The 110,739-nt window shown below is 49.1% G+C and carries 111 protein-coding genes and 2 tRNA genes; 48 read left to right on the top strand and 65 right to left on the bottom strand.

All coding sequences use genetic code 11. The features are described from left to right. Positions 1–217: 217 nt before the first annotated feature. The 8 genes from RIG61_11980 to RIG61_11945 form a co-directional block, all read right to left on the bottom strand. The gene (locus RIG61_11980) at positions 218–901 is read right to left on the bottom strand and encodes a hypothetical protein (GenBank protein ID MEQ9619875.1); all 684 of its coding nucleotides are present in this window, start codon (positions 899–901) and stop codon (positions 218–220) included. 384 nt (positions 902–1,285) lie between these two features. Beyond that, the gene (locus tag RIG61_11975) at positions 1,286–1,570 is read right to left on the bottom strand and encodes a hypothetical protein (GenBank protein ID MEQ9619874.1); all 285 of its coding nucleotides are present in this window, start codon (positions 1,568–1,570) and stop codon (positions 1,286–1,288) included. A 311-nt stretch (positions 1,571–1,881) separates the two neighbouring features. Further along, positions 1,882–2,130, bottom strand: coding sequence for a hypothetical protein (locus tag RIG61_11970; protein ID MEQ9619873.1), 249 nt, complete (start codon positions 2,128–2,130; stop codon positions 1,882–1,884). A gap of 47 nt (positions 2,131–2,177) precedes the next feature. Beyond that, positions 2,178–2,942, bottom strand: a complete 765-nt coding sequence (locus RIG61_11965; GenBank protein ID MEQ9619872.1) for a hypothetical protein — start codon at positions 2,940–2,942, stop codon at positions 2,178–2,180. Further along, complete coding sequence (locus RIG61_11960) at positions 2,857–3,960, bottom strand: hypothetical protein (GenBank protein MEQ9619871.1); 1,104 nt, start codon at positions 3,958–3,960, stop codon at positions 2,857–2,859. Before RIG61_11960 ends, RIG61_11965 begins: the two co-directional genes overlap by 86 nt. Before the next feature lie 362 nt (positions 3,961–4,322). Beyond that, complete coding sequence (locus RIG61_11955; protein ID MEQ9619870.1) at positions 4,323–4,760, bottom strand: hypothetical protein; 438 nt, start codon at positions 4,758–4,760, stop codon at positions 4,323–4,325. 578 nt (positions 4,761–5,338) lie between these two features. Then, positions 5,339–5,614 (bottom strand): hypothetical protein, encoded by a 276-nt coding sequence (locus RIG61_11950; GenBank protein ID MEQ9619869.1) that lies wholly within the window; start codon positions 5,612–5,614, stop codon positions 5,339–5,341. 135 nt (positions 5,615–5,749) lie between these two features. Then, entirely contained in the window at positions 5,750–6,157 is a 408-nt protein-coding gene (locus RIG61_11945) for a hypothetical protein (GenBank protein MEQ9619868.1), read from the bottom strand. Positions 6,158–6,651: 494 nt separating this feature from the next. Here RIG61_11945 and RIG61_11940 point away from each other — a divergent pair, with 494 nt between their 5' ends. The 6 genes from RIG61_11940 to RIG61_11915 all read left to right on the top strand — a co-directional run bounded on the left by RIG61_11940 (position 6,652) and on the right by RIG61_11915 (position 10,368). After that, on the top strand, positions 6,652–7,299 hold the full coding sequence (locus tag RIG61_11940) for a S24 family peptidase (protein ID MEQ9619867.1): 648 nt from the start codon (positions 6,652–6,654) through the stop codon (positions 7,297–7,299). A gap of 37 nt (positions 7,300–7,336) precedes the next feature. Continuing rightward, positions 7,337–7,957, top strand: a complete 621-nt coding sequence (locus RIG61_11935; GenBank protein ID MEQ9619866.1) for a hypothetical protein — start codon at positions 7,337–7,339, stop codon at positions 7,955–7,957. Positions 7,958–8,317: 360 nt separating this feature from the next. After that, entirely contained in the window at positions 8,318–8,752 is a 435-nt protein-coding gene (locus RIG61_11930; protein ID MEQ9619865.1) for a GFA family protein, read from the top strand. Positions 8,753–8,765: 13 nt separating this feature from the next. Then, on the top strand, positions 8,766–9,200 hold the full coding sequence (locus RIG61_11925; protein MEQ9619864.1) for a GFA family protein: 435 nt from the start codon (positions 8,766–8,768) through the stop codon (positions 9,198–9,200). A gap of 121 nt (positions 9,201–9,321) precedes the next feature. Then, positions 9,322–9,495, top strand: a complete 174-nt coding sequence (locus tag RIG61_11920; protein MEQ9619863.1) for a hypothetical protein — start codon at positions 9,322–9,324, stop codon at positions 9,493–9,495. A 267-nt stretch (positions 9,496–9,762) separates the two neighbouring features. Next, entirely contained in the window at positions 9,763–10,368 is a 606-nt protein-coding gene (locus RIG61_11915) for a hypothetical protein (protein ID MEQ9619862.1), read from the top strand. A 79-nt stretch (positions 10,369–10,447) separates the two neighbouring features. Here the strand turns inward: RIG61_11915 and RIG61_11910 are convergent, their stop codons facing one another. After that, positions 10,448–11,137: a carboxymuconolactone decarboxylase family protein gene (locus tag RIG61_11910; GenBank protein MEQ9619861.1), complete on the bottom strand. Its 690-nt coding sequence runs from the start codon at positions 11,135–11,137 to the stop codon at positions 10,448–10,450. Positions 11,138–11,500: 363 nt separating this feature from the next. Here RIG61_11910 and RIG61_11905 point away from each other — a divergent pair, with 363 nt between their 5' ends. Continuing rightward, a complete protein-coding gene (locus RIG61_11905; GenBank protein ID MEQ9619860.1) occupies positions 11,501–12,145 on the top strand; it encodes a DJ-1/PfpI family protein in 645 nt (214 codons plus the stop codon). A 7-nt stretch (positions 12,146–12,152) separates the two neighbouring features. Next, positions 12,153–13,700, top strand: coding sequence for a class I adenylate-forming enzyme family protein (locus RIG61_11900; protein ID MEQ9619859.1), 1,548 nt, complete (start codon positions 12,153–12,155; stop codon positions 13,698–13,700). Positions 13,701–14,237: 537 nt separating this feature from the next. Here the strand turns inward: RIG61_11900 and RIG61_11895 are convergent. Further along, on the bottom strand, positions 14,238–15,428 hold the full coding sequence (locus tag RIG61_11895; protein ID MEQ9619858.1) for an FAD-binding oxidoreductase: 1,191 nt from the start codon (positions 15,426–15,428) through the stop codon (positions 14,238–14,240). Positions 15,429–15,479: 51 nt separating this feature from the next. Next, positions 15,480–16,004 carry a 2,4'-dihydroxyacetophenone dioxygenase family protein gene (locus RIG61_11890; GenBank protein MEQ9619857.1) on the bottom strand — a complete coding sequence of 175 codons (525 nt, stop codon included), beginning with the start codon at positions 16,002–16,004 and terminating at the stop codon, positions 15,480–15,482. Positions 16,005–16,620: 616 nt separating this feature from the next. Here RIG61_11890 and RIG61_11885 point away from each other — a divergent pair. The 5 genes from RIG61_11885 to RIG61_11865 all read left to right on the top strand — a co-directional run bounded on the left by RIG61_11885 (position 16,621) and on the right by RIG61_11865 (position 19,905). Next, positions 16,621–17,097 (top strand): hypothetical protein, encoded by a 477-nt coding sequence (locus tag RIG61_11885; protein MEQ9619856.1) that lies wholly within the window; start codon positions 16,621–16,623, stop codon positions 17,095–17,097. A gap of 155 nt (positions 17,098–17,252) precedes the next feature. Next, a complete protein-coding gene (locus RIG61_11880; protein MEQ9619855.1) occupies positions 17,253–17,543 on the top strand; it encodes a DUF1330 domain-containing protein in 291 nt (96 codons plus the stop codon). Between the two features lie 113 nt (positions 17,544–17,656). Further along, the gene (locus RIG61_11875) at positions 17,657–18,334 is read left to right on the top strand and encodes a hypothetical protein (protein MEQ9619854.1); all 678 of its coding nucleotides are present in this window, start codon (positions 17,657–17,659) and stop codon (positions 18,332–18,334) included. A gap of 298 nt (positions 18,335–18,632) precedes the next feature. Further along, on the top strand, positions 18,633–19,289 hold the full coding sequence (locus tag RIG61_11870; GenBank protein MEQ9619853.1) for a hypothetical protein: 657 nt from the start codon (positions 18,633–18,635) through the stop codon (positions 19,287–19,289). A gap of 304 nt (positions 19,290–19,593) precedes the next feature. Then, the gene (locus tag RIG61_11865; protein MEQ9619852.1) at positions 19,594–19,905 is read left to right on the top strand and encodes a hypothetical protein; all 312 of its coding nucleotides are present in this window, start codon (positions 19,594–19,596) and stop codon (positions 19,903–19,905) included. Positions 19,906–21,843: 1,938 nt separating this feature from the next. Here the strand turns inward: RIG61_11865 and RIG61_11860 are convergent. After that, positions 21,844–22,158, bottom strand: a complete 315-nt coding sequence (locus tag RIG61_11860; protein MEQ9619851.1) for a hypothetical protein — start codon at positions 22,156–22,158, stop codon at positions 21,844–21,846. Between the two features lie 610 nt (positions 22,159–22,768). Here RIG61_11860 and RIG61_11855 point away from each other — a divergent pair. Beyond that, the gene (locus tag RIG61_11855; protein MEQ9619850.1) at positions 22,769–23,419 is read left to right on the top strand and encodes a hypothetical protein; all 651 of its coding nucleotides are present in this window, start codon (positions 22,769–22,771) and stop codon (positions 23,417–23,419) included. Positions 23,420–23,541: 122 nt separating this feature from the next. Further along, complete coding sequence (locus RIG61_11850; protein ID MEQ9619849.1) at positions 23,542–24,216, top strand: SOS response-associated peptidase; 675 nt, start codon at positions 23,542–23,544, stop codon at positions 24,214–24,216. 392 nt (positions 24,217–24,608) lie between these two features. Here the strand turns inward: RIG61_11850 and RIG61_11845 are convergent, their stop codons facing one another. Further along, on the bottom strand, positions 24,609–25,322 hold the full coding sequence (locus RIG61_11845) for a hypothetical protein (protein ID MEQ9619848.1): 714 nt from the start codon (positions 25,320–25,322) through the stop codon (positions 24,609–24,611). Positions 25,323–25,679: 357 nt separating this feature from the next. Between RIG61_11845 and RIG61_11840 the strand changes: the two genes are divergently transcribed. Further along, a complete protein-coding gene (locus RIG61_11840) occupies positions 25,680–26,126 on the top strand; it encodes a Spy/CpxP family protein refolding chaperone (protein MEQ9619847.1) in 447 nt (148 codons plus the stop codon). 175 nt (positions 26,127–26,301) lie between these two features. Here RIG61_11840 and RIG61_11835 read toward each other — a convergent pair whose 3' ends face one another. The 6 genes from RIG61_11835 to RIG61_11810 all read right to left on the bottom strand — a co-directional run bounded on the left by RIG61_11835 (position 26,302) and on the right by RIG61_11810 (position 31,250). Continuing rightward, the gene (locus tag RIG61_11835; protein MEQ9619846.1) at positions 26,302–26,733 is read right to left on the bottom strand and encodes a heme-binding domain-containing protein; all 432 of its coding nucleotides are present in this window, start codon (positions 26,731–26,733) and stop codon (positions 26,302–26,304) included. A gap of 933 nt (positions 26,734–27,666) precedes the next feature. Further along, positions 27,667–28,506, bottom strand: a complete 840-nt coding sequence (locus RIG61_11830) for a hypothetical protein (GenBank protein ID MEQ9619845.1) — start codon at positions 28,504–28,506, stop codon at positions 27,667–27,669. Positions 28,507–28,696: 190 nt separating this feature from the next. Beyond that, positions 28,697–29,434, bottom strand: coding sequence for an alpha/beta hydrolase (locus RIG61_11825; GenBank protein MEQ9619844.1), 738 nt, complete (start codon positions 29,432–29,434; stop codon positions 28,697–28,699). A gap of 530 nt (positions 29,435–29,964) precedes the next feature. Then, positions 29,965–30,438, bottom strand: a complete 474-nt coding sequence (locus RIG61_11820; GenBank protein MEQ9619843.1) for a hypothetical protein — start codon at positions 30,436–30,438, stop codon at positions 29,965–29,967. Positions 30,439–30,451: 13 nt separating this feature from the next. After that, complete coding sequence (locus tag RIG61_11815; GenBank protein MEQ9619842.1) at positions 30,452–30,877, bottom strand: hypothetical protein; 426 nt, start codon at positions 30,875–30,877, stop codon at positions 30,452–30,454. Between the two features lie 151 nt (positions 30,878–31,028). Next, the gene (locus RIG61_11810; GenBank protein ID MEQ9619841.1) at positions 31,029–31,250 is read right to left on the bottom strand and encodes a hypothetical protein; all 222 of its coding nucleotides are present in this window, start codon (positions 31,248–31,250) and stop codon (positions 31,029–31,031) included. 365 nt (positions 31,251–31,615) lie between these two features. On the opposite strand from RIG61_11810, the gene RIG61_11805 reads away from it, so the two are divergent. Continuing rightward, positions 31,616–32,281 carry a S24 family peptidase gene (locus RIG61_11805; protein ID MEQ9619840.1) on the top strand — a complete coding sequence of 222 codons (666 nt, stop codon included), beginning with the start codon at positions 31,616–31,618 and terminating at the stop codon, positions 32,279–32,281. A gap of 96 nt (positions 32,282–32,377) precedes the next feature. Here the strand turns inward: RIG61_11805 and RIG61_11800 are convergent, their stop codons facing one another. The 7 genes from RIG61_11800 to RIG61_11770 form a co-directional block, all read right to left on the bottom strand. Continuing rightward, positions 32,378–32,575, bottom strand: a complete 198-nt coding sequence (locus RIG61_11800; protein MEQ9619839.1) for a GDCCVxC domain-containing (seleno)protein — start codon at positions 32,573–32,575, stop codon at positions 32,378–32,380. A 42-nt stretch (positions 32,576–32,617) separates the two neighbouring features. Then, entirely contained in the window at positions 32,618–33,970 is a 1,353-nt protein-coding gene (locus RIG61_11795; protein ID MEQ9619838.1) for an NAD(P)/FAD-dependent oxidoreductase, read from the bottom strand. An 11-nt stretch (positions 33,971–33,981) separates the two neighbouring features. Next, a complete protein-coding gene (locus RIG61_11790; GenBank protein MEQ9619837.1) occupies positions 33,982–34,323 on the bottom strand; it encodes a heavy metal-associated domain-containing protein in 342 nt (113 codons plus the stop codon). 24 nt (positions 34,324–34,347) lie between these two features. Further along, on the bottom strand, positions 34,348–34,713 hold the full coding sequence (locus RIG61_11785) for a mercuric transporter MerT family protein (protein MEQ9619836.1): 366 nt from the start codon (positions 34,711–34,713) through the stop codon (positions 34,348–34,350). A gap of 37 nt (positions 34,714–34,750) precedes the next feature. Then, the gene (locus RIG61_11780) at positions 34,751–35,161 is read right to left on the bottom strand and encodes a MerR family transcriptional regulator (protein MEQ9619835.1); all 411 of its coding nucleotides are present in this window, start codon (positions 35,159–35,161) and stop codon (positions 34,751–34,753) included. Between the two features lie 138 nt (positions 35,162–35,299). After that, on the bottom strand, positions 35,300–35,749 hold the full coding sequence (locus RIG61_11775) for a DoxX family protein (protein MEQ9619834.1): 450 nt from the start codon (positions 35,747–35,749) through the stop codon (positions 35,300–35,302). Between the two features lie 106 nt (positions 35,750–35,855). Continuing rightward, positions 35,856–36,194: a rhodanese-like domain-containing protein gene (locus tag RIG61_11770; GenBank protein ID MEQ9619833.1), complete on the bottom strand. Its 339-nt coding sequence runs from the start codon at positions 36,192–36,194 to the stop codon at positions 35,856–35,858. 103 nt (positions 36,195–36,297) lie between these two features. On the opposite strand from RIG61_11770, the gene RIG61_11765 reads away from it, so the two are divergent. Together RIG61_11765 and RIG61_11760 are read left to right on the top strand one after the other, a co-directional pair. Next, positions 36,298–36,771 (top strand): MarR family winged helix-turn-helix transcriptional regulator, encoded by a 474-nt coding sequence (locus RIG61_11765; GenBank protein MEQ9619832.1) that lies wholly within the window; start codon positions 36,298–36,300, stop codon positions 36,769–36,771. Positions 36,772–36,882: 111 nt separating this feature from the next. Next, positions 36,883–37,170, top strand: a complete 288-nt coding sequence (locus tag RIG61_11760; protein MEQ9619831.1) for a hypothetical protein — start codon at positions 36,883–36,885, stop codon at positions 37,168–37,170. A gap of 364 nt (positions 37,171–37,534) precedes the next feature. Here RIG61_11760 and RIG61_11755 read toward each other — a convergent pair whose 3' ends face one another. Further along, positions 37,535–37,879 carry a Kazal domain-containing protein gene (locus tag RIG61_11755; GenBank protein ID MEQ9619830.1) on the bottom strand — a complete coding sequence of 115 codons (345 nt, stop codon included), beginning with the start codon at positions 37,877–37,879 and terminating at the stop codon, positions 37,535–37,537. A gap of 245 nt (positions 37,880–38,124) precedes the next feature. On the opposite strand from RIG61_11755, the gene RIG61_11750 reads away from it, so the two are divergent. Both RIG61_11750 and RIG61_11745 read left to right on the top strand, forming a co-directional pair. Beyond that, positions 38,125–38,841, top strand: coding sequence for an ion channel (locus RIG61_11750; protein MEQ9619829.1), 717 nt, complete (start codon positions 38,125–38,127; stop codon positions 38,839–38,841). A 198-nt stretch (positions 38,842–39,039) separates the two neighbouring features. Continuing rightward, complete coding sequence (locus RIG61_11745) at positions 39,040–39,795, top strand: SDR family oxidoreductase (protein ID MEQ9619828.1); 756 nt, start codon at positions 39,040–39,042, stop codon at positions 39,793–39,795. A 448-nt stretch (positions 39,796–40,243) separates the two neighbouring features. On the opposite strand, the gene RIG61_11740 is transcribed toward RIG61_11745, so the two are convergent. Then, entirely contained in the window at positions 40,244–41,842 is a 1,599-nt protein-coding gene (locus RIG61_11740) for an MFS transporter (protein MEQ9619827.1), read from the bottom strand. A gap of 74 nt (positions 41,843–41,916) precedes the next feature. Beyond that, positions 41,917–46,728, bottom strand: coding sequence for a VCBS repeat-containing protein (locus RIG61_11735; GenBank protein ID MEQ9619826.1), 4,812 nt, complete (start codon positions 46,726–46,728; stop codon positions 41,917–41,919). 324 nt (positions 46,729–47,052) lie between these two features. Here RIG61_11735 and RIG61_11730 point away from each other — a divergent pair, with 324 nt between their 5' ends. The 3 genes from RIG61_11730 (at position 47,053) to RIG61_11720 (ending at position 54,176) form a co-directional block, all read left to right on the top strand. After that, entirely contained in the window at positions 47,053–48,126 is a 1,074-nt protein-coding gene (locus RIG61_11730) for an AI-2E family transporter (protein MEQ9619825.1), read from the top strand. Positions 48,127–48,738: 612 nt separating this feature from the next. Continuing rightward, positions 48,739–51,441 carry a PAS domain S-box protein gene (locus RIG61_11725; GenBank protein MEQ9619824.1) on the top strand — a complete coding sequence of 901 codons (2,703 nt, stop codon included), beginning with the start codon at positions 48,739–48,741 and terminating at the stop codon, positions 51,439–51,441. Between the two features lie 716 nt (positions 51,442–52,157). Continuing rightward, entirely contained in the window at positions 52,158–54,176 is a 2,019-nt protein-coding gene (locus RIG61_11720) for a thaumatin family protein (GenBank protein ID MEQ9619823.1), read from the top strand. Between the two features lie 238 nt (positions 54,177–54,414). On the opposite strand, the gene RIG61_11715 is transcribed toward RIG61_11720, so the two are convergent. Then, the gene (locus RIG61_11715) at positions 54,415–55,038 is read right to left on the bottom strand and encodes a class I SAM-dependent methyltransferase (protein MEQ9619822.1); all 624 of its coding nucleotides are present in this window, start codon (positions 55,036–55,038) and stop codon (positions 54,415–54,417) included. A 231-nt stretch (positions 55,039–55,269) separates the two neighbouring features. Here RIG61_11715 and RIG61_11710 point away from each other — a divergent pair, with 231 nt between their 5' ends. Next, positions 55,270–56,553, top strand: a complete 1,284-nt coding sequence (locus RIG61_11710; protein ID MEQ9619821.1) for an MFS transporter — start codon at positions 55,270–55,272, stop codon at positions 56,551–56,553. A gap of 120 nt (positions 56,554–56,673) precedes the next feature. Further along, a complete protein-coding gene (locus RIG61_11705; GenBank protein ID MEQ9619820.1) occupies positions 56,674–57,138 on the top strand; it encodes a VOC family protein in 465 nt (154 codons plus the stop codon). A gap of 73 nt (positions 57,139–57,211) precedes the next feature. Here RIG61_11705 and RIG61_11700 read toward each other — a convergent pair whose 3' ends face one another. Next, entirely contained in the window at positions 57,212–57,751 is a 540-nt protein-coding gene (locus tag RIG61_11700) for a SprT-like domain-containing protein (GenBank protein ID MEQ9619819.1), read from the bottom strand. A gap of 56 nt (positions 57,752–57,807) precedes the next feature. Between RIG61_11700 and RIG61_11695 the strand changes: the two genes are divergently transcribed. Next, the gene (locus RIG61_11695; protein MEQ9619818.1) at positions 57,808–58,134 is read left to right on the top strand and encodes a hypothetical protein; all 327 of its coding nucleotides are present in this window, start codon (positions 57,808–57,810) and stop codon (positions 58,132–58,134) included. Positions 58,135–58,634: 500 nt separating this feature from the next. On the opposite strand, the gene RIG61_11690 is transcribed toward RIG61_11695, so the two are convergent. The 6 genes from RIG61_11690 to RIG61_11665 all read right to left on the bottom strand — a co-directional run bounded on the left by RIG61_11690 (position 58,635) and on the right by RIG61_11665 (position 63,838). After that, on the bottom strand, positions 58,635–58,910 hold the full coding sequence (locus RIG61_11690; protein MEQ9619817.1) for a hypothetical protein: 276 nt from the start codon (positions 58,908–58,910) through the stop codon (positions 58,635–58,637). 77 nt (positions 58,911–58,987) lie between these two features. Then, complete coding sequence (locus RIG61_11685; protein MEQ9619816.1) at positions 58,988–59,839, bottom strand: transglutaminase family protein; 852 nt, start codon at positions 59,837–59,839, stop codon at positions 58,988–58,990. 7 nt (positions 59,840–59,846) lie between these two features. Next, positions 59,847–60,584: a peptidase gene (locus RIG61_11680; protein ID MEQ9619815.1), complete on the bottom strand. Its 738-nt coding sequence runs from the start codon at positions 60,582–60,584 to the stop codon at positions 59,847–59,849. Continuing rightward, entirely contained in the window at positions 60,581–61,582 is a 1,002-nt protein-coding gene (locus RIG61_11675; GenBank protein ID MEQ9619814.1) for an alpha-E domain-containing protein, read from the bottom strand. Before RIG61_11675 ends, RIG61_11680 begins: the two co-directional genes overlap by 4 nt. A gap of 54 nt (positions 61,583–61,636) precedes the next feature. Beyond that, positions 61,637–63,082, bottom strand: a complete 1,446-nt coding sequence (locus tag RIG61_11670; protein MEQ9619813.1) for a circularly permuted type 2 ATP-grasp protein — start codon at positions 63,080–63,082, stop codon at positions 61,637–61,639. A gap of 363 nt (positions 63,083–63,445) precedes the next feature. Beyond that, complete coding sequence (locus tag RIG61_11665; GenBank protein MEQ9619812.1) at positions 63,446–63,838, bottom strand: hypothetical protein; 393 nt, start codon at positions 63,836–63,838, stop codon at positions 63,446–63,448. A gap of 451 nt (positions 63,839–64,289) precedes the next feature. Here RIG61_11665 and RIG61_11660 point away from each other — a divergent pair, with 451 nt between their 5' ends. Beyond that, a complete protein-coding gene (locus RIG61_11660; GenBank protein ID MEQ9619811.1) occupies positions 64,290–64,940 on the top strand; it encodes a hypothetical protein in 651 nt (216 codons plus the stop codon). Positions 64,941–65,001: 61 nt separating this feature from the next. Here RIG61_11660 and RIG61_11655 read toward each other — a convergent pair whose 3' ends face one another. The 3 genes from RIG61_11655 to RIG61_11645 form a co-directional block, all read right to left on the bottom strand. Further along, on the bottom strand, positions 65,002–65,400 hold the full coding sequence (locus RIG61_11655) for a group III truncated hemoglobin (protein MEQ9619810.1): 399 nt from the start codon (positions 65,398–65,400) through the stop codon (positions 65,002–65,004). Between the two features lie 256 nt (positions 65,401–65,656). Further along, on the bottom strand, positions 65,657–66,094 hold the full coding sequence (locus RIG61_11650) for a MerR family transcriptional regulator (GenBank protein MEQ9619809.1): 438 nt from the start codon (positions 66,092–66,094) through the stop codon (positions 65,657–65,659). A gap of 60 nt (positions 66,095–66,154) precedes the next feature. After that, positions 66,155–66,328, bottom strand: a complete 174-nt coding sequence (locus RIG61_11645) for a hypothetical protein (protein MEQ9619808.1) — start codon at positions 66,326–66,328, stop codon at positions 66,155–66,157. Positions 66,329–66,639: 311 nt separating this feature from the next. Between RIG61_11645 and RIG61_11640 the strand changes: the two genes are divergently transcribed. Next, a complete protein-coding gene (locus RIG61_11640; GenBank protein MEQ9619807.1) occupies positions 66,640–67,332 on the top strand; it encodes a class I SAM-dependent methyltransferase in 693 nt (230 codons plus the stop codon). A gap of 45 nt (positions 67,333–67,377) precedes the next feature. On the opposite strand, the gene RIG61_11635 is transcribed toward RIG61_11640, so the two are convergent. Beyond that, positions 67,378–68,079 (bottom strand): sulfotransferase family 2 domain-containing protein, encoded by a 702-nt coding sequence (locus RIG61_11635; GenBank protein ID MEQ9619806.1) that lies wholly within the window; start codon positions 68,077–68,079, stop codon positions 67,378–67,380. A gap of 385 nt (positions 68,080–68,464) precedes the next feature. Here RIG61_11635 and RIG61_11630 point away from each other — a divergent pair, with 385 nt between their 5' ends. The 3 genes from RIG61_11630 to RIG61_11620 all read left to right on the top strand — a co-directional run bounded on the left by RIG61_11630 (position 68,465) and on the right by RIG61_11620 (position 69,652). Continuing rightward, positions 68,465–68,734 carry a hypothetical protein gene (locus tag RIG61_11630; protein ID MEQ9619805.1) on the top strand — a complete coding sequence of 90 codons (270 nt, stop codon included), beginning with the start codon at positions 68,465–68,467 and terminating at the stop codon, positions 68,732–68,734. A 68-nt stretch (positions 68,735–68,802) separates the two neighbouring features. Then, positions 68,803–69,048, top strand: a complete 246-nt coding sequence (locus tag RIG61_11625) for a hypothetical protein (GenBank protein ID MEQ9619804.1) — start codon at positions 68,803–68,805, stop codon at positions 69,046–69,048. Between the two features lie 331 nt (positions 69,049–69,379). Beyond that, positions 69,380–69,652, top strand: coding sequence for a hypothetical protein (locus RIG61_11620; GenBank protein MEQ9619803.1), 273 nt, complete (start codon positions 69,380–69,382; stop codon positions 69,650–69,652). 167 nt (positions 69,653–69,819) lie between these two features. Here RIG61_11620 and RIG61_11615 read toward each other — a convergent pair whose 3' ends face one another. From RIG61_11615 to RIG61_11590, 6 genes are all read right to left on the bottom strand, one after another. Then, positions 69,820–70,272: a hypothetical protein gene (locus RIG61_11615; GenBank protein ID MEQ9619802.1), complete on the bottom strand. Its 453-nt coding sequence runs from the start codon at positions 70,270–70,272 to the stop codon at positions 69,820–69,822. Positions 70,273–70,499: 227 nt separating this feature from the next. Continuing rightward, on the bottom strand, positions 70,500–72,107 hold the full coding sequence (locus RIG61_11610; protein ID MEQ9619801.1) for a DHA2 family efflux MFS transporter permease subunit: 1,608 nt from the start codon (positions 72,105–72,107) through the stop codon (positions 70,500–70,502). A 160-nt stretch (positions 72,108–72,267) separates the two neighbouring features. Continuing rightward, positions 72,268–72,801 (bottom strand): hypothetical protein, encoded by a 534-nt coding sequence (locus tag RIG61_11605; GenBank protein ID MEQ9619800.1) that lies wholly within the window; start codon positions 72,799–72,801, stop codon positions 72,268–72,270. Between the two features lie 385 nt (positions 72,802–73,186). After that, a complete protein-coding gene (locus RIG61_11600) occupies positions 73,187–73,702 on the bottom strand; it encodes a hypothetical protein (GenBank protein ID MEQ9619799.1) in 516 nt (171 codons plus the stop codon). A gap of 687 nt (positions 73,703–74,389) precedes the next feature. Continuing rightward, entirely contained in the window at positions 74,390–75,364 is a 975-nt protein-coding gene (locus RIG61_11595) for a hypothetical protein (protein MEQ9619798.1), read from the bottom strand. 174 nt (positions 75,365–75,538) lie between these two features. Then, positions 75,539–77,767, bottom strand: coding sequence for a GAF domain-containing protein (locus RIG61_11590; protein ID MEQ9619797.1), 2,229 nt, complete (start codon positions 77,765–77,767; stop codon positions 75,539–75,541). Positions 77,768–78,232: 465 nt separating this feature from the next. On the opposite strand from RIG61_11590, the gene RIG61_11585 reads away from it, so the two are divergent. Next, on the top strand, positions 78,233–78,673 hold the full coding sequence (locus RIG61_11585) for a rhodanese-like domain-containing protein (GenBank protein ID MEQ9619796.1): 441 nt from the start codon (positions 78,233–78,235) through the stop codon (positions 78,671–78,673). A gap of 147 nt (positions 78,674–78,820) precedes the next feature. On the opposite strand, the gene RIG61_11580 is transcribed toward RIG61_11585, so the two are convergent. From RIG61_11580 to RIG61_11555, 6 genes are all read right to left on the bottom strand, one after another. Beyond that, complete coding sequence (locus RIG61_11580; protein MEQ9619795.1) at positions 78,821–79,768, bottom strand: glycerophosphodiester phosphodiesterase family protein; 948 nt, start codon at positions 79,766–79,768, stop codon at positions 78,821–78,823. Between the two features lie 94 nt (positions 79,769–79,862). Continuing rightward, on the bottom strand, positions 79,863–80,717 hold the full coding sequence (locus tag RIG61_11575; GenBank protein ID MEQ9619794.1) for a class I SAM-dependent methyltransferase: 855 nt from the start codon (positions 80,715–80,717) through the stop codon (positions 79,863–79,865). A 188-nt stretch (positions 80,718–80,905) separates the two neighbouring features. Further along, positions 80,906–82,885: a ferrous iron transport protein B gene (feoB, locus tag RIG61_11570; protein MEQ9619793.1), complete on the bottom strand. Its 1,980-nt coding sequence runs from the start codon at positions 82,883–82,885 to the stop codon at positions 80,906–80,908. Positions 82,886–82,890: 5 nt separating this feature from the next. Continuing rightward, positions 82,891–83,112: a ferrous iron transport protein A gene (locus RIG61_11565; GenBank protein MEQ9619792.1), complete on the bottom strand. Its 222-nt coding sequence runs from the start codon at positions 83,110–83,112 to the stop codon at positions 82,891–82,893. A 263-nt stretch (positions 83,113–83,375) separates the two neighbouring features. Beyond that, entirely contained in the window at positions 83,376–83,513 is a 138-nt protein-coding gene (locus RIG61_11560) for a hypothetical protein (protein MEQ9619791.1), read from the bottom strand. Continuing rightward, positions 83,500–84,252: a methyltransferase gene (locus tag RIG61_11555; GenBank protein MEQ9619790.1), complete on the bottom strand. Its 753-nt coding sequence runs from the start codon at positions 84,250–84,252 to the stop codon at positions 83,500–83,502. Before RIG61_11555 ends, RIG61_11560 begins: the two co-directional genes overlap by 14 nt. A 281-nt stretch (positions 84,253–84,533) precedes the next feature. On the opposite strand from RIG61_11555, the gene RIG61_11550 reads away from it, so the two are divergent. The 9 genes from RIG61_11550 to RIG61_11510 all read left to right on the top strand — a co-directional run bounded on the left by RIG61_11550 (position 84,534) and on the right by RIG61_11510 (position 89,271). Continuing rightward, a complete protein-coding gene (locus RIG61_11550; GenBank protein ID MEQ9619789.1) occupies positions 84,534–84,959 on the top strand; it encodes a periplasmic heavy metal sensor in 426 nt (141 codons plus the stop codon). Between the two features lie 95 nt (positions 84,960–85,054). Further along, a complete protein-coding gene (locus RIG61_11545) occupies positions 85,055–85,672 on the top strand; it encodes a sigma-70 family RNA polymerase sigma factor (GenBank protein MEQ9619788.1) in 618 nt (205 codons plus the stop codon). Further along, entirely contained in the window at positions 85,665–86,096 is a 432-nt protein-coding gene (locus tag RIG61_11540; GenBank protein ID MEQ9619787.1) for a hypothetical protein, read from the top strand. The genes RIG61_11545 and RIG61_11540 overlap by 8 nt, the downstream gene beginning before the upstream one ends. Further along, positions 86,089–86,616, top strand: a complete 528-nt coding sequence (locus tag RIG61_11535; protein ID MEQ9619786.1) for a periplasmic heavy metal sensor — start codon at positions 86,089–86,091, stop codon at positions 86,614–86,616. Before RIG61_11540 ends, RIG61_11535 begins: the two co-directional genes overlap by 8 nt. Beyond that, positions 86,597–87,067 carry an isoprenylcysteine carboxylmethyltransferase family protein gene (locus RIG61_11530; protein MEQ9619785.1) on the top strand — a complete coding sequence of 157 codons (471 nt, stop codon included), beginning with the start codon at positions 86,597–86,599 and terminating at the stop codon, positions 87,065–87,067. The genes RIG61_11535 and RIG61_11530 overlap by 20 nt, the downstream gene beginning before the upstream one ends. A 254-nt stretch (positions 87,068–87,321) precedes the next feature. Continuing rightward, a complete protein-coding gene (locus RIG61_11525; GenBank protein MEQ9619784.1) occupies positions 87,322–87,498 on the top strand; it encodes a ribbon-helix-helix domain-containing protein in 177 nt (58 codons plus the stop codon). Positions 87,499–87,540: 42 nt separating this feature from the next. Continuing rightward, positions 87,541–87,963 carry a type II toxin-antitoxin system HicA family toxin gene (locus RIG61_11520; protein MEQ9619783.1) on the top strand — a complete coding sequence of 141 codons (423 nt, stop codon included), beginning with the start codon at positions 87,541–87,543 and terminating at the stop codon, positions 87,961–87,963. A 379-nt stretch (positions 87,964–88,342) separates the two neighbouring features. Further along, positions 88,343–88,435, top strand: a tRNA-Ser gene (locus RIG61_11515). A 209-nt stretch (positions 88,436–88,644) separates the two neighbouring features. Continuing rightward, positions 88,645–89,271 (top strand): hypothetical protein, encoded by a 627-nt coding sequence (locus tag RIG61_11510; protein MEQ9619782.1) that lies wholly within the window; start codon positions 88,645–88,647, stop codon positions 89,269–89,271. Between the two features lie 62 nt (positions 89,272–89,333). Here RIG61_11510 and RIG61_11505 read toward each other — a convergent pair whose 3' ends face one another. Both RIG61_11505 and RIG61_11500 read right to left on the bottom strand, forming a co-directional pair. Then, complete coding sequence (locus RIG61_11505) at positions 89,334–89,957, bottom strand: hypothetical protein (GenBank protein MEQ9619781.1); 624 nt, start codon at positions 89,955–89,957, stop codon at positions 89,334–89,336. Between the two features lie 314 nt (positions 89,958–90,271). Further along, positions 90,272–90,631, bottom strand: coding sequence for a hypothetical protein (locus RIG61_11500; protein MEQ9619780.1), 360 nt, complete (start codon positions 90,629–90,631; stop codon positions 90,272–90,274). Positions 90,632–90,872: 241 nt separating this feature from the next. Between RIG61_11500 and RIG61_11495 the strand changes: the two genes are divergently transcribed. Next, positions 90,873–90,949: transfer RNA gene (locus tag RIG61_11495), tRNA-Arg, on the top strand. A gap of 135 nt (positions 90,950–91,084) precedes the next feature. Here RIG61_11495 and RIG61_11490 read toward each other — a convergent pair. After that, on the bottom strand, positions 91,085–91,957 hold the full coding sequence (locus RIG61_11490; GenBank protein ID MEQ9619779.1) for a hypothetical protein: 873 nt from the start codon (positions 91,955–91,957) through the stop codon (positions 91,085–91,087). Positions 91,958–92,815: 858 nt separating this feature from the next. Here RIG61_11490 and RIG61_11485 point away from each other — a divergent pair. Further along, positions 92,816–93,274, top strand: a complete 459-nt coding sequence (locus tag RIG61_11485; protein MEQ9619778.1) for a group 1 truncated hemoglobin — start codon at positions 92,816–92,818, stop codon at positions 93,272–93,274. A 94-nt stretch (positions 93,275–93,368) separates the two neighbouring features. Here RIG61_11485 and RIG61_11480 read toward each other — a convergent pair whose 3' ends face one another. From RIG61_11480 to RIG61_11450, 7 genes are all read right to left on the bottom strand, one after another. Further along, positions 93,369–93,608 (bottom strand): hypothetical protein, encoded by a 240-nt coding sequence (locus RIG61_11480; protein MEQ9619777.1) that lies wholly within the window; start codon positions 93,606–93,608, stop codon positions 93,369–93,371. A 383-nt stretch (positions 93,609–93,991) separates the two neighbouring features. Beyond that, the gene (locus RIG61_11475) at positions 93,992–94,246 is read right to left on the bottom strand and encodes a hypothetical protein (protein MEQ9619776.1); all 255 of its coding nucleotides are present in this window, start codon (positions 94,244–94,246) and stop codon (positions 93,992–93,994) included. Between the two features lie 384 nt (positions 94,247–94,630). Next, on the bottom strand, positions 94,631–94,984 hold the full coding sequence (locus RIG61_11470; GenBank protein ID MEQ9619775.1) for a hypothetical protein: 354 nt from the start codon (positions 94,982–94,984) through the stop codon (positions 94,631–94,633). Between the two features lie 126 nt (positions 94,985–95,110). Next, positions 95,111–96,439, bottom strand: coding sequence for a hypothetical protein (locus RIG61_11465; GenBank protein ID MEQ9619774.1), 1,329 nt, complete (start codon positions 96,437–96,439; stop codon positions 95,111–95,113). 70 nt (positions 96,440–96,509) lie between these two features. Then, positions 96,510–96,833, bottom strand: a complete 324-nt coding sequence (locus RIG61_11460; protein ID MEQ9619773.1) for an Hpt domain-containing protein — start codon at positions 96,831–96,833, stop codon at positions 96,510–96,512. Positions 96,834–96,917: 84 nt separating this feature from the next. Then, entirely contained in the window at positions 96,918–98,495 is a 1,578-nt protein-coding gene (locus RIG61_11455) for a DUF4301 family protein (protein MEQ9619772.1), read from the bottom strand. A gap of 111 nt (positions 98,496–98,606) precedes the next feature. After that, a complete protein-coding gene (locus tag RIG61_11450; protein ID MEQ9619771.1) occupies positions 98,607–102,584 on the bottom strand; it encodes a PAS domain S-box protein in 3,978 nt (1,325 codons plus the stop codon). Between the two features lie 334 nt (positions 102,585–102,918). On the opposite strand from RIG61_11450, the gene RIG61_11445 reads away from it, so the two are divergent. Further along, a complete protein-coding gene (locus RIG61_11445; protein ID MEQ9619770.1) occupies positions 102,919–103,266 on the top strand; it encodes a hypothetical protein in 348 nt (115 codons plus the stop codon). 200 nt (positions 103,267–103,466) lie between these two features. Further along, the gene (locus RIG61_11440) at positions 103,467–103,988 is read left to right on the top strand and encodes a hypothetical protein (protein MEQ9619769.1); all 522 of its coding nucleotides are present in this window, start codon (positions 103,467–103,469) and stop codon (positions 103,986–103,988) included. A 100-nt stretch (positions 103,989–104,088) separates the two neighbouring features. Here RIG61_11440 and RIG61_11435 read toward each other — a convergent pair whose 3' ends face one another. Further along, positions 104,089–104,787, bottom strand: a complete 699-nt coding sequence (locus RIG61_11435) for a hypothetical protein (GenBank protein ID MEQ9619768.1) — start codon at positions 104,785–104,787, stop codon at positions 104,089–104,091. A gap of 400 nt (positions 104,788–105,187) precedes the next feature. Here RIG61_11435 and RIG61_11430 point away from each other — a divergent pair, with 400 nt between their 5' ends. Both RIG61_11430 and RIG61_11425 read left to right on the top strand, forming a co-directional pair. Further along, a complete protein-coding gene (locus RIG61_11430) occupies positions 105,188–108,148 on the top strand; it encodes an FAD-linked oxidase C-terminal domain-containing protein (protein ID MEQ9619767.1) in 2,961 nt (986 codons plus the stop codon). Positions 108,149–108,331: 183 nt separating this feature from the next. Beyond that, complete coding sequence (locus RIG61_11425; protein MEQ9619766.1) at positions 108,332–108,577, top strand: hypothetical protein; 246 nt, start codon at positions 108,332–108,334, stop codon at positions 108,575–108,577. 256 nt (positions 108,578–108,833) lie between these two features. On the opposite strand, the gene RIG61_11420 is transcribed toward RIG61_11425, so the two are convergent. Then, positions 108,834–109,565 carry a hypothetical protein gene (locus RIG61_11420; protein ID MEQ9619765.1) on the bottom strand — a complete coding sequence of 244 codons (732 nt, stop codon included), beginning with the start codon at positions 109,563–109,565 and terminating at the stop codon, positions 108,834–108,836. Between the last annotated feature and the right edge of the window lie 1,174 nt (positions 109,566–110,739).

The raw sequence follows: 110,739 nt of genomic DNA, 5'->3' as shown, positions 1-110,739 counted from the left end.
AAAATCTTTTTGGGGCTGAGGTTGTATTAAAAGATTTTAGCCGAGATAATCTGTTCTTAGACAAATTTCGTGCAGTCGTCGTCTTTTCAGAAAACACACTATGTGTGTGCTTCTTTTCATCAAGGAAAAGAAGAATTTATTCTAAGGGGAAAATGTTCTCCCCAACTCCTACGCCCCACCTGTACCGTTCGTTCCCATTCCTTATCAAACCATCCCATCACTCCCCCTCCGGAATATCGACCGACTTAATATGCCGGATGTCCCCTGCAGAAAGGCCGTAGAACGCGGCGAGCCTGTCGACCGTCTCGCTGCTGTATTTGATGGAATATAGGTCCTCCACCTCTATGCTGTACCTGAACGCCAGTTTGCTCACGGCGCTCCTCTCCGTCTTCTTCGGCAGGTTGGGTATGTTTGCCGCTAGCGGCTCCCCGTTCCTTTGCCGCTTCTCTATATTTTGCATGAGCCTCATGAGCGCGAAATAGTTCGTCCCCTCATGCACAGTCCTCATGCTCCAGAGAGTTCCGTACCTCCCGCTCTCCGTAAACGACACCGCAAAGGCGCATGTGTGCCGTTTTACGGGAGTGCCGCCACTCTTTCCCTGGCTCGCAGAATCAACTCCGGCTCTATTATTTTCAGGAGTATTTCCTCGCTCGAAACTACTTTCGTGACCGTGTTCTTCAGCCCCACTCAAACTGTTTCTTCCTTCACCCCGGTCGGTAAAATACCCCGCGCCTTTCTCATGCAGCGCCGTGTTTACCACCTCGTCCTCTTTTGCCTGCAATGCCGGCCTGTTCTCAATTTCATACGGGTTATTCCTGCAGCAGAGGTCGTGCGTGCCCTCCGAGTAAATCAGCTCGGCGCTGCACATCGGGCAGCGCAGATGACCGAATCCCTCTTCCATATCATCCTCTCCCCACACAATGTGTGTTTTTACGATTTCTGCCCTTCTCTTTTGACAAACTCAACCGACTTATTAACCCCCTGATTCCGAAAATGAGCACATACTATGTGCCGGAATCTGCGCCCATATTCGATTTCTTATTTATTGGTTTACGGAAACAGACCAATCAATAAAAAGTCCCCCAATTTATTCATTGCAATAGCGGCATTAGAAACGTCTCTAGAAAACCCCACCATGCTCAGGGCGCAACTCTACCGCTTGCGGGACGCACTTCCCCCCGCTGAATTCACTCTACAGAAACGTTTATTGTGGGGGCAAAACGGAATCGGTTGACGGGGGGTACACGCTCCCCGTCACGGGGTTTGGTCTAACCCCGCATGCCCGTCAGTGCCCCTTGGCCCGTCCGGACTTGTTGTCCCAGGGCAGGTTTACCTCTTTCGGCGGCTTGCTCGCGGAACCCGCCGCCAGCCTCTCAAAATTCACTTTGGGCACATCGAACCTTCTGCCGCTCTCTTTTTTGGGAAAGTGAAGGATAATATCCCGGTCATATTTCTTATTCCGGGCATGGTATATTTCATACCTTTCATCCTCGAACAGAAGTCCGATAATCCTGAATGTAATTCCCAAACGCTCATGATAATAATTTGGTCTCGTCGTCTTGCCTTTCATTTCTATCCACGGCTCCTTGCGGATATCCTGAGGGAGCCGAAAACCGCCTGTGGCATGATTCATAGCACCGGCGCGTCGTCTCCCCCCGCTATCTGCGGTCTGATAATACGTTTCAGTAACGTTCAACGGCTGAAAATCACATTCCGGATTAGCAGAAAAAAACCCCGCCAATTTAATATTATACCTTACTATTGCCCAATTATCTCCTAACTTATCCCTTTTAGCGCCGGAGTTCACTGCTATTGTCCCATTTAAACCAATTAAAAGCCGGTCCGGACAGGGTAAAAACAGTCAATACTTCATGTGCGGCCTTAACAGCGCTTGCCTGAGGCGGAAAGGGCCTGCGTCAAGTGCGCCAGCACCTCCCTCTCCCTGCTTCGGCCCGCTGCCAGACCCGCTCTTCCGTCGTTCCCGGCACAGCGCGTCCGGGGAGATTTTCTGAGAAATCCCTCCAGCACCTTTAACATTTCACACAGCGTATAGCTCTCGCCCATCTCGATGAGAGCCTGGCCGGAATCCCAGTAATCCTTCCTGTAATCGATCAGCCTTTTGTCCGTCATTTACATACCTCTCTCAATTCTCCGTCCGAAGCTGCCAGGCGAGTCGCTCAGCGTCCGTCCGCGAACAGCCCCTTTTCGCGGTTACGCTTCCTGATTTCGGCCAGAATCGCGTCGGCCCCGGTCGTCCTTTCGGCCTCCTCCCTTTTGAATTTCTCTATACGGCTCCTTATCAGCCTTCTGTTTTTCTTCGACCACTCCTCGTACACCGGAGGCTCGTACTCAGGAATTACGCGCCTCTCCTCCGAAGCGAGCTTCTCCCGGCAGAGCCTCATGCGCCTCCAGTCGAAAATAATATCCCGGCTGAAGCTCACCTTGCAGTACTCCTCGTTCCCCTCTACGCCGAAGCACGCCTTCCAGTATTCGTACATCACCGAAAACCCTTCCTCTGAGTCCTTGAACTCCTGCCGCCAGTACTGAAAGCTCTGACGGTAGAAAGGGGATTCCTTGGCGAATCCCGTGGATATATATTTTTCCGAGTATCCGCATTTGGCGAGATAATCAGTGCACCTCTCCCAGAAATTCGAGAACACCCTGGCCAGATAGAGCCTCTCCTGCGCGCGCTTCAGTATGTAGTACACATATCTGAATCCTTCGAGGAAACGCTCGAGCGTCCTCTGCCCCTTGTCGGACGGGAAGAACTCCCTCTCGCCCGGGCGGATATAATCGGCATACGGGTCCACCTCCTCGTAGAGCGCGAAAAGGGCCTTCAAGGCGCCCTCAGGGTTCTTACCCCGTTCTGCGCTTTCGAGAAACGCGAGGGCTTCCCTGAGAAGCCTTTTGCTCCTTGGCTTTATGTCCGGGTGCGCCGTCAAGCGCTCCCGCGGCGCGCCCCCCGATTTCTGTCCCGCCGCGGGACGCGCGCTCGATACCCCTGAGCTCTTCATAGACTCTTTTAATTTGTTTCGAGGCATTTTCTCCCTCCCTGATCTTTTCTCTGAAACTAAGCCGGACACTCTCTCCGGCGGACTTTTCTTCCCCGTCCCGAAAATCCCCTTCCGTTTGTTCCGCGTATATCTTTCTCAGGTGATAATCCACGGACTGCGCCTGGCCGGCCAGCATGCATATATCGGGCGGCTTGTGCATCCAGCCGAATACGCCGCCTTCGAGCTGGGAGGCCAGCATGAAAAGCGCCCCTTCAGTCGCCCTCCCGTATATCTCCTCAGGAGACGCTTGCGGATTAAGCTCCCTCAGCCTGTGAAAATAGGTTTGGGCCGATTTGTACTCCCTTCCCCCCGTGAGCACGGGCTGTCCCGCCGCCTCCTCGTATATCTCCCCGAAAATCTCGTTATACCATCTGACGGCGCAGTAGGGGTCCTTCCATTTTTTCTCCTCCTCCCCGCCTGCGACCCTTCCGTCATTCACAGCCGCTCCCCCTGTGGACGTCTTCTTTTTACTCTCTTGTCTAGTATTTAAATCTTCTCTAGTATTTGGGGGGAAGAAACCTTCAGTGACGTAGGGGAGGTTTTCTTCCCCCTCGGTGGGGGAAGTTTTTCGCACGGCGGCCTTGAGCTTCTCTACGAGAGGCGCAAGGCTAAAGACCACGCCCTTCGTCCTGCCGTTACCGGCTACGTGCACCTCTCGCTTTAGAAACCCCTTCTTCTCAAGCCTGGACAGCGTGCTCCGTATCGACCTCTCCGAGACGCCGTTCACCTCCGACAGATGCCTGTAAGGGTTCACCGAGCGGCAGTACAGGTAATAATCAACATAGTCGAGCAATATGACATATTCTTTGCTGGTCAATCCAAGCTCGGACCTTTTCAGTCTCAATGCCCTCGGCACCCGCATAAACCCTTTCTCCGTAAGTAAGCTATCCCAAATCTCTCTGCTCATCGTTCCGCACTCAGCTCCCTGGCAATCCCGCATTTTAGCCCGTCCCACCCTTCGACAAGCTCAGGATGAACGGGCTTTTCTCAGCCGTCATTCTGAATCTCGTCTGTTGCCTTTTCCTTTTCCGACATCACAGAATTGGCGTGAAGAAAATCGCTTGTTATGGCGTAAAAATCTTTTAGGGGCTGCGGTAGTATTAAAAGATTTTAGACTTAATAAGCGATTTTTAGACATATTCTGTGCAGTCTTGATTTTTGTTTCTTTTTATCAAGAAAAAGAAAATATCGTTATCCACTGATTCTTTTAAATCCCTCTTATTTTGGTTATGGTCCTGTACCGTTTCCATCCCATACCAAACCATCCCCCTAATCTCTCCACCTCTTGAGCGTCCTCAGAAACTCCCGCTCGAGCATTACGGCGTCCCTCATCAAATCCTCCGGGCCCATAGCTCTCCCGCTGTAGTTCCTCGACACTATATCCAGCAGCGCGAGCAGCCTCTCCTCCCGGTCGCTCTCCCAGGAGGTCTCGTTCCTCCGCCGCGGGGTCTTGAACGGAAGGTCGTCCTTCGGAGCCTGCCATCTGGAGAGCACGTTTATCGCGTGCACCCAGGTCCCGCTCGAGCCTTTCGTGTACTTGTACTCGACGAAATCACCCGGGAGCGGTATCTCGAACGTCCCTTCCCGCTTTTCGGGCTTGGGGAAGGAGAACCACCCGTCCCTGCCCTCTATCTTGAAACCGGTCTCCGCGACCCTGGCCACCCTCCCCGTCCCTATCGCGCGTTTGTCATTTCCGTTCTGCAGCATAGAGTCCTCCGACCCAGAATCTGGGCTCACACACAATGTGTGCTCATATACGATTTCTAAGTAACCCCTCCACAAATGCTTAACTTTTATTCCCTAATCCGCCCGTCCTGAGCGCACACATAGTGTGCAGTCGAAGGATGTAATTAAAATGCGAGCTCATTTACGATTTCTCCTTTACTCCCCGACCTTAACCCAGCTCTGTCATTGCGAGCGCAGTGAAACGAAGCGCGGCAATCCCGTCTTTATACTCCAATCCCTTTATTCCTGTGTACTGAAACAACCCCATCATTAACCCACCGACCCGGACCCATGAACCCTACCCCCCATACCTTATATATATGACGTCCCGGCTCTCCGGCGATTCCGGGGAGACCGGAGGCCGGAGAGTAGCCGGGACAGTCCCTGTAGGAGTGCGGCCCCGGCTTCCCGCGTAAGAAGTATGGAGGAACGATTGCGAGCAACGATTATGTGCGAAGGATCGGACACCCTGCGTGAACCGCAGACAAGTCCCTCGTCCATTGCGCAAGAGTCACATAAATAGTGCCGCGGGAAAGCCGGAGCGGTTGAATATGCCGACGTCATCTCTTCGTGAACTCCATATATTTATTATTCCAGCGGGAGGCGGGCGCTGGGTCCCTGAGCTCATCGAGCACCTGCTCGTACACGCGCCTATAGCCCTCGATCTCCCTACGCATTTCCCTGCATTCCGTGTATTCCCCGGCCCGGGCGCGCGCGTTTACGGTCACTTCACCCGCGTCCGCCCTTTCAAACGCCCTCCCCATATGCCACGTCATGTACAAAAACCCGAACGTGAGAACCGCATAACTCAGATACTTGATCGCCGAATACTTCATGTCCTGCCTCCTCGCACACACACTGTGTGCTCTATGATTTCTTCTTAACTCTTATCCATGCTCCTTCAATCTCCCCCCATCCTGACCTCCCCCTCCCAGGGGGAGGATTAAGGTGGGGGTTTAACACTCTCCCCATCACGCACCTTTCTTCACCCTGTTTTCCTCCCGGCGTCCGGTTCCCCGCCCGCTCTGGCCCGTTTTATCCAGAAGCCTCCAGAAGCCGTTCCGCTTGAGCCCCGTCACCACGTCGGGGTGCGCCTCCTTCATCCTGAGCGTCTCTATCAGCTCCACAGGGTTGAGCCCGTCCTCCGCCAGATACCCCGAAAACGTCTGACCCCTTTTCTTTAATTCCTTCTCGAAACGGAGCAGATTCAGATACCCGTACTTCCTCAGCGCGTCCTCTACGGGCCTGCTCTTTGCCCCGTCCACGTAAATCACCATCTTTGTCGAAGCCGGGCTCACCCCGTGTGATGAAGCGAAATTCTCTATGCTTCCCCATTCCCCTATTATCTGCTGTGTTGTGATGTATTCTATTCTGCCCATCAGTATCCATTTGCTCCTTTGTTTCCTTAGCTACGACGACCAATTCCTCGCCTGCTCGAAATTGTTACTCTATTTTCCCCATGTACCAATTTGCTCCTTTAACTTTTAATATTCCTTCCGACCGTGTCATATCACTCCCTCTTCCGCGTCATTGCGAGGCTCCGAAGGAGCCGCGGCAATCTCCCCTTTATGATTGAATGCCTTTATGGAAAATCCCCCTTAATCCCCCTTTTCCAAAGGGGGAAAATTGCTCTCGTCGACCAATCTAACTCTGTCACCCGGACTTTGTCTGTCATATCAATTTATCCCTTCTCAACCTTCCAGCATCTGTTTACCGAACATTGACCATTTGTTCACCAAAACTCCACCGCTCTTGCAATTTCCAATTTTGTGTATTAATATTGCTATTGTCATATTGTTTATGTATATTATATTCACAGAATTGGGAATTTGTCAACATATAAATTTGCAAAATTGTGAATTAGGGGGTAAAAGTGGATCACAATAATGAGATTGGAAAGAGGATTAAGCTCGTGAGGGAGGCGCTCGACCTGACGCAGGAGGAATTCGGTAAGGGGATAGGGAAGTCGCTCAATACCATACTCAGCTGGGAGGCGGGGAGGACGCGCCCGCCTGACCACTTCATGAAGGTCATCGAGAAGATATACAACATCAGCCCGAGGTGGCTCCGCAGGGGCCAGGGGGATATGTTCATGCCGGACATCTCGTCCATAATGGGCGGGGGCGGCGATCTGGTGGAGATAAATATATGGGAGCTCGCGGGGGCGGGTAATCCGCTAGTCTCGCCCGAGGCGGAGCCTATAGAGAAGGTGGCCCTGCCATCCAAGCTCGTGAGAAACTATACGAACGGCTTCCGCGTGGAGGGGGACAGCATGTACCCAACCATAGTGAACGGGGCGTACGTGGGGTTCGACCCGAACGACAAGAAGGTCGTGAGTAACGGCATATATTGCCTGAACCTTCCCTATGAGGGGTACGTGGTGAAGCGCCTTGAGATAAAACCCAACGAGATCATCGTCAAGAGCGACAACCAAATGGTCGAGGACTATTCCGTACCGATAAACGACATGGACCGGAACCTCATAGTCGGCCGCGTCAGATGGATTTTCCAGAATGTGTGAGGGGGGTTAAAGTAAAAATATTGTATAAGAGGATACAATGTCCAAAGACAATCTATTAGGCCAACCGAGCATCCCACCTACTCTAAAACTTTTTGAACCTTCTATTCTAGTAGGAGAGAATATTGAAAGCCAGCTCTTTGTAATCGCAAAAGAACATGACGAGTTAGCTTCTCATGATATTGACAGAGATGACGTTGAGAAAACGCGAAAGGAAATGAAACATTCAATTATAGCAATAGTGATGAGTTTTACAGCGTTAGAAGCTTTATCCAATAATCTATTCAAAATTCTTACTGGCAAAAATTTCAAGTCGAAAAAATTTAAGAAATTCGACAGAAACAAACGAGGACTTATTGGAAAATGGGAAGAGTTAGCAGAATTAGCCTTCCGAACAAATAGCCCAAATAAAGAATTTATTTTAACAGAAGATTTTTCTAGACTCTTAATCAAGATAAAAAACTTGAGACATGCAATTATACATTATAAACCCAGGGTTGAAAGCCCTGACGTACTAAAGAAATTTCCTGACAATTCCCCTCTATATACAGAATTAGAACAATTTAATTCAAATGAAGCTAGAAAAGCAGTTGAAACGGTTAGAGAATTTTTAGATAACTTTGAAAAAAATACAGGATATAAAGTACCGAAGTTAGATTAAGTCAATTCCCAAATACTCTATAGTTATCATTGCTAGCCAGCAATAGCCACGACTACAAAGAAGAAAGAGAGATCGCCGCGGCTACACTCGTAGCCTCGCGATGACGGGTGCGGTGTATCACTACGAGTAGAGGGTGGAGATCCTGAGCTTAAACATAAATTACGATAAGATGTTCAATACTCAACCAAAAGGTTGATAGTCATTGATTGTATAAAACATTATTGTTATAGAACCCAAAGACAACACACACGATATAATATATTCGTGTGAATATATGTACATTAATTGGTATTTGCTAATATAAACGTTCTTAGTAAGATAACTAATAGACAAGACTAGCGACGCATACGGAGGCGGGAGATGAGCGGAGAGAATACATACACGGGCAGCTGTTTTTGCGGGGCGGTGGAATTAACATTAGTCGGCGAGCCAATCACGATGGGCTACTGCCACTTCGGGTCGTGCCGCCATTGGTCGGCGAGCCCGGTCAGCACCTATACACTCTGGAGTCCCGAGTCTATGAAGATTACGAAAGGCGCTGATAACATAAGCACTTATATCAAAACTCAAAACAGCTTTCTCAAATGGTGCAAGACCTGCGGAGGGCACTTATTCACCGAGCATCCCGCATTCGGATTTATCGATGTGAATGCGGACATCATTCCGGACCTTCCGTTCAAGCCCGAAGCGCACCTGAACTATCAGGAGACTGTGCTGCCCATTAAAGACGGCGTGCCTAAATTGAAGGACATGCCTAAGGAAGCCGGCGGTTCGGGAGACATTATACCGGAGTAGAAGAGCGGTCGAGATGAGCGAGAATAATACATACAAGGGTAGTTGTTTTTGCGGAGCGGTGGAATTAACTGTAACCGGCGAGCCATTCTCTATGGGCTACTGCCACTGCGAGTCGTGCCGCCACTGGTCGGCGAGCCCGGTCAACGCCTATACGCTCTGGAGCCCTGATTCGGTGAAGATTACGAAAGGCGCTGATAACATAGGCTCTTACAGCAAAAACCCTACCAGCATACGCAAGTGGTGCAAGACCTGCGGCGGCCACATACTCACCGAGATTCCTACACTGGGTCTTACGGATGTTTATGCTGCCATTATACCGGATTTTCCGTTCAAACCCTTAGCACACGTGCACTATCAGGAGACGGTGCTACGAATTAAAGACGGCTTGCCCAAGTTGAAGGACCTGCCGCAGCGAACCGGTGGCTCGGGTGAAACTATACCGGAGTAGCTAAGCGGGTCCAAAGCGGGCTCGCGAGGAGGGAAGAGGGATGCCACACTTCCCCTTGCAATTTTCACCTGCTGCACCTAACCTATTTATATATACAAAATCCAAATGGAGGGTAACTACGATGCAGATTAATTTGACTGCGGAAGAAGCAGAAATGCTGAGTGAAGTCCTCACAAGCTACCTCTCCGACCTGAGATTTGAAATAGCGGACACTGACAGCAGTTTTTTCCGCGAGGGTTTGAAGGAAAGAGAGGTATTTCTCAAGAGGGTAATCGAGGACCTGGGGAAGCATTAATTTCGAACATTCCGCTCGGCCAACATTTCGACCTATCTCCTTCATCCTTCGATAGTTCGACAGGCTCCTACTAGGATGAGCGGGTTTTAAAGACAAACCGCACTTGTTTTGACTATGGCGCCATAATACCCGAACTTTATTCGCCTAATTATCTTTTTCTCAACAATTAAATCTCCCACGATTCCTTCCCGCAATATATAGGTATAATTTTAAGGCTGCCTGACATCGCCGAACGCACACGGGCAGCCCGAAAAAGGAGAAACACAGGTGAAAAAATCAATTGCGCTCGCCGCGCTCACGCTCATTATTATTTGTCACGCCGTCCCCCCGGCATACACGCAAAAGAAGGACACGCACAACTTCCGTAAAACCCGATGGGGCATGTCCGTCGCAGAGGTCAAGCTCACCGAGGAAGGGAAGCCCATCAACGAAGGCCCTCTCCCGCCCTACGATCTGGCCGTCTCATACGCCGGGACTTTCGAAGGCTCTAACACCGAGACCGGATATCTGTTCAACGCGGACAAGCTCGTACTCGCCGGGTACGCGTTCACGGACAGGCATTCAGACAACAACCTCTATATCAAAGACTATGAGAGAATCAAAGGCGTGCTGACAAAGAAATACGGCATTCCGGCACAGGACGAGGAAATCTGGAGCGATGAGACATACAAGGACAAGCCGGAAGAATACGGCAAGGCCGCCGCGCTCGGACAGCTGGTGCTCCAGTCCTCATGGAGGACGCCCGAAACCGATATATTCCTTACGCTTCAGGGGCGCGATAACGATATCAGCCTGTCCGCCCTCTATTACAGCACCGAGCTGAATTCGCTCGTAATCGAAAGAAAGATCCGGCAGGAAGCGGAGGGATTCTAGTTTTCAGGGAGACGCCGCAAATCCATATCAGGATTCACATTTAAACGCGGCTTGCCATAATGTAAGCCTTACGCTTGGATTAACTACCGGCTCCATTCGTAAACTTGTCAGCCGTTTCCATTGCTATATTAGCATGCGACTTACAGGCGCTCGCGTTCATGACCATTGCAATATTGATTGCCTCCGTAATCTCCTCTTTAGTTACACCCTCCTGGAGTCCGTCTCTTATACAGCTCCTGATGCACCAGGGACATTTGGCTAAAATTGCGCAAGCCAGTCCCATTAACCCCTTCTTGAGCTTTTTAGGCAAGTGTCCGTCCTCGTAGACTATGTTGTTGAAAGCAGAAAACTTATTGTACATTTCACCGCTTACTTTATGAAAATCCTGTATCTGCGGGGTTATGTTCTTGCTAATAAAATAGCCTTTGAAAACACTTCCTTTACTCTTCATCAGATCATAATTCTCAAACGCTATACTGCTGAAGGCATAGGGCTGCCCGATTGCGAGCCTCATCGCAATGTATACCGATTCCGCAATTTCCTCATCCGTAGCACCATGTTCCTTTGCCAGTCTTGTTCTTGATTTTATACAATCGGAACATTCTGTAATATGGGCACAGGCTACCGCAATTAATTGCTTGTCTTTTACAGTGATTAATCCTTCTTTAAAAACCTCATCATGATAGCCGGTCCACGCATCATTTAACTCCGGGACAAGGGATTCAAACTTACTCATATACTGATCGACATCGTCTATTTTTGTGCTCATTTTCACACTCCTTTTTGAATTTTTATACATTATATTAATAATGAGCAAGATGTATAGTGCTCTACGAGAAGGGGGGATTTGAAAAAGAGGGCATCCTTCGACCCGGCTCAGGATGTACGAATCATGACCCCCATCCTAACCTTCCCCACTGAAAGGGGGAAGGAAATTGAAAAGATAAAATCCTTCGATAGTTCGACAGGCTCAGGATGAGCGGGTTTACAGCGGGTTCACGATTACGGAAGATAATCACCCCTCATTGACTGTATCTCAGCATGTGATAGATTTTACGGATTATCGAAGCAAGAGGCCTGAACGCGGTCTCCGGTTATGTAGTCAAAATTATTAGCGTTTAAATCCCCTGGAATGAAAAACAACAATTCAAATTCAAAATTGAGAGCGGGCATATTGCTGTACGATAACGTCGAGGTGCTCGATTTCACGGGCCCTTACGAGGTCTTTAACCTGACCAGGCTTAACGAGGAGAGGCGCTTTGCGGAGCGCACGCCGTTTGAGATACTACTCGTCACTCATACGGCGGAGCCTGTAGAGGCCTTCGGCAATATGCTAGTAGCCCCCGACTGCACGTTCGAGGACTGCCCACCGCTCGACATACTCGTAGTCCCCGGCGGCATGGGCGAGCGCCTGGAGAACCATAACCCGATGATTCTGGAATTTATCCGCACGCGCGCTGGCGAAGTCAAGACGCTCGCGTCAGTATGCACGGGCGCGTTTCTGCTCGCGGCGGCGGGAGTGCTTAACGGGCACAGCGTGACGACTCACCACGGGTCGCTCGACAGGCTGCGGAGCTCATTCCCGTCCCTCAAAGTAGAGGAAGGCGTCCGGTTCGTAGAGGACGGCAATATCCTTACCTCGGCGGGAATCACGGCGGGAATAGATATGACGCTCAGAATAGTGGCGATACACCTGGGCGAGGAGATAGCCCGCGCCACGGCTGAGGAGCTTGAATACCCCTACCCTGAGGATAATTACCGCGCTATAAAAGGGTAAGTACGCCATGCCCTACTACGGAAAAGAGTTACAAAGTACGGTCCCGATCCGGGATTTGCTGAAAGCGGGTCTCGAGACGAAGCCTGACGAGGACGCGCTGGTGTCGCTCGAAAAAAGATATACGTGGCGGGAACTGGACGACGTAAGCGCAAGGCTCGCCGCAAACTACTTTACGCTCGGCCTCAAGCCCGGAGACCGTATTGCGTCGCTCATACCCAACAGGTGCGAGCTTCTGATCCACTACGTTGCGTGTTTCAAGGCGGGGCTCGTCGCCGTGCCGCTCAACTACCGCTATTCGCACCACCAGATAGATCATGCGCTCGAGGTCTCGGAAGCGCAAATAATCCTTTTACACGAGGAGCGGAGGGGAGACGCGGAAAAGAGCATGATCGCCGGTAATCTTCCGCTCGGTATAATAAGTTACGGCTCCAACAACGGGGACGATCCACGCCTGGAAGACCTGCTCCAGAACGAGCCGGGAGATGCCGATCTACAGGCACCCGAACCCGACCGGCCTGCCATTATTTTCTTTACTTCCGGTAGCACCGGACCTTCAAAGGGAGTTACGCATTCATACGAATCACTAGAGTACATGTTCGCCAGCTGTCGTGCGGGCTTCGAGCTCACAACCCGGGACGTAATGGTTGCTGACTCCTCACATTCACATCTCGGCGGTTTCCTTTTTTCGTTTACGGCCATGTCCGCAGGCGGGCGAGTATTGGTAGCGACCAATGCCGAGCCCGATGAGCTTCTAACGCTCCTTAGGCGGCAAAGACCGAGTGTGCTCTGCATGCTCCCCGCAGCCCTTTTTCGGATAATCAGGGATCACGGCGCAACGAGTGAGGATTTCTCGAGCCTCAGGCTAACCCGTTCAGGCTCAGACAAAGTGCCGCTTGAGCTCGAGCACGAATTCACCGCCCTCACCGGCCTTCAGATTGACGAAGGTTACGGCTCAACCGAGGTCGGCCTGGCTACGATAAACCCTCCTTCGGGCCTCATCGTAGAAGGTTCGATAGGTAGACCGCTTCCGGGGTTTGGATTCTCAATTCGAGACGACGAGGGCGTAGAAGTCCCGACGGGTAAAGAGGGAAACCTGTGGGTGCGCTCTAAAAGTATTATGCTCGGCTACTGGAACAACCCCGAGTCCACTGCGGCCACGATAAAGGACGGCTGGTTAGACATAGGGGACGTATTGAAAGCGGACGAAGACGGTTACCTCTGGTTTAAAGGACGCAAAAAACAGATCATCGTGCACGACGGCTCCAATATCGCGCCGCAGGAAGTCGAGGAAGCGCTCCTTGAGCACGAGGCTGTCGAGAGCGCAGGGGTGATCGGAATCCACGACCTGCTTCACGGTGAGAACGTGCGGGCATACGTCAGCATTCGCAATGGAGCTGATAAGCCGAAAGCAACCGACTTAATTGCTTTCGCTCGCGAGCGCATCGGATACAGAGCGCCCGAGGAAATTGTTTTTCTCGACGAGATACCGCTCAACCCTACGGGAAAAGTGGACAGGGTTACGCTTAAGAAGATGGCCGAGGGGGATGTCAGATAATTAAGGAGAGGGAGAAAAGACTAGATTGCCAAGGTCGCATTGCTTAGTAACGCGAAAGAAAAGATTATATTTTTCTTTTTCTTGATAAAAAGAAACAAAAATCAAGACTGCACAGAATATGGCTAAAAATAGATTATTAAGTCTAAAATCTTTTAATCCCACCGCGGCCCCTAAAAGATTTTAGACTTAATAATCTATTTTCTTAACGCCAATTCTGTGAATGTCGGAAAAGGAAAGGGTATGACAATAACCATCTCGCCGATCCTGAATCAAGCCTGTCCTGAACTTGTTTCAGGGTTCAGGATGACGGCTAAAGATTAAAGACTGGATTTCACACAGAATTTATCCCCCCTCCTTAATCCTCCCCCTGGAGGGGGGAGGAAATTGAGAAGGATGGCGTTCTTCGACATGCTCAGGATGTACAGCTTTGAAAAGATGAGACTCTGAATAGATTCTGAAATGATCCCGGATCGTAGTCCGGGACAAGGTTCAGGACAGGGTTCAGAATGACTGATTTGTGATTGCGGTGATGATTCCTCATTCGATTTCCCGTGATCTCTCTTCTTCTATCCCCGCCTCCCCCTTTTCACGCCAGGCGAACCGGTGCAGATAGGGGTTGGGTTTATTCTCCAGGACATCAGCGATTAATGACCCCAGGACCGGGGCGAACTTAAATGCGTGTCCGCTCCCTCCGGTGGCTACTATAAGCCCCGGCCTGCCCGGAACGCGGTCAATGTAGAAGTCGGCGTCCCACGTGTCGGCGTAGGGACAGAGGCGGGTTTTTATGACCGGCGCGTCCGCGAGCACGGGGATATTCTCACTGAGAAAATGCGTCAAGTTCTTCTCATCCCCCTCAGTTATCTCGCGCGGGTCGTCGGGTCGCATACGTCTGCCCGGCCCGTGGTTGCTGATCTTTACCGTGCCGTCGGGGAGCGCGGGAAAGCCGTACCAGCCCGTTTTAGAAATATCCGCAAGCCAGGTGGCCGGATGGTGAGGGGACAGGAATCCGGCATCGACCGCGGACTTGAGATAGAATACCGGCTGTCCCGTAGCCCACATCAGCTCTTTTAGCTCCGGCACGAGCAGTGGGGTCCAGACCCCCGCCGCGACGATCACGTAGTCGGCGCGGATTTCCTCTCCGTCTTCCGTCAGAGCACGAGGAGCGTAATTGCCGTTATCCGAAAGCTCCGTGATCTTGACGCCGGGCGTTACATCGACGCCTGAGACTTTGGCGTCCTCCACAAGAAGCGTAAGCAGCTCTCCTGCCTCCGCCCATCCCGCCTTCCGGTTATAGTAGCCGTCCTTATATCTGCCGTACAAAACGCCGGGAAGGTATTCTTTGATAAGATCAGGGGTCAGACGCTCGAGACTGTAGCCCCTCTTTTGAAGCCGCACGTAGCTCTCGTACTCGAATCCGCCCGGCTCCATCCGGTCGTGCACCATGAAGAGACCCCCTGTCTCGTGGTATACGGGCCTCCGCCATCTGGCGTTCCACCCGTACCAGCCTTTAAACGCCTCTTCCATGAGCGAGATGTAAAATTCGTCATGGCCGTAATCCATACGGACGAACTTGTTCATGTCGTTGGACGCCGCATCGGGATGAGGCAGAGGTCCCGGATCGGCGAGGGTTACAGTGTAGCCCCTCTTGTTCAATTCAAGCGAGGCGGTCACGCCGAATATTCCCGCGCCTATAATAAGGACAGATTGGGCCTTGCTCAGTAGCTGCATTCTTTCATTATTCCCGAATGTTAAAAGCTAACGCCGGGCATCCGCCGCTGTTCAGCGCACGAGCGACTCGGCGAACCCTTCCCCGAGGCCGACATCTACGCAGTGCTTTTTATAAAGCTCGAGCACGCCGAGGCTGTCGATGGTGAAAAGGTCCTTTCCGGTTTCATCCACTATGGTGAGCGGGCCGTACATCACGGCGAGCGCCTTCATCCCGCCGTCGCTGTAGCAGACGAAGGTGTGGCTCTCACCTACAGGCTCGTAAAGAACAGAGCCCGGGCCGAGCACCCAGTCGTGCTCCAGGTAGCCGAACGTACCCTCAATACCGTAAACAAACGCGGGAGTCGAGTGGCGGTGACGGTTTATCAGCCCCTTCTCCGCAATCCTGAAGCACTCGATCCAACCGCCGTTGTGCGCGTTTATCACGAGCGGGCGGGAGTAGACCGTATCGGTGAGCTTCATCCAGTACTTCTCATCGTCGTTTTCCAAATCAGCCGTTATGAGGGGCAGCGAGCCCGGGGGGGCGGGTATATTCATGGGATTCACGCCTGCGATTTTAATTTTCTCGGGTAGATCCATTTCATTGCTCCTTGTCCGGATTTTAGAAGTACATGCTTAAGTCCCATTTTAACACAACTGATCTCGAATCTTTTATTTATTATTAATCACAGGATAAAGAAATTGCTGATTTGGGGGTCAAGGTTGATCCCGGATGTGTCTATCATTACATCCTTCGGTTCCGCCCCAGAAAAAGGGGTTTTAAAAAATTAGATTCTGAAACGTAGCTTCTCGTAGCACATTTGCTACTTTGCATTTTGCGGAAGGCGTCCGAATCCTCGCATACTCGAATTCGTTTCGCAATGACGACTGGGGTAAGCAGAAGAGTATTTGAAAGGGCAGGCATCCTTCGACTGCACACTTCGTGTGCGCTCAGGATGATTGGGTTCTTTACATGCGTGTGATGGTATTAGGAGTAGAGGCGAAGAAATCGTACATGAGCGCAGATTCTGCGCCTCAGGATGAGCGGGTTGAAAAGGCAACCTCCCAAGCCGGTTTCGGAATTTATGGGACGGAAGTTTTGTACGCGTAAACCCGGCAAAACTAAGGGTTAGAGATACGCATGTGCGCCACCATTATGAAACTTCCTACCTCTATATTCATCATAACTTTTATACAAAGATGCAAGGAGAATGATATGGAAGCTGAGAGAGATTTAGTAAAACGAAACACCGTTAACTGGAAAGCGGCAGTAATAGCCGGAGTCATAGCGGGTATTGTCTTTCTAATACTGGAGATGCTGCTGGTTCAATTTGTCGGAGGAGGAAGCGCCTGGGGACCGCCGCGCATGATGGCCGCTATAGTGATGGGTCAGGAGGTATTACCGCCTCCGGCAACTTTTGACGCAGGCGTAGTGGTTACGGCCTTAATCGTGCACCTCATATTATCGATAATTTATGGAGTGATACTCTCTGTTATTATTAATAAGCTGGGTATCGGCATGGCTTTATTAATCGGGGCTGTTTCCGGGTTAATACTATATATAGTTAATTTCTATGGGTTCACAGCGGTATTCCCGTGGTTTGCGAAGGCTCGGAACTTTATCACTATATTCAGTCATATAATCTTCGGACTGGTAGCAGCGTGGGCTTATAAAAAGTATCAGCGGGCGTAGCTGAAGGCTGAGGAATGTTTGTTTGCTTCGACTGCATACTGCGTGCGCGCTCAGGATGAATGGTATAGAAAGAGAAATGCAAGCGACCCCTCTCGAATATTAAAGCCGGGTTTGTTATTCTCTGAACACAGCTTGAGTAAAAGGAGGCAGTCACAATGGCCGCATACATGATAGCCCAGCTAAACGTACGAGATCAGGACGGGTACTCCAGATACGTATCCAATTTCGTGCCTATATTAACTCAATACGAAGGGGAGATAGTCGTCGTGGACCGCGACTGTAAACTCATAGAGGGTGAGTGGCCATACCAGACAACCGTTGTGCTGAAATTCCCCGACGAAGAGCAGGCGATGCGCTGGTACAACTCGCCCGAATATCAGGAGATTGTTCAGGACAGAATCCGGGCGGCTGAAACTAACCTTATTCTGGTAAAGAGTTATAAATAAAGCCCGGCAATACTGTTAATCCAACGTACCCGCGCAGGTCATGCTCCTTGCATCTTTCCGCCTCTACCCCCATAATATATCCCTTGAATTCATAAAGGGAGGCAAGACCCTAATTGAAAAAAACAGCCTTAATTACTATCACCTTATTAATCACACTGATGGCCGCTTCGTGTTCGAGGGACAAGGAGCCCGATTTCAGGGGGGTTAAGTGGGGCATGTCCAAGCAGAAGGTCAAAAAGACCGAGACAGCCGAGCTCGTAAAAGAGGGGAACGAGATTCTCACATACAGGATAGGAGGGGAGTCCTCTCCGGTAGAGGCCGAGGGAACTGTCAAGGTAGATGTAGAGGGCGCGGAGGACACGCGGGTTACGGTCGAGGTAGCCGAGATCGAGTACGAATACGACCTGCTCTACGTGTTCGGGAACGGCAAGCTCGGCATGATAGTTGTCCACCTGCGCGACGGCTTCAAGGACCCCGACCTTTATATTTCTTTATTCAGACACAGGACGGAGGAGACTTCAAAGAAAATGGGCGAGCCCGCGGCAGGAGTGGCCGAGTACGGCGACTTCACGCCTAAAGACGATCCGTACTCGTCCCCCGGGGAGATATGCGAGGGGAAATACGCGCTCAGGCACATCTGGCCTACGAAGAACAAAAAAACCAACGTGTCCATCGAGCTTGACCGGAAAAAGTTTACGCCCGAGCCCGACTGTAACCTCTCCGTATTCTACGAGAGCGTGGAGCACCCGGTGGACCCCGAACTCGCAGAAGAGCTGCACGAGCTTCTTTAGCTTTTTACAAGATTTTATTAGGATGATATGTTCCTGTAGGTATCGGATAAGATAATATTGGAGTTATTAAGACAGCATATTTTCATAAGTAAATGGAGTAAACAAAATACCTGTGCGATTTACTAAGTAGTTGCATGTAATATGACACAAGCTTGAATTCAAAGTCCGACAAGCTACGATTTCTAAGAAACTCTTCCTTATAGACCCATCCGGCGTTATCACATGAAGGGCGGGGTATGCGTGTCCTTGTATCTCGAATCGGGTAAAATGTAATGAGCACCTGAGGGAGGATGGAGAGATGCAGAGAGAAATAATAGCCCTTGTTATCGGAATCGCGGCGGGCGTAATCCTTACGCTCGTAATCACATCATACACAGGCTCGGGGAACCGTTACTGCCTGCACGCGTCCTCGGATGGTAAATCCATACATAAAATAGACAGCAAGACCGGAAGGGTCTGGTGGAAGAATTCCTACGTGGAGCTCGACGCCGATGGGCAGCCGGTGACGATATGGTACTGGGAGGAGCTGACGCTGGACAGGCCCGGGGCGGCGAGCCTGGCAGAAGACCTTCAGTCGTCGACCGAAGAGGCCCGGCAGGAGGAGCTCACCGCGAAACGGGCCGCGGCCACGGAGATGGAAGCCCTCAAACAGAAGAGGCTCAACGAGATTTACATAATCTGTGGAGAGGACCTAGAATGCGTTAAGCAAAAATGCGCCGCAGGATTCGGCGGCACCGTCGACACGGATTGGACCTCATACTGCTCGGATCAGCTAAAGACCCATGTGATTAATATAATTATAGATCAGTGCCGAGCTGACGCGGGCTGCATAAAGACATACTGCGTAAATAAATACAACAATACCTACCCCGCGGTGAGCGACTGCATCAGCGAGATTAACCTTCAGAAGGTAAAGAACGAAAGCGAGGAGGCCGGGCAGCCCGCGTCTGAATAGACCGCAAATAGAAAAACATCCGACACCCGAAATATACGAGACACGCTGACTTTTCAACTACCTGACACTATTAACTAGCTATTCCCCGACTTTATCCTGCAAAAGCCCGATATCGAAGATTTCAAGCGGCTCACTCCGGTGGATGGCATCTTTTACCCGCTGAACAAACGGACTCGTCGATAATTCCTTTTTTAATCCGCCGCAAACGTCCATTTACCACTTCACGCGAAATTGTAATATAATATAGAGGTTAAGAAGCTTCCCACTGCGCGTTAATAAAAAACGGGGAAGAGGACGCGAGAAAATGCAGGACAAATCCATCAGACTCGGGGACCTCATTCTGGTCATTGACGATATAAGCCTCGTCCTGAGCGGCGATATAATTTGCCGGTTTCACCTGAGCCACAAGAATGAGCCAAAACATTCACTGGTCGAAATGTACGCGGAGTTGAGCGACGACGGAGAGCTCGAAGTCGTCTGCCGCACTCCTCTCACCACGAACCGCTTCGAGATTGTCTCCCGATTCCTCCATCTCTACGAAAAGAACATAATCAGATTTTTCCGGGAACATACCCAGGGCAAAACCCCCTACATGTTTAAGGTTCCCATGAGCTGACTTATAGACACTTAGCTTCCTTTTGCGATTCCCGCAGACTCCGCCGCCAAGACAACCCCCATCATAATCCTCTCCATTCTCAAATAAGAGTAAATGTTATGTACAGTTCATCCCGAGCGCACACGGAGTGTGTAGTCGAAGGACGAACGGGTTTAAAGACGAGATTGCCGCAGGGGCTTTCGGCTTCGTCTTTTGAGTACGCCGGGACAAGTCGCCCCCTCGCCATGACTAATTGGAGACAGGGGCGAAGCGTCCGGCCCTCCACTCCGGAAGCGGCGGCGCGATAAATGGCCGCTGGTACGATATTCACCCGCGCTTTGAGGATAAAAAAAACCCCCGCCCCCCCTTAACTACAAACAGCGAGGGTCGAGGGTTGAGAAGGGGATATTCAATATTTATTATACACATTTTGCCGTATTAGCATAGCTTTCTTTATAGTGGCAGAACCGCCTGTGTAAAGGATAACGTGATACTATAATGTAAATCCGTACTGCGGGTAAAAGGAGAGAGAGCGCCACGACGCTAGCGCGGTCCCGTGATGGCTAAGAAGGAATTTTCTCTTTTGCGGCAGGGGAGTTCCTGTTGATTTCTTCCCCTCGCCTTCCTCAATAACCCTCCACACCTCTTACCGTTCTTGATCCTGGTAAAGGATAAGGGTAAGAGGAGGGAGGTTGTAGTAGGGGCTACTAATCTATTAACAATTCGGATAATTGAAGCCGGGCCGCACTGGCGGTTACCCGGAGCAGGTTGGTTTTATATAGTCCCGATAATCTATTTTTAAAATCCTGATTTATGGAACAGTGAAACGAGTCAGACTTCCGATAGCAATACGAGGCTACCATTTCCCCTCCTGCAATTTTAAAACTCTGTTCCGTGACCGCTCAAACAAAATTGCGCCCCGGTCTTACTTACTGACCGTTTTAAGTAAGCAACGATAAACCGGTGCCGGTCACAAGTAATATATGAGCAAAAATTGTGCCATATTGTCAAACAACTACTACATTTATATCCAAGTTACTGATAGTATTATAGTTATCTCGTTTTATAAACAACGTAGAACACAACTCAGAGTTTAAAAACTACGATATATCGTAGATTCTACGAAATAACATGCAGCTTTAGAAGCGGTAAGGTAAAATATTTTACAAAATTATAAGTTTTTATAATAGATGTTGAATTATACCCTCGATTTATCAACAATTATCTATAATCAGTATTAACTGAAAATCCCCCTCCCCCCGCTTCCAACATGGAAAGAGGGGAGAGGAAGAATCCGGGATTTATCGGGCAATCCGATTACTTTCATTATTAGAAGGTGAAAAAACCAGAATCAACTGATGCTTAACCCCGCATCGCTGTAGTGTCATAAGTACCTTAAACTATCAAGTCGTTCAATCGGCTCCATGTTAATTCCGGTTATTTAATTACTCAATCTCCAGTCAGGCTTTATCAACCTTATTCTCTATAATTACTATGGCAATCTATATAACTACTATGGCAATATTCGTACCATAAGGAGATTACAAACAAAAAAAAGCCCTAGTTATCTGTTAATACTGTATAAATATTTCTTTCCGAGGGAGGCTCAGGGAGGAGCTAAAAACAAAACTACGATATATCGTAGTCTATACGGGGGTTTTTGTACTATTCGTGATACAAATCCTGCGCAGGCCGGTTATGAACGGAGGTATTTCTGATTTCCGCCCAAGAACCGCGCACTATTCGGAAGCAGTCCGTAATTTCCAAACCCGGTAAAGACAACTTGCAAAATGGAGGTAATGTGGACTTCCCGGTGGGTAGAAAAGAATTAATAAAACCTTATTTTACACGAGCTTAAAAAGAGGCTTGCCAAGTGTTTCGGAGACGGGAGTCTGAAAAGTGGAACTCAGCGTTCACCTGGTCTTCTTCGGGCCGTGAACTGCGGTTCGAAATAAATACTTATTCACCTTCGGGCCGGAGGGAGTCTTCATTCGAGGAATCTTCGGGCTTTGCAGGCGTTAGATCAAGGTCCATATATTTCCAGGGGCCTGTGGTGGAGCGCCTTAACTGCCTGGTGCCTTCCTCCAGAGAGTAAAAGTATTCGCGGGTGAATATGACGTCCTCGAAGTCGTACCCCGGATACACCCTGTTTGACCTGTCGTCAGCACCCTTGGGGGTCAGGAACTTTTCGAGAACATCGTCCGCGGCCGCCATGCCGGCGCCCGGAAGAATCGAGAGCAAAACGCCAAGCAGAAACAGAACCAGGATTTTCATCTTGTCACCCCCTCGAATAATACTTTTTAAAGAATAACAGATAAAGGGACCGAAATCACTTATTATTTCAGGCGGTATTTCTTAAATACGCTCGGTGCATCTACGGTTTCTCACCCCGCTATCCGGGAGCGTATGACGAATTCCCGCTTTGAGTGGCGGAGATGGGGGGATCGGAGATATCTTGAGAGCAAGAGGGACCGTTTATGCCGGGGCGGAAAGTCTGACGGGCTTATAAACTCATTAAAGGAAATATTAAATTACTCATTTTGCAATCCCCGTCGCCTCAAGCGGTTTGTGGCGCTCCTTCCTCAAAGCGGGGCCGGCCAGCAATGCCCGGACAATGAAGAGGCATCCCCCCGGCCGGGCACAGCTGATTTATCCCGCCTGAGCGGTAGAGATTCCCCTTCTCCTTCATCAACCTTTTATCCCCGGTCCCGGAAGGATGCCTGAATTATCCGTCCTCAGCCTTATTCATCGCTTTAATCGTTACTACGTAACCGAACCGGTATTCGGATGAAAATTTTAAAGCCCGGGAAATTTTCCCGCGAAAAGCACCCGCATTCAGGTAGACTATTCGCAATTTTCCATATCCATAAGGAGGAAAAAGGGTTTGAAGAACCATCTGCTAATAACATTTGTGATGATTTTCAGCCTGCTCGCCGCTGCATGCAATGACAACGGCAAAGAAACCCGGAACGCGCCCCCGGGGGATACCGCAGAGCTGGAAAGCCCGGGCCCCACACCCGGTCCTGAAGTAAAAGAGTACGATTTCAGGGGATCCGACTGGGGGGCGACAAGGGAGGAAGTCATGGCCACCGAGCGGAACGAGCCGGTGTACGAAGATGATGACACGCTCGAATACAAAGGCGTCGTAGAGAAGATGCTGATGTTAATAACTTACAAATTCAGGGACGATAAACTAGTCCGCGGCGGCTTCGTACTGAATCAGCAGATAAGGGACAAGAACGAATATCCGGAACGTTACAACAAGCTCAAGAAAATACTTATCGAAGCAAACGGCGCGCCCCGGAAAGACATCGAGAAGAATTTAAACCCCAATGCGGTAATCAACGACGAAAACAAAGGAGACGCCGTGTGCAGAGGCGACATTGTGTACGGCGCGCAGTGGGTCCTGCCCGACACCGTTATCAATCTTCTCCTGAACGGGCAGCAATCACAGTGCTATCTAGCCATAATATACACGAGCAGGGAAGAGCTGGAGTTCCGGACGAATCAGAGCGGCGGGCAGGAGGACGGCTGACCTTCAGCGCTTATCCGTTCAATCTCCCCTCCCTGACGCGGGGGAGACATGCTATATTTAGATTCATGGATGTATCTCAGCCGGAGGGGGATACATGCCCATACGGAGTTCGGAAATAAAAAATGTGTGGAAGATTCGCGCGGACCAAGGATAAAGACAGCCTCCAGGGACGCTTCGGTTTTGAAGACCCGGAAGGGTTTCTCCTAAAGCCCGAATACAACATCGCCCCCTCGCAGGACTGCCCCGTGATCACAGTTGAGTGCGACAGGCGCGTGCTCGGGATGATGCGCTGGGGGCTTGTACCCCCCTGGGCCCGGGACGCCAAGGGCGGCTACAGGATGATAAACGCCCGGGCCGAGACCGTGTCGGAAAAAGCGAGCTTCAGGGAGCCGCTCAGGAAAACGCGCTGTCTGGTGCCCGCCTCCGGGTTCTACGAATGGAAAAAACCGGATAAAAAGACGAGGATACCCTACTTCTTCAGACTTAGAGACAGTACGCTCTTCGCCTTCGCCGGTCTCTGGGCGGTGTGGCAACATGGGAAGGAAGACGAGCTTCACTCCTTCACCATCATCACGACCGGGGCTAACGAGCTGATGGAGCCCGTACACGACAGGATGCCCGTAATACTGCGCGAGAAGGACGAGGCCGTATGGCTCGACCCGGAGCTAAAAGACCCGGACGACTTGATGCCGCTGCTCGCGCCCTTTCCTTCGGACGGGATGGAATACTATGAAGTCTCGACTTACGTGAACTCCTACAAAAACCGGGGCGAGGAGTGCATTCGTCCCGTTGGCTAAAATCCTCCTTGATTTGGTTATTGCAACCTAGTGCCTTAGCTTTATTTGGCCTGTTGCCTTCTTTTCAAGGATGTCCGATTCCTCATGCATTCGGAACCGTTTCTTTTTCTAAGGGGGAAGTAAAAAAGACGAAGACGGGATTGTCGCATGGGCTTCCGGCTTCGCCGGGACAAGCCGCCCCTTCGCAATGACGGGGAATGGGGGGCATGCTCCTACAGTTCAACAAGCTCACTACCAGAACGAACGGGGACTTTTAAGTCTGTAAAAATGCGGAACGGTGCCTTTCGGTTTAAGGTCCCTTTCCGAGACGCTAAAAAAATCTCCTCCCTCCCGGATGGAAGGGAGGGAGGAGCATTATCCGACTTCTCTTAAATGTAAACGCTTTTCAATGTTTAAAACGCTTCATCGATTTCGTCTTCTATATCGTCTATATCATCTTCTAATTCGTCGAAATCGAGGTCATCGTTAAAAGCCGGGACGAATATAAGGACGTCTCTCGGCACTATGCAGGGCGATTCAGGGCCGCACATTCCGTCAAACTCGCCGAGCACCATCGTGTCCCTGCCGAACTCGACCCCCAAATCAGGATCCTCAAGGCACACCCCGTTAAAAGCCTGAATGTCATCAACAGGCTCGTCGTCGTTACAGGGGTTGAATACCACTCCGTTATCGACGAATATGTCAGAATTGTCCTTCTCGCATTCGTTCATAGTAAGGGTGGTTATGAAGTTGCCCGGGTTCAGGCGTACCTCAAGCTCCGCAAATCTCGGCGTGCATACTATATCGATCGGAGAAAGGCTGTTGGTCTGGGGTATGGGCGGCTCGCCGTCGAAATCCGTCGGCAGGAACCCGCCGATTACATCTATATCGAACTCCTCTCCGTCGATTATTACGGTTCCGTCACCGCTTACCTCCCTGTCGTCCCTCGACGCAAGTATCTCTATGAACATATCGATCGCAGTATTCTCGCCGATCCCCTCGGCCGTGAAATTGGGCTCGTTTGAAGGCCCGTCGTCGAATATGTCATCGGTTTCATCGCAAGCTGCGGACAAAAATACGAGAGCTAGAAATGATAGCGCAAATGATTTGCCTATCCATTTTCGCATTAAAATTTACCTCCATTTTTATTGTTTAAATTACTATAACAGCAATTTGCATACCAGTTAGCCGCATAAAATAAATATATAGTAAAGCGGGGCTGTTACGGTTATGGCTCAGGGGCGAGAGACCGACCGGAGCCCTGATTGAGTTTAATATTAAGCAGGCGTATCTGTAAAATATTGCACACGCGGACGGGGATAAACATCGACTCGCTGGAGTGAAGCAAAACCGTCTAATTCTCAAGCCGAACTTTACGCATTAGTAATTATCACCGGAAAAGTTCCGTTAATATTTGAAACCTTTTCGGCCTGCGGATGTTAATATATTAAAAGGATCAAACCAAATAAGCGGGAGGCAGTTAAATGAAGAGACTTTTGATTTTACCGATTTTGCTTTTTCTTATCTTTTCCGCATCGGCCAACGCCGGGCATCACTGGCATAAAGACGGGCATTGGTGGAATGACGAAGCTACCGTAAAGAAGCTCGAGCTTACGGATGAGCAGACCTCGCAAATAAAGGAAATAGAGGCTACATACTCGCCGGCGCTCGACAAAGCCGCGGAGACTTTCAAGGAAAATAAAACCGCGTTCAAGAAAGTAATGTCCGACCCGGCTTCGAGCAAGGCCGACGTGATAAAGGCTTTCGATGTAATGTGGGACTCGAAGTATAAAATGAAGAGGGTCATGCTCGACATGAAGCTGGACGTGAAAACTGTGCTGACCCCTGAGCAGATTACAAAGCTCGTTGAAATGAAGCAAAAACACAAGGAAGAAATGAAAAAGAAATGGGATAATAAAAAGAAGCAATAGGCAAAGATAATACCTGTGAGCGCGCATTCTCCGCGCGCTCACATGCTTTACGCGGCGCGGAATCAGCGCTCACCCCGGTTTTTTACATACTGCTCAGCCAAGCAGCAAGAATCGCACCGAAATACGGGTTTGAGTAAGGAAGGAGTTAGGATTAAATCGATTTTTAGCCAGGAGATTAGTCATTCCCAGAGGCAGCCCCGGTCCATTTACGAAGCAGGTCCTTGTCGGCAGCGGACAACTTTACCTCCGGGTGAAGCGGCACATAATACCAGAGAGGCATCTCGCCGCTCTCTACCTCTTCCCATATCTCCTCGATCTTCTCCCCCTTCTTTTTAGGCGAATACTTGTTCCACTCGGTGAAATTCATATGCTCCCTCGCCTCGTTCACATCCCAAACGACGAGCCAGGATACGGGCGCAATCCGGGAATACCACGGCCACACGGTCTCGTTCGAATGGCAGTCGTAGCATGAGCGTTTCAGTATCTCGCTCACTTCAACAGGCGCTTCGATCTCCCCTGCGACGGGCGGGTTAGTCTTCTCCACAGGCACGAACTGCGCCCCGATAAAAGCTATAATCAGCACTGCAAGAATGATTTTCAGATACATAGGTCCCGCACCTCGCCTTTTGCTTATTCACAGCGGTTTTGATCCGACGATTCCTTATAAACGGACGAAGTTATTATAATGGATATTGATAGATAGGCTACGGTTATCACTAAAATTATACAAAGGAAATATGAAGTGAAATAGATCCTGAAACTAGTTCAGGATGACAACTAAAAAACGGGATTGCCGCAGGGGCATCCGGCTTAGTCTTTCGACTACGCCGGGGCAAGTCGCCCCTTCGCAATGACTGATTAGGGTCAGATGGAGGGGAGATTAAACTGCGGGGCATCCTTCGACCAGGCTCAGGATGATAGGGCTTGACCTTTCAAAGCCTCACAAACCTGTTCGTCCTGAGTCCGATCGAAGGGCGCGCCCCGGTATAGTGACAGCTTGAAGCTTGCGGGCTTGCATGCATGTCTAGTTGAGTGTGTTCAAAGGAGTTTCGTAGAAATCGTATATGAGCGCAGATTCTGTGCAGAAATCGTCCTTCGACTGCACACTCTGTGTGCGCTCAGCATGAGCGGGCTTGAGTGCGCCCGCTGGTTATATTCGGAGGAGTTGGGGAAAATCGTAGAAACACACTACGTGTGCACCCCCATCCTGACTTCCCCCCCTGGGAGTGGGAAGGAAATTAATCGTATAAGGTGGGGAAGGCGGAGGAGTGTGGGAAAAGGTGGGCATCCTTCGACAAGCTCAGTACGAGTGGGTTATTCATGTATTGCCGGTGATATTCGGAGGAGTGAGAGGCAGCATAAGGGATCGCGGCAGGCCTGTCCTGTACTCGATACAGAGATGCCGCTCCTGGGGTGGTTGAGAAAATGGAGGTTCGGAGAAATCGTATATGAGCACAGATTCTGTGCAGAAATCGTATATAAGCACACATTGTGTGTGCGCTCAGTACCGGAGATTACAGGCTGCTTCGGCAAAAGCCCCTTACTCGTATCCCGGAAGCACGTACTCGGTCTTCCAGGCCTTGGGAAGAATCTTCCCTTCAAGCTCGTAAACGCTCTTGTCCCAGTCTATTTTGTCCGCCTTTTTTTTGCCGAGGGAAGTAGTCCAGACAGCGACTGGCGGGTTATCCTCACGCCTGGGCCCGACGGGGAAATAAGCCGATACGGTAACCTTTTTTATGTCGTAGCCGCTTGAGTAAAGGGACTTGTATATCGAGGTCATGTCCGCCTCCGCCTTTAGCCTGAAGAACCTGGCAAACATAACATCGTCCATATTATATTCGACGAGCACGTTGTATCCGCCGGAGGCGGCGCCGGTTACGTCAATCTCCCTTACGCGGCTTAGGCCGAGGTTATTCTCACCTCGGAGAACGGAAGCCGCTCTGAAGGCTATCAGTCCGGGCTCCTCCGCCCCGCTCCTCTCGTACTCGGGGATGTCGTACCTCGGGTCCACGGGCTTTGACATACCGGCGTAGAACAAAGCTCCCACAAGCAGCAGGACCGCGGGCAGATAAAAGAACGCCACTGTTCTTTTAGTAGCGGCCCTCCTCCAGGGCATAACGAGCGAGGGGTTGACGAACCCGGCCCCCATGGCGATTACGCAGAATACCAGCAACGTGTATAGCTTGCTCTCGAGATTCGTACGGGGGAAAAATACGACGCCGAAAGCCATCATAACGAAAAAGATGAAGCCATAGAGCATCGCCGCCCTTTTTCTCGTCTTCTCACCCCTGATCCAGAAGAGCGCGGTGCCCGGGTCGATCAGGCCCAGCACAAACATTATAAGAGAAGCTATAGTAATCCACGCGATTACGATTTCCATATACCCAAACGCACTCCCTCGGGATTCCCGCCGCGGCTGAACGGATAATTCTCAGACCCGCATCTTACAAATTTACCTATTTGCGGCGCATACTCCAACACGGCGGGGTCAGAGACTATTTGATAATAGATACCCGGACGCGGTATGGAGAGAAATTAACAATAGCTAGCAGAATCGGCGGGGCGCCGGATCAGATTTTTTCGAGAAAGGAGAGCACTTCCGCGGTGAAATTCTCGTTTACGAGGAACTTATGGTGGTCCCCGTCTATCGTAATGCCTTTTGCGTCGGGGAAGAACGAGGCCGCCTTTTTCGCGTCGTACTCTTCCGAGCCGTTGATAACGAGCACGGGCACGCGGATATTTCTCAGATCATCCAGTGTATATTCGGGAAAAATCGATCCTTCGAGCCTCGCCGCAAACGCCTTTTTGTCCCCGCCCGGACCTACGGCCCAATTCTCAGCCGCGTCTTTTTCCCTGAGCTTCTCGGCGAGCATTTCATCCAGGCGCGCTCTCCTGTCCTCCTCGCTAAGATGCCACTCCTCATCGTAAATCGAGAGGCCCGCAAGCGTGAGGCTCCTTATGTCCGAGTACATATTGGCAGCCTCTATAGATACCTTCGCCCCCATGGAGTATCCGAGAAGGTCGTACTCGTAGAGACCGAGGTGCTCGACAAGCGCCTCTACATCCCTCGCCATCGCCCTGTTCCAGTATGAGTATGAGGTGTGAGGCTTTTCTGATTCGCCGTGCCCCCGGGCGTCGAGCATTACAACCCTCCGCCCGCTCTCGACGAGCTTTTCGTAAACGCCGGTCTCTTCCCAGTTTATACAGGACGAGCCGGTGAATCCGTGCAAAAGCACGAGCGGCTCTCCGCCGCCGCCGGAATCGGTGAAGGCAAGCTCCACCCCGTCAAAGCTCCTGAACCTTTCCATAGCGGTTAATATTTTACATGATTTAAGAAAACAGGCTTATATCAAAATTGATTGAGTATTACGAGGGGCTTCGGAGAAATGGTAGAGACACACACGTAGTGTGTTTCTCGAAAAGACTGTGTGGTTTACAGAAAGATAGGTAAAAATAAATTACTACATCTAGAATATTTTAATTCCACCCCAGTAGGCCAGGGCGTCTGATTTCTCAATTTGGTTTTTATGACATTTTTAACAAGATAGACTGCAGTCAGCCGAGGGCGACCAATTCCTCACTCACTCGCAATTGTTGATCGAAATCGTTCTGTAATGCCGGGAAAAGAAAAAGCAAGATTGCCACGCATTCTTCGGAGGTTTTTTAATCAACCTGTTCCATAGCATAGCTGCTAGTATATATTTAAGCAGGGGTGTCCGGTTCTTACACTCGTTCAAAACCGTTGCTCGCAATGACGTCCTTCGATAGGACTCAGGACGAGCGGGATTTTTCTTAGGTTCGATAGATACTTTTAATATATTTTAGATTCCAACGTCCTTCACTCCCCTATCTTTAATCCGGCGCCGCTGTATGTCCCGATCTCATGCCCCGTCTTGTCGTCGTATATAGTAACGACGTCCGAGTTCCGGTCCTCGGTTATGTAGTATGACCATACGACGTTCATGAGCGCGGCCTGCTCCTCGAAAGACAGTCCGAAAAAGGGGTCCATCACGTAAACGAAAGGCTGCCCCGCCGGGTTCTCTATCCTCTCGGCGATGCCGCCCTCCACCATCTCGTCCATTATTTTCTTACGCTTTTCCTGGAGGTGCCTCGTTTCCTCTATCTTCTGCTCTAGACTGCCCACAGTGTCCTCCCCGCTCTTTTCATCCTCCGCCTGCTCCACGGCGTTTTGACTGTCCTCCCCGGTCACAAGCTCCTCGTCGCGCGCCCACTCCAGTTCGAGCACGTACGCAGCCATAGCACCTAAAGCCAGCACGAGAAGTAATACGAACGCTACCCTGTTTCGTCTCATAGTATCCTCTAAATCAGAACTGATTATATGTGCACGTGACTGTGATGTCGCCGAGCTCGTCCGACTCTTGCTCAAGGGAGAGGTTTCCGAGCGTCCGGTCTCCTATGGTCGTAATGGTACCCATTATATTATCAAAGGTCCCCGTCTCGAGCGCTACGGTCTCGAAGTCAATCGCCCTGCACCTGATCTGCTCCCATGTGAACTCGCCAGTGTCCGACCTGAAACCCGTGCTGTCACCGAAAAAAGCTATCGTGAAAACAATGACCCCGCCGTTCTGGCACTCCCATTCGGAATCCTGGGTATCGGCAGATGAGCCGTTCAGGAATTGATTGAAAGTGAAATCGCAGGTCTCCCCGCTTTTACATCCTCCAGTGTTTGCTATCGCAACGAGCACCAGAAGAATCGCGGCGGTTACGGATGACGTAAGTATTCTCCTCATGATAAAGCTCCTCCTTTCGCTTTATATGTATTGCTCCGACAACCGCCCCTTTGAACCGGAGATAGTCCTCCGGGGAATAACTGATAATCATTAATAATACATTATTTTATAAAAGTTTTTGACCCTCACGAACAGCTATTTCCGGAACAGGTCAATCTTCCGAATCACCCATCAGGTCCCGGTTTACAAGCTCCGCCCTAGCCAGGTCTTCAAGAGCGAGTATCATGTGATAGAAGGCCGGCGAGCACAGGTCGGGTTTAACTTCCCGCCGTTCCGCCTGAATCTCCATCAGCTCATCCCTTGATAGTAAATCTATATGGGTCAAAACTCTCCGGAATAATTCACTCGATACCTTGAACCTGTCTTCTTTCATAATAAAGCCTCCGCTTCTCTTAACGAGATTATTGAATTTTTAATCCCGGTCGAAAGCCCGTTATGCCCCGAAGAGCGGGCAATACTCCGTCGGGAAGATTCCTCTTCCGGTAACGGCTTGTACTAAACAAAATAGCCGCGGTATTTAAAGATTTTTATTGAAAATCCCAGACCCTTGGCCAAGAGAATAAAGCGACTCCCTTGTTATTGCAAAATACTTACATTAAAATCTACAATATTCGTAAAATTCCTTTTGCTTTACTACATTAAAACACGAAATGTATAAATTAGCAAGCAGCTAATTCGCAATCTGTAAAAAATCTTACAACTTGTGAAGCAGCATTATTATAATCAGGAGGGTCCGAGATGAGAAAATCCGTGGAAGAAATAATCGAAACTATTAAGTCGCTTAAGGGCTTTACAAAGGAGTACGAGGTCGCCGATTCTCTCGGCGTCGGCAGAGGGGCGCTTTCGAACGCCAAACGGAGGGACAGCATATCGTTTCTGGACAAACTTATCTCATTCTGCGAAAGAGAGGAGCTAACGCTTGATTTTATAAAACAGGAACCGTCATTATCCGCAGATTCACTCCGTACCTTGCCTGTAGGGGGCGAGATACCACGTTACGGTCTCGATAAATACGTAGAGCTTCCGGTTTACTCGCTCACCGGAGACGTACCTCCAGACCTCTCCTCTCTCGAGACCGTGGATACAGCTCTAATATCGAGGGATCTCTTCATGGAGGGCTACATCGCTGTAAGGGTAAACGGGGACTCTATGGAGAAGCTTCTCATGGACGGAGCTCATATTCTGATCAATACACGTATGAAGGACATTCTGTCGGGAAGCGTATACACGCTCAATATTCCGAGAACGGGGGTAATAATAAGGGAGTGCTACCCGGAGCCAAGCGGCCTGAGCCTGAGACCATACAATAAGAATTACCCCTGCTCATCTATCAGATGGGAAGACTTCGACCCTGAAATGGTAATCGGCAAAGTCGCCTGCAGCGTCGTGAATGTGTTCAGATGAAGTTGACGCTCATCCAGAACAGACTTGTCTTTTGATTAGATTGGATTATTTATCTAATCATTACAGATATTTGTTCGGGTTAATACAAAGGGACGTTTAAGCTTTATTTTCCCCCTGCATCGGCGGGCATTTAACGCTGCCGTAGGAACAAAACACGCAGCAGTCGCCTTCTATCGGCTTTAAGAGTGTTTTGCAGTTCGCGCATTCATAATAGAACCGACACGAATCTGTCGGCATTGTCTCTTTTTTTTCAAACCCGCATTCCGGGCATCTTATCAGTGATTCCAATTGCATCTTGTTTGCACCGTTCCTTATTTTCTAAACTCATTCCCGCCTCTACACCATATAGCTAATATCCGACGCACTGGTCGGATATGAATACGGCATCAACTTGAGATCCTCCGTGGTTAATCCCGAGCGTATGGCAATTCCGAAAATATTAATTATCTCTTCCGCATGAGGACCGTATATGTGCGCGCCGAGGATGTTATCAGTTCCATCTTCAACCAGTACTTTAAACTCCGAGGATTTTATATTTAATCGCCGGGAGGAGAACCACCCCGAGGTATCCGAATGATTGGTTTTGAAACTGAACCCCTGTTTTTTTGCAGTTTCCTCCTGCAACCCTACAGAAGTCAGGGGCGGGACTGTAAAAACAACGCTGGGGATACCGGAATAATCAGGTGTACGGTGATTTCCATTGATTAAATTACCGGCCGCTATGTGACCCTCCATACCGGCGACAGGTGTTAACGGAGGGCCGCCGCTTGCGGCAGCGTCGCCCGCGGCAAAGACAATGGGGTTTGATACACTTTGTAGATAGTCATTTACGGATACGCCCTTTTTTTCTCTTTTTATATTCGCCTTCTCCAAGTCTAAATCGTCTATTTCAGGCACACGCCCCGCCCCGTGCACAACCATATCGGCATTAAAGATCCCTTTCGAGTTTCCGGACGTATGAACTACTAATCGCTCACCCTTCTTTTCAACCGCCTCGGCGGCGGTATTTAATTCTATATCCACACCAAGTTGACGCGATGCTTCGACCAGCCGGTTAACCAAATCAGGATCGAAACCCGCAAGCGGCCTGTCGCTTCTATGCAGAATTTTAACCTTGGCTCCGGCACGCACGGCTATATGGGCAAATTCAAAGGATATATATCCGCCCCCGATAAAAACGATATTTTCGGGTAACGCGTCGAGTTTCAAAAATTCATCACTTGTCGTGAGGAGCCCTTCGCCGGGAATGTTTAATCCAGCGGGTTTTGCCCCGCTTGCGATAAGCACGTACCGACCCGTGAGCGTATCATCGCCCACCTCGATTGTATCGCTATTGACAAAACGCGCTCTGCCGTGAAATCTTGCAATACCCGCTTTTGTAAACCCTTTTTCTCTGTTTTCAGGTACGGGCTCGGTGAATGTTCTTTTAAAACCCATTAGCTCGGACCAGTTAATTTGAATATCGGCGGCGGATATTCCCTTCCCCCGCATCCGATTGTTCCAGTCAATAAGCTCTGCGGCTCCTACCAGCACCTTCTTCGGGTCGCATCCCCTCAACGCACATGTGCCGCCGTAAGGTCTCGAATCTATGACCGCGACTCCCCAGCCCTTCGATTTGCATTTATGAGCGGCTGTGGACGCCGCAGTCCCCGTACCGATTACTATTAAGTCAAACTTTGTCAGAGCCATATTTAGTTTTTTTATCTCCTCTCAATTTCTGCTTTATAGCTGCCTGCGTCCTCTATAGCTGAAATAATCCGCTCCACAGTAACCTCTCCTTCTTCATACGTTACTCTGGCCTCCTTGTCTTCGAAGCTGACGTCCGCGTCCACGACTCCGTTTAGCTTTTTCAAAGCGGTCTTAATCGTAAGCGGGCAGACCTTGCATGTCATCCCTTCCACTTTCAACACGACTTCGTTTATATCAGACGGGCTTTCTTTCCCCGAAGCCGTAGCATTTGAGGGGCTGTATATATAAAAACCTAGAAATAACATTACGGACAGTAAAAATGTCGCAACCTGTAATTTGCTAAAATTATTCATGCGATACACACCTCCATTGAATTCTCAAGTTAATAAAAACCCTATAATATCGGGTGAAAAGATTAAAGCAGCCACTAAAACAGACGATATCCAGAGAAGGATTTTATTCAGTTTTTTCCTGCCGGGATTTACCGCACAGCTACTGCCCGGGGCGCATTCCCCTCCTCTGTAGGTGAAGAAGAACCCGACCGCGAGGAATCCCACGGCCAGGATTCCGAGAGGCCATCTGTACTCTTCGAACTTTGTAAAAAAAGCCGCCCCGCTTATGCCGAGAAATATAAAAACAAGCGGCCCTATACAGCATAAGGACGCCAAAAGCCCTGCGAGAACGGAACCCAGGAAAGACAGGAGAGTTATCTTGTTACTTTTACCAGACATTTTAGTATTCATTAGTCTTAAAAGGCCCTCCAAACAGGGAGATTCCCGCTTATTTCCTGCCCTCGTCATCGAGCAGGTCGATTATCGGACACCCGGTCGTCGGGCCCTCACCGCTGCATAGAGCTATTAGCTCTGTCAGCGCTTTTCTTATCCTCTTCAGCGAGCGGATCTTATCCTCGATCTCGGAAATTTTTCCCTGTGCGATATTTTTTATATCGGCGCAGGTAGTATTGCGGTCCACTCTCAGGGATAGAAGCAACGAGATTTCCCTCAGGGAAAATCCCAGCTTCTGGGCTCGTTTGATGAACAGGAGACGCGAGACGGATTCTTCCGAATATTGACGGTATCCCGACTCTGTGCGGGGAGGCTCGGGTATGAGCCCCCGCCGCTCGTAATAGCGAATCGTCTCCTTTGTTACGTTTGCCCTTCTGGCCAGCTCGCTAATGGCGATTGCTTTCATTTAGCACCTCGGAACATAGTTTAAACTATGTACCTGGGTACGGAGTCAAATGCTTTTTATAAATGACGGGGATAAATAAATTTCCGGGTGCCTTTCACTTTAATTTAAACGGCTCAAAACCTCCGGACAGCAAAATAGCTACTCGATTCTCCTTCTTATCACACTGTCCACGGACCATTTCCCGCCGCCGCGGAGGAGCACTACGAGAGCGAGTCCGAGCGCGAGCAGGTGGTACTCGAAGCCCTCCCCTTCCTGCGCTCCGAACCAGTTCATGAAAAACCCGTACCGGTGGTGCACCATGAGCACGGCTCCGAGCATTATAAGAGCGACGCCCGCCGCGGCCAGGCGGCTGATGAACCCCGCGATCAGGAAAAGCGCTCCGAAGGATTCACCCAGTATAATGAGCACCGCTATCAGCGCGGGCACGCCTATGCCGGTGAAGTAATCGACCGTGGCTGAAAATCCGTAGCCCCCGAACATGCCGAACAGCTTCTGAAGCCCGTGCGGAAGTATCACGACACCCAGAAAGACCCTAGCTATCAAGGAACCCGAATCACTTTCATCAGTATCAAATAATTTTTTGAACATATCTAATTCCTCCTTGTTATTTCCCTCCTACGCAGGTAGGAGTGAGGGGGATTTTTTTCTTTATATTTCTCAGACCTATAAGAACACGAAATCCCCCTCCCCGAAGTCAATTCTCACTCTTCTCGGACACGAGCGGGAGCCCCGCTTCAATCCAGTGCTGCTTTCCCTCGGCATACTCGTATACGTCCGAGTACCCGAGACTCTCGAGCGTACGGGCGGCTTTGGTCGAGTTCTGGCACTCGGTGCTCGCGCAGTACACTACGACCCTGGCGCCCTTGTCCAGAAGGAGCGCTCCGGCTTTCTCCTCAACCTCCGTATAGTCCATCTGGAGGGCGCCCGGCAGGTGCCCCTCTCTCCAGTACTTCTCGGGAAGCGCCTCGACAAGGGTCACGGGCGAGCCGTTGTCGATGTGAGCGCTCAATTCCTCTCTTGTAATCTGTCTCATTTCAGAGACCTCCTTAAATTGGTATAGTAGTTGCAATTGCAACTATATAAATATATAGCATAAGATGGTTGCAAATGCAACAAGGATGCATTATATTGTGAATATGGAGAGAAAAAGCAGTAAGGAGAACAACAAAAACTGGACGGATACGGAGACTTCCGCATGGACGGGTCTTGTGAAAGCCCAGCAGCACCTGCTGAATAAAGTCGGTGAGGAACTCAAGAAAAAAGGGTTTCCGCCGCTTGCCTGGTACGACGTCCTCTGGGAGCTCGACAGGCATCCGGACGGAAGCCTGAGACTGAATGAGCTCGGAAAGCGGGTGCTCCTCGATAAATACAACGTCACAAGGCTCGTACAAAGACTTGAAGAAGAAGGCCTCGTGAGCAGGACCGCATGCCCTGTAGACGGGAGGGGCATTTTCGCGTGCATTACAGAGAAGGGCAGGAAGCTGAGGAAAGAAATGTGGCCTGTATACGAGCGCACTGTAAGGGAACACTTCCTTTCAAAATTCGACAGGAAGGAAATAGCCGAATTAAATAAATTCGTTAAGCGCATAAGGGAAAACGTCCCCGAATAATACCGGACGGCTGCGCATAAAATCCGATTGTGTTAGTCACCCAGTGACAGTATAATGGTTCTGACGTTAAGCTAAATCATACCAGTCAGAGAAGTCGAAAGGAGGTTTTTCGTGAGGATACTAATTTTATCACTTCTGATCACGTTCTTAACACTGCCGGCAATAGCCCAGAACCAGGTGGAATATCCGGTCGTTAAAATCAAGGGAGAATACATGATAATCGGGCAGAAGCCCTACAAGGTTATAGGCGCATGCGAGAGCTTCGAGGAAGGCGACAGCGTAACGTTTACGGCAGACCCCATTACCTGCGAGCAGGTTACGGCGTTTAACGTCACCCGCCTTACAAAGTGCGAGCTTGAATGTCTTGAGAATCTGGAGCTTCCGCCAGACCCGGAGTAACAGCGCGTAAGTTGGAAAAAGAGGACAGTTATATGTCCTTCGGTTGGACTCAGGGCGAACGGGCTAGAATGAAGAAAGACGCACGCGATTCAGGATTCACGATGGAGAGCAAAAATCTAGATTGCCGCGGTTGCTGCGCAACCTCGCAATGACCGATTAGAGTCAAACGCAGAAGAAGTGGATTAAACAGTGGGGCATCCTTCGACCGGGCTCAGGATGAATGGGTTTTTGTAAAGATTTGGAAGGCCGAGCCCGCAGCGCAGATTCTGCGCTGATGTATGATTTCTTTAAAACTTCTCCGACTAATCAACACCCCTCATCAGCCTCTCTATTCTCAAATACGAGCACATGTTATGTGCCGCTCTCACTTAACCCCGCACTCCCCGTCGTGGGCCTTCTGTACCCCTACGGTCATGCGGTCGCAGTCGTTTCCGTAGGTCTTCCCGTCACAGCCGCACACGGGTCTGTATTCTCTTGTGCACATTGCCGGCTGCTCGATACATACCCCTCCGAGATCGGCTACTCCGCACTTGCCCTCGGGCAGCTCGCAGAATTGTCCCTGAGCGCAGGCGATACGCTCTATCCCGCCGCAGGCGTTAGCGTTCACTATCTTCGCAGGCTCGTCGCTGTGACAGCTAACCGCCATTATCCCCCCTGCGAGAAGGAGAGACAGCACCATAATAGAGGCAGCGGATCTAATATTCTTCATCTTAATCACCCTGCCAGTTCGTGATATTGAAAATTATGATTGTGTGTAAAGCGCATTATCCTCACGCTGCAAAATTTCAAAATTCGACTCCCGAGCATGCAAATTAACATCATTTAATTATACTGCAGGTAGGTCAAAGAATGTTTCACAAATATCACTCTCTATTTTCCCGCTCTTGCCCCCCTACTTTCTCCCTCTAAATATTGTTATAGTTAATCGTTATAAAATTTATCGAGGAGGATGTCATGCCCAACCCCGACCAAAAAAAACCGAGCATATGGTCAAGGCTCTTCGACCGTATGAGAAAGAGAAGATTCTCGTATCTGACCAAGTCCCTCCTCCTGCTAATCCTCGCATACCCTTATCTCGAACACGACCTCGCGGGACAGATACTCATGACCGTAATAACGATAATGGTAATGATGTCGCTCGTAGTCGCCGTGAGCGACAGGAAACGGTATATAATAATTGCGCTATTGTTCGCGATTCCGTGGCTGGTCAGCTTAATAATCAACTTTCCGCTCATAGAGGAAGACCGCTCAGTGCTCATAAGAAGGGATATCATATTTGCCGTTCTACTCTTTTTATACACTACCTACAGGATTTTCATGCATCTGATAAGGAGCAGAGAGGTAACAACCGAAATACTGTTCGCGGCAGTCTGCGTATATCTGCTGATCGGACTTTCCTGGACCGCCATATATATACTGCTCGATTTTTTATATCCGGGCTCGTTCGTCGATATACAGGGACAGGCGGTAAGCGACGCCCCCCTTTACCTCTTTTTCAGCTACGTGAGTCTTACTACGGTTGGATACGGGAATATTATTCCGGCGACGGACCACGCGCGTTCGCTCGCGATGATAGAGGCTATAATGGGCCAGCTCTACCTCACAATCATGGTCGCCCGCCTCGTTGGGCTCCATATATCCAAGTCCCGCGCAACGGAGGAAGGTGTTTGACACAACGCTATTTCTTTACCCCGACACGCTTAGCCTGATTCTCCGATTTGCAGGGGACCGTTCATATATTATTCCGAATGCCGTCGGGGAAAACGCCGGGATTTCATTGTTATTCCTCCCCCCTTTATCAGGTACGCTTTATGTACATAAACCCATTATGTTTATTATCACAATCAAACCAATCACGGAGGTTTTAAAATGAGACTCGAAGGGAAAACAGCCCTCATAACAGGGGGTAATGAAGGAATCGGAAAGGCCACGGCGCTCATGTTCGCAAAAGAAGGTGCGAAAGTCACCGTTACCGGAAGAAGAAAGGAGAAACTCGACGAGGTGGTAAAGGAAAGCGGCGGCAGGATAGTGGCGATTCAGGGCGACGTTTCAAATGAAAACGACGTCAAGTCCACCGTAGATGAGTTCGTGAAGCAGTTCGGCAGGATCGATATATTGTTCAATAACGCGGGCATACTGGAGACGGGCACCGCCGTCACCACGAGCGTCGAATCCTGGGACAAGATGATAGACATCAACGTCAAGGGGATGTACCTCATGACAAAAGAGGTTCTTCCTCACATGCAGAAGCAGGGCGGGGGTGTAATTATAAATAACGGCTCGGTGCTGAGTCATATAGGGTGTCAGAACGCGGTCGCCTACAACACCACCAAGGGTGCGGTGCTCCAGTTTTCAAGGAGCCTCGCGATTGACCACGCAAAAGAAGGGATCAGGGTCAACACCATCTGCCCCGGATTCATAAAGACCAAGATGAACGAGGACTTTATCGGCAACCCCCCCGACGCGCAGGAGCAGCTCGACGAAATAGCGGGCCAGATAGTGCCGATGGGATACCGGGGCGAGGTGGACGACATAGCGTACGCGGTCGTTTACATGGCGAGCGACGAGTCGAAATACATGACCGGAGCGAGCCTCATCGTGGACGGCGGCTGGTCGTGCTATTGAGCCGGGAGGACACCTTCCTTACAGAGAGAGGAATCAAGGAGCGGAGTCGCAGGAAAAAGACCCCCCACCTTAATCTGTTTTGGGTTTAGCAGCGATATGCCCGAGATTGATGGGCTTATGTGCTTTTAACTAAGTGCGTCCGATTCCTCGCTAGCTCGAAATCGTTCTCCTTGCAGGGGGAGGAAACTGGTTGTGCAGTGTAGGGATTGCAGGGGAATCAGGAAGAAACCGTCCTTCGACCAAGCTCAGGACGAACGGGCTTTTAAACAATAAAATCGCCCTAAATATGTTTCCTTCGACGCAGTTCCACAAGTTAGCGACCTTGTAGCCAACGGCGTCCGGTTCTGAACTAGTGCAAGAACCGTTCCCCTTTACAAAAGGGGGAAATAGTTCTCTCCCACTCCTCTGAGTACTACCAGCATGTATCCTCAAGCCTGCAAATCCTGAGCTAAGACGAAGGATGTTCCGCTTCCTCCCTCCTCCTCATAGCAGCGAGCGCTATAAAGGTGCAAAGAAAAGAGAGAGCGGCCGAGGTATATAGAATGAGGGAAAAGCCCTTTACGTAGGATTCCCGCACGAGCCCCTCGAGCGCCGCTTTCATCTCTAGGCCCACTTCCGCGGGTATCTCCGCTCCGGCGAGCTTTATCCGCTCCCCATCGAGCAGCTCCTTCACTTCTTGATGCACTCCCAGAGAGTCCATTCCGTGATCCAGGTGGCCGTTAAACGCGTGCAGTATCACGACTCCGAGCACGGCGATTGCGACAAGCCCAGCCACCCTGGACACGGCGTTATTTATACCCGACGCGGTGCCGGAAAAACTCACCCGCACGGCGTTCATCACCGCAGTCGTAAGGGGCGCTACGCTGAGAGCGAGTCCCGCACCGAGCACGGCTACTCCCGGCAGAAACGTGGTGAAATAGCTCCCGTCTCCCTGAAGGAGCGCTATCAGCAGGTACCCCGCGCCGCCGATAAAGGTACCTGCGGCAAGGGGCATCCTCGCGCCGTACCTGTCTACCAATCCTCCCGCCCAGCGGGAAAATACGAACAGTATTACGATTATCGGAAGGAAAGCGGCCCCCGCCCCGGTCGCCGTATAGCCGTAAACCTGAATCAGGGCAAAGGGCAGAAAGAAGAAAGTGCCTCCGAGAGCGCCGTACATGAAAAGAGTTACCGCATTTGCCGCGCTGAACGTGCCGGAGCGGAAAAGGCTAAGCGGCACCATTGGACTTTCAGACGCACCCTCCACAATCACAAACGCAATTAACGCGGAAGCGCCGAGCAGGATTGACGCGGTAACGAGAGGATGACCGAGGCCCAGATTCGAGGACTCGATCAGACCGAATATCAGCCCCCCAAGTCCCGCTGTGGCAAGCGCCGTGCCCCAGTAGTCGAACTTGCATTTAGCTGTATCCCCCCTGCTCTCGGGAACGCGCAAAAATAGTATAACAATGACGGCAAGGGCAATGGGAAGGTTTATGAGGAATATCCATCTCCAGGACGCGTTCTCGATAAGCCACCCTCCGAGAACGGGGCCGACCGCCGTTGTGATAGCCGAGAACGCGGACCACGTCCCTATGGCCTTCCCCCTCTCTGAGGGCCCGAAATAAGCCGTTATTATAGCGAGGCTGCCCGGAATCAGCATCGCCCCGCCTATTCCCTGGAGGGCGCGGAAGGCAATCAACTGGTCAACATTCACCGCAAGGCCGCAGAGAACCGACGATATCATAAAGAGCGCAGCCCCTATACCGTAAACGAGCCTCCTTCCGAACCTGTCCCCGAGCACGCCGCCCGTTAGTATCAGGGCCACGAGGAAGAGCGTGTACGCCTCTATGACCCATTGCACCTCTGTTATCGTAGCCCCCAGCCTGTCCTGAAGCGCGGGAAGCGCAACGTTTACGGCGGTGCCGTCTATGTAGGCCATGCTCGCGCCGAGTATGGTCGCGGCAAGCACCCACCGCCCGGTGGCTTTCTTCGATAAAACCGCTGGAGCGTCTTTCGCCGCTTCCGCGGAAACGCCTAAAGAAGGGGGTCTTCCCAGGATTCCCATAGAGACTTTAGGTAAGCACAGTAAACAGGAAATGTAAACTTGCTTCGGTTAACGCCTCAATATGCTGCTTATAGCTATGCGCTATCACGCCTCCTTCTGACAGCCACCCGGACGCCGACCAGTAATCCGAGCGCAATCGGAATCAGAATGTTTGGCAGAGACGACTCTGTAACCGATATCCCCGCCAGTCCGCAGCCGCCTCCCGAGTCGGGGTCACCGTCTACAGCAATAAGCACACCGGGCCCTCCCGGGTCGGTAACCATCCCGTCCGCAGTAAGATCCGAGTCCCCTCTACCGCCGTCCATTATTGTGAGCAGTATGTTCCCGTTAGGCAGGAACTGGGTCCCTGTCGTGCCGTCGAACGTAAACTCGTAGCAGTGGGGCACGGGGTTGTCAGGGGTGGGGCCGAACTTAAAGAACCTGCTGAAGGGCCCCGCTCCGGGCGGAAGCATGTATTCGACCTGTATCGTCCCGCCGGGCGTTACGTTCGATACCTTGTATGTAAAGAAGCCTAACGGGTATTCGGCGATGAGGCCGTCAATCATATCCGGGCATTCGGGCGTTACCTGCTCCGCTCCTGATATCACAGTCCCTTCGGGGCTGATTATCGTCACGTCTCCCACCACTGCAACGTTCTCCCCCGACGGAGGAGGTGAAGGCATGGGTGTAGGTGTTGGCGTTGACGTGGGTGTTGGAGGTACGGGAACCGCTCCACACGCTTCATTACCATCAACAAGCCCCAGATCCTTCGCCCTGCCGGCTACGACAAGCACCGCGCACGGTGCCTCATTCTCGCCAATATTATTCAAAAGGAAAGAAAACCGCTTCTTCCCGTCCTTTATCCCCAGATTCTCCTCAGGGATTTCCCCAAGCAGCTCGCCGGTCTCAAGGTCAAACAGCTCCACCTTCCCTCCAATCTCGAGTCCTTCGACAATACCTTTGACAAGAAGTTCCTGAATAGATTCGGTATATACCGCCTCCGTTATTATTACTCGAGGACATTCCAAAACCATCTGTGTCATGTTCACCGCGGGAGGCGCCACCTTGGAGCGAGCCTCCACAAATATATTATGAAATCCGCATTCCTGCGGCGAGAAAGAAGCAAATGCAACAAAACTACTGTCCGTCCGTATATGCGGTATTTCTTCCTGATCGAAAAGCTCGCCTCCATTATCCGGATCGCCGTCGAAAAACGAGACTGTGACGTCGTCCGCGGCAGTGCCGATAGTTTTTATTATGGCGTCTATACCAGACCTCTCCCCGGGAACTATCTTAAATGGAGAAGCCGTTACGCTCTCCACCTCGACAGACGCGCCATTTATCCTTGTAAGCTCCTCCCCGGATGAGGAGGATGTAAGCGACAAAGCCGCGGGAGGAGGCGGCTGTACATAGAACACCTGCTTATAAAGACCCACATTGTTACTGAAATCCTGGACGTCCACATCTGTAAACGACGTAATCATTGCGGGGGGAATCCGATTCAACCCCAGCCCGGGCAGTTCCGAGACAAGGGAGCCGCCGTTTTCCATCCAGACCACCACCCAGAAATACCAGTATGTATCACCGAGCCCGGTCGTATCTAACGTCGTTCGGGCAAATTCCCAGTTAGGCGGATTAGTACAGCTCGGGTCGGTAAACGGCTCCGTACAGTTATCGGGGTTGTTTCCCGAAGGAGGTATCACGGGCAGCGTCTGCGTGCCTCCAATAAGTACGCTGTCGCCCGTCAAGTTGCTGCCGTCCCATTCCTGACGGTAGAACCGGACCATGACCTCCGATCCCGCCGGCATATCAGTCAGGCTCAGGTTATAAACCCTCGCGCACAAAAGCAGGGTGTCCCCTTCGACGGCCCTCGTCCTCTGAGGCCCGATCGCCTCATGGTCGTCGCAGGGCGTGTCCGGCAAGGTTTCCGGTACTACGAAGAAGCCCCTCATGTGATAGAACAGGGTCTTTACAGGGACGGTAGGGAACTGGTCCTTTGGATTAAATGTGAATTCGCCGAGCTGGGTTATATTATCGTCCGGAGGGGTGTTAAACGTCCATCGGAACGGATGGTTCAGGCCGACGTCCGGGCTGGTATATGTAGATGTCCACCAGCCTCCTGAGGTCATGGCATTCGGGTTCGCCATAAAGCCCAGGAACAGCGGGCCCTCCGTCTGGAGGTCCACCACACTCGCAAGAGTTCGCTTATCCAGCGTAAATTCAGGCGGGGTTTGGCCGAACAACAGCGACGCGTATGGGTACTGGGTATCGGTCGCAGCAGGGAAAGCGTCCTCTCTCGTAATCGTAAACCCTTGCGAAGCCGTAGTGGTTTTCTCGGTCGTAAGATTGTTGGATATCGACCTGCTCTTGTTGTAGTCAAAAGAAGCGTCAGCATCTCCTCCGACGCCGTCAAACTCCACGCTTCCCGAAACAGCCTCCGAGGTATTAAAGGAATGAGTTTCTCCCGAGCCCGTTGTTATCCCCGACGTGGTGGTCGATTGCCACTTTACTGAAACTTCCGACGCACCCGAGGGACCCGTAGAGTTTACCTGTATCTCATTAGCGTCTATGGGCAAAAAGCCGGGGAACTCGTTTTCGAGGTGGGCCAGAGTCCACGGATAGGTAAGTACGTTTAGGGGCTCTACTACCGGCTGATACCACTCCATAGTGGAGGCTGCAGGGACTCGGTTAAACTGGATATTATCCGGCGCTGTATACTGTATGTGCATGGGAGCAGTAGGTATCGTGCATACGTCGGTGGTAGGACAAGACGACCCGGCAACACAAGCTGCGCACACCTGACCGTCCGCCCCCAGGACGGGGTAAGTCCATATATTCAAATTCTTTTGGGTAAAGAACAGAATATCGTCAGTGGAGGTGCTGCTCTCAAAACTCTCACTCTCCTCCACATATCTATCGAACTTTCTTGAAACGCTGCCGTCATGTGACTGCTCTGCAGTCTGAGTAAAGGCTGCGCTGACACTATCGACGTCCGCAAAACCGTAAGTAATTTTTTCTGAGAATTCCTGCCTGGTAGAAAAACTGTAACTCGTAGTGCTTGTTGACGATACAGACTGACCCGAAGTCACTTCCTCTCCGAACGTAGAGAAAAAGTTAAGCGGAAAAGCCGTTATCTCTCCCGGAGTGTTGGATGCCCCCTGGGGGCCCGGCAGGCTGGTCATATGCATGGGGGGTACGCCCTGGACAAGATCCACCTGCTTATGATTGTTAATGACAATTTTATTGGGATCGCCGAGTAAAAAAGAGTGGCTCTCGAGGTCCCCGGCCGCAAGCTGGGGAGCCCCTATTATACCGTCTCCCAGATCGGCTACAATCACTTCGGACAACTGTGCAGTATCATCGAATATGCGCAAGGTAGTACCGTTCGTCTTTAAGTTGTCAAACCTGCAGCCTGAGCTCGCCTCATAAAAAACAGCCGCGACCAACGGGACAGGTACGGGAATGTCAGTGTTATAATTAAAATTCCCTACGGCTATATCGCTCATACAGAAGCGCAGGCCCCCGAGACTAATAGTATCAGCCGCGAAGGTGTGATTAATCAGGCTGAAACTCAAAGGGTTCGGAGCATTGTTATCGAAGTCCACGATGGACAGCTGAACAAAAGACAGACAGCCGTCCTGACAATTGACGAACTGGGCGCTCATCCCGATCGCGGTAAGCTGCTCACCGGTTATAAACTTTTTGCTGTCGGCCATGACTATTATATCCGCGCCGCCCCCTAAATCGACATCGGAGCTGTTTATAGTCTGGGTCGCTACGTTTATCGGCGTGTTTGTGCTCGGATCCAGCTCAAAGGCCTTGATTTCGGCAAGTATTAGCTCGCCGCTTACCTGGCCCGGGTAATCAATCCCCCCTATCACTATAATCTCGTCCACAAAAGGATTGATAGTGTCAAACTCCCCCGCTGCCACAGCTACAGTCCTCACACTGAGCGTAAAATCGAGAGCGGATATATCAATCATGGTAGGAGTTATGGCGAGAGTAACGGGGTCCACTTCGAGCAGATAAAGTTCCAGCTTGTCCGTGCCGCTTATACCAACACCCACAATATCCTGCTTGCCGTCGCCGTTAAAGTCACCGACTGCGACATCGCGAAGCACAAGCCCCGTACCCTCGGGACCGTATGTAACCCCGCCAAATATATCACCAGGGTCCGTCGCATCCGAGAACGAGATTATTCTGTAACCGCCGTCGCCCAGATAGTTGACGAATATATCCTCTATTCCGTCATGGTTGAAATCACCCTTCGTCATGCTCCAGACCACTCCGGTTAAGTCGCCGGTGCCGAACGGTAGCGTAGTATCGAGGCTTCCGCAGTCAAGCAGCCCGATGTTCCCTCCTGTGCCTGGCACAACTCTCCACAACGAGAGTATAAGCTCGTCCGGCCCTACTCCCGCGCATAGAGAATCTCCGATATTATTGGCGTCGCTGTTTGAGGTGACTACAGCGGCTAGACCCGCTGTCCGCAAGCTGGGGAAAATATCTCCCGTGAAGTGGCCTATTACTATCTTGTCGGTTTTGGCGAGCGTTGTGGCATTTTTAGATACTAGATCATTGAACTGCTGGGAGATCGCGTTATTTTCCGCCTCGAAAAACCAGACCTTTGTATCTATAGCATTCCCCTGAGCCGCTATTGTAGCGGAGATCGCCAGGTCGTCGAACTCCAGAAAGTTTCTCTCACCGTTTAAGATATCGTTGCATTCCTCATAAAGATTGCCGCTCTGGTTCGAATAAAGCCCCATGCTATTGAACGGCGGCTGCGGGCAGCAGAAAGCCTGGCCTGTGGGGCACACCGCCTCAGCAGTAGTACTGAAATATAAAGCGGAAATTAGTACAAGCGCTGCACACGCCGACAAAGCTACGCCTAAGAATCGTTGTGCATTCATAGGATTTTCCTCTTCTTAACTACTGCTGCCTTTTATTTACAACTGACGAAACTAATCAATGGTGCGATATAGTAATTTCTCAGTTTGTGAGAAACTACATATATAACTTTTTTAGTATTAAACTTTCCATTTATACTATAATATAAAGAACACCTATAAATCAACCAGTATTTCACCGCTTGTATATAATTTTTCCCTGCTCAAGGAAAGTTCTGAATATTTACAGCTTATTGACATGATAATTAAAATTCCATACTCAGATGGTATAATTGTGAGCGGCATTATAATATCTATTTCTCTACGGAACCTTGCTCATACTATCATATGACCGATAAACCGCCCAAATTCGCAATGCATCCCCTGCTGTCCCTCGCGGCTATAGTCATAATCATAGCCGGCATAAAGGAAATAGCCCCTATACTCAATATATTTCTGGTGGCCCTCCTCCTTGCCGTGAGCGTCTCGCCCGTACTCACCTGGCAGATAAAAAGGGGATGGCCAAAGGCCGTCTCGCTTATCGTAACTATATTTATAGTGCTTATTGTGGCGGGCGGTCTCTCGACAATATTGGGAATAGCAGGCAACAATATGGCCTCAAAGGCGCCCGAATACCAAGAGCGCATCACGGAGCTTTACAAGAAAGGTCTGGATAATCTCTCTGAAAGGGGCATTGAAATAGCCGAGATAAAGGAGCTCGATATATTCAGCCCTGACAGGCTGGTCTCGTTCGGCACCTCGTTCATCGAGAATCTGTTTTCGACTTTCGGCAACGTCTTCTTCGTCCTGATACTGATGATATTCATGCTTATCGAATTCGCCGACCTCACTAAAAAGGCGGAGCACGGCGAGTTCGCCGAGGATTCATGGCAGCACAGGTTCGGCGATATATCGAACGACCTCAAGAAATACGTGTCCATAAACGCCGTCACAGGTCTAATGACCGCTGTCGCTGACGTTATTCTGATGCTGATTATGGGAATCGACTTCGCCGTCATATGGGGGTTCCTTGCGTTCTTCTTCAGCTTCATACCCAATATAGGCTTCTTTCTGAGCGTGATACCCCCCGCGCTTATCGCGCTGCTGGAGTTCGGATGGGTTCACTGCCTGATACTGGTCATAGGGTTCATCGTAATAAACGCCTTTATAGATAACGTAATAAAGCCCAAGTTCCTAGGGCAAGAATTCAATATGTCGATTCTGCTCGTCTTTCTCTCGCTTCTGTTCTGGAGCTGGGTGCTCGGGGCTATAGGGGCCATACTGGGCGTCCCGCTCACTATGGCTGTCAAGAGGATTACGGAATTCATGAATAGCGATATGAGCTCAGGCCATGATGAGCCGCCCGAAGAAGAAACTGCCCTTCCTTCCGAAACGGGCGAAGAAAGCAGCACACACACGTAGTGTGTTTTATGGTTTCTTCGGTGCTCCTCTGAAAACACTCAACAACACGTGCAGATCGGCGCACCATAAGCTGTTACCATAAGGAAGGCGTCCTTCGATTGGACTCAGGACGAACGGGTTTTTATAAAGATTTGAAAGGCCGAGCCCGCTGCGCAGATTCTGCGCCCATATACACCGTGTGATCCTGGGGCCCCGCCGAATACCCTCCATATTTCCAGCGGGTGATTTCCAACCTGCTCATATTGAGCGCGCATAAATTGCGCAGTCGAAGGATGATTTTTTTTAACTCCGCCGCCACAACAGCACCCGTCATCAGCCTCTCTATTCTCAAATACGAGCACATATTATCTGCCGCTCATGCCGAGTCCAATCGAAGCAGGTAGATTTACGGTTTTGAGACAAGCATGGCGATAAATCACCCCGGCATAATTCCGAAATTACGCTTATTTCAAAAGTACAATATAGAAAGTAAATGGTTTAATAACATTTCAAAAATACTTCCAATCATACATGAAACATGTTAAGATTTTCGTTGAATTAAGATAATTCTGTGAATTAACAATTATAACGATTTAAGGTCTGTAGAACAAAATATCGTTACCGAGGGTTATCATGCCTGAAGGGGAAGAGAAGGTAGCATCTCGGAAGAGTAATAGAAGTGCTACGTCAAATTTAAGAAACGATAAAAGCAACAAACCAAAAGACTACCAGCACTTTACCCAGAACCTGACCAATCAATCCGCTGAGGAATACAGCGAATTATTCTTTAGCGCCTTCAATTATGCCGCTATAGGCATGGCTCTGGTCTCACTCGAAGGAAAATGGATGACGGTAAACCGGTCTTTTTGCGAATTGACCGGATATACCGAAGAGGAACTAAAAGCCATAGATTTTCAGACCATTACTCATCCGGATGACCTTGAGGAAGATCTCGAATACGTCCGCAGAATGCTAAACAAAGAGATAGACACCTATCAGATGGAAAAAAGATATATCCATAAACTCGGGCACATCGTATGGGTTATTCTCAGTGTCTCACTGGTAAACGACTCAAGCGGCAACCCGTTATATTTTATAGCTCAGATACAGGATATAACCGAGCGTAAGCAATTAGAAAATTCCCATCATGAAATTATCGCGAAATTATCTAAAAAAAACCGATACGAGTCAATCATCAGGGCTGTAACACAGACTGTACACAGGTCTATCGATCTTCAGAAAGTTATCGAAGACTCGGTCAACAGTATGAGTATGCATATAGAAAAAGCGGATAATGTTTCAATCTATATGGTAGAGGGGAAGAAAGCTGTTATAAAGAGTTACAGAGGTTACCCGGAATCATTTATAGAGAAGGTAAGCAGAATACCCTATCCCAAAGGCTTTACATGGAAGACAATAATAGAAGGAGAAGTACAATACTGCGCGGACACGGATAAAGACACGGCTATGGGGCCGGCCGGGCATAAAATCGGCACCAAAAGCTATCTCTCCATGCCTATTCAAAAGAAAAATAGAACTCTGGGGTGCATAAATATAAATTCCCTACAGAAAAATGCCTTTGATGAAGAAGAGCTGAAGCTGCTAGAGATTGTAGCCAAACAGATAGAAATGGCTATAGGTAACGCGCGTAAGGCAGAGGAGCTCAGGACAGCTAAAAAGAGGCTCGAGGAACGGGTCAAGCAGAGAACAAAAGAGCTGACCAAGACAAATGAATCTCTAAGGATAGAGATTTCAGAGCGTACAAAGACAGTAAAACGCCTTAGTATTATGAGCGGCATCTCAAGGATACTTTCCTATGAATCAAGGTTTGAAAGAGCCGCGCCGAAGATTCTGAGAGAATTATTCAAGGTTTTGGATATGGAGGTAGGTGAATTATGGCTTCCTACCACTATTAACTCGGAGACGCTTTTTTGCGCTGAATTCAAATCGTCATTAAAAAGCAAGGCGGCAAGGAAATTTAAGAAATTCACAATTAAGACTACGTTGGGCATCGACAGTTTCCCGGGCTACAGTCTAAAGAAGCGTAAACCTGTCTGGATACCCGATCTTACGAAAAACCCGGTATTCACACGCAGGCAACTTGCCCAAGAGCTTGGCCTCCGTTCCGGGTTAGCATTCCCCATAATTGTAGATGGGAAACCTGTAGGCGGAATGAACTTTTTTACAACGAAGATGGCAGAGACTTCCCCCGATCTTTATGAGATGATGACCAAACTCGGGCACGATATAGGCCAGTTTTTGTCAAGGGCTAAAATGGTGGAGGAACTCCGGGAGAGCGAAGCCCGTTTCCGCACAATGGCGGACAGCGCTCCCGTAATGATATGGATCGCGGGAACGGACAAATCGTGTATATGGTTTAATAAGGAGTGGCTCGATTTCAGGGGCAGGAATCTCGAGGAAGAAATAGTGAACGGATGGGTGGCGGGTATTCACCCCGATGACCGAAAACCGTGTATCGAAACTTATCATACAGCGTTCGACAAGCGCGAGTCTTTCGAGATGGAATACCGTCTGCAAAACGCCGAAGGCGAATACCGGTGGATTGTGGATCGCGGGATTCCGAAATTCAGCGGAGATGGAATGTTCAGAGGTTATATCGGCTCCTGTGTTGATATCCATGACAGAAAAATTACGGAAGAATTGAGGCGGATTAAACTTACCGAGAGAGAAAACCTTCTGAGAGAAGTCCAACACCGTATCAAGAACAACCTTCAAATGGTTATGGACATGCTCGATCTGCAGTACGAGGCTATTAAGAGTAAAAAGGCCAGGGACGCACTCAGAGACACAAGGAGCCGCATCATGTCAATCGCCCGATTGCACACTCGACTCCGGGATGAAAAAAAACCTGACCAAATCCACTTAGCCGACCATATCGAGCACCTTATACAAGATTTGCAAAAAATTTCTGGACGCAAGGATGACTCAGTTAAATTCAATTTAGATATCGAAGACATAAAGCTCGATGCCGACACCCTAGTTTCAGTGGGTTTTATAATTAACGAGCTGGTTTCCAATTCACTCAAACACGCATTCGGACAAGAGAACAAGGGCATCGTCTCAATCAAACTCTCCTCAAGCGGCAAAGAAAAGATAACTCTGGAAGTGAGTGATAACGGCGACGGCTTGCCGAAAGGTTTTAATTTTAAATCCACAACTACGCTGGGAATTAATATAGTAAGAACATTCACCCAACAGCTTGGAGGGAAATTAGTAAGGCTGAATAGTCGGAAAGGGGCGGGATTTAAAGTAACCTTCAAACATAGCCGAGGTGAATTCGGCCATGTTCAAAAATATGAATCATCCCATATTTAGAAATCCGGTAATCTTCTCTTGAAAGCCTAATTCTCCAATATTATGCCGTCTTTGTCATGGAGAGAGGGAAAGGAAAAGAGGACATCCTTCGACTGCACACTACGTGTGCGCTCAGGATGATCGGGTTTAAAGGCGAGTTTGCCGCGCTCTTTTTATCCTGAGTTTATCGAAGTGTTCACAATGACAAACAAAAAGACAAAAAATAGATCCTGAAACGAGTTCAGTATGACGACTAAAAAGACGAGATTGCCGCAGGGACTTCGCCCCTTCGCAATGACAGGGTAGTGTTCGGTGCAGAGGAAATAAGGGAAAGGGGGGCGTCCTTCGATTGGACTCAGGACGAACGGGGTTTTGTAAAGACTTGAAAGACCAAGCCTGCTGCGCAGATTCTACGCTGATATTAGATTTCTCAGGCAATATTCTTCTGATTCGACCATACTCGACAGTTCCGTAACTCCCGATTACGAGCACATGTTATGTGCCGCTCATGCTGAGTCCAATCGAAGCATGTACATCCGAATATACGTGAGACATACAGTCGTTTATCCTCTCCTTCTAATCCCATCCTATTCCCATAAATATCAAGAACGATCTGTTTTCAAAATATTTTCGGCTGTACAATTCCTAAAAGATTAATCCGTTCCGCATCCCGGATACGTATTTTTATATAGGGATGTGGTCTATCTGTACAGGAAGTAATAAAAGGAGGATTTACAATGGATCTCACAAGTGTTACGAAACTTAGCTCCACTCTCATTCTGGCCTCGCTCATCGCATTCCTTATGAGCGCGGGTCCGCGGCCCGCGGTCGCGCAGCACACGATAACAGTTAACAACAATTGCACGGATACGGTATGGGTCGGCGCGTTTCCTAATGTACAGTCGGTCACAGTCGGTACGACTAACGTGACCACGCTCGGCGGCTGGGAGATGACGACGGGCCAGTCGGCCACGGTGCAAGTGCCCGCCTCCTGGAGCGGGAGGTTCTGGGCGCGGACGGGGTGCAGCTTTAACGCCACGGGCGTATGCGACTCCAAGACCGTAAAAGTAAACGGCACCGATTACGTGATTGCCAACTGCTGCGATACGGGAGGTTGTATGAACGGGAGCAATTTCGCACTCAACTGCGCGCAGACCGGCCTGCCCCCGGCTACCCTGGCGGAACTGACTGTAGTATCAAGCGGTCAGGACAGCTACGACGTAAGCATGGTGGACGGCGGAAACGTCTCCGTGGAAATAATCCCCGATTCCTCAACCTATGACTGTACAGGCAACCCGAATTGTATTAACACGGCTAACCTGCCGGGCACTAACTCATCCAGCTGCACGCAGGACTCGGACTGCTACCCGCTATTCGGCTTCGGCTTCAAATGGAAATGCGACCCAAATCTTAAAATGTGCGTCAATCCTTTCTTTTGCGGGAGCCCCGGATGCACCGACACAGGCGGATGCGCTCCGGCGGGCCTAACCCAGTCCGTGCTTCCGAATTCGACATGGACCGGCTCCGGACTCGCGGTCTCACAGGCTAATTGCCCTTCCGACCTCCAGCTAACGAATGAACAGAACCAGGGAAGCACGTATGTGGGCTGTTTTGCGCCCCAGAAGTTCTGCAGAAAATCATGCAGCATCGACGGCGATTGCGGTCCCCCGTATACATTCAACTGCGGAGGCTCCGGCTTCTGTGAGGACAGCGGCGGCACAATACTGGGAGCTGACTGCGACACCGCCGTTAGCGGCACTACGAACGAAGACCTCTGGGCATGCGCGGGAGTGAACTCAGGCTCGTGCTTCACCACAGGCACGATGGACTCCAACTGCTGCGGATGCCCGACGTGGGCGCCGGGATTCCCGAACGCATTTCCTAACGGAGCGTGCGTCGCGGGAAATAACACCACGTGGCAGTCAGTAGCTCAGCCTGTAGCCGCGGTATTCAACAGCGCAAGCCCCACGTCCTACGCCTTCCCCTTCGACGACGCTATTAAGCTCTTCGACTGTGCGGCGAAATCGGGGAGCGTAACCGCCTACACGGTCAACTTTTGCCCCAGCGATTCGGACGGCGACGGGGTACAAAACTCAGGCGACTCGGACGCCGATGGAGACGGCATCACCAACACGAGGGAAACAGTCTTAGGCACCCAGACCGAAGCCGCACGTAACGGAGACATAGTAGGCACTCCGAACGACGCTGACGCTGACGGGATCGAAAACATGCTCGACCTCGACTCAGACAATGACGGTGTGCCCGACGTTGCGGAGGCGGGAAGAGCGGATCTGGATGCGGACAGGGACGGTATTATAGACGACCAGACCGACACGGACGGTGACGGCGTACCGGACGCGGTGGACCCGGATCAGGGCGGCGCCGAGCTGATACCGATTGACAGCGACGGGGACGACATACCGGACACACTGGATACGAATTCCGATAACGACGGAGGCACCGACTTCGAGGAGAATGACGGAGAGGGCGATAGTGACGGAGACGGCCTTCCCGACAGCGTGACCGACGAGAACGGGGACGGACTGCTCGACATATTCGACCCGGACTTCGGACAGCCGCTTGTAATAAGGGACTCCGACGGGGACGGCACGCCAGACTTCCAGGACGCAGACGGCGGAAACGGTGGATGCTGGATAGCAGCTCCGGGAACAGGGGACAATTCAGCCTCTCTATGGCTGATTCTCCCGGCTATCGTGCTCTTCAGAATGCTCAGGAGAAGAACGAAGAAGAATTAACTTAAAAACTTTCTATCCGAAGACGGGCGTTAAGGATTCATCTCTACGGCCATAATCCCTAGCGCCCGCACATACAATGTGTGCTCATACACGATTTCTTTGATCACTTCTGAATACACCCAACAATGCAACCATATCCTTAGGATGTTCCTATACGAGCGCGCATCCTTCGACCGGACTCAGGAGATGCAACAGTAACGTATGCCATACACTCAGAAATCCGGTAGTAACGACTGGTTTACCTGTTTGTCCTTTTAAATAAGATATATATGTAAGGTCTTTCCTCGCCGGAAGGCGTGTAATAGGTATGGTCGAAATGCTCAATTAGATCGAATCCCTCACCCAAGAAATCAGACAACATTGCTTGATCGTAATTCATTATATTCAAACCGCTGCACTTCCTGGCTCCTATCGGGGAAAAGCTCGCAATAATTACATAACCCCCTCTTTTAACTACCTTCTTTAGAACCGTCAAATACATCTCCCGTTCTTTTTCTTCGAGTAAAAAATGCAATAAAGCTCTGTCGTGCCAAAGAGCTATATTTTTTAAATTCTTCATATGCGTTGGCCGTGTGATGTCATCCACAATCCATTCTACCAGGCGGCTCTTTTCTTTCCCCAGTCTCTCCATGAGCTTATTCAAAGCCGTCTGACTGATATCGACAGCGATAACATTCTCATACCCGCTTTCAAGAAGATAATCTATGAATGCCGACGTTCCTGCTCCTACATCCAATACGGCATCATCCTTATCAAGCAGGCAACGGGACATTAATCTAATCGAGGGCTCCGGTACTTTTTCATACCAGCCTAACCTGTTTATGTCTCTTGAGGCATAAACATTTTCCCAGTGATCCTTCATTGCGTTACTCCATTAATAGCCAATCCTCTTAACAGTTACAGACCTGTTTTTACCAAATAAAAATATTTTACACTTTTTACCCTTGGCATACACTCGGTATTAGAAAATACATTTTTGTCATTTCGAATGTACTCGGGGAAATTAAGTCTTTGTTTTTTTGGCCCTCCCCTTTCTTGCAATCCCATACTGCAAATACTATAATCCCTCACCAAAAAACTTACCCAAGGTAAAATGGAACGAACAAAGCCGGAAAGGCTGCCGCATAAAAAAACAGTGATAGCGAGCTCGCTTGCGATCATCCTCGAATGGTACGACTTCTCAATCTTCGGGTTCTACGCGGTAGTCCTGTCGAAACTCTTCTTTCCCTTCGCTGACGATACAACGGCTATCCTGTCGACTTTTATGATATTCGCGCTCAGCTTTCTCTTCCGCCCGCTCGGCTCCGTCATAATATCGAGCCTCGGCGACAGGTTCGGACGGAAAAACGCCTTCATCCTCACCGTAATCCTCATGACGTTCCCCACCGTTCTCATCGGTCTGCTTCCCACTTACGGCAGTATAGGCGTAGCGGCAACGATTCTTCTCATCGTCCTCAGAATCGGTCAGGCGCTTTCAGTAGGCGGGGAGCGCTCTGCGACACTCTCGCTCCTTACCGAGATAGCCCCGCCAAACCTGAGGGGCCTTTACGGAAGCATGTCGCTCTTCAGCACTACGACGGGCATACTGCTCGCCTCCGCCGTGTGCGGCCTCGTCTCAAGCATGCTCACGGAGGAGCAGCTTTACTCCTGGGGATGGAGAATCCCCTTTCTGCTGGGAATTGTATCAGGAATTGCTGCTTTTTTACTGAGGAGAATCGTGAAGGAGTCCCGGATTTTTCTCAATTTGAAGGAGTCGGGCGAGACATCCGAATCTCCCCTCATCGAATCGGTAAGAGAACACTGGAGATCGGTCCTGACGATCCTTACCGCGACGATTATGTTTGCCGTGAGCTTCTACCTCATATTCGTATATATAATCACTTTCGCCACACGTTTCGGGGACATGCCCCTATCCCGAATACTCAACATCAACACCATGAATCTGGCGATCTGCACTTTGCTGGTCCCCTTGGGCGGCTACTTCTCGGACAGAGTCGGACGGAAGCCCGCGCTGATTGTCGGATGCGCGGGGGAGATAGTAGTAGGGTTCCTGCTATTTAAAGTTTTCGCCGGGGACAATCTCACACTTAAGATTCTGACGCAGCTGGCAGGGGGGCTGATGAACGTGATATTCGCGGGCGCGTTCGCCGCCTTTATGGTCGAGAGCTTCCCCACGCGCGTCAGGATGAGCGGCATATCGATGGGGAACGTTATCGGCTTCTCTGTATTCGGAGGCTCGGCGCCGCTGGTCGCCTCCTATCTTATAAGCGCAACAGGCGACGTAACCGCGCCCGGCATATACCTCGCGCTTGCCTCAGCGGTCTCACTCATAGCTGTCCTCCGCATAAACGAAACATTCAGGAAGGAGCTTAAATAACCGCCCGCGCCGAACCGGAAATAATATTACTATGGCCTTCAAAACTATCTCCGACTACCTGCACGGGGAAGAGAAGCTTCTTGTCTATGCACTCCTCTCGTATATCCTAGTCATCTCGATATGAAAATAAGATTCGCTCACCTGAGCATTACGGCAACAGACCTGAAAAAGCTGTCCGAATTCTATATGAAAGCACTCGGCTTCGTTCCCGCGCTTGCGGAAAAGGGGTTTTCAGGAGAATGGGTCGAAAAGGGGACAGGTGTAAAGGGCGCCGATTTCAGGAGAATTCACCTCCGTCTTCCAGGCTCTGAAGATAGCCCCCTTCTGGAGATAATTCAATACACTGAAACGATAGACGGCGCATCGCGAGGGCCTGCGAACTCAGCCGGGATAAGACATGTGGCTTTTGAGGTCGAAAGCGACGAAAATTTGAGAAAACTGTTCGACCTTGTAATAAGAAACGGCGGAGGGAAGCTGGGGGAGATTTCCTCGCACAGGGTAGAAGGCCTTGGAGAGGTGAGCTTCGTTTATATGACCGACCCCGAGGGCAATATAGTGGAGCTTGTCAGCTGGAGCCGTGAGTGAAAGTTACTTTACAAAAAAAGTAAATTAGCGCGGTGAGCTTCTGCCGGGATCAGCCAAGAAATGAAGCGCCCGCTCAGACCCTTTTCTTTTTCGGATAAAAAGGAAGGACCTGCTGTTTGGCAATAGATGTCCACCTGTCCGCATCGTATTTCTCCGCGGGAATAATTCTGAGCCTGTACCTGGAATCGTACCCCCTGCCGCACTCATTGCACGAGTAGCTCCTCCTCACCTTTCTGTAAAACTGCACGGTCTTACCACAGGAAGGGCATACTCCTATATATTTCCCCCTGGGCATCTGCAGCTCTTCCCCCGACGCGCATCGCTCCGGACGGCACCCTACCCGCTTGGCTATCTCCCTCCAGCCATTGTCATGGTTCGTCTTACCCGTTTTCATGTAATGAAGCGCGTGCGCTATCTCGTGCAGAAGCGTGTCTCTCATCACGGAGTAAGGATTTGTTATCATGAACGCGAGGGAAATGGAAATGACCCTGCTCCGGGGCTTGCAGTAGCCGAGCTGCCTTTTCTGGTTCGAGAACCGTAGCACCCAGTCGTTAAGACCCCACCTTTTCCTCTCCACTATCCAATCGCTGATTATCTCTTCGCGGGATGTCATATTCGGACAGAAAATAATTATACCGTGTATAATAGAGAATAAAGGATTAATTTATCGTGAGTGAAAAAAACTTTTTCTTTATTATAGCTATCCCCAAGGACGAGATTATAGAATACACTACAAAGCTCAACTCCTATATTTCCAGAGTCTTCCCCGGAAAGAAGAACCCTTTCACCCTGAAACCGCTTGAGATAGGGGATGAAGACGCCCTCGCAAAGGTCACTATACGCACGACAGAGGCGGAAATGACCGATTTCGCCCGCCGCTTTTTCGGCTCGGGGTACGAATTCATAGAGCGGGAGGACGGCGAGGTAGAGATTATACGCACCACCGGAGAAGAAACCCCGCAAGACGAGGGGAATGGGGATGTTATAAAGCATTAGCGTCCATATCCAGTGTGTTTCCACGGTTTCTTTGAATCACGCCAGAATTCATACAACATAACCTGGTCCGCATACCCTGAGCTGGCACTATCCAAGCCTGCGTCTTTCGATTGGACTCAGGACGAAGGGGTTTTAAATGCTATTTATCGATAAAATCCCCATTGATCCCCCTTTACAAAAGGGGAAAATAACTCTCCCCCACTCGTCTGAATACTGCCAGCATGTATCCTCAAGCCCGATCATCCTAAACGCAGGTGGAGTGTGCAGTCAAAGTACGATCTCTCCGAGAGTCTTCTTGTAATTCGATAACACTCAACGGTTTCGTAACTACCGAATGCTAGCATATGTTATGTGCCGCTCATGCTGAGCCCTGTCGAACGTGTATACGTATTGTGATAATAAAATTTCAACATACTCAACCTTTTGGTTGATTATCCACAAAAGCATTTCATCAATGCGGAAGAGAAGAAGAGCTCCGCTGAATTTTAAATTAGTTCCCCCTACTCTCCCACGGCGGGCATTCCGCCGACCGGGGGCATGATACAGCAGTAAAAAGCACCGTTTACAGAATAGCAGCTCTCATCGGGCTCAGGGCAGGGCGTGGCCGGGCTGCAGTCGCTAGGGGTGCATATGTCGGAAATGTCAGGGTCGAGGGGCGCTATCGGAAGATCGCCTCCCTCATCAGCGGCAAAAGCGGAGGACAACGGTAAAGCCGGAAGTATGGCAAATACTAAAACAAGGGCTGATCTGATCAGATATTGTGGCAATTTCGGCATTTTTAATCCCTCCTTCAAATGAAAAGGATTTAGATATTATATGCCAGATTCTAACTCCAGAACAGTCCCTATATAATCTATTTTTCAGTGGTCACATCGATTTCAAACTCAATTTTAGCGCTTGCTCCGTCCCCTCTGAAAGTCCCTGTTACAGGGGCCGCATCCTCAGGCATAACCCCTGATGCAAGGGCCACATGAGAGTCCGTGACCGAAAGCCCCTCGCTCGGATCGTACCCCCTCCAGCCGCCTCCGGGCAGATATATCTCCGCCCACGCGTGAAGCTGCCGTTCCGTAGAGTGCATTTCAGCTTCCCTGTACCCGCTCACAAACCGCGCGGCGAGCCCTGCGGCCCTGCACGATTCCATAAACAGCAGCGTTAAGTCCCTGCACGTGCCCATCCCGGAGAGAAGTGTGACTTCAGGGGGGAAAGGCGGGCCTTCTTGACGCACGGTCTGCTCGAAGTCCGAGTAGATGCGTGAATTAAGCGTGGAAAGGAACTTGATCGTGTCCCCGTTCGTTTCTTCCAGTATAGAAGACGCGAAGTCCTCCAGCTTGCCGCCAGGCTCAGAGCTTCTGATCAGGTAAGGCTTGATGGAAAATTGAAAGTCGGAGGAGTAATCCGCCGGCAGTCTGGCTACGGAATTATCGGTAATTATGAAGTCGAAGGGGTTGGTCCTCAGGGTTTCGACCATTGCCTCCGTCTTTAATGTAAGGCTTGTCAGAGTTCCGCTGAACCATAGGCTTACACAGTCGTTCCCTGAAATGTCAATAATATCGGCCTTTCCCGAGGGCTCGGGGTCTACCGCGAGGTCGAAGTCGATGAGCTTCTGTGTGCAGTCGCTCCTGGGCCTGAGCCTTACCGTATGCGGCTCCAGGAAAACCTCAGAGCTGAAGCTGTACCGGGTAGTGTGGCGGATAGATATAATCATAAGGTTATTATTTTGATTTGTCGCCGAGCTTGTCGAAAGCCAGTTTCATCCACTCATGCGGGAGCTCCCTTATCCCTTCCCTGAGCACGTCCTGCCACCATTTTGAAATCTCGATCAGCTGGTCCCTTTCATATCTGTGCTCAACAATCTCGTAGGTGTCCGCTCTATAAAGCACCACGTCTATAGGATAGTCCACGTCTATGGCGCTCGCCCTCGTTGCATCAAACGCGAGATAACCGATCTTGAGAGCCATATCCATGTTGAGCTCATAAGACAGAGCCCTGTCCATTATGGGTTTCCCGTAGCTCGACTCCCCTATGAGGTAATAAGGGGTTCCCTGGCCGACTTCCACCCAGTTGCCCTGCGGGTAGAGCATGTAGAGCTTGTGCTCCCTGTCCTGCTCCAGCTGACCACCGATAATCGAGAAGAGGTTAAAATGAAGCCCCGCCTCTTCGAGCGCCTCCTTATCCTCGTCCCCGACCCGCCTCACCTGAGCGGCGAACGCGTTCACCGCCTTGTACAGCTTATCGAAGGTCTGGTCGCTCTCCTCGAGAACCTCGTTGAAGTAGGTAAGCGCCTTGTCCCTTACGGACCTGAGACCGGAGGTCATGAGGAATAGCGAATGTCTCCCGTACTGATGTATGGTAACTTTCCTCGCGGTTATGCACTCCGTGCCGGTGGTCACCAGCGTGTCCGCAATTCCCACAAGCCCCTTCCTCACTTTCATACCGACGCAGAATGTCATTCCTGGCCTTTAAGTGTCCCGTTGAATTCGTTATGCTGCCCCTCCACTATCGGAGTCAGCGCAAAAAAGGTATCGAATATCGCGTCCCCGACGAGGTTGAGCTTGGTCTGAAAGTTGTCCAGATACTCATGCAGACCGCCTGAAATTATTTCATCAATATTAGCGTAGTCAAGCTCCGAACACAAGCGCCCGAGCTTCCTTTCAGCCTCGTTCCGGTAAGTGCCCGGCTCCGTGCCGGTAATCTTGTGAAGGGACTCTTCCGCTTTCATCAGACAATAGTGTATGGAGCGGGGGAAAAAACTGTCCAGCATCAGGAACTCCGCAACCTTGCGCGGATCTATTTTCCTGTATTTTTTCCTGTACATCTCAAAAGCGCTTGCGGATTTGAGAAGCGCTGCCCACTCGATATTGTCTATAGGACTCCCCACGTCCTCCACCCGGGGCAGCAGGATGAAGTACTTGACGTCAAGGATACGGGATGTCTTGTCCGCCCTTTCTATCAGGCGGCCGAGGCGCGCGAAATGCCAGCCCTCGCCGTGGGACATCGTAGTATCCGTAATTCCGATAAAAAGGTGGCTTTGCATCTTGATATTTGTGTAGAAATCGTGAGGTGAGTCGAGCCTGCCGCTCTCGCCCTCGGCTCCGAGAAGGTTGAAGTAGCTCTTGTTAATCTGTTCCCACATCTCGGAAGATATGATCTCTCGGACAGACCTCGCGTTCTCCCTAGCGTTCGTAAGCGCGGAAATTATGGAGTTCGGGTTTTCCCTGTCGAATGTGAGAAAATGTATGACATTATCCTTGGTGGCGTCGTCCCCGTACCTCTCCTCGAAGTGTTCAATGTCCCCCGTAATCTTTATCAATGGTTCCCACTGCTCATCGAGCTCCACGGGGGAATCGAGTATGAGGTGAAGATTAACATCTATAAATCTGGCTATGTTCTCCGCCCGTTCGAAATAACGGCTCATCCAGTAAATAGAATTTGCTACTCTGCTAAGCATACGCTTTAATTTCCAAAATCAGTGTTTGTGATTTATTGTAAAATCGAATATTTCTCAATTGCCCGGAACTGTCTCCAGAACCCACGTGTCCTTGCTCCCGCCTCCCTGAGACGAGTTGACGACGAGAGAGCCTTTCCTGAGGGCTACGCGCGTGAGCCCTCCGGGCATTACGTAGATATCCTCGCCGTAGAGGACGTAGGGCCTGAGGTCCACGTGCCTGCCCTCGAAGTGATCGTCGACTATGACCGGCACCCTCGACAGAGAGACCGTAGGCTGGGCTATATAATTTCTCGGGTTGGCCTTTATCTTCTCCGCAAACTCCTCTCTTTCTTTCGGACCGGCATGGGGGCCTACAAGCATGCCGTACCCGCCCGATTCGTTCGCCGCCTTTACGACATATTTATCCAGATTTCCGAGAACGTGTTCCTTTTCCTTCTCATCCCAGCACACATAAGTCGGTACGTTGGGCAGAATCGCGTCTTCACCCGTGTAGTACTTGATTATTTTGGGTACGTAAGCGTATATGACCTTGTCGTCCGCTATACCGGTGCCGGGAGCGTTGGCGAGCGCCACGCGCCCCGCCTTATAAACATCTATTATGCCGGGAACGCCGAGAAGCGAATCCGGGTTAAACGCCGTAGGATCGAGGAAGGTGTCGTCTATCCTCCTGTAAATTACATCCACTTTCTGAAAGCCTTTAGTTGTCCTCATAAAAACATAGCCGTCCGATACGACCAGATCGGAACCCTCGACGAGCTCAATACCCATCTGCTGAGCGAGGAACGAATGCTCGAAGTATGCGGAGTTGTATATACCCGGCGTAAGGAGCGCGACGGTAGGCTGGGAAGTATTATCCGGTGTAAGGTGCTGAAGCGTGCTCAGAAGCCTCTCCGGATAATCGTCCACGGGCCTCACTTTTGAAGCCTCAAACACGAGTGGGAAGGTCCTTTTGAGCACCTGCCTGTTTTCCAGCACATAGGAGACCCCGGAGGGGGTTCTGAGATTGTCCTCAAGCACGTAAAACTTCCCGTCTTTGTCCCTCACAAGGTCGGTTCCGGTAATATGACACCAAATGCCTTTGGGCGGGTTTATGCCCCTGCACTGCTCCTGAAAGCACTTACCCGAATAAAGTATTTCCTCCGGGATAATACCGTCTTTTATAATCTTCTGGTCGTGATAAACATCGTCTATGAAGAGATTGAGGGCGTAAATCCTTTGTTTAAGACCGTCCTCTATCTGCTTCCAGTCACCCGGTTCAACAATCCTGGGCACTATATCGAAAGGGAAGATCTTCTCTATACCCGTCTCGTCGCTATAGACCGTAAAAGTGACTCCCATATTGAATAAAGCCGCCTCGGCCGCTTTCTGCCTTCTGAGTATATCTCCCGAAGGCAATGACTCCAGTCTGTCTATGAGTATGCTGGTTCCGGGCCGCGGTCTGGCTTGCGCTTCGAAGAGCTCGTCGTAATATCCTTCTGTATCATAATCGTTAAAATCCATTTTTTCCTTTGTTTATTATAACATACGAGGGCATGTTGTCGAAATCAGGTGTCTTGCCGCGCGTCTGTAAAGCATAAAATTAGGGATTGAATCAGACATCTATCAACATTGCCCACGGAACCGATTAATCAATACGTTTACTAATCCATCGAGCTTCCGGATGTCACGTGACGGGCCCCCTGGTCATAAAGTAGCAGGGGAAAGGACCCGGTCCGGCTAAAAGTGTGGTAATCCGTTGTTCAGCAAGCCCGGTTCAATTTTGTTTCTCCGGGAGTAATAGTTGGAGGCGGGAACATGCGTGGATTTCCCGCCTCCAGCTATATAAGGACGTATGAAGAAATGAGCTCACCATTTCTTTCGTTATTAGTTCAAATCCACGGCCTTGTTTACTGTGTAGAGTTCCCCGTCCTCTCTGTCGGAGACGTCGCCCTCATATTCCTCTTTTGCGTCGAGATAAGTCTCGGAAACAAGGCGCTTTTCAATGAGGGAGGGAACCTTTTCCTTTACATAGGGGTCGTATGAGCAAATTCCGGACATTATGTATCCGAGGAGCGCTACTTCCAGAAGGAAATCCACGTTCGCTTCCACCACTTCCTTACTGTGACGGCCATCATCGGGCTGATCGATATTGCCGTGGATGGTTTGCCTGAGATAGCGACCTATTTCGAACACATCCTTTTCCTTTTGATTCTGTCTCATCCAGACACCCAGATTAAACGCGGTTTTAATCGAGAACGCCGTACTGTCGTTATTCATCATCCTGCCTCCTCCTTTAAGAGTTTTACCGATGATCCGACCTGCCCGCTCTTACTTCTTTCCATCATCCTCCATGCTCTTCGCGTTTGCTAATGTTTTCATCTTAACGCTCATGTGTAATGATAAGTGCAATTACCATGCCATCCATCAATATATTGAAAATCTGTAGAATTTTCTCATGATTTGATGTAGTTATATGTCTTAGCATATGCGGTTTATTTCTAAACAGGCAGGAATATGCCCATTATATAAACAGAGGGTCTTAATTTAATGGCACGCGCGTCCTGAGCTGTCACCATACAGGCGTGCATCCTTCGATAGCTCGACAGGCTCACTGCCAGGACGAGCGGATTTAAAACTTCGAAAGACCGAGCGAGTTTGTTCGTAACATGTAACAGAAAGAGCTTTTTGCAATCCCGCGCGCTCTGTGTAATTTATCTATAATCCTTCAATGAACACGTTACGATTCGGACTTTACGCGGGGGCCGCGTGGGCGCTCGTCTCGCTTATTTTAGTAATTATCTCCTTGATGAACGGAGACACCTCCGCCTGGGTCGAGCTCGATTTCAGGCCGCTGACCGAGAGCGTCATGCTTGTTGCAGACGCTTTTGGCGGGGAATCGGCCTTCAGCCGGATAATCCTCTATGCCGAGACCGGACTTCCGATAACGCCCGTTCATGTAGCCCTGTGCGCAATCATCGCATTCGCCGACGGCTTCGCAAGCGGTTTTCTTATCGCGCTACTGTACAACCTGATTTCGATTATACGTGAAAATAGTAAGCCCCTCCCGGCAATCTACTTCGGCGCCGCTACGGGAGTCGTGCTCGGAATATCCTCGGGCCTCCTCGCCCTGACGGGCATCGAGTACGGACTCAACATACAGTCCTTCGACTTCACCGTAAGACCCGTCTGGGGAATATTCTCCGCCCTCTCGGGTACGGCAGCCGCCGAATCGCTGGAAACACTCCGGCGGTCATATATATATTTCCCCGGCAGCTATCCGGGGGCGCTTGCGTGGGCGGGATGGGGGTTTATCGACGGTTTCATCGGAGGCCTTCTGATAAGCTTCGTATATGTCAAATTAAAACGGGGAGCAAAGTAGCAAAAACCGGCAAAGGATAAAAGCAAGTCTGTTAAAACCATAAAAGGGAGAAAATGGACACTCAGCAGTCTGGCAGGACACCCAATCGCTTCTTCATCAGAGTCGCTATCGAACCCGACCTCTCTTTAGCCCTGTTGGCAACAGGGCCTTCGAAATACTCATCGATTGTATTATGAAACAGGTACAGCCACCTGGTGAAATACTGATTTTTGAGCGGTATTTTGCTGTTCAGGTCCGTGTGCACGTTCATGGCCTGCGCGCCGCCCTCGTAAACGGGGTTTTGAAACAGCACCGTCTCCCAGAAATCACAGATAACCGGGAGGTGTTTGTCGAGGTCTATTTTAGCGTAGAAAGTGAAGATAAACCCTATAACCGGGTCGTCCATCATGCGCTCGTAAAACCTTCCGACCAGCCTGTCTATGTCTTCTCTGTTCTCGATATCCCCTGTAACGATAGCCATAGCACCTTATAGGGTAGATTCTACCTGATTTCCAACTGATCCCCCAATACGCGCCGTGGTGCGTTTCCACGGTTTCTTCCTTTCCGCGCTGCCCGTTCGAGCATCCTCACAAGTCCGATTATTCCAGAATACGAGCACATGCTATATGCGCTTATGTACGTTTAGCCCCTAAAATTCCGGATTTTACAGAGGAGAAACGCCGCATTGCTATGCATTAATAAAAAAAACTTAATAGTTGAAATTGTTTCGAAGAACGTCACTTGTTATTAAAGTACATTTCAATTTTCGGGCAAATTAGTTCATCCGAATTGCACACTTCAAGCTTTTGCATCCCCGACCACTCTCTCTCCAGTTTTTTCAGATTGGTTTTAAGCTTCTTCAATTCCTTTAGTCTAATATCGGTTTCAACAATTCTTTGTTTTAACAGTCCACCAATGTGCTCGCAGGGATCATCACCTTTATCGCTTATAGTGATAATCCGTTTGATGTCATTGAGTGTAAACCCCAGGCTTTTTGCTTTCTTTATGAATTTAAGCCTTTTTATCGTATCTTCCGAATACACTCTGTAGTTGTTCGCACCGCGCTCTGGCCTGGGCAGGAGACTGATTTCTTCGTAATAGCGTATTGTTCTCGGGTTAATATTGATTAGCTTTGCCAGCTCGCCGATAGAGAGTGAATATTCTTTCATGTTCATTACCCTCTCGTGATATAGGCAGGGAGGGCGGTAAACATACCTCCCTCCCCAAGACAGCGGTCAAATTTTTCCAATTTCACCACTTTGAACCTTTTCCACTATCGTGTTCCATTCATCGACCTTGAGCTCGACAAGGTTACCTTCCTCGCCTATTAACACTCGATTTTCGCGGAACACGATTTCAGGACATGCTCCACATTCAGGGCAAAGGTTTACAGTTCTTATCGACTGCATCGCAATCACCTCCTTATTATTTTTTAAAGCATTGAAATATATTTTACAGGTTGCAGTAAGGTGGAATGTCAAGAGATCTTTATCGGGTTAAAAATAATCGGATTAAAAATAATATGAATCGATCAAAACGATCACGGCAGAGAGTTTACCGTTTTTAACACTATATTATTTTGAAATGAATTATAACTATAAGGCGGACTTTATATATTATGACCTGACCAGTTATTTGATAATGGCATCACAGGCGCGCCGGACTGTCCCTCTATTCTCGTCCTTTTCCCTTAACTTTAAATCAATTACAATAATATTCCATGTCCGGGAAGTTCGACCCCGAAAAACGGTTCAACGATAGAGCAAAAGTCTATGACGGGGATATACTGAAGATAATCCCGGGATACGCCGCTCTCCATGAGACGGCTCTTCATCTGCTGGAGACAACCCTTCCAGAAGACGCCTATGTCCTCGTGGCGGGCGTGGGAACCGGGAACGAGGCCGTGACACTCGCATCACGGAACCCCGGCTGGCGCATTACGGGATTCGATATTGCGGAGAACATGATCAAGGCGTCGGGGGAGAAGGTCGCCAGGCTCGGCCTCGGGGACAGAATAGAGCTAATTCACGGCGGGCTCGATGACGTGCTTCAGGAGTCATTCGACGCTGCCGCCTGCCTTCTCGTGACGCACTTCATCCCGTATGAGAAAAAACTCGAGTTTCTAAGGGCAATTGCGTTCAGACTGAATCCGGGAGCGAAGCTGGTAACGGCGGATTTCACAGGGGACCGGAAATCGGACGAATTCGGGCAATTCGTCAAAGCGTGGGAGTCGTATCAGCTCGAGACGAGAGAGCCTGAAGACGTCGCCGAGGGGCTCAAACACACGAGGCACGACCTCGACATACTATCTCACGAAGAGGCGATCTCGCACCTGGAGGAAGCGGGGTTCCGGGATGTTCGGCTATTCTGGAAATCGCTCGTCTTCAGCGGCTATATAGCGGAAAGGGAATGATTATCAAGTTACGAGATTCCTGGGCATGGCCTTTTTTGTTAGTCCTCAAAACTCATACCCGAGAAGCTCGATTTCAGGCTGGAACAGTTTCTCTACCTTGGCTTTCTGCCCGGGTGTATATACCTCTCTGTAGTGGCGCCTGTCCTTGCGGTAGTGGGATTTCTCGACCGTGCCAAGGCTGCCGTTAAAAGGAACGCCGAGACTACCGAAAATCTCGCACAACTCGTCGGTAAGGTTTTCATACCTGAGCACCCGGTCCACAATTATTTCACCGTTAAGGTCAGTGTACTTGGTATAGTTGTAAGGAAGCTCGGCCACTTCCAGATATTCGTCGAAGGAAATATCCTTATTATACTTCCCATAGCGCTGCCTGACGAAATGGTAATGCGACAGCACCTTGTCCCACGGGTTTCTCTCGACCGTGAATTTATAATACCCTTCCCACACATCGCGCGGCAATCTCTTTCTTAATTCCCTCGCCTTTATGTGCGACTGGTACCTTCTCAGTATGAAGAAACGGCAGAACGTTACAAACAACTTGGATGGTGATCTCCTGCGCTCAAGAAATTCGGGAATCGGATTATAGAGACCTCTGTAATTCCTGGGACGGTAAGGCTGTTCGGGCCTGTCGATCGGGGTGAGAATATCCTTCTCCCCGCAGTGCTTTGACAGATATATCTGAATGCTCGATCCCGCAGTCTTCCTGGTCTTTATAAAAATGAATTTATGCTTATGTGAAATAATCATCCTATACCGTACTACCCGAAAGCACATCCCTTCAATTATGCGCGTAAATGGCAGATAGCAGGAAATTTTACCTAATTTGAGAGGATTGTTAAAATATGAGCACCCAGGCGCCCGCATTTTCATTAAGTAAAAAAGCGAGCCAATTATGCGGAAAAAGCCGTCAAACCAACTGTCGTCTAGCAATTGTTGAATAACAATTAAAACAATATTCAGAATAGAATAATCGCTAGAAATCAAAGCAAGACTCCACAACTTGCTTGTATTATTGGCTTATATATGCACGCAGTGTAACAATAACGGTTATTTGTGCTCGAACCGGTGCTTGACAAATTTTATATTATGCTATACGTTTACTATACATCATCTAGACACAGGAGGCGTCAATATGTTGAGAATAATACAGGATGTAGAGTTCTTCGAAACAAAAGTAAGCAGGCTGTTCGGTGAGGCTACGGAAGGCGATTCTGATTTATTCGATATTTACGAGCTGGGAAGAAAAATAGGGCTCGATGATTTTGAAATAGAATCCATGAGCTGGCATCTTCAAAGAGGCGGCCTTATTGAAAGGGAGAAAGACTCGGGTCTCATCAAATTTTCCGAGTACGGGCGCATGATGGAAAGCGGCCAAATAAAGGCAGCCTACGCGCCGATTTGAATACTCAGAAACCGAGTGAGACAAGAGGCGCTTTACCTTATACCTAACTGTCACGGAGGATACGAAACTTGAATTTCTTTCATAATAAAGATCAATCGATCATCAAAAAAATTACGAATCTCCTGCCAGTGCCCGAGATAACCGGAGTGAGTTCCGGGGAGACAGGCCACAACGATTACAATTCATATATATATCATGAATACGACGGTTCGGAGCCGACAAATATTATGGCGGACGGAAATGAAACTGAGAATATTTTTACGGCTTCGGGGAATGCGCCTTTGGAATATCTTTATCTTCTTTATCGCCTGTAATCAAAGGGCTAGAATAAATTATGCGGGCAAAATTATAAACTTTCTAGAGAAGATTGGCATGTTGCATAACACTGACAGTGTGATTTCGGGTATTCCGCCTGACCCCTGAGCCTCCCCGCTCTGTAAGCACATGAAGAATTTAAACGAACAATAAACCTGATTACTTGTCTTATCAGCCCGGGGATCATTTAGATCAGCCAGAATAAGCAAGAAAATCCTAAAGTCGAAAAATACCCTCTTTATTCACCTTTACGAGAATTTTTACAATCCTGAATCCTTTTTCGTTGTAATTGCAACTAATAAGTCAAACACATTTTAAGGAGGCAGTAAAATGAAGAAGTTAATCATAGCATCAATAGTAGCGGCGGGACTCAGCTTCCCGCTCACCTCACAGGCGGAGGTAAGCGCCTTCGGAGTAAACCTGCCGATAGAGCAGAGGGAAGTCTCCGAGAATATAAGGGGCGGCTACGTGGCTCAGGACCTGGGCGATACGTTCCACTTTCAGACTCTCACAAGAGAGAGCGTGTCCAAATCCGAGAGCGCAGAAGCTGAAAACGTTTACACAGTATTCGGTGTCCGCGTGAGCGGTGACAATGTTATATAAATGCCTTGCGGCATACGGGCCGCAGGTAATTTCAAGGAAAAGGAAGGTCCGGTACACGTCGGGCCTTCCTTTTTTTATTAGAGCGGGTCTTTAAACAATTAACCGTGGTAATAACTTTTCAGACCCGGAACCGCAATTTGTATTCCCTTGTTTACGTACTGAAAACCCTAGTTGTTTCCGTCAGAATCATCAGGAACGGCCTCAGGCTCTCCGATATTGTCATCCGGTTCAGTCCTCTGCTGCATGGATTTACCGGGACGTGGCTGCGGCATACAGGCCAGATCGCCTGACCTAAGAGTCTTGCAAGCGCCCTGTATCTCCCTGCCTCCGGTGACGGTGACGGTGCACGAGTCCCCTTCAACCATTCCGGTGCAGGCATCCAGAAGCTCCTGCGGAGGACCGTGGCTCGTTCTTTCCGGTCCCGGAGTAGGCTCGGTAACACTTCCCTCGGGCGTCGCTGTTTCCAAATCCGTCGTCACTTCGGTATCCGTTTTCTGGGCAGGTTCGGTCCCATCCTTCTTGTCCGAAGTACATCCCGATGTAACCAGAACCGATACAAATAACACGGCCGTTAAAAACGCCGTTATTAACCTGAAATCAAAAAATCTGCTTTTAATCATATTCTTGTCTCCTGTGCTGGGATTATACCCGCGTGATAAGAATATACCCGATAATCTTTTTAAAATTAACCTCTATTTTCAAGGTGCGGCTCTGCTTGCCCAGGCTCTTTGTGTGGCGGGGGCGTGGTGAGGAGATCCTGTCTGAGAAGGCCCGGAGAAACCGGCTCACAAACATTCTCGTCTTTCTCTCTGAAGGCTCCGCAAGAAAAGCCGCCCTCGCCGCCCTCTCACGCGTCCTCTTTCTGACGACCCGAGCGCATGAAAAAGAGCGCTATGAAGAAAGCTGCGACCACTACTCCGCCCGCAAAATAATAGCCTGCCGCAATGCTCTTCGAAACACTGACGTTCAGGTCTCCGATCAGCCCGGGCGAGACGGAAGAAAGCTCGTTTACGGCGCCCGGCTGCCCTTCAAGCGCGCTTCTTATAAGCCCCGCCAGTCTGTCCTTACCTCCCGGAAAGTCGCCGTAAGCGCCCATAATTCCGGATACTTCCCACCCCTCAAGCGTGGCCACCAGACCGCCGATACAGGCAAGCCCGACCGTGGCGCCCATCTGTCTTACGGTCTGCATTACCCCTGACGCCTGTCCGCGGTATTCGCTCGGGGCACGGTTAAGCGCGTCGGTATTGGTGGGCACCATTACAAATCCGATCCCGAATCCGAGGAGTATCATTCCCGGCAGTATCCACATGAAATCCGCCCTTGCCAGGAAAGGGGCCTGAGAAAAAAACCCGACCGCTATGAGAAAAGTCCCTACGAGCGCGGGAAGCCTTACCCCGACTCTGTCGAAAATGCGCCCCGAGATCTGGGACATAATGACTACGGCGAAGATTATCGGCATGAGGGCAAAACCTGCGTGAAGCGGCGTGAAACCGAGTATTTTCTGCAAATATATCGCTCCGAAAACTATAATGCTTATCATAGCGAACTGGATGCAGAACATAAGCACGGCGTCGGCGCTAAACGCCGGGTTTTTAAACAGACGCATCTGTATGAGCGGGTTCTCGGTCTTTATCTGAGTGTACGCGAAGAACGCCAGAAGCAGGAATCCCCCCGTTACGAGCCCTAGTGTAATCGGGGAAATCCACCCCCAGTCATGCCCCTGCTGAATACCGAACACAAATGAGAACATCCCGGCCATAAGCAGTGCGGCATATCTCAGCCGAACTCTGCCGTTGTCTGGTATGATATCGGCCGGTTTTGATACGTACGTCATAAACAGGGCGAGCGCTCCCACGGGCAGGTTGATCCAGAATACCCACCTCCATGAAAGGAATTCGGTGAGAAATCCACCCAGAAGAGGTCCGACCGCGAGGAAAGCCTGAGCAACTCCGACATAAATCGCCATTGCTTTCCCCCTCTCCCTAATATCAAATGATTCGATTACTATGGCAGCCGAGGAAGGAACCATCAGAGATGCCGCCACTCCCTGAAATGCGCGGGACGCGATTATCACAGCCTCATTGGGGGCAAGCCCGCATGCAGCCGATGCAAAGGCGAAAAGTATCACCCCTGTGACAAACGCCCTGACCCTGCCGAATCTATCCCCAAGCCTTCCGCCCAGAGCAACCGTCGCCGCAAGCGACAGCACATAAGCGTTAATAATCCACTGGAGCCCGGACTGCGACATACCGAGATCCGTCTGTATTCTCGGAAGCGCGACGCTAACCACCGTTTGATCCACGAAGATCATGGAAAGTGAGCCGGTCATCGCAACAAGGGTAAGCCATTTGTGTTTGTGTTCGGCAGCCATATGATCGGGGGGCAGCACGCCCGCGCTTACTGGCGCCGGCCGGGTAAATGTAATGACCGACTGTGAAATGTCAACATATCTCAAATTAGGGAAGCTACGCTATTTGCAGCACCGCCCCCCGGATATAAGAACCGGACTAAATATAATACGGGCATTTTTGTTTTAAGTTTCCCGGACGGCTTGAAAACCGGCCTTTTCCGGTTGGTTGTTCAGCCGTAAGAGTATACGCGGCGGTCCCCCGAAATTAGTCCTGTGATTTATCATTCTCTGAAAACACGAGCAGCAGAAGCTCCGTGTCCTCTATCCTTAGATAGGACATTTCTATAAGAGTCGAGGGAAATATCCATTTCCTCTCAGCCGAAGTCCCCGGGTCATTGGAAGTTTCCTCTACGTCCGGGGCGCCGTATTTGTCCACGAGGCTCTCTTCGAGCTTTATAAACATCTCCGCCCACTTAAAACCATCGGGCTTCTCAGTGGGAACGAACACGATTTTCTTGAGTCTCTTCGTCTCCGAATCCATCCATAAACTCGCCCTGAATTCACTACCCCCCCAATCGAGGCCGCTGAGCTCTATATCGCTATAAACTCCTTCCTGCGCGTCCTCTTTCGGCTCGCGGGCCGTGGCATTCTTCCCGAATACAGCCCTGACCTCATCGCTCGTCATGCCCCACTTAGCGGACTGCCAGCCCTTTACGTCAACAGGTTTTGAATCCGCGTAGGTTTTTCCTCCTATTGATACAACAAGCAGAAACAACGGAGCTAAAAGCAGCTTTTTCATATGGAATGTCCTCCCTTTCAGGAAACCGTTTATCACCAGACCTCTCTATATTAAAAACTATAAAATATCAGAGCTAAAAAGAAAACGGTTTTTTTCGCACTGACTCAAATAAGAAATAAGGATATCGAAAGTAGATTGCGGTTTAAAACGACATGCTGAATAGCTCATGACTACGGCTTGACAGCGCGCAGTGGACATTTTACAACGCGGCTTGGCTTATGGAATAAACAAGTGATATAGAATTGAAGCACAGCTCCGGAAATTAACGCACTGAAGATAAGTTTACGAATGAAGAAATCATGATTTCATTCTGCGCCATGAATTAAAGCGGGACTACCCCCTGCCTCGGTACTTTTCAGCGCCCTTCGGGTTCATCTTCATAACTTTATTTAACCGAATCGTCATGGTCCCTTGTAATGTACAATACCCCGAAATCACATCCCTCATTACATCCCATCAGTATCAGCCTTACAATAGAACGTCCGGTAAGCCACTGCGACAGAAGCATAATAGTATCCCTATCGTCCAAATCATCGCATGAGGGGGTTTGACTATCACACAGGCTTGTTTTTTCTCGAAGATTCTCATCGACCTCAGGCTCACCGTAAACACTGGTGAGCATCCCTTTCACTTTTTCATACTCCTCGATATAATCGGCCTCATCCCCGCGGAATTCCCGGAATGCGTAACCTGCCCGCACCAGATATCCGTCATTGAAATGAAATCCTATTACCGCATCCAGGCCCATTACCTTTTCTCTGTATGTGACGTAGTTCTCACTCTCGCTATGGGGCTGGATTCCTTCTGAGTACTTGACATCGCTCTTTGTCATTCCCCAGGACGCATTTCGGAAGTCGAAATCTAACTCCCTTCTCTTTAAAACGGCTGACTTGGATTTCATGTACTACCTCCTTCCATAAAAGTTCCCCATCCGTTTTCTTTCGGATTAAACTTTACTTTCAGGATTAAGCACAATCTCTTCTTCCGCCCGTGGATTGTTGCTGTATCAGCCCCTCGAGAACTACGGCTGTCCATTATTTCATGCTGGAGTCTGAATTCACTCCTAATTTCACACGGTAGTTATGAAACAGCATATATCGGCAAGAAATTTATCCGGTCAAAATTCTCCTCGAATATGAAACCTCCTCACACACACATTCCTTATAACACATATTTCCGTGAGCTCCCCTTCTATTTTCATATCTGTAAAAGGAACTTAATCACCATATTAGCGGTTTATCCGTACGAATTTAAACCTGTCTTTTGAGGGGGTTAGGTAATTCAACTACCAGTTTCTTCGTCAGCGGCTTTAAAAATCGTCTTTAAAAAATCACGAAGTGTATGGTTGTTTGTACTGCAGCAGCCCCCCTGTGTAAACTGCGTCCTGCTGACTTATTAACAGATTATAAAAAAATTATACACCTAATTTCTATCAGGTAATCATGGAATTTTTAACTACCCGAAATGAAAGAAGATGGACTTTCGTCTGATTATCTCTTAAATCGAACATTAGTCAAGAAACCGGTTGTAGTCATGCGCGCTGTTGAACGCCGTCCGAAAAAGGAGGTACCCGGAGCTTGTAAAATGATTATTGAGACTTTTCTGCGGGCGGGTAGTCCCTCCCCCCCACATTAGCCTCAATCAGGGTGTATTCGGCATCGCCCCTGAGTGACTTGTGCTCATGAAATACGAGGCCCACGCCCTTCGCGTAAACGTCCCTGAACCAGAATGGCCCGCCCTCGGGGATGGTTACTATCATCAGTTCATTAAAACTGCCCGCGGGCGTGTTGACCGCGGACGTATCGTATTCCGTCACAACCTCAGGGCTGTAAAAGGTCTTCATACCGCCCTTGGAAGTAACGTAAATACCGCCGTCGGGAGCGATTCTCATGCCCACGGAAGGCACGCCGAAAAATTCATCGAAGACGGACCAGCCGTCTGACTCCGCTACGATGACGTTTGTAATCTCCTTATTCTCTCCCTCGGATTTTACAAGATAAGTCCACCTGTTTCCCTTACCGAGAGGAACGAATTCAGCCGTGGAGAAACCTTCCGAGTTTGAAAGTATGTTGGTGTACCGCTCAAATTGTCCGAGCCCGGTACCGGAGACAAGACTCCGCTTGAAGTCTCTCTCCTTAAATCTAATGCTGATCTTGTCTTGTGGAGGATGGTTTATTTTGGAGATTAGAAATGTATAAGTCGGGTTGCCGTTTCTTTCCGGCATCGGACCGGGATATTCAGCGGTGTAGCTGACTTCGATCGGGCCTTCTTGTTCCGCTTCGACCCCCTTTATATCAATCAAAGCCCCGGCGCCGTCTTGTGTAACTATCAAAATAAGGGATTCGCTTGAGAAATCGACGTCGGGCAAGGGTTCGCTTATCCCGAGAGCCTCCTTGGCCTTTTCAAGTTCTTCCCCGCTCCGTATTAGCGCGCTGTTGACGGCGGGAGGCCGGGTAAGGATACCCCCGTAAATATTCTCGTGCGCTATCTCTATAGATAAGGAAGAGCCGGCCGGTAAAATCAGTAAAATAAGAATGAATACAGTCTGTTTTGCAGCTGCCATAGCTTTGCTCCTCTTTGATAAGCACCTGACCAATTATAACGCAAGATTGGGATTTTTTAGAAATATTCAGATTGATGGGATACCGCCCTCATCCGATTCGATTCAATACAAAGTAGCTCGGGATATCTGGGATAGAGAGAAGTATGGGCTTGCCGAAAGCAGGCACGAAAAGTTTTACAGGAGACTGGAAACTGCTTCCCTGAATTCCTCGATCTTGAAAGGCTTTGGGAGAAAGCGGTTTCCCGTCTCCTCAATGAAACCCACGGTCTCCGGACTGGGGTCCCCCGTTATGAACAGTATCCGGCGGGCAAGTCTTTGATTCTTGCCGTTTAGACGCTTGAAAAATTCTTTCCCGTTCATCTGCGGCATCTTAATATCGCACACAATGAAAAGGTAGTCGCTCTCATCCACTTTTGCGAGCGCCTCTTCACCGTTAGAGGCGAGATCAACTACATACCCGTCACTCTCGAGTATCCCGCTTATCAATGCCGTCACGAGCTCTTCGTCATCTACTATCAAAACCTTTTGTCCATGATTCGGCAGCGTGGACCGGGCGGCCTCTTCTTCCGGAGCTATATCGCCCACATCGAGCCCGATGTAGTCCCCGTAGTCAAGCACGGGCAAGCATATCGTGAAGGTCGTCCCCTTCCCTTCCTCGCTCTCGACAAAGATTTCACCGTCATGCTCCTTGATTATCCCGTATGAAACCGAAAGCCCGAGCCCCGTCCCCACCCCGGTAGGGTTGGTAGTGAAGAACGGGTCGAATACTTTATTCAGTATATCCCCGGAAATGCCGGGCCCGTTGTCGGAAATAATAACCTTGATGTCATCCTCGTCCCCCGGGGCCGTTCGTATTTGAAGAGATCCCTGCCGGATAGGAGAGTGAGTAATAGCATGGTAAGCATTTAGTATTATATTGGTAAAAACCTGCTGAAGCTGGTTGGCGTCCGCCATAGTGTTGGGCAGATCGGGATCGAGCTCCATCGATACTCCGATATTTTCAAGATCGAGCTGATACTGTCTGAACTCAACCGCTTTCTCGATAATTTTGTTAACGTCCACAAACTCACGTGTCGGCTTGTCTTTCCTGGCGAATGAAAGCAGGTTCTCTACAATTCTCCTTACCTTGTCCGCGGACTGATTTATCACCTCAAAGTATCTATGGCGTTTTTCATCATCTGTTTCGGCATTGGTCATAAGCATATGCGAGTAACCCAAGATAGGAGTGAGGGGATTGTTTATTTCGTGCGCAATGCTAGAGACCAGCTGGCCGAGCGACGCCAGCTTCTCGGACTGAATCAATTGATCCTGCGTGGACTTCAGGTCCTCGTAAAGAAGCTGCATTTCCTTGGCATGCTCCCTGGCTTCTTCGAACATTTTCGCCTTCGCTATTGCGGTGCCTATCTGGTTTCCGAGCGATATAAGGAAATCCCTGTCATATTCGTCGAACGCGGTGTTTACGGTGCTCGCGAAATGAATAACTCCCATTGTTTTGCTGCCCGATTTAAGAGGTATGGAAAGATATGCTTGCGGGCGGAGGGCCAATCCGGCCGGGCCGACAGGATTTTTGCCGTCCAACGCATCATTGGAATAAAAAGGTTCTCCGGACTCGATTACATGCCATGTTATGCCCCCGGGATGGGGAATTCTGCCGGCCTTCTTCAGATAGTCGTCAGTGAGGCCTCTGTGTATTTGAAGCACGGCTTCCCTCGAGTCCCCATCTTCCTCAACCAGATAGAGAGACATCATATCGTACACCGTTATATCTTTCGTCATTTCAAGGAACGTGTCGTAAGTCAGCTTGAGATCGACCGAGCTGTGGACCTTCTCGGTAATCGCGCTCAGTATGCTGAGGTTCTTGTTTATCTTTTCAAGCTCCTGAGTCTGCTTAACTTTGGATATGGCGATCGCAATCTGGTTCCCTATAGTCGCGAGCAGCTCGACTTCTGTCGTTGTAAATTTTTCGTCCTTATATCTCGCGAACCATATTGCCCCTATGGCTTTACCATCGAGCATTACGGGCACCCCGAGGATTCCGTTGTACCCAGCTCTGATACCGGCAGGGCCAATGTCCTTGCTTGCCTGCGCGTTTTCGATATTGAGTATTTTGCCCGTTTCTACGACCTTCCAGGTGATACCCTTCGGATGGGGGATTCGCGACGCGCTCTTGATATAGTCGTCGGGGAAATCCCTGTGAGCCTGCAGCACGGCTTCATTTGAGGATTCGTCCACAAGGTAGATGCAGGCCATATCCACTTTGTCGAGCTGCACCACGAGATCGAGCGCGATATCGTAAATTTCCTTCAGGTCAGAAGATTTATGAACCGCTTCGACAATCTTGACAAGCACTCTCAGACTGTCCGCAATTCTTCGGGGCAGCCTTAATGACTGGTTGATTTCCATTTGTATCCATCCGACAGGCTAACTATATAATACTCCTCTTTATTGTGCGAGTATGAACCTCATAAACCTCGTATCCCTTGAATTCCCGGCCTGAAACCATATTTTCTAATATCCTGTGTACGTTATAATCTCTCATGAGACTAAACGTACTAAATACGGCAGGACGGGTTCAATTAAATATACCTGCCATTTCCAAAAAACGGCCTAAAAAATTCTGCGCCGGGAACCAGAGCGAATTGAAGAAGGCGGAATGCTTATGAACCGGGGACAGGCCTATGGGGCAGGAAAAAACAGTAATGACAGGGGGCACATACGAATCTTCCATACCGCTATTTTAACCCCGGTGAGAAATTACGCTCTTTAATAATTGCCAGTAGTCCGAGCAATTAGAAGGAGGTGGCGACTCTTGATTATGATAGACTTATAAATTAACAGAATAAATTATTCAGGAGAGGAAGAAAAAATATGAAAAAAGTTTCTTACACACTATTCGCTGCGTCCTTAATTTTACTTCTCATTTACCCGCGATATACAAAGGCCGATGAGTCGGAGGGAGCCGGGCAAAAAGACGCCCGGGCTATAAAGGAAGTCAACGCCACGGGCGCCCACATGCTAATAGAGAAAAACAGGGACAACCCGGACTTTATAATACTGGATGTGAGGACTGCTGAAGAGTACTCCGACGGGCACATAGAAAACTCCTTAAACCTGGACTACAAATCCGACTCATTTAAGGACGAAGTAGGCAAGCTCGACAAGTCGAAGACCTATCTCGTTCACTGCCGTTCGGGAAGGAGGAGCGAAGCCGCCTCCAAAATTATGGAGGAAACGGGGTTTTTGAATATTTATGAACTGGACGGAGGCATTAAGGGTTGGGAGGAGACCGGCTTTCCGGTCACTAAATAGAGGAACGTTGCCCATACGTTCAAATCGCGCGTTATTTGAGAGTGTCCCGTAAATTAGCAGATTAGGTAAACAACCCGTTCACGATAAGCTCATAGGAAGTGTCATAGCGACAAACCCAATACTTAGCTGGCGATCCGGTGCTCTATCCTAATTCTCACTCAATAACCCCGGACGGTCGAGCACTATACCGTCGACGCCTTTCCAGGAAAGGAACCGCGCCACAAGGTGATTATTCACATTCCACGCCCAGACTTCATGACCGCTTCTGTGTGTCCTCCAAACGAGAGTCGGGTCAAGAATGTACGAGGGCCAGAACACGCTTAGATATCTCACCTCCTCTGCGGGCGGGGGGAGAAGGGGATAGATATAGAGAGCGCCCAGCGTAACGTCGGGCATAATGCGGCCAAATTCAGTGACCCATTCGCCGTCAAACGACACGACCGCTATTTCCTTTTCCATACCGTGTTCTCTAATAAGTTCCGCAAGCAGCTCTCGTGTGCCCGGACGCTCGCCCGGACTCTTTACCTCTATAACCAGGGTCGGGGACTTACCCTTCATGTACTCGAGCACCCTGCCGAGATCAGGGACGGTCTCTCCCTCAAACCTGCTTCCGAAATAACCGCCCGCGTCCAGGCCCTTCACGTATGCCCATTCAAGGTCCCTAACGTAACCCGTGCCGCCGGTAGTCCTGTCAACGGTGCCGTCGTGCATAAGCACAAAGGCTCTGTCGGCCGTGAGCCTCACGTCTATTTCGATAAACGTCGTGCCTGACTCCGCCCCAGCACGTATAGAGGCCATAGTGTTCTCGGGCGCGATACCAGCGGCGCCCCTGTGGGAGATTGCGTAAACCCCGCCCTGCCGGGTCAGATTAACGAATACGAAATGAAGAATGACGTTAAGCACGATGAGGACGGCGATGATTGTGAGTATCTTTGGAAAGAGGCCGCCCCTTTTCTTATTATACGTTGACACACAAACATGATATAAACGAAACTCGTCAACGTAAAGCCCCGTTTCACTCGTTAGTTTGGAATTTTGGAATCCGAAGCCTGAAATTATAAGGAATGCAGAGCTTGAATCCCTGAAACCGCACACCTTTTTCAAGGCCGTTTTAAGCCGGAGCCATGAACGATTGCGGACTCGACCTAACTCAGCGTCCTATTATAAGGGGCGCACACCTGATAATTAATTACTTGGTTGCCATGATAAACCAGGTACTCGAAGGAAGATAAATCCCGTCATCTCTTTCGTATTTCTTCATTGAGTTCTTCATATCCTCACGAATTTCAGGGAGTTTTTCCTGTCCGAGCTCATCCGCTTCGCGGACTATTTCTCCTGAAGGACCGACCAGTATCTGAAAATCCAACGCTTCTTCCATGCTGGTTCCGATACATACATCCGCATCGTTTCTCCTGAATAGCTCAATATTTTCAAATCCCGCCGCCTTTAACATCGCCCTGTCAGTTTCTTCGTCCGCTAACGCAAACGGGCCCGGACCGCAGGTTTGTGCATTGTCCCCCGGGGGAGGCAGATGTTTTAATGCAATTTCTTTTGCAAGTCCCCAGCACGGATTATCGTTTATCGTCCTCCAGACAATCATACAGAGCTTACCGCCGGGTTTTAGCGTCTTATGGGCGTTTTTAAGCGCATAAACTATATTCTGAAAAAACATAACGCCAAACCGTGAATAAACCACGTCGTAGTAGTTTTCAGGAAGCTCATACGTTTGGGCGTCGCCCAAAACAAACTTTACATTATTAAGACCGGCTTCATCTCTTTCCTTATTCGCTATATCCACAAACGCCTGGGTACAGTCAAGTCCTAATACTTCACCCTCAGGGCCGACTATCCTGCCGATCTCGAGACATGTCTCCCCATAGCCTGAGCCTATATCCAAAACCTTGTCCCCCGGTTTAATCCCAAAGTGATCATATGCCGTCGCGCTATGCACAGCCCCGTTCCCGGAAAGTAAATGACGAAACGTGTTCCATTTTGGAACCAGTATTTCGTTCCAACAGCTAATAAAATCATCATTAGTATCCATATTTTTTCTCCTTTTAATTATAAAGATTACGTGCCTATGTACCGCTCCCCTTTGTCAAAAACGGTTTAATCGTATTTATAGAGGATATAAAATATCGGGGCCGGAGTAAAGACCCTCTCTTAATTCGTCCGCACAAGTAAAAATGCGGCGCGGGCGTACAGATGTGTAAAGTACAAAGGCCCCGAATTTCAAACGGCTTTGGCCAGGTTATAGACTATGAAAGCGAGCACCCAGGCTATAACGAAGCTCCCGGCAAGGAAAAGAAGCGAGTACTTCCGCCCTATCTCTCTTATCATAATAGTGACAGTCGCTACGCAGGAATTATAGAGCAGGAGCAGTATCATAAAGGAGTAGGCCGACGCCGGTGTGAACGCCCGATTTATGGACTCTTTAAGTCCGTCCGTCTCCTCCGCCTCATCTACCCTGAGGGTCGATATTCCCAGTGTGGCAACAGCGAGAAAGGAGTCCTCGACGCTCTCCAGCAGGCCCGATCCCTGCTCTTTGGCGAGAGAAAGTATATCTACGTTGCCTCGGTCGGCGGATGTCCCGGCTTCGGACGTTTTATATATCACCGCCATCGAGCTCAGCACCACCTCCCGGGCCATGAAAGCCGGGATCAGCGATGTCGTCGCTCTCCAGTCCTCAAGACCTATCGGCTTGAATACGGGGGTGATCGCCTTGCCTATTGAAGCCGCTAAGCTCTGGTCGGGTCCTTTTATGCCGGGCGGCAGGTTCAAAAGACCCCACACGATTATAGAGACTACGAATATCACCGTCCCGGCCCTGTAAAGAAAGGCCTTCACGTGCGCCCAGACGATTGTAAATACGGTCTTGAGCGAAGGCAGCCTGTAGGGGGGCATTTCAAGCAGGAAGTTGGACTTCCGACCTTTAAGAAAGGAACGCCTCAGGACAAGAGCCGTGAGGAGGGCGACGATGATTCCCACGACGTAAAGCGACACTATAACGAGCGCCGGGTGCTCGAAAAATATGAAGGAGAAGAAAGCGAACACCACGAGTCTCGCGGGGCAGCTCATAAAAGGTATCATCATGGAGACGAGTATTTTGTCTGTCCGGCTGTTCAGGTTCTTGGTTGCCATTATCGCCGGAACATTGCATCCGAATCCGAGCAGAAGCGGGGTCATCATATTTCCATGAAGTCCTATCCGGTGCATAAACCTGTCCATCAAAAAGACTATTCTCGGCAGATAACCGGACATCTCGAAGAAGGTAATGAAGAAGTAGAGTATCGCGATAAGGGGCACGAAGGTTATCACGAATCCGACCCCCCCGATTATGGCCTCGGTTACGGACTTGATCAGAATTTCCGGAAGGCCGATCGTAATGCCGAGCTTCGTGAACGCAGAAGAAAGAAAGTTGTTCATGAAGCCGTCTATCCAGTCCATGTAAGGCGCCGAGAAGTCGAAGGATATTTTGAACATCAGATAGAAGGCTGCTATGTAGAGTATTATGCCGATAAACGGATGAAGCAGTATGTTGTCCAGCCTGTGAGTTATGCCGCTCTGTTTTCTGCTCGCGAAACTGGTCGCTTCCTTCTCGACTTTATCCGCGAGCTTCCACCTTTCGCTGACGGCCTCTTCAGGAGCACCTTCAGGGAAATCCGTTATCGCTTCTTTCGCCCGAGCCGGGTTTCCGTTCGTATCAACGGTCGCCCGCCCGGCGCCCTTTTCATAACACTCCACTATATATTGCAGAAGTGTATCGACGCCTTCGCCCGTCTTGCCGACTGTGAAGCACGCGCGGGCTCCGAGGAGAGACTCGACTTTGGGGATATCCACCTGAACCCCGCTTCGTCTCGACTCATCCGCCATGTTGAGAGCAAGAACGGTAGGTTTATCGAGCTCCATGAGCTCAGCGGTCAATAAAATGTTTCTCTTGAAATTGGAGAGGTCAACCACGTTTACGACAACGTCAAGTGTATCTCCCCTGAGAAAATCCACCGCTACCCGCTCCGCGTCCGTGGTAGCGTTCAGGTCATAGATTCCGGGAAGGTCTATAATATGGAAATCATGATTATTGAATTTGAAGAATACTTCCGATTTTTCAACGGTGACCCCGGCCCAGTTCCCCACCTTGAGGTTTTTGCCGGCTATCCTGTTTAGTATAGTGGTTTTGCCTACATTGGGGTTACCCGCGAGCCCTACTGTAATCAGAGTCAGGAAACCTCCATCTCACCCGCAAGCTCCTTGTCTATAACCAGCTCCACGCCCAGCTCCTCGACCTGGAGAATTATATTTCTCCCCTGTATTCTCTTGACCCTTATCTTTGAGCCCTTTTGGAGACCCATGGACTGGAGCTTTTTAAGGCCGTCATGACTGTAATTTCTCGAGCCTGTAAATACCGCCTCGGAGTTGTTGTGCAAGTCGCGTATAGTCATTTAGTCCCGGTTACCTCTTTTTGTGAGTTTCATGAAATTATTAATTATTGGTAACAAGCAAAGACTCAAAATCTGCTAAATGAAAATCAATGTCAAAATCAATATATATTATTCTGCTACGGTGTCAAGGATAATTTTCGGCTTATCGCCTGACACCAGCCGGGTGATTCTTAAAGCCGATATACTAGATTTACAAGGCCCATACGGATGCTTGGATGTAATTTATACAGTATGACTTGATGATGGAGGGAAAATGATAGTAGCTATTTCCGGTCGCGTCTCAGCTCGACCCTCGGGTGAGCGTCCGTCACTGAGATATATTCCTTTTCTCTCTTCCAGCTCTTTATATAGTCGGCAAGCAGGAAGGCATGCGGATTCCACAAAGCATTAGAGATTCTCAATTATCCGGTCCGGTATTTCTTGAAATTTGTTGGCTATTATGGCCTCATAATGAAGGTCTTTCCCTCTGAGAGATTTGCGATGGACATAACTTTCCCGATTTCTTATATGTAATACGTCCTCTTCAACTAATTCATCTACGAAAGAGGAAAAACCGCTTTTATCCCCATCGGATAAAAAGTCCTGTTTAATACTTAAAGCGACCCAGGAGTCGTCGTTTATTATATTGATCGCGTTTGCGAAAGCGAGAGGAGGAATGTCGCCAAAGCCGAGCGCGGCAACCGTTACAAGGCAGTTCATATTCTTTTCCTCAAGATTTTCTTTCACCCCTGAGTCAAGGTCGGTAAGGTCGACCACATGATATTCGGAGTAAATGTCCGGTCTGTCCCGCTTCATGGCTTCACTGGCTTCCTCTATGATATCTATACCGACGATGTCGTTTACACCGATCCTGCTAAGCTCCTCTCCGACTATGCCGTTTCCGGCTCCCACGTCCAGAACGCTAAGCTCATTCGGTTCCCCTTCTTCTTTCTGCACCTCCGCCTCAAGCAGCTCCGCAACCTTCCGAGGTGATTTACATTCCAGCAGGTCGTATACGATCTTTTCGTACAGACCGGGCACGGAATATATTTTCCTGTAATCGTGAAGCTTCACTTTTTCACGTAAATCACCACTGTCTACAACAACGAATTCTTCATCCTGTTCAATTTCTTGTTTAAGAATAGGAATCTCCACATCCATGAAATATCTCCCTTTTTACGAAGTCTCTTGTCTCACCGAGTTTGTATGAAGTTTTTCAGATTATTCGGGCGAGAAAAAACGCCCTGAGGAGCTATCTAAAAATATTCAATAATCCCAGACAGTTATTTCATCATAACATTTTGACGGCGGTTTGTAAACTCCGCCCCTGGCCGAAGAGGGCTAAGATCCGGCCACCAGGGTTTCCCCCGAAGGTTTTTCTACGCCGGCTCGTATAAAGATGTAAAGCCGGCTAAAGATCAAAAATACACAGGGGGTTAGTTATGAGAAAATATGTGATAATGGCGGCTATATCAGGCCTCGCGTTAACCGCTTCGATAGCGGTTTTCGCTCAGCCCTGGACAGGCAGCCCGGAGCACGGAGCAAAAATGGAACTGCTGTTACAACTCTCTCCAGAAACGCAGAAACTAATTCTCTCCGAATTAGAAACATTGAGGGAAGAGAATGCAGGTTTACGGGAGGAGATGAAATTAACGCGAAATGAGATGAAAGCTATTCTGACCGCGGCTGAGTTCGACGAAGATGCATTCAAATCAAGCGCCGACAAGATGCATTCACTTATGAACGAGATGTTTGCAACATTGACCGACACAATTTCAGAGATAGCTCCTCAACTGACGCAACAGGAGAGGGAGATACTGGCCCGGATAGCTCCCGATGCACCGCATCACCGCGGCGCGCATGATTGATAGCTAAAACTCCTACACTCGTCAACGGGCGCGCTGAGGTGTTAGATCCATCCCTTCCGTCTGTTCATTTCAGTACGCCCGGATGTTATTATCTTATGGAGTCGACCGCAAGTATAAAAGCCCTGACCCCCATGATAAGCGAGAGCAGAGAACATACCGATGAAGAGCTTATGGCGCGCATAAAAAAGGAGGGTGACCGCAGTGCATTTGCGGAGCTTGTAACAAGGCATACTGAGAAATATTACAGGCTAGCATACCGGATGCTCGTGAGCAGGGAAGAAGCGGAGGACCTGGTGCAGGAAAGTTTCCTAATGCTGTGGAGCAAACCCAACATATGGGACAGCGGCAGGAACGCGAAGTTTACGACCTGGTTTTATAGAGTCGTAACGAACGCGTGCCTCGACAGGAAGAAAAAGACAACTACACTCCCGCTAGATGCGGGATACGACCATCCGGACCGGAGCGCCGGCACCGAGGAGTTGGTGGAAATGAAGAGAAGAAAAGACGATATAGAGACATACATAGCGGAGCTGCCCGATTCCCAACAGACGGCGCTCGCTCTGTGCTTTTACGAAGGTATCAGCAACAAAGAAGCGGCAGAGATCATGGGCGTAAGTGTAAAGGCAGTCGAATCGCTCCTCATGCGCGCAAAGGCTTCTTTGAGGAGAAAAATAACCGGCACCACACAGAGGGAGGGACTGCACGATGGATAGAAAAAAATTCCTCATATACCTGGAGGCATACGGGGCCGAACTCGATAAGTGGCCCGCTGAACTGAGAGAAAAAGCAAAAGAGGTCTGTTCGTTGCAGCCCGACCTGCTGAAAGCATTAAACGAGGAGAGACGATTTGAGGAAGCACTTTCAATGAGGCGTTTTGAGGAAGCATCCCCGGGACTCGAGCGAAGAATCATCGACACGGCGGCAATGGAAAAACCCGCGCTCGAAAATTACTCAATGTTCGATATTCTGGGCTCAGTATTTAAGACGATACCACTTCCTAGACCTGCAATCGCCCTTCCGCTTCTTCTTGTACTCGGTATATTCGCCGGATTCTTGTATGCCAGCTATACCGAGAACGCAGAGAGCAGTACTCAGCTGGCCGGACTGTTATATTACGAGGAGATTTATTATGAGTAAAGCGCTTAGAATCGTGCTTGCGTTTTCCATTCTGCTGAATGTTCTTTTGATCGGCATCATCATCGGGAGCTTTTCCCATAGACTCACCGGACCTCTCACCATGCATAATCAGATGAACGAAATGATGGGCGAACTACCCGAAGATAAACGTGAACTCGTCGAGAGAACGATGAAAGAACTCCACAGTGAAACCAATGAAACGAAGAAAAAAATCGAGCGGAAAAGGGACGAGGTATTAGAAGTCCTTACGGCACCTGAGTTCGACGGCGGACTTTTCGATCAAAGAGTGGCCGAGCTTCACGAGCTTATGGGAGAGCTTGTATCCGAGGTCGCAAGCGCGTCGAAGAAGATAGCGAGCGAGCTCGATCAGAAGCAACGGATAATGATTGCTGAGTTTATTAGAAGGAGACCCACTCATCATTTTCCACCTCACCGCGCGTGGGAGAAATGGGAGGAAAGCGGAGATGAGAAAGCGGGGGAAATACGGAAGCGGAAAGAAAATGACAACAGCGGACAATGACAACCCCGGCGTCATAGCGATGCCGCCACTGATATTCATCATATTCCTCGCCATCGGCATACTGATAAATCTGCTCGTGCCGCTCAGCTTCATACATGGGTCCGCCAGATTCATATCGGGGATTATCATACTGTTAGTGTCGGGGATAATCGTGCTGTCGGCTCAACGCAGGATGAAAAGGTCCGGCACTAATATAGACGTCCGAAAACCCTCGACAGCCGTAGTTACAGGCGGAATCTACTCCTATACCAGAAACCCGATGTATATGTCGATGGTCATATTGTTAATAGCGCTTGCGTTTCTGTTAAACAACCTCTGGGTCCTGATAGTAATACCCTTTTTTATGGCCGTGATACGGAAGGGTGTCATAATGCGCGAGGAAGCCTATCTGGAGAGGAAATTCGGCTCCGAATATACGGAGTATAAAAAACGCGTACGGAGATGGATTTAAAACCATCTTGACCATATAACTCCTTGCAATCACACCAATTTATCAAATAGGCTGCACCCCCGAATATACGAATAACAGGTTAATTCAAGAATAAGCCTGTCCGCCGCCCCCGGAAAACCCCGAAACCCGGAAATTTAAGTCATGAGAGGGAGTTTTGAGGCTTAACAAAAAACTCTATTGACATCATTACGTAATGATGTTATAAATGAACTGTGACTGCCGGAACAATAAAACAACGCGCAAACCCGAATAAAATGCATAGAGGGTCTTTATACATACCAACCCTCCTCTATGAAAAATTGAGACTCTATTCATTTGTTTCAAGAAAAAGCCAGTCCAAGATTATTGAAGAGGCAATATCCGACTATCTCGATAAAAATATGGTAGGAAAGGAGTACGACAACGTACTTATGTACAGACAGGACGTATAGAAAAGTTTAGTTCACAAATTCACTCAAGGCGAGGATGGAGCCATGACAGTTAGAGAGGTGATCAAGTTTTTAGTAGAGAACAACGGATGGTATCTCGTGAGGATTTGCGGGAGCCACCGCCAGTTTAAGCTGAGGAGCAAAAAATCGAGGCTCACCATCAACTGTAAAATGGACAAGGACCTTCCCGAAGGAGCGCTTTTTTACTCACTTAAACACTGCCTCGAATCACAGCAGATAATAAACAAGGAGCATTACGAAATAACAATAGAACAGTCCGGGAACTGTTTTTCGGCTTACTGTCCCGACCTTCCGGGCTGTGTCGCCGTGGGAGATACACTGGAGGAAACAAAAGAGCTTATGCTCGACTCCGTCCGTCTGCATCTCGAGGGATTGAGACAGGACGGGGTGCTGGTTGCTGAACCCGGCAATACTTCGGCATTTTTCGAGATCAGGCAAGCCTCCTGATGTCGGCAGCTTAGCGTGTTACCGGGCTGCCGACATCAGGGTCAGAAATTCCTGGTCTGAAGTAAAAAAGTGCAATTGTTTATATAGATAACCCCATACCCCCCCATAGAGCGTCAGGATGAGCAATTCCCAAGGGAACCTGATCCTGACGCTCCCTTCTTTTCGGCTCGTACTGTGTTCTATTTTTCATTTCCGCATACCCCCCTCCCCGCTTATTAGGACCGCTAACCCCGAGCCCGGACCGGGTATTTAATTACGTGAATGTCAGCAAGCAAGCGCAGGGGCCGGACAGCCCGTCTTCGTTGACACCCCCCTTCCCTGCGGTTATTTTTTATGTTCTAATTTCTTATAAATACTGAGCCAAAAAGTGAGTGGATAAGGAGAGGTGGCCGAGTGGACGAAGGCGCTCGCCTGCTAAGCGAGTAAGGGGCCTTAAACCCCTTCGAGGGTTCAAATCCCTCCCTCTCCGCCATTCTGAATGGATATGTTTGCCATAGGAGATTAGCGGCAAAAAAATCCGATGAATGCCGTTGAAAATACTAATATCTATTTGAAGAATTAAGCAACATTCTAGTATAATATGACCTAATTGATCGTTTGTGTGTAAAATCAAACATGATCACATATTCCAAATTAAAAGATTTGCACCCTTGTCGACTTAATAAATCTGATTTGTTTGAATTGGTCGAAATTATACAAAGTGATTTTCTTATTACTAAAGGTAGCGATGATTTTAGAATCAGTTCCTCTTTTGATGGAACTGAAATACACGAAAATAGTCTGGAAGATTTTCTAAAGCATAAGAAAATACCGAAAGTTTTTTCTAATTTATACATTAACCAATACGGTAAAACAAACAATGGAGATGAAGGTATAAGTCATCTCCAACTCAAATTTTATAATTCTTTTGTTTCCTTATATGTATCTGGCAGTTCAGAAAGTTTGGTCATAGGTAAGTTTTCTCAAGTTACCGATTTCTTGCGAAAAAGGAGACCATTCTTTTGGTTTTTTCATACGAAAATGAGTTATTTTATTCGAGGAGTTTTGGCAGGAAGTGTATTATTTTTTCCTATTTTATTACATAGGGGCTTGGATATTTTAGGCATATTACTACTATTAGGAATAGCCCTCTTCTTCTTCTCTGTACATGCAATGACGAAGTTTTCTCATACCAAAATAAACCTTCAAGATAAAATATCTTTCATGGAAAAATATAAAACCGTGATTATTATTATCGGAATAGTAGCTAGTATTTTTACCATCATTGGTGTAATACTTGAATTTATCATGTGGCAATCAAGTCAATGATGCTTCTACTTCTTTTCTTGAATTTGCCCTAACAAATTTCGAGCCCCTATTAAGATAATCTCTCAAGCGCCCATGCTCTCGAAAAGTCTGAGTAAATGATCCCCGCTCTTCCTAGCGAAACCCACAATCCTCCCCTCGTCATCGGCGGACAAATCGGGCTCGATCTTCCTCACGGTCCTCTTTATGGCGAGCGAGTGTCCCGGGTCCTCCTTCGCGTGAACCTCTATAAACTTCGAGGGATAGGCGGGCTTTTTGTGCTTCGGGAACATTATCCCAGAGGCGTTCTCGAAGAGATAGGAATGACCGAGTATTCCGAGAGGGTACTTCTCCGCCTCCTCCATAAGGAAGCCGTCGTAGCTCCCCGCAAGCGGAATATCGGCGATGTCCACACTCTTTATCCCCATCCCCGAGAGGTCTTCCAGAGCGATCTCCGCGTGCCCGAGCTCACCCCGGGCGCACATCCTGAATCTTTCGCTCAGATAAGGGTTCGATTCCCCGGTTCTCTCAGCCGCCCTTAAAACCGCTCTCCGGCTTATATATTCGATTGTGTAGAAGGTCTTCAGGAACCTGATATAATCCTCACGGGAAACTTTTCCCGAAAGGAGCGCCCTCACCTCATCCATGCTCTCTACCCTGCTGAGATAATCACCAACCTCACAGTCGAGCTTCTCTTCAAGCCTATCCATAACAGGACAAATATCATATACCAAATTCCTGAAATTTAAACAGCGCAGAATCTGCGCTCATATACGTTTTCTCCCTTCCTCGTCGGATAGCAGGAACCCCCTCATGCTATCTGTTAGCGGACGCTATTAGCCCCAAAAATACTTTGATTCCAGGGTTTCTGCGCAAAACCTGCGCTTACACATGGTTTCTCCCTTGCTCGTAATAAAATATGGGAAAGGCCATGTATGCCTGAAAACGCGCTTTCACACGTCTCCAGGCTGCCTTCTGGGAATATCGAGCATATGTATCACTGAGCAAGTGTGAATTCTTCACCTCAGACCGATGTCTGGGAATTCAGCTCAAGCTCCGGCATATCCAGGCACATTTTCTTGCATCTCACTTTGTCTTTAAACGCAGAGCATTTCAGAACGTCGTCGTAAGTTCGGAATGTAAAGATACTCGGACGAAACTTCGCTTCCACTACCATCTTCCTGAACGGACAGTAAAACTTCTTCATCACGAGCTTGTGAGACAAATTGCGACTTTCTTTTAGTAAGTAAACAGATACGGCCAGCAGTGAGATAAAAGCAAGAAGTATCGGCACAAAAACATAAGGAACCATAAGACTCAGTAATAGCAAAACAGTAAGAATCATGCTAACTATGATTGAAACAACCGTGTTGAGTTTACCCATTTAACTCACCCCTTTCACGTTATTTCATATTAAATACAAGTTGCATATTTTATGCCATATTCGCTATAACATAACTCCCTGTATAAACTCGTTATTTGTTATTAAGCAATTTGACTTTGATCTAAAGTGTCATAAGTTCCGACACATTTCCGGTATTCGCAGTCTGTAATCAGCTCTTCAGGCTCGAATTCCCCCACTATTGATGAACTCCCCATTATCGGTAAAATTATTACTCCCCTGCGCGCCCGTAGCTCAACTGGACAGAGTGCTTGACTACGGATCAAGAGGTTGGGGGTTCGACTCCCTCCGGGCGCGCCACCTTTTTCCCACGTAATTACAGCTAGTTGCATTTACACGAGGAAATAAATACGTTTGGCTCGGTCTTCTTTTCTACCGCAGAGCGGTTAAGTTACAACCGCCCTGCGGAATTTTGACTATGTACTGTGATCGGCTCTACTTATACGGCAGATGGTAAAAAATAGATGCTATCAGCCTGTACTTGAATTCCTCATCATCCGTAATCGGGAAACCCGCGCCGAACCCAATCTGTATATCTTTGTTACTAAAGGGAGCTACCTTGATGCCGGGATCTATATTAAGCACGGATTCTCCGTCTTCCTCCCCGTTTAGAACCGTCTCGCCGTCGAATTCCAGTAATACCTCAAGCCAGTCAGTAGCGTGTGCAAGCAGGGAGAGGTTGTAGCCCAGCTCATCCCCTTCATCCTGATTATTATTCTGGTTCACAGGAAATCCGAGATGAAGAAACGATACGACTTCGAGAATCCTGTACTTATAACCGAAAGAGAGGAACGGCTCGATCTCGAATATGTTGTCGCTGCCTATCCCTTTACTGTCGTCCCCCGTAGGGAGTCCGAACTCGATGCCTCCCCCCACGAGTATCCCGTACTCCTCCAGGATAAAGCTTGCGAGCTTGAGACCTATCTCTATATTGTTAAAATGGCTCACACCCGAACCCTCATCCGGGTCGAGGAACGTATAGGGTATGTCGGCTTCTATGCTTATGTTTCTGGTAAAGGCGTATTCTAGCTCCAGGTTTACGGTGTGCTCCTTGAACCCAGACGGCCCTTCACCTTCCTCCCCGAGCTCCTCATCCTCTGCCTCCCCGTCTACATCGAGAAAAAAATAGTCGAGCCTTATTTTCGTGTCTGGGGAGGGTGATTCGGTAATAAGAGGGTGTGAGAAGTGCAGCCCCTGAATATGGCGCGACTCCTCCTCATGCGCACGGGGTGATATATGTGGACATAATAACTGTAATAAAAGTAGAGTGGACGTAAATAAAACCGCTTTGTATTTTATATATGACATATGACTCCTCCTTTATGCAAGTCAGCATTTACGAAAAGATTTCATCTTTACGTATTATTGTTATTAGAAATAATGAAGATACAGTGTCAGGAACTGAATAAAGGAGGGGAGCGATTAACGCTGTTTTCTACAATCAATACATAATTGATATCATGTTCATATAAACCGAGGGAATATATTTCAGAGTTGCAAGTAAATTGCTTATCATTGCTAAGCCCGAAATCCTTATACTTCTTATTAACAATTATCGTTTGATTTAGTTCGATTAAGAAATGCTTTTTGGGAACAGTATCACCAGCGGACAGGCCGTAAGTCACTGAGCCCTTCGAAACCATAGTCCTTAATGTGCAGGGTGCATTTATGAACTCATAATCTTCTTTTTCGCTTTTTGTAAAAGAAAAAGAGATAAGGGTAAAAACAATAAAGAGAACTATTCCGGTTCTAGGTGGCAAATTTAGGTCTGTCATATATTAGGAATACAATTGACCTTATTTTGAATAATTTGTAAAGAGTGGGTTCAAACGTACTATTGCTCGCTATAATTTAAGCCAGTTGTAAATTCTGTGTAGTTACAACTAGATTAGGTGATTTTAATTCCGGAGATTCATTCGTCTTCTATAACCCGAATTGCCCACGCTACAATAAAAAAACATGTTAGGTCAGGTTTTTGACAAGCTCTGGCTCCTTCGGAAGCTTGACAAAATACGTTCAATTTAAAATAATCGATATAACTAGTAATCAGCGCATTAGTTGATTGTATCTGCGGTATTCATTGCATGGAAAATGGTCTCTTCCATTAGCAAGCACATTATAAAAAGCGTTGAATAAAATTAAGGGAAATAAATAAGGAGGTGTCATGTGTTTAACAATATCAAAAGTCTCAGCATCCCGTTAGTTTTCTTCCTCTTTGTATCTTTTAGCTTGTCAGGCGTCCTGGCACAGGAGCAAAAGGAAGAATCTTTATACAAACGTCTAGGCGGTTATGATGCCATAGCGGCGGTGACCGCCCAGCTTTTTGCCCGCATGATCGAAAACGAGCAGCTTGGAAAATATTTTATTGGGCTGAATACAGAATCGAAGCAAAAGGCACAACAATTAACTGTGGATTTTATTTGTAAAGCAACCGGCGGGCCTTGCTTATACCTTGGTGAAAATATGAAGGTTGCTCATACGGGATTGGGCATAACAGATAGTGATTGGGATGTCTCTGTAGAGATTCTAGTGGGAATTCTAGATGAATTTAAAGTGCCTGAAAAGGAAAAGGGGGAACTACTCAGCATGCTCTCGGGGCTGAAAGGACAAATTGTTGAAAACTAGAGTTTAACTTGAAGTGACCTGTGCCGATATAATAAGACGCTGGGCAACCTAGATTGCCGGGAAGCGTTGTTTTAGGTCCGATTAAAAAAATCTGTTAGAAAAGCTCCCGCTGAGCGTCCTCCAGGAGCACCCTTTTCAAGAGACTCTTTGCGTGTATTACAGCTTTCTCCTTTATCTCCTCAAGATCGTTCGACTCATTGGCGAGGGGGAAGGAAAGCGAGATGAAAACAGGGTCGGTGGCCGATTCCAGATCTTCTAGCTCTATGGTCAAATCGACTAGAAAGGATTTCTCGTCATCGGTAAGCGTTATATTTTCAACCTTGTATTGAATCATGTCAGGATTTCGCCAGTCTGGGGTATTGAAGCAGGTTCACCAAAGCCGTGTTTGGAATTTCCTCATTCATATCGATTGCAGGAATTAACGCCCGAATCCGGATATCTCACCCGGAATTTACCTTGATTATATAAGTATCCGGCGGATAATTCAAATGAATCCACGAATTTAAATTTTTTATATGATGTTTAAGGAAGCAAAGTCCTCTCTTATATGGGGAATTATCCGGTAGCCGCTTTTTTTCCAGCGAGGTGAGCTCATTAATAGTATAGCAGTAGAGTTATTGGCAGGATTCAAATAGAAACCGCTCTACGCAAAATGAAGGCATTAGTATGACGAATGTATCCGGTTGACCCCGACCCCCCCCCCCGGTTACCACTAGGTTAAAAATCCGAATTACCGCTGCCGAACTGCTGAAGCACATCGTTTATGACGTCATCCGAGCTCACACTCATTATTTCGTCATAACTGTCCTGGAGCTCTTCCCGGCTCATAATTCCCTTATCAATGAGAAGCTTTTCCAGAGCCGTAATCTTCATCCGGTCGGAAACTATGGCTCTTACAAGATCGAATATAAGCCTCCCCTGGGTGTCGTTTCCGAAAATCTCGGAAAGCGGCATTATATCTCCCTTCTCCAAATCCTTTCCTCCCTTAGCGAACAATACCGTGTAGTGAGTTATCCGATGTAATTTTAATGCTCATATTCGAATAGAGCAAATCCAATCTTCTATTCTCGTATTCGTTCCTAAGTGCCCCTATCGATTGTACAGCCGTCCTTCAGATCGGAAGAACGGATATTACAATTGAAATTGTAATTATCAAATCAGAACAAAGGAAAACCGGGGTGGTTTGAATCTTTATTCCCATCGTACATCAGAATATTGAAGGTGTGAACAGAAGAATCCGGCCCGGCGGCGGGGATTACTCGTAGCAACCGGCTTATACAGTTGAACTCTAACGGCAGGCAAGAATAACCACAGTGCCGTACACGTGCCGATACCTCTGTGTATAGAGGTTCGCGCCTAGTATTTCCAGGCGGCAAGACCCTGGCAGACGACCGTAAACCAGTTGTCCGGGTATTCCCTCTCGAGGTACCAGCTCATATTCAGAACAGAGTTTGCGCCGATAAGCACGGCCTGGTCCTTTAGCACGTTAATGCACTGGTTGACGTAAGTATCCTCGTTATATTCCCGCTCCCACGCAAGCCTGTAGTGCCTCTCGCTCTTCCCTGTCACGTATTCGACGGAATCATAATTCTCGATCTCGTCCGGTACGTTCATTTCTTCTATGAATACAAAATCTCTCAGATTGTCCCAGGCGCCCGCAAACTGAGCGCTCATAACGAGAAAAAGGATCGAAGCGGCGACAATTCTCATGAATTCATCCTCCTGCCGGACATAAGCTCCCGGCTCTCCATTTTGCCGGGCACATATATTATATACCCGACAGTACCGATTTAGAATACCGTCGCTTAATATCTTTAACAGCGAGCGCGCAAAGCCCTACCGCTTCGCTTTCCGAGCCCCCGAGGACATACCGCTCACCGAAAAGTTGAAGTCTGTGTAAAACGGCAGGTCCGTATCCGTCATTAACAAACGAAGCTCATCAGGGCATCCTTGTGGGAGACCGTCTTTTTCAGGAGCCAGCCGTCCCCAAGAGTTTACTAAGCCCCTCGCCCCTAAGATGTCGCCGTCTGAAAACAGCTTGATCAGCCGGCCGGCGCACTCCTCCACAGCGTCTTCGAAGAGCTTGAGATCGACCTGGAATCGCCCCGTCTTCTCGTCGAAACCAATTGCCCCCTTGTCCCTGAACATCCGGTAGGTAAGATAGGCGGAGCCGGTATCGGGATGGATGTAGCATCCGCCCCTTCTTATATATCTCAGCATCTCCGCAACGGAAACAAGATAAGCCTGCTTTAGGAGCCCGTCAGCGAGCAGGCCGTCCGCAAGCCACCTCATGTTATATAGCGCGATCATATCCGATTTCAGCTCATGGAGAATCATATAATCCCTGTCTAATTCAGACATCGCCTTTCCCAGACAATCAGTCCCCATAAAATGACCGACGTCATGCCCCCTGAGCCATATCAACAGGAGCTTCGCGGTATCTTCATAAGTGAGTTCCTCCAGTCCCCCGGAGGCGTTTATATAACGTCGGGCGATTGTTTCCGTAAGGGCTTTGAACCTTGCCGCGTAGAGATTAATGAAAACCGTCATTCGAGAAAGGGAAGAGAGATTTTCCTTACTGCCCCCTGAATAAAAAATACAAATCGGCTTATGAGAAACGTCGAGCGCGCCCGCGAGTGAAAATACATCAATACAGCTTATCTCAGGCACTTGTTTGCCGGGGGAGTAGACCACAGAGCCCTGCAAATCCGTCAGCTTATCCGCAAACAGCGGCAGACGGCTGTCATATTCCTTTATTGTGTTGTCGAAATTCCGGTTAAAGACACCCGCCGCTCCGGCGTAGAATCTCTTCCCGCCGCCCCCGGAAGAGAACACCTTTCCGATTATGAGCTCAATCCCGCCTGAATTAGAGTTGCCCGCAAAAAGGGGATAGAGATCAAATATTCCTTTCTGAACCGAATAGACCCCAGCCTCATAAGCCTCTCTTTCAGGACCCGCAAGGTATCCGGAGCCTTGGCTGAGCTTATCCGTAAGCCCTTTCCAAAGGGTGTTTTCACGTGAAGGGGTAATCCCCCCCGTAAGCTCCGACTGATAAAGCCGATCGATATACCGGAGCGCTTCCGAGAAATATCCCGCAATCCCTCCGGTATCCTTCGGCAGGACGACCGGCAGATCAACCGTTACGGTATTGTTCGGCTCCGGCATCTCCCGATATTTTAACCAATAAGCTTAATACGTGGAAAGGGGGAATATTCCCGGCTACAGGATTGCTGGATCAATCGGATTCGCCGGGGCGTATTTCGACCACTGAAAGGTATTCGTCAAGCATATCGAGAGCTTCCTCCATGCCTGCCGTATCCCTGCTTTTTGCGGCTTCCTCTATCTTGGCTCCAATAGCGCTTATTTCAGGGAATCCGTACCCTGCGCCTGCGCCCTTCATTCCGTGGCCGAGTCTCTGTGCCTCCGCCAGATTTGAAACGACAATGCATTCCCTGATGATTCCTATTTCATTCCGTCTGCTTTCGAGGAAAGAAGGAATCAGATCTTCAAAATCCGGGTCTATGTACACTACTTCTTTCTGATACCATTTGCCCGACATATCGAATGCGCCCCCTGAAAATTAGAACGTATCTTATTAGTTAATAATACACCTGCTACCAATTGTCTGTAAACAAGCCGCAACCTAACCGGGCTGATGCTCGGGCCGCAGCAGATCGAATACCGTTTTTACAGGATTAAAAGTTATAAGAGGAACCTCTACAAAGACAGAATTCCAGTAAGCCATGGATCCGTTCCATAAGCCGGGTAGCTCAAGGGCCTTAAACTCCCTTCCGTCCCTTGATTTTATCGTTATAAATCCGGCGTCACGGTCTATATACTCTGTAAGATTGTAGGCCCTGCCCTTGTAATCCCTGAGTCCGCACACGATGTCAACGGGATTGAAATGGGTGGAGGATTCCCATACCGCCTTTTGCCCGGGGGAATTCATATCGACCTGTGCCGATTCCACAATCTGCATGCTCAACGAGCCGCCGCTCCCTCTCACGTAGAAAGGCCCTCCTCCGGGCTCCCCCGCGTTCTTTACAACTCCGCATACCCTTATGGGTCTCATAAGCCCGGAGCGGATAAACTTTGTTTTCTCCTCCCGTGTCGAGCCGTCGAGGTTTTTGGGAATAGTAACATCGATGCCCATGTCCTTGAGATTCCTCAACTGTTTTGTTACGTCATCCTCGGGCGCGCCTCTATCCAGCAGGCGTAGAACCGAAAATACCCGCCGCTCAAGCTCTATCAAATAACCGCCCAGAGCTTTTTTATAAAGGTATGTCTGCCCTTTTATCCTGTCAGGCACTACGTTGTCGATGTTCTTTATAAACACTATGTCGCAGTCAAGGTCGTTCAGGTTCTCTATCAGCGCCCCGTGGCCGCCCGGTCTGAAAACGGGCTTTCCCTCCTCGTCCAGAATCGGTCTATTATCCATATCCACCGCGATTGTATCAGTAGAAAGCTTCTGAACGGAGAAATTAATTTCTAGAGTCGCCCCGTTATCTTCGTAGTTTCCCTTTACGTCCCGGATATGATCCTTTACGTTCTCCATATGCTCCGGAGAGACAGTGAAATGCGCGCGCGCCCTGCCTCCCTCGTCCCGCGTATAGTTAAGCGCCTCTACAAGATGTTCCTCAAACGCCGTCCTCCGGGCGCCGGGATAGCTGTGGAATTTTATTATCCCCTTGGGAAGGTTCGAGTAATTAAGCCCCTTTTCAAGGAGCAGGTGCTCGAGAATCTCCGGAACGCAACCGTCGTCCGCTAAAACAGCCTCCGAATCGTAGCCGGAATTTTCAAGCGAGCCGCGAAGGTCGTCGAAAAATGCGAATTTATCGAGATTATTTATAAAGGTGAGAACCTTTTCGGCTTCCTCATCACCCCTATCGGCAGCCTCTCCGAGGGCCCGCCTGTCCAAGCTTTCAGCCCTGTTCAGCACCGCGAGAAGCTCCTTGAACATTCTGCTGGCAGCCCCGGACGCAGGTACGAACTTCACTATCTTCTTATCTCCCGACGCTTCCTCGAAAAGCCGGGCATACCGCTCTTCCTCACCTTCTATAGAGACAATGCCGTCGCCGAGCGTACACGGGCGCGCAAGCTCTACAGGGGGAAGCCCCTTTCTGAACATCTCCAGCTGGGAAATTACGGTATCGGGATTAATCCCTCTCGATTCCAGTTCTCTAAGCACATACTCTTCGAGCTGCGCCGGTTTATCACTCAATTTCCGTCACTCCTTTTTTTAAGGGACTCTTCAGAAAATATTCTAAACGGAAATTCGCTTCTGCCCAAAGAAAATGATATTTATACCGACGGGAATGTCCTTTAAGGGAGTTCAGGAACCGGGGTCCTGACCGAAGGACCCGTTTACGTAGATGCTGTCGTTGAGCCATTTGCTCACGATGTCGAGGAGGGCCCGCTTCTTGAGCGGCTTCGTTATATAATCGTCCATATCGTTTTCCAGACACTTTTCCCTGTAGCCCGCGATAGCGTGCGCGGTGACAGCGATTATAGGAGTCCTCTCCTTTGCTTCACAGCGCTCCCAGCTCCTTATACTCCTTGTAGCTTCGAAGCCGTCCATTTCGGGCATCTGCACGTCCATCAAAATAAGGTCGTATTCGTTTTCCCGCACGGCGGCCACGCTCTCGCGCCCGCCCGACGCGAGGTCAACTTTGTAACCGCCGATCTCGAGTATCCGCTTTGCCAGGTTCTGATTATCCGGCGTATCATCCACAACTAGGAGCCGGGGAGTAATTTTTTCTTCTGCCTCGGACGACCCTGAAAACTTCCCGCCGGAGATATCAGCCTTTCTTCCGCTCCGGCTCATATCTCCGTTAACGAGTCTTCTTACCGCCTGGTGCAGCTTTGAAATCTTTACAGGCTTGACTATAGATTCATCCACTCCCGCGTCTCTAACCTCGGAGCCGCTATTGCCTCGCCGTGAAGTAAGAAGGAGCATTTTTATTTCATCTCCCAGCCTTTTTCTAACCCGCCCGGCAAACTCGACCCCGCTCATGTCGGGCATAAGATTATCCACTACCACCAGGGCCAGCTTATTATCCATACTCTCCAGAACTTCCAAAGCGGCGCTTCCCGTCTCCGCCTCCATTACCTCCAAACCCCAGAGAGAAAGAGTCTTGTTAAGCATGAATCTGCTTGTCTTATTATCATCCACCACCAAAACGGCTGCGCCGGGAAAATCCGGCTTCATTCTACTGACCCCGCCCTCTCTTTCCCAATCAACTTTGAGCGGCAGGCTGAAATGAAATTTCGTGCCTTTTCCGAGTTCGCTCTCGAACCAGATTTTCCCGTTCATAAGCTCGACCAGCGATTTTGAGATGCTTAGTCCGAGCCCGGCCCCGCCGAAGGTCCTTGTGGTAGAGCTGTCAACCTGTGAGAATTTTTCGAATATTTTCACCCCGTGCTCGCCTGAAATTCCTATGCCGGTGTCGGCGACCGTAAAGTGAATGTCGAACCGGTTTCCATCCACCTGTCCCGTGTTCTCAACCTTTATGAACACCTCCCCACTGTCCGTGAATTTAACCGCATTCACAACGAGGTTGTCAAAAACCTGTCGTATACGCTTCATGTCCCCCTTGAGCCTGTCCGGAACATCATGCTCCACATAGGAAACGAGCTCAATGCCCTTCTCAAAAGCCCTTACCGAGTGTGTTTCCGCAACTGCTTCCACAAGCTCCCTGACGCTGAAAAAAGACTCTTCTATCTCCATCTGCCCGACTCCTATACGTGAAAAATCAAGGATATCGTTTATGAGACCCAGAAGAGATTCGGAGGAAGACTGTATTACACTGAGTGTCTCTTCCTGCTCGTCGGTTATCTCAGTGTCGAGCGCAAGCTCCGTCATACCCATTATGGCGTTGAGCGGCGTTCGTATCTCGTGGCTCACGTTCGCTAGGAACTCGGTTTTAGCCTGGCTTGCCGCCTCTGCCGCTTCCTTTGCCTCTTTTAGCTCGACTTCCGTCTTCTTGCGCTCTGAAATGTCCATGAAGCTTCCCAGTACCGCATGTCTGCCGCGGTACTGTATAGAGGTCGTGGTCTCCATTACCCATCTCATCTCGCCCTGCTTATTGACGATTCTGTACTCGTAGGGCGCATGCCTTTTTCCATCCAGCATCTCCCTGCTTTTTTCCCTGACCTCCTCGCGGTCCTGCTTGTGAATCAGTTTCCAAGGATTTGTCCCGATAAGCTCGTCGCGCGAGTGTCCCATAAACTCCTCGAACTGAGGGTTCACGTACTGAAACTTGGAATCCTGTATTATGAAAACCCCGATCGGGGAACGCTTTGAAAGGGTTTCGAACAGCTCTTCCGCCTGTTTTCGCTCGGATATATCCATCACTGTTCCGAGCACAGCCTCTCTGCCCATGTACTGAATCGACTTCACCACCTCCATTGACCATACAATACTTCCGTCCCTCTTGACCATCCTGTACTCATACGGGGCCTGAATATCCCCCTTGAGCATCCTGATGGCCTTCCCTCTGACCGACTCTCTGTCGTCCCCGTAAACGAACCACAGTGATTTCTTCCCTAGAAGCTCTTCCTCTTTATAACCGGCTTGTTTCTCCAGCTGCGGGTTAACAAATTTAAACTCGCCGTCCTGGATAATGTATATCCCGATCGGGGAGCTCGTGGAAAGGGTTCTCAGCATTGTCTCTACCCTTCTCCTGTCCGTTATGTCGGCAACGCTCCCCAGTATCGCGCTCCTATCCCTGTATTTAATCTTTCTTGCGGTCTCCATGAACCATTTAACTTCTCCGCTCTTGCTGAGGATCCTGTATTCATAGGGCGCGCCGGTCTCGCTGTCGATCATCTGCCTCAGGTTTTTTTTAGTGGGCTCACGGTCCACGTGAAGAATAATTCTCTCGGCAACTGTACCCAGAAGCTCCTTTTCCCCATAGCCCGTGTGTTCGCAGTATTGCTTATTGACGTATTGTATTTCTCCGTCCTGGACAATATATATACCCAGTGGTGAAGTATTGGATAGCGTTCTCAGCATATCCTCGACATGCTTCGTCTCGGTAATATCGGACACGCTTCCCAAAACAGCCCCGCCGCCGCTGTAATTGATTTTCGTAACCGTCTCCGATATCCATACAGTCTCACCGTTTTTGTTTACGATTCTGTACTGATAGGGGGCAATGCCCAGACCGTCCATCATATCCCGAGCGCCAGTTTCGCGCGCCTCCAGATCCTGCGGTAATACTATTTCATCGATACCGCTTCCGATAAGGTCGTCCCTGTCATAACCCGTAATAGATGCGAACCTGGAATTCACGAATTCGAACTTGCCGCCCGAGATTATATATATACCGTTTGGTGAGCTCTCCGATACAGTTTGATGGAATTCCTCAGACGCTTTATATTCTCTGATTCTCTCTTCGAGCTCCGCCATAGCGGTTTTGTTAAGTTCTTTCTCATGTTCGAGATTTGCTTCGGACTCTATTAATGCCCTCTCCGTCAAGGATTTCTCCCGGTAATTCCTCCCGTAATCCGCCACAAGTCCGAGAAACGGGACAAAGCACGCGAAAACTCTAAGGAAATCCGAATACAGGAAGTATTCGCCGGAAAGGTTTGATGAAACGAGAATGATATATAGCTCAGAGGCCAGAAGCGGTATGAGCGTCAGAAGGAGTATGTAGGAGAAGAACGTCCTTTTTTTCCTTCCGCAAATTTCGGCCGCCAAGCCGGCGGCAAGAACGAATACAAGGGGGATGAGCGCCCAGACATTCGACGACATGGAACGCGGACCAAGCGCGCCTGAAACTGCGCCCGGTTTTGCCACTAAATATATTAATGCGATAGAAGCCCCTATGATCACCGAACTCAATATAAGGAACAGCCCGGTCCGTCGGTTGAAATCCTCATAAGGACGCCCGCCGAGGAGCATCAGCGAACCTGCCAGGATAATCACCGCCGGAAACAGGTCTACCACTGAAGATGAGGCAAAAATGACAAACTCACTGTACGGTGTATTATCGAATACGCGGGCGGTGAAAAGCTGAAACCCGCTGATTATGGCCGTTCCCACAAACGAGACGCCCAAAAGAAATGTGTATCTGTTCCTCTCTATCGCATAATGTACGAGGCAGAGTATTCCCGTAAACAGCGCGACGGCAATTATAACACTCACGGCCATATTAAACGCTTCCGAAAAATCCATATCTCCGAACCTGAAGCCTGCGCCGAGAAGCGACAGGGCGAACGGAAGCGAGCTAACCGCAAGAACCGCTATAAGAAGCCCCCAGGGAAAGGATACATGCTCCGATTGTAAGTTACGGCTCGAAGTCTTCATTAATAGACCGCAAACAGGATAATAGGTGCACAGTTACCCCTTTTGAAGAATTAAGCAATCGCCATGCCACAGGAATTATTTAATAACCTACCGGTATTACTACATGTTTTGTGAGAGAATGAGAATATTGTACAGATTGATTGACAATATTTGTCACCGCTTTTCCAAACATCGGCGTTTGGGTGACTTACAATGCAGGAAGTTGATTCTATGAGGCATTTACATATCCCGGACTGCCATTTGTGTCCGAGTAAGCATATAAATATCGTACCGCACGGACGCCCATAACATTAAAACATCTTTACAAGCCCGGAGTTTTCTGTAGAATTGGACTATGAAAATTTTAAACGTGAACCCAATTACACGTTCTTATTTGCTTATAATAATCTGTCTCTTTATAACAGCGGCGGGCTGCGGGAAGTCCGCGTCGCCAAAGATTAAATCACAGAAAGTCGATAATCCAGCTGAAACCTCTACAACTTGCGCTCAGAATACTGGACTCGAGGAGCAAGACTCAGAGACGCTCGCTAAAGCGCTCAAAAACTACGGCGGAAAAATCAGCGACGAGTTCAAACTGAGGGCAATGGCTATTATCTCGGAATCGGACAGCGTAAACCCTGAAGATGCAAACGACGTCCTGAAAAACTATTTTTCCTGCCTCGAGAATTACGCCGCAAAATAAATCTTTGCCGGCAGACGTAATTTCAGAAGCGATTCAGAATACCCTTTTAATCCATTCGTCCTGAGTTCAATCGAAGGACGCCTCTAACCGCGCAAACCCTCTCAGAAATAGCTTGTTCGATTCCCGTATCCAGGATATAATTAATTAACATACTAGTCGGCCGTAAGTTTTTTTCCCCGAAATCGCGGAGGAGAACTGTCATGAATAAAGTTGAAGAACCCTTCGCAGAACGTGTGGCCGAGATAATAATATTGATTTCATCTCTGGTAATAATCGCTTTTATGATCACCGGAGGGTGCGAAGGCAGCGGAGGCGCAAGTCCGACCCCCCAGCCGGCGACTACGGGATTTCCGCCCGAATGCGACGGCACATTCGACATTGACCTGAGTTGTCCCGCAACGAGCCTGGCCGGGTCCGTATGCCTTCCTTACATTTGTGACATTATAGACGACAGTACAGAAATTCCGGAAATTGTCGACAACATCACCATTGTCTTCGGTAAGAAATGCACCGATACCGACTGCTTCAGGCTAGAATGCGAGGATTTGAAGAACGAATCGGGAACGGTAGCAGAGGAAGCCTCCATTGTCATAGAGAGCGTGAACGACACCCCGGTCGGGGAGGATGTTGAGGGACAAGAAAGTTTCGGATTCCCAAAAGGCGCGATATTTATAGGCGGGGAAGAATTCTTCCTCGATTGCAATAGCGCGGTGGTCCCTTAAGCTGTTATCACATATACGTTTTCTACCGCCGGAAAAGACAAGAGTGAAACAATCGGCTTCACGCAACTGATACCGGTCCCCCCAAAAACCCTGACCCCCATTATTCGCGGACAGGCGGCGATATTTTCTCCATCACTATCGAGCCGGTAAGGCATACATACTGAAACTGCACCTGCCAAGCGGGTGACAGCCACGGGATTACCACACCGGACGGAGCAGTGGGAATAGTGGTTATCTCCGTAAAAACCTGCCTCAACAGCTTTGCCGGGAGCCCCGCCGGGCCGCTGTAATCCTCCCCGAAAAGCTGATTCAGCTTTTGAAGCGCCGCGGCAGCCGCGTTATACTCAGAAACGGCGATCTGAGGGTTTGCGAACTGCCCGCTGTAAACCGGGCCTTTTTCATCGGTCGTCCTGATAAGAGCTCTTGCGGAATTACGCGCCTCTGTCGCAAACTTCTTGTTTTCCGCTTCATCCCCTCCCGCGGACTGGTAGATATTGAAACTTATGCCGTATACCTTTTCACCCGCCTGCGCGAGCTCAGCTCTTAAAGTTGCCGCTTCCCCCGACCACTCTGCATCGACGTTCGGGTTTCGGGAGAAGGCGCGGTATGTACCGTCATAGAATACTTGAAACACCTCGCCCAGTTTGGCCGCGTCACCCGTGAGCCCTTCTGTCGTGAACCTGCCGAGGTTCTTTATCTTATCGTCCGCGACTACCTTGTCCCTCCAGGCGCCGCTCGCGGCGTTTGTTCCGGGAGGCGGATTCCAGTTGGACAGTTCGTAAAGCTGATACAGCAGCACCTGAAACCTGAGATTGACATCTTTAACTGCCTAACCTCTTCCTGACTCCGGGCGGAAGCGACTCCAACCAGCATTAAAAGCATCATAGAAAAAATTGCTGCTATTCTCATTTCATGTATCCCCCTTCTGAATTTGGAAAAACAAATGCACGGGCAAGCTAAATTAAAACAAAAAAGTTCGCCTTAGTCCAGTCATACTATGTTAATTACTTATGGTTAACTGCAGAGCTGAAGAGTTCGTTTACGGAAACTCCGCTATAAGTACTCCCTTGATGTAAAAATAATAGAATGGTTTACAAATAAACGCTTTAACCTTAATATAGAACTAACTTACATAATCATCTTTTCTTCAGGTTTGTCGATACAAAGAATTATATAATCAGCGGCGGAGAACTTTCAATATGAGTGAGTCCGGGAGAAATACCGCAGAGATTAACCCATCCGAATGGGAAACTCTGAAACAAAAACTCTCAGGAGAGCTCCACTACGACCATGCAATGAGGACCCTATACGCAACCGACGCGTCCTCTTACAGAATGCCCCCCATGGCGGTTGCTATGCCGGGAACCGCTGACGATGTTAAACACCTGATTGATTTCGCCATAAAAAAAGACATCCCCATCACTCCCAGAGCCGCGGGCACGTCCCTTTCGGGACAGCCTATCGGGAGGGGTATAGTGGTGGATGTGGGCAGACATATGAATAAGGTGCTCGAGATAAATAAGGAAGAAAGCTGGGTAAGAATCGAGCCCGGCGTCATACGTAATGAATTAAACGAGTACCTTGAGCCATACGGACTGTTTTTCGGACCTGAGACCTCGACCCAGAACCGCGCCATGGTAGGCGGGATGGTAGGCAACAATTCCTGCGGGGCCAACTCGGTCGTATATAGAGACAGCCGGACGCACCTCCTGCAGGTAAAGGGGTTTCTGGCGGACGGCTCTCCGGTCACGTTCCGAGAACTCACGAACGAGCAATTTGAAGCCAAATGTAACGGCGATGAGACTTTGTTAGAAACAAAAATCTACCGGCAGATTAAGGAGATGCTATCGGACAGGGAAAACATCAATGAAATAAATACCAATTTCCCGAGAGACTGCATTTTCAGAAGAAACACAGGCTACGCGCTCGATATAATGGCTAAAATGGAGCCTTTTAACAAGGGCGGCGCGCCTTTTAATTTCTGCAAGCTGATTGCTGGTTCGGCGGGCACGCTTATATTCATTACCGAGCTCAAGTTAAACCTTGTCCCCCACCCTCCGGAGTCGAGAAATCTCGCCTGTATTAATTTCAAGACCCTGGACAACGCGCTCAGGGCTAACATCACTGTCTCAAAACACGATATTATGGCGTGTGAGCTTATTGACGACTACACGATTAACTGCGCGAAAGCGAACCCCGTTTTGAGAGAGGAGCTCTTTTTCATAAAGGACAATCCCGGCGCGGTCTTGATCATCGAAGTTGCGAGGGAGACCGAGGCCGAGGCAAGGGCCGACATCGAGAAGATTATAGAGGATGTGAAAAAGACGGGATACGGATATCATTTCCCCATTGTTTCATGTGAAATGGTGGACCATGTATGGCACTTGAGGAATGCCGCTCTCGGAGTCGCGTCTAACGTGGAAGGCGATGAAAAACCCTCCACAAATATCGACGACTGCGCAGTCGCGATCGAAGACCTCCCGGATTTCATTAAAGATGTTGACGAGCTACTCAAAAAAAATAATCTCCACGTAATGTACTACGCTCACGCAAGCGCGGGAGAGCTTCATATAACCCCGTATTTTAATACTAAAACAAAAGAAGGGGTTCAACTTTTTAGAGACATCACAAAAGATACCGCCAGGCTCGTGAAAAAGTACAAAGGCTTTCTCTCCGGGGAGCACGGCACGGGCTGGCTCAGGGGTGAGTTTATAGAATTTATGCTCGGGAGCAGGATTTACGGACTTATGAAAGACATCAAGCATACCTGGGACCCTCAAAACATATTCAATCCGACAAAGGTGGTGGATGCACCAAGAAATAACATCAACCTCAGGTACGACGCGGACAGGAAATCTGCTCAACTCGAAACCGTCTTTGACTTCGGTAGAGAGGGGTTTATAGGACACGCGGAAAGGTGTAACGGAACCGCCGAGTGCCGAAAAACGGAGCATGCCGGCGGCACGATGTGCCCTTCCTACATGGCGACCAGGGATGAAATGCACGTTACGAGGGCTAGGGCGAATATCCTCCGGGAGATATTCACCCGCTCAAGCGATAAGAATCCGTTTGAAAGCGAAGAAATACACGAGGTGCTCGATCTCTGTCTCTCGTGCAAGGGATGCAAGTCCGAATGCCCATCGGATGTGGATATGGCGAAACTGAAGGGGGAATTCCTCCAGCATTATTACGACAGGCGCGGGGTGCCGATGAGGTCCCGGATGATAGCGAATTTCAATACGTTCGCGAAAGTCTCATCCATTTTCCCCCAGGCTTATAATTTTATATTCACGAATCCCGTAACCGCTCCCGTGGTTAAAAAATTAACAGGGTTCGCGGTCGAGCGTTCCGTCCCACCTCTTTCTCTCCAGACGGTCAGGGACTGGTACAAAAAGAATAAGAGATCTCTCCAGTCAGGCGGGAACGGAAAAGTCTATGTATTCTGCGACGAATTTACTAATTACCTGGACGCGGAAATCGGCGTCACCATGATAAAGCTGCTCGACAGGCTCGGCTATTATCCCGAAGTGATAGAACACGAGGAGAGCGGGAGAGCCCATATTTCAAAGGGATTGATCCGTGACGCCAAAGTTATCGCGAACAGGAACATCAGGATATTCAAGGATTTGATCACCGAAGAAACCCCCCTTGTCGGCATAGAGCCCTCGGCCGTGCTGAGCTTCAGGGACGAGTACGTGGACCTCGCCGATAAGGAGGTTAAAGCGGACGCCGTCAGGATAGCCCCCTACACGTATCTATTCGACGAGTTTATTTCGAGAGAGATGGGCAAGGGCAACATAACGCCCGACAGCTTTTGCCGGAGCGAGAAACAAATCAAGTTCCACGGCCACTGTCAGCAGAAATCCCTCTCGACCCTGGACCACTCGAAGAAGATGCTTTCCCTGCCCGAGAACTACAGCGTCGATATTATCCCGTCCGGCTGCTGCGGAATGGCGGGCTCTTTCGGCTACGAGAGCGAGCATTTCGATGTATCCATGAAGGTAGGCGAGCTGGTGCTGCTGCCCACTGTGAGAAAACAGCCTGAGGATGTGCTGTTAGTGGCGCCGGGCACAAGCTGCCGCCACCAGATTAGAGACGGCGCAGAGAGACGGGCATACCATCCGGCAGAGGTGCTTTGGGACGCTCTGAGTAATAAGTGATTTCCATTGTAATAATGCCTCCGATATTTCAATAGACAGAGAGGCAGACGCGTACATATAGGACGACTCGCAAGGTTAAAACCTTCATTCCTGCCCTAGCCGAAAGCCTCTCAACATTCTTAACCGTGAGCTAAGACGAAATTAACGCCTCCTTAACATCGGCCCCTTATAATTTATGTCAAGATGAAAAGATTCAAGATAGGGTTTAAGAGAAGCATAGACACAGCGCTTTTTGATTTCTTTATCGAGAAGTGCAGAAAGGAAGGCAAGCTCCGGTTCTCGGACGACTCCGACTTCTACTTCAGCGAGAGGGAAGCGGAGGCGGCTTTCGGAGATTTCACAAACGGTGACAGAAAGGGGCTTATCGGCTACCTGATAGAGCTCGAAAAGACCCAGTACAGCCGCTACCTGAAACGTACCCTGAACTGACTCCGAATCGTCCACAGTATGTGTATGACTTAGCATAGAATTCATGCATATACGATGACTTATGCTGATTATTTAATCTAATATCTATCCGAATGGTTTGTATGTTGGCACAAAATGGACATCTATTTGAACGCCCTCCGCGTGGCCGGGTTTAGCTGCCATCACAATGAGTATTAAAAAATTTCAAGGTCGTTACTATTCTGTTGCCTGGCCCCTATCCACTTCCAGGATGGAGATTAGAGGAGTCAAGGCGATGTTATTTATTGAGTTCATATATTTCATAGTCACCGATTCTTTTTTTTAAAGAGTAATTGCTGGCAATGTATTTGTCGAAGTAATCGACCCTGAATATTTGCCAATCGTGTTTACCATCGTAAAAAATAATGTACTCGGGCTTCTTTTTATTTAAGACAGGAAACACTGTCCTCTCGAAATCCAATATCGATTCCATGGCAATGTAATGATGATCTGTCCACCAGAAATGTTTTACGGGCGCTTTTCTGTCGCTAAGGAAATAGATAATCGGCTGACCGCCGATAACCAGTATATTTTCCTCTTTGACCGTTTTATCCTCTACATAATCAGCGATTTCATGGATATCTCCGGAATCGTACCAATCCCCATTCTTTTCTTGAGCACTCAATATCATTAGTCCACCAGACGATTGAACAAAGTAACCCGCGAGGATTACAATCATGAATCCCTTGATGTAGTTCTTGTTCAGCTTCAACCTGTACACTGCAAAAGCAATGAGGAGAGAATAAGCTAACCCCATTTGCAAATAGTAATGGGAGAACATACGCCTGCCCCAAAGAACACCTACGGCTGAGAAGATGGATAGAGCCAGGATGAAATACAGTGTATTTTTCTCCTGCTCATCATACCCCTTTCTAAAATACATTACGAGAAGGTATAACGTGCTTGCTATAGCTGCGAGGGTAATAACCTCAAAGTCGTACAGTACGGTTCTATATAAAAATTTAATCATATCCAACACAGCATATTCAATCGGGACCAGACCAAGGTACCCCTCGTTAAATATGAAATTCGCGAAATAGAAATCGGGAAGCGCGGCGTTCATCCAAAAATATAAGTTAAGGATTACGAACGGAGTAATAAACCCCAGGGAGAAATAAAGCGTCTCTGTATAAAGCAATTTTAAACTTTCAGATTTTCGGATTAGATTTTCGTAAATTATAAAAGCAGGAATAACCATAAGCGTGAAAATTGCCGTTCCCTTAGTAAAAAAAGCGAGGGAGGAGAATAAGCCCGACAAGAATAGCAGGTAAACATTACCTTTTTTCTTGTATTTGATATACATAAGGAGCGCTAGAATCACCGGCAACATCATGAATAGCTCTCCATTGGAGGCAAATCCTCCGAAACCAGGAATGAGAAAAAATAACCCGTAGATTAAAGGCGGGATCACACATGCAAAACCACGGAATAAGTTGCCGGCTAAGAGATACAGAAAATACATAGAAATCAAAAGATAGACCGATGTGAAAATTCGAAGAGCGGGAATACTGTTCTCGAAGAGAAAAATTATTGGCACTAAAATGAAGTATAAAAAAGGCCCCTTGTTGTCCCACGAAGTTTTATATGGAACCCCGCCGTCAGTTATATCCTGAGCTATCGTGAAATAGACAGATTCGTCCCAATCAATTACTGTTATGTGTAATGAGAGAAGCCTGATTATGAAAACCAGGAGCAGAAAAAACAGTAGCCAAAATGTTTCACTGCCGGACCATTTTTCTAATATAGACAGTAATCTGTTCCGCATGGATACTTTTACCGACTAGAACCCGGCCTATCGCTAAAAATCATTGTTTTTCGCATACTATTACAATTCATTCCCCGATTAACTGCGAAACTATTTTTAAAATACCGTTTAGGATTGTCCGTGATGAAATTATACAAGGCTATTATTATAGAAGTTGGCATTTAAGTTTTCAATGATTATTAAAAGGACAGAGCTTGGTATACTCAACGCTTGGACTTTGCTGATAATTAAAGCTGGCATTATAGCGAGCTTTATACCATATTTATGAGCGCCCCGATTAACCGGATCAATTAAAAGTAGAGAGATCTGGCAAAGCAACGGTGTTCAACGGGAAGGAATTTTCCGTGAAGCAAGGGCTGAGGCTGTTATAGACACATGT

The organism is Deltaproteobacteria bacterium (assembly GCA_040223695.1).
GTDB lineage: Bacteria > Desulfobacterota_D > UBA1144 > Nemesobacterales > UBA2774 > JAVKFU01.
Note: the sequence above shows the minus strand (reverse complement) of the source record. Positions and strands in the feature narration are given on the sequence as shown.

Excerpts from the sequence above, each read along its gene's own strand:
- RIG61_11470 (MEQ9619775.1), bottom strand. The coding sequence starts at position 94,984 with ATGAGAATTGTCGCCGCTTCGATCCTTTTTCTCGTTATGAGCGCTCAG.
- RIG61_11545 (MEQ9619788.1), top strand. The coding sequence starts at position 85,055 with ATGGAGTCGACCGCAAGTATAAAAGCCCTGACCCCCATGATAAGCGAG.
- RIG61_11970 (MEQ9619873.1), bottom strand. The coding sequence starts at position 2,130 with ATGACGGACAAAAGGCTGATCGATTACAGGAAGGATTACTGGGATTCC.
- RIG61_11790 (MEQ9619837.1), bottom strand. The coding sequence starts at position 34,323 with ATGAATAATTTTAGCAAATTACAGGTTGCGACATTTTTACTGTCCGTA.
- RIG61_11845 (MEQ9619848.1), bottom strand. The coding sequence starts at position 25,322 with ATGCGAAAATGGATAGGCAAATCATTTGCGCTATCATTTCTAGCTCTC.
- RIG61_11920 (MEQ9619863.1), top strand. The coding sequence starts at position 9,322 with ATGCAGATTAATTTGACTGCGGAAGAAGCAGAAATGCTGAGTGAAGTC.
- RIG61_11490 (MEQ9619779.1), bottom strand. The coding sequence starts at position 91,957 with ATGTCATATATAAAATACAAAGCGGTTTTATTTACGTCCACTCTACTT.
- RIG61_11870 (MEQ9619853.1), top strand. The coding sequence starts at position 18,633 with ATGCAGAGAGAAATAATAGCCCTTGTTATCGGAATCGCGGCGGGCGTA.
- RIG61_11675 (MEQ9619814.1), bottom strand. The coding sequence starts at position 61,582 with ATGCTTAGCAGAGTAGCAAATTCTATTTACTGGATGAGCCGTTATTTC.
- RIG61_11465 (MEQ9619774.1), bottom strand. The coding sequence starts at position 96,439 with ATGCCGGAGCCGAACAATACCGTAACGGTTGATCTGCCGGTCGTCCTG.
- RIG61_11900 (MEQ9619859.1), top strand. The coding sequence starts at position 12,153 with ATGCCCTACTACGGAAAAGAGTTACAAAGTACGGTCCCGATCCGGGAT.
- RIG61_11825 (MEQ9619844.1), bottom strand. The coding sequence starts at position 29,434 with ATGGAAAGGTTCAGGAGCTTTGACGGGGTGGAGCTTGCCTTCACCGAT.
- RIG61_11850 (MEQ9619849.1), top strand. The coding sequence starts at position 23,542 with ATGTGTGGAAGATTCGCGCGGACCAAGGATAAAGACAGCCTCCAGGGA.
- RIG61_11700 (MEQ9619819.1), bottom strand. The coding sequence starts at position 57,751 with ATGACATCCCGCGAAGAGATAATCAGCGATTGGATAGTGGAGAGGAAA.
- RIG61_11810 (MEQ9619841.1), bottom strand. The coding sequence starts at position 31,250 with ATGAAAGAAGACAGGTTCAAGGTATCGAGTGAATTATTCCGGAGAGTT.
- RIG61_11655 (MEQ9619810.1), bottom strand. The coding sequence starts at position 65,400 with ATGGCTATCGTTACAGGGGATATCGAGAACAGAGAAGACATAGACAGG.
- RIG61_11460 (MEQ9619773.1), bottom strand. The coding sequence starts at position 96,833 with ATGTCGGGCAAATGGTATCAGAAAGAAGTAGTGTACATAGACCCGGAT.
- RIG61_11925 (MEQ9619864.1), top strand. The coding sequence starts at position 8,766 with ATGAGCGAGAATAATACATACAAGGGTAGTTGTTTTTGCGGAGCGGTG.
- RIG61_11420 (MEQ9619765.1), bottom strand. The coding sequence starts at position 109,565 with ATGATTAAATTTTTATATAGAACCGTACTGTACGACTTTGAGGTTATT.
- RIG61_11835 (MEQ9619846.1), bottom strand. The coding sequence starts at position 26,733 with ATGTATCTGAAAATCATTCTTGCAGTGCTGATTATAGCTTTTATCGGG.
- RIG61_11820 (MEQ9619843.1), bottom strand. The coding sequence starts at position 30,438 with ATGAGACGAAACAGGGTAGCGTTCGTATTACTTCTCGTGCTGGCTTTA.
- RIG61_11960 (MEQ9619871.1), bottom strand. The coding sequence starts at position 3,960 with ATGAGCAGAGAGATTTGGGATAGCTTACTTACGGAGAAAGGGTTTATG.
- RIG61_11615 (MEQ9619802.1), bottom strand. The coding sequence starts at position 70,272 with ATGATTAAAAGCAGATTTTTTGATTTCAGGTTAATAACGGCGTTTTTA.
- RIG61_11750 (MEQ9619829.1), top strand. The coding sequence starts at position 38,125 with ATGCCCAACCCCGACCAAAAAAAACCGAGCATATGGTCAAGGCTCTTC.
- RIG61_11550 (MEQ9619789.1), top strand. The coding sequence starts at position 84,534 with ATGAGAAAATATGTGATAATGGCGGCTATATCAGGCCTCGCGTTAACC.
- RIG61_11505 (MEQ9619781.1), bottom strand. The coding sequence starts at position 89,957 with ATGGATAGGCTTGAAGAGAAGCTCGACTGTGAGGTTGGTGATTATCTC.
- RIG61_11905 (MEQ9619860.1), top strand. The coding sequence starts at position 11,501 with ATGAAAAACAACAATTCAAATTCAAAATTGAGAGCGGGCATATTGCTG.
- RIG61_11975 (MEQ9619874.1), bottom strand. The coding sequence starts at position 1,570 with ATGAAAGGCAAGACGACGAGACCAAATTATTATCATGAGCGTTTGGGA.
- RIG61_11635 (MEQ9619806.1), bottom strand. The coding sequence starts at position 68,079 with ATGATTATTTCACATAAGCATAAATTCATTTTTATAAAGACCAGGAAG.
- RIG61_11665 (MEQ9619812.1), bottom strand. The coding sequence starts at position 63,838 with ATGAATAACGACAGTACGGCGTTCTCGATTAAAACCGCGTTTAATCTG.
- RIG61_11640 (MEQ9619807.1), top strand. The coding sequence starts at position 66,640 with ATGTCCGGGAAGTTCGACCCCGAAAAACGGTTCAACGATAGAGCAAAA.
- RIG61_11600 (MEQ9619799.1), bottom strand. The coding sequence starts at position 73,702 with ATGAAATCCAAGTCAGCCGTTTTAAAGAGAAGGGAGTTAGATTTCGAC.
- RIG61_11755 (MEQ9619830.1), bottom strand. The coding sequence starts at position 37,879 with ATGAAGAATATTAGATCCGCTGCCTCTATTATGGTGCTGTCTCTCCTT.
- RIG61_11800 (MEQ9619839.1), bottom strand. The coding sequence starts at position 32,575 with ATGCAATTGGAATCACTGATAAGATGCCCGGAATGCGGGTTTGAAAAA.
- RIG61_11650 (MEQ9619809.1), bottom strand. The coding sequence starts at position 66,094 with ATGAACATGAAAGAATATTCACTCTCTATCGGCGAGCTGGCAAAGCTA.
- RIG61_11930 (MEQ9619865.1), top strand. The coding sequence starts at position 8,318 with ATGAGCGGAGAGAATACATACACGGGCAGCTGTTTTTGCGGGGCGGTG.
- RIG61_11710 (MEQ9619821.1), top strand. The coding sequence starts at position 55,270 with ATGGAACGAACAAAGCCGGAAAGGCTGCCGCATAAAAAAACAGTGATA.
- RIG61_11775 (MEQ9619834.1), bottom strand. The coding sequence starts at position 35,749 with ATGTTCAAAAAATTATTTGATACTGATGAAAGTGATTCGGGTTCCTTG.
- RIG61_11935 (MEQ9619866.1), top strand. The coding sequence starts at position 7,337 with ATGTCCAAAGACAATCTATTAGGCCAACCGAGCATCCCACCTACTCTA.
- RIG61_11680 (MEQ9619815.1), bottom strand. The coding sequence starts at position 60,584 with ATGACATTCTGCGTCGGTATGAAAGTGAGGAAGGGGCTTGTGGGAATT.
- RIG61_11575 (MEQ9619794.1), bottom strand. The coding sequence starts at position 80,717 with ATGGATACTAATGATGATTTTATTAGCTGTTGGAACGAAATACTGGTT.
- RIG61_11890 (MEQ9619857.1), bottom strand. The coding sequence starts at position 16,004 with ATGGATCTACCCGAGAAAATTAAAATCGCAGGCGTGAATCCCATGAAT.
- RIG61_11630 (MEQ9619805.1), top strand. The coding sequence starts at position 68,465 with ATGTTGAGAATAATACAGGATGTAGAGTTCTTCGAAACAAAAGTAAGC.
- RIG61_11730 (MEQ9619825.1), top strand. The coding sequence starts at position 47,053 with ATGACCGATAAACCGCCCAAATTCGCAATGCATCCCCTGCTGTCCCTC.
- RIG61_11785 (MEQ9619836.1), bottom strand. The coding sequence starts at position 34,713 with ATGAATACTAAAATGTCTGGTAAAAGTAACAAGATAACTCTCCTGTCT.
- RIG61_11520 (MEQ9619783.1), top strand. The coding sequence starts at position 87,541 with ATGACAGTTAGAGAGGTGATCAAGTTTTTAGTAGAGAACAACGGATGG.
- RIG61_11555 (MEQ9619790.1), bottom strand. The coding sequence starts at position 84,252 with ATGGATGTGGAGATTCCTATTCTTAAACAAGAAATTGAACAGGATGAA.
- RIG61_11885 (MEQ9619856.1), top strand. The coding sequence starts at position 16,621 with ATGGAAGCTGAGAGAGATTTAGTAAAACGAAACACCGTTAACTGGAAA.
- RIG61_11595 (MEQ9619798.1), bottom strand. The coding sequence starts at position 75,364 with ATGGCAGCTGCAAAACAGACTGTATTCATTCTTATTTTACTGATTTTA.
- RIG61_11770 (MEQ9619833.1), bottom strand. The coding sequence starts at position 36,194 with ATGAGACAGATTACAAGAGAGGAATTGAGCGCTCACATCGACAACGGC.
- RIG61_11425 (MEQ9619766.1), top strand. The coding sequence starts at position 108,332 with ATGAAAAGATTCAAGATAGGGTTTAAGAGAAGCATAGACACAGCGCTT.
- RIG61_11720 (MEQ9619823.1), top strand. The coding sequence starts at position 52,158 with ATGGATCTCACAAGTGTTACGAAACTTAGCTCCACTCTCATTCTGGCC.
- RIG61_11765 (MEQ9619832.1), top strand. The coding sequence starts at position 36,298 with ATGGAGAGAAAAAGCAGTAAGGAGAACAACAAAAACTGGACGGATACG.
- RIG61_11950 (MEQ9619869.1), bottom strand. The coding sequence starts at position 5,614 with ATGAAGTATTCGGCGATCAAGTATCTGAGTTATGCGGTTCTCACGTTC.
- RIG61_11735 (MEQ9619826.1), bottom strand. The coding sequence starts at position 46,728 with ATGAATGCACAACGATTCTTAGGCGTAGCTTTGTCGGCGTGTGCAGCG.
- RIG61_11525 (MEQ9619784.1), top strand. The coding sequence starts at position 87,322 with ATGCATAGAGGGTCTTTATACATACCAACCCTCCTCTATGAAAAATTG.
- RIG61_11590 (MEQ9619797.1), bottom strand. The coding sequence starts at position 77,767 with ATGGAAATCAACCAGTCATTAAGGCTGCCCCGAAGAATTGCGGACAGT.
- RIG61_11805 (MEQ9619840.1), top strand. The coding sequence starts at position 31,616 with ATGAGAAAATCCGTGGAAGAAATAATCGAAACTATTAAGTCGCTTAAG.
- RIG61_11865 (MEQ9619852.1), top strand. The coding sequence starts at position 19,594 with ATGCAGGACAAATCCATCAGACTCGGGGACCTCATTCTGGTCATTGAC.
- RIG61_11530 (MEQ9619785.1), top strand. The coding sequence starts at position 86,597 with ATGACAACAGCGGACAATGACAACCCCGGCGTCATAGCGATGCCGCCA.
- RIG61_11565 (MEQ9619792.1), bottom strand. The coding sequence starts at position 83,112 with ATGACTATACGCGACTTGCACAACAACTCCGAGGCGGTATTTACAGGC.
- RIG61_11660 (MEQ9619811.1), top strand. The coding sequence starts at position 64,290 with ATGAACACGTTACGATTCGGACTTTACGCGGGGGCCGCGTGGGCGCTC.
- RIG61_11860 (MEQ9619851.1), bottom strand. The coding sequence starts at position 22,158 with ATGAAAATCCTGGTTCTGTTTCTGCTTGGCGTTTTGCTCTCGATTCTT.
- RIG61_11445 (MEQ9619770.1), top strand. The coding sequence starts at position 102,919 with ATGAAAATTTTAAACGTGAACCCAATTACACGTTCTTATTTGCTTATA.
- RIG61_11585 (MEQ9619796.1), top strand. The coding sequence starts at position 78,233 with ATGAAAAAAGTTTCTTACACACTATTCGCTGCGTCCTTAATTTTACTT.
- RIG61_11645 (MEQ9619808.1), bottom strand. The coding sequence starts at position 66,328 with ATGCAGTCGATAAGAACTGTAAACCTTTGCCCTGAATGTGGAGCATGT.
- RIG61_11450 (MEQ9619771.1), bottom strand. The coding sequence starts at position 102,584 with ATGAAGACTTCGAGCCGTAACTTACAATCGGAGCATGTATCCTTTCCC.
- RIG61_11840 (MEQ9619847.1), top strand. The coding sequence starts at position 25,680 with ATGAAGAGACTTTTGATTTTACCGATTTTGCTTTTTCTTATCTTTTCC.
- RIG61_11540 (MEQ9619787.1), top strand. The coding sequence starts at position 85,665 with ATGGATAGAAAAAAATTCCTCATATACCTGGAGGCATACGGGGCCGAA.
- RIG61_11980 (MEQ9619875.1), bottom strand. The coding sequence starts at position 901 with ATGGAAGAGGGATTCGGTCATCTGCGCTGCCCGATGTGCAGCGCCGAG.
- RIG61_11620 (MEQ9619803.1), top strand. The coding sequence starts at position 69,380 with ATGAAGAAGTTAATCATAGCATCAATAGTAGCGGCGGGACTCAGCTTC.
- RIG61_11535 (MEQ9619786.1), top strand. The coding sequence starts at position 86,089 with ATGAGTAAAGCGCTTAGAATCGTGCTTGCGTTTTCCATTCTGCTGAAT.
- RIG61_11740 (MEQ9619827.1), bottom strand. The coding sequence starts at position 41,842 with ATGGGAATCCTGGGAAGACCCCCTTCTTTAGGCGTTTCCGCGGAAGCG.
- RIG61_11690 (MEQ9619817.1), bottom strand. The coding sequence starts at position 58,910 with ATGCCGAAATTGCCACAATATCTGATCAGATCAGCCCTTGTTTTAGTA.
- RIG61_11895 (MEQ9619858.1), bottom strand. The coding sequence starts at position 15,428 with ATGCAGCTACTGAGCAAGGCCCAATCTGTCCTTATTATAGGCGCGGGA.
- RIG61_11955 (MEQ9619870.1), bottom strand. The coding sequence starts at position 4,760 with ATGCTGCAGAACGGAAATGACAAACGCGCGATAGGGACGGGGAGGGTG.
- RIG61_11440 (MEQ9619769.1), top strand. The coding sequence starts at position 103,467 with ATGAATAAAGTTGAAGAACCCTTCGCAGAACGTGTGGCCGAGATAATA.
- RIG61_11880 (MEQ9619855.1), top strand. The coding sequence starts at position 17,253 with ATGGCCGCATACATGATAGCCCAGCTAAACGTACGAGATCAGGACGGG.
- RIG61_11685 (MEQ9619816.1), bottom strand. The coding sequence starts at position 59,839 with ATGATTATATCTATCCGCCACACTACCCGGTACAGCTTCAGCTCTGAG.
- RIG61_11815 (MEQ9619842.1), bottom strand. The coding sequence starts at position 30,877 with ATGAGGAGAATACTTACGTCATCCGTAACCGCCGCGATTCTTCTGGTG.
- RIG61_11795 (MEQ9619838.1), bottom strand. The coding sequence starts at position 33,970 with ATGGCTCTGACAAAGTTTGACTTAATAGTAATCGGTACGGGGACTGCG.
- RIG61_11715 (MEQ9619822.1), bottom strand. The coding sequence starts at position 55,038 with ATGAAGGATCACTGGGAAAATGTTTATGCCTCAAGAGACATAAACAGG.
- RIG61_11910 (MEQ9619861.1), bottom strand. The coding sequence starts at position 11,137 with ATGAGCACAAAAATAGACGATGTCGATCAGTATATGAGTAAGTTTGAA.
- RIG61_11780 (MEQ9619835.1), bottom strand. The coding sequence starts at position 35,161 with ATGAAAGCAATCGCCATTAGCGAGCTGGCCAGAAGGGCAAACGTAACA.
- RIG61_11670 (MEQ9619813.1), bottom strand. The coding sequence starts at position 63,082 with ATGGATTTTAACGATTATGATACAGAAGGATATTACGACGAGCTCTTC.
- RIG61_11830 (MEQ9619845.1), bottom strand. The coding sequence starts at position 28,506 with ATGGAAATCGTAATCGCGTGGATTACTATAGCTTCTCTTATAATGTTT.
- RIG61_11705 (MEQ9619820.1), top strand. The coding sequence starts at position 56,674 with ATGAAAATAAGATTCGCTCACCTGAGCATTACGGCAACAGACCTGAAA.
- RIG61_11500 (MEQ9619780.1), bottom strand. The coding sequence starts at position 90,631 with ATGGGTAAACTCAACACGGTTGTTTCAATCATAGTTAGCATGATTCTT.
- RIG61_11745 (MEQ9619828.1), top strand. The coding sequence starts at position 39,040 with ATGAGACTCGAAGGGAAAACAGCCCTCATAACAGGGGGTAATGAAGGA.
- RIG61_11480 (MEQ9619777.1), bottom strand. The coding sequence starts at position 93,608 with ATGATTCAATACAAGGTTGAAAATATAACGCTTACCGATGACGAGAAA.
- RIG61_11430 (MEQ9619767.1), top strand. The coding sequence starts at position 105,188 with ATGAGTGAGTCCGGGAGAAATACCGCAGAGATTAACCCATCCGAATGG.
- RIG61_11945 (MEQ9619868.1), bottom strand. The coding sequence starts at position 6,157 with ATGGGCAGAATAGAATACATCACAACACAGCAGATAATAGGGGAATGG.
- RIG61_11605 (MEQ9619800.1), bottom strand. The coding sequence starts at position 72,801 with ATGAAAAAGCTGCTTTTAGCTCCGTTGTTTCTGCTTGTTGTATCAATA.
- RIG61_11725 (MEQ9619824.1), top strand. The coding sequence starts at position 48,739 with ATGCCTGAAGGGGAAGAGAAGGTAGCATCTCGGAAGAGTAATAGAAGT.